Origin of the sequence: Ensifer sp. Root954 (assembly GCF_001429005.1) — a bacterium.
GTDB lineage: Bacteria > Pseudomonadota > Alphaproteobacteria > Rhizobiales > Rhizobiaceae > Ensifer > Ensifer adhaerens.
In genome coordinates, this window is record NZ_LMJM01000023.1 from 488,646 (window position 1) to 600,543 (window position 111,898).

Sequence of the window (111,898 nt, forward strand, 5' to 3'; positions counted from 1 at the left end):
CTTCCAGGTAGACTACGGTGATCACGCTGTTAACAAGCGTCAGGGCTGGGGCGCAGCAGGCGACTCCGATTGGGATGCCTTCTCGCGCGCTTACATCTCGTTCGACGCCAAGAGCGACACCGAGTACGGCACGCTCACCGGCTTCTTCGCTGCTGAGTTCAACGCCGACAACGACTCCGACGTTGGCGATAGCCTGATCGACGTTGACGAAGCCTACATCCAGCTGGGTGGCCTCAAAGCCGGCTTCTTCTACAACTGGTGGGATAAGGGCCTGAACGGCGAAACCGACACGCTCGGCAACAACACCGAGTTCAACTCGATCGCTTACCTCTATGACGGCGGTTCGTTCCAGGCCGGTCTCTCGATCGACGAACTCGAAGGTGCTACGACTCACCCGAACGGCGTTGGCGTTTCCGGTATCGTTTCGGCTTCGCTCGGCGGCGTTTCCTTCGACCTGCTCGGCGGTTACGACTCGGAACTCGAAGAAGGCGCAATCCGCGCTCTGCTCTCGGCTGACCTCGGCCCGGGCGTCTTCCAGCTCGCTGGTATCTGGGCTTCGGACCCGAACGCTTACTGGGAAAAGTCTGAGTGGACGGTTGCTGCGTCGTACCGCTTCAACGCCACCGACAAGCTGGCCATCACCCCCGGCGTTCAGTACTTCGACGGCCTGAGCCATGGCACGTTCGACTTCAGCAACGACGACGCATGGCGCGCTGGCGTAACCCTGGACTACAAGATCACCGAAGGTCTCGCGACCCGCGTGTCGGTTCAGTACGAAGATGCTGACGGTGCTGAAGACCAGGTATTCGGCTTCGTCCGCCTGCAGCGCGACTTCTAAGATCGTCTGACCTCGGTCAGAAGAGAGAAACCCGGCTTTCGAGCCGGGTTTTTTCGTTTTGGTATGGCGCCATGAATTTTGGTCCTGCACTTGCATCATCGTGCTTGAGGAGATCAGGGAGTAAAGACCGCGTCGGCGCGGCTTCCTTGGGTCAGCGCGAGCGCGCGAGGTCGTTTAGAAATGCGGCGATTGCGTTGCGTGGACCGTCCAGATGAAGCAGCGGCGCATGGCCCTGGCCAGGCGCGATGAAGGCGGTCATCGCATTGTGTTGTCGGCGCATTTCGCGCACTGTCGTCTCTGAAAGAAGCCGCGAATGCTCGCCCCTGACGACCATCAGGGGGACCTGGTTCAGGGCGCCGAAAGATTTCCAGAGATCGGGCAACGGTGTTTCGGGCGTCAGGCCGCGCAGTGGGAGCGCGATCGCCGGATCGAAATCGGCGACCGGGACGCCATCTTCGTCGCGATATATCGCCATAGCCATGTCCGACCAGTCGCGGTCGCTTAAGACTGGAAAGTCGCCGCCGTGCAGTGTCTTCAGGTAGCCGGGTGCTTTCGCCCAGCTTGCCGGAGCGGCGCTGGAGTTGAGGTAATCCCGGATCGCAAGCAGACCTTCAATTTCGATCACAGGCCCGATATCGTTGAGCACTGTGGCTGCAATCAACGAAGGGGCGCGATCGACGAGGTTGTGGAGGATCAGGCCACCTCGCGATGTGCCGATAAAGATTGCCTTTTCGACCGCAAAGTGAGCACAGGCCGTTATCACATCGGTCGTTTCGACGGCCACAGTGTAGTGGCTCTTATCGGCGTCGCGTTCCGAGTTGCCGCGCCCCCGATAATCCAGCGCGATGACGGGAATGCCCCGTGACGTCGAAAGAAAGCTTGCGAGTTCGTGAAAGTCCCGGCTGTTGCGGGTGAGGCCTGGCAGGCAAATGATCGGTGTCGCCGCGGATGGCGAAGGGGGAGGGCCGTAGCTTCTTGCGTAGAGCAGCAGCCCATCGGAACTACGGAAGTTATGCTCGTGTAATACGCCTTGGCCCATGCTGCTCCCTCTCGGACAGCTAAAATCTATCCGTTTGAAGGTGAGGGGCAAGTTGTCCGCGCCGACATAGCTGTTCGGCGGCCCGAGCGTGGCTGGCGATAGCCAACGGATGTGACTTTTCCCCTTGCGTTGGTAGCGGTGCTCAACAACTCTTTAGCTCAATAGGGCGAGCTACATTGGCGTCGCGGGCCGCCATAGGGCTGGTAGCTGTTGTCCCAGGCCCTATAGGAACGATAGCGCGCATAACACCAGCGCTGGTGTGCATTACCGCTGACGGCTCTTGGTCCGTTGTAGTATCTCGGTTGGCTCAACAAACCGCCGATGATCGCGCCTGCGGCCAGTCCGCCGATCACCGCCCCGACGTCGTTGTCGTCGTGGTCATAGTGGCGGCGATATCGATCCCGGTAGTATCTGTCGCGGTAGTACCCGCTGCGATTATAGTCGCGGTAGTCGCGATCCCGATAATAGCCATGTCGCCCGCGAAGTTCGCAATAGGGAACGGCGCAACTGGATCGGCTCTTGCGTTCTTCGCCGCGCTCGTAGGAGAATTGAACCTGTTGGACATTCGTCGTCCCGGAGACGATCGGCGGAGCGACCGGGAACGCGCCGGCGGGCGGCACGCTGCTCAAGGCCGTCGCCAGCGAAAGGGCGACGATTGTCAAAGTCTTCATCACGTTCACCATTTCCTTCGGAAAAGTCTGGCTTTAAAAAGGAAATGGTTGAAGGCGCGGTTTGTGCCGTTGACGCTGATCACAATTATTTGATCGCGGCTGAGGCCGGCTATTGCCGTCCCATTCTCAGGTCTTCGACGATATCGGCTTTTTGCCCGAGCCTCGATTTGTAGACCTGATAGTTCTCCATCACCCGTTGGACATAGGTGCGCGTTTCCTGAAACGGGATGCGTTCGATCCAATCGACGACCTCGTCGATCGGCTTGCCACGCGGGTCGCCGTAGCGGTCGAGCCATTCCGGAACGCGGCGCGGGCCGGCATTGTAGGCGATAAAGGTGAGGATGTAGGAGCCGCCGAAACTGCTGATCTGTTCGCCGAGATAATGCGCGCCGAGCGTGGCGTTGTAGCCGGCGTCGCTCGTCAGCCGGTCCTGCGAGTAGGCAAGGCCGTAGCGGCTGGCAACGCCCTTGGCCGTTCCCGGCATCAACTGCAACAGACCGCGGGCGTTGGCGGTGGAGATGGCGCTCGGGTTGAAGGCGCTTTCCTGGCGCGCGATCGCATAGGCGAGTGCCTTGCCGGAGCCGTCGATATTGGCGCTTGACGGGATCACGCCCACGGGAAACGCGAGCGCTGCAACATCGATTCCGCGCCCAAAGGCAATCTTGCCGACCTGTAGGGAAAGCTGGTGGTTGCCGGTTCTTTCCGCTCGGGCGGAAAGCAGCGCCAGCTCGCCGGGGCTCGTCAGTTCGTCGGCAAGCGCCCGGTAGATGCTGTCGGCGCGCCAGGTGTGGCCTGTGCCTTCGAGCCGCGTGATGGCGCGCACCGCCTCGCGGCTTTCGAACCGCGATCGGTCGTCTGCCGTCGGGGCCGGATAGGCGACGTTCAGCGTCTTGCGACCCAGCCGGGCGGCTGCGAGTTGCCCGTAGAACGTTCCGGGATAGCGGGCTGCGTTTGCGAAATACCCGTTGGCGTCACCCGGTCCGCCGGCCTCGGCCGAGCGCCCGAGCCAGTACCAAGCGCGCGAAGCGGAGAGGGGACGGCTCGACACATCCAGAATGCGGCGGAAGTGACGCGCTGCGGTCGCCGGGTCCTGCATGCCGCGCAGGGCATACCACCCGGCATGAAACTCGGCGTCGATAATATCGGTCGCCTCGGCCGCGAGATGGCCGGCGGCGATCCGATAGGCGCCTCGAAAATCGCCGCTGTCGAGCAGCCCGCGGCTGACGACCCGTTGCTCGACCCACCATTCGCCAGGGTTGACCAGGGCGCCCTTGTCCTTGGGCATGCGCGCAAGGAGCTTTGCTGCTTCCTCGTATCTCTTTTGTTTGCGCAGGTGCTCGATCTGAATGAAGAGATAGGCTGCGTCCTTGCGCCAGGCAGGATCGACCGCTGCGATGAGGGCCGGCGCCTTGTCGCTGCCACGGCTGACCGCCGCCCAGGCGCGATAAAGCGATTGAGCTTTTCCAAGGTCGCCGAAGCGTTCGGCCTGCTCGACGCGGTTGCGATAGAGAAGTAGCACCATGCGGCGCTGATGATTGTCTGTGGTCAAGAGGCCGGAAAACTCGTCAAGGATCTTGGTCTCGATGTCCTTGTCGAGCATGTCGCGTTGCCAGATCGCACGCAGGTTCTTGGCGGCTGTGTCGGCTTTTCCGGTGGCGACGAGAGCACGCGCAAGAATGAGGGCGCCTTCCGTCGTTTCCGGCTGCGTGTTGCCGAAAGCGGCGAGCACATCGGCCGCCGGCGGGTTCTCTCGATAGAGCGCTCGTTCGGAGTTGGCGCGCAGCGATTTCAGCCCCGGCCATCCCTGCAATTCCCGTTGGGCATCGGCAATTTCAAAGGAAGGTACGCCCCGCTGGCCGGAAACGGCGATCGCCCAGGTCAATATGTGCCGGTCGAGCGTGCCTTCGAGCATCGCGTCGCGTACGGCAATCGCTGCGGCCGGCTGCTTGTTGGACAGAGCATCGAGCCCCGCCTTGAGATCGCTGCTGACGGGTCCGGCAGCCGTCGCGATGGCATTCGTGGTTTCGTTCGCGGCAATGGGGGCTGCCTTGTCCAAGAGCGCGGGCTTGCGTGTCGGAACCGGTATGCGGTCAAGGGTTTCTGCGCTGCCCGCCGGCGCTGCCAGAAGCGCCGCGCCGATGATGGCGGCGACAGGCAGATATATTGACCCGCGCATCAAGAACCCCGTGTTCCCCGTGTCCAACATTCATGCGCCGCCAGATTGCCCGATGACAAGACGGGCGGCCAGTATCGATCGTAACAATTGCGCCAAACCCGCTCTCGCCCTGGTTGGGCGGTCGTGACTATGCAGGCCAAACATCAAGCTTTTGCATGAAAACCGGCGTGAAATGCCGTGTTACAACGCTTGCCGCAGCCACCTCACATGATTATGGTGCGGCAGTTTTTTAACCGTCGATTACGGCCAAAGCATGAGTGCAGACTTCGCTTTTACGCCGTCAGGAGTTGTGCATGTTCAAGGGTTCCATTCCCGCTCTCGTAACACCATTCACCGCCACCGGCGCGGTGGATGCGGATGGTTTCGTCGCGCATGTGGAATGGCAGATAAAAGAAGGCAGCCATGGCCTGGTGCCCGTTGGCACCACCGGCGAGTCTCCGACCCTTTCACATGATGAGCACAAGAAGGTGGTCGAGCTCTGCATCGAAGCGGCTGCCAAGCGCGTGCCTGTTATCGCCGGCGCCGGCTCCAACAACACGACGGAAGCGATCGAGCTTGCACAGCACGCCGAAAAGGCTGGCGCCGATGCGATCCTCGTGGTTACGCCCTACTACAACAAGCCGACGCAGAAGGGCCTCTTCGCGCACTATGCCGCGATCGCCGAGAGCGTGAAGCTGCCGATCGTCATCTACAACATCCCCGGCCGCTCGGTCGTGGATATGAGTGTCGAGACCATGGCGGCGCTCAGCAAGGCTTACGCCAACATCATCGGCGTCAAGGATGCCACCGGCAAGATCGAGCGTGTCTCCGAGCAGCGCATGGCCTGTGGTCCGGAGTTCGTCCAGCTTTCGGGCGAAGACGCAACCGCACTCGGCTTCAACGCCCATGGCGGCGTTGGTTGCATTTCGGTCACGGCAAACGTTGCGCCGCGCCTTTGCGCCGAGTTCCAGCAAGCGACGCTTGCCGGCGATTATGCCAAGGCGCTTGCCTATCAGGACAAGTTGATGCCGTTGCACAAGGCGATCTTCATGGAGCCAGGCCTCTGCGGCGCCAAGTATGCGCTGAACCGCCTCGGCCGTATGAGCCGCACCGTGCGCTCGCCGCTGTTGCCGACGCTCGAGCCGGCAACCGAGGCTGCGATCGATGCAGCACTCAGACATGCAGGATTGATGAACTGATGGCACCCAAAGGAAGCCAGCGCACGGTCAACAAGGTTGTGGCGGAAAACCGTAAGGCCCGCTTCAACTACGAGATCGTCGACACCTACGAGGCCGGTCTGGTTTTGACCGGCACCGAGGTCAAGTCGTTGCGCGAAGGCAAGGCCAACATTGCCGAATCCTATGCGACGGACGAGGGCGGCGAGATCTGGCTGATCAACTCCTATCTGCCGGAATATCTGCAGGCGAACCGTTTCAATCATGAAACGCGGCGGCGGCGGAAACTGCTCCTGTCGAAGCGCGAGGTCAACCGGTTGCAGGGCGCCGTCAACCGCGAAGGCATGTCGCTGATCCCGCTGAAGATCTACTTCAACGATCGCGGCCGCGCCAAGTTGGAGCTGGCGCTCGGCAAGGGCAAGAAGCTGCACGACAAGCGGGAGAGCTCGAAAGAACGCGACTGGAACCGGCAGAAAAGCCGCCTGTTGAAAGACCGCGGCTAAGAAAAATCGCTTTGCGTTGCATCCGACAAAGACGGCCGATGCAACGCAGCTGTCGGCCACGGCGCGCTGAAAGCCCTGCCTGCAATTCTTGATATTTATTGAGAGAACTCAACGATCGACGTCGTTGACGCGGAGTGGTTCAAGCGGCGCTCGCGCAATCGCGATCACGCGCCTTGCGTTCGAATGAACGCCTCAGATCTCGACCGGATCGGCCACCGGCTCGGTGTTGTGTCGCGGGGTACGTTCGGACGGTTCGCGGCCGATTTCGGCACGCAGCGTCGCAAGATCGATAAAGTGGTCGGCCTGGCGGCGCAGGTCGTCGGCAATCATGGGCGGCTGCGTCGACATGGTCGAAACGACAGAAACCTTGCGCCCCCTGCGCTGCAGGGCTTCCACCAGCGTGGTGAAATCGCCGTCGCCGGAGAAGATGACGAGGTGATCGACGGTTTCGGACTGTTCCATGGCATCGATCGCCAGTTCGATATCCATATTGCCCTTGATCTTGCGGCGGCCGAGCGAGTCGGTGAATTCCTTGGCCGGCTTCGTCACGACCTTGTAACCGTTATAGTCTAGCCAATCGATGAGCGGGCGGATTGAAGAGTATTCCTGATCCTCGATGAGGGCCGTGTAGTAGTAGGCGCGCAGCAGATAGCCGCGCTTCTGGAATGCTTTCAGGAGCTTACGATAGTCGATGTCGAAGCCGAGGCTTTTCGATGCCGCATAAAGATTCGCGCCGTCGATAAAGAGTGCGATTTTTTCGCGGGGGTCGAACATCGTCTTTCCTTTTTCAATCGCGGCGCATCAAAGGCCGCCTGCCGGCGGGTGCGCAAAAGTAAGTCGATTACATTAATAATTGCTGATATGGCAAATAATGTAGCTTATGTATTGCATTATTCCAGCCGCGCGCTCGCGAATATAGCTAGTTTTAGCAGTTGCTATAGATCGTCCACATCTCTGGGTCGCTTTTTCCATCAGGGGCTTTATTTATGGCCAGAAAATACAACCGTAATGTGTGAGCGACGTCTCCAACTCATTCGCATCGCATTTTATCACGAAGTGTGACGTTACGTGAGCGTCCCTTGAAGGAAAAACTTGAACTTGCCTTGTTTTGATTGTATCCGGGCGCTTAATTCCAGAAATCGGACCCGATGAGGCGCCGTCAGGCGACTGCTCCGGTTTCGTGTTGTCAATCCGTGCAGCGGCGATGCCGCCGCGCTTCGAGCCCAAAAGGACAGGCAATGGCCCGCGTCACCGTCGAAGATTGCATCGACAAGGTCGATAACCGTTTCGAACTCGTTCTGCTTGCCAGCCACCGCGCGCGCCTGATTTCTCAGGGCGCCGCCATCACCATCGATCGCGACAACGACAAAAACCCCGTCGTCGCGCTCCGCGAGATTGCAGACGAGACCCTGTCTCCCGGCGACCTCAAGGAAGACCTGATCCACTCGCTGCAGAAGCATGTCGAAGTGGACGAGCCCGAGCCCGATCCGGCTTCGCTGCTTCAGACCGATGCCGAGACGACGTTTACCGAAGTCGCCGAAGACGAAGATCAGCCGGAAGCCATCACCTTCGACCGCATGTCGGAAGAAGAGCTGCTTGCCGGTATCGAAGGTCTGGTGCCGCCGGAAAAGAGCGACGACTACTGAGATCCGTCGCGGAACGCCCGTTCCCACGTGTTTTCAAAGCAGTGCGCCACTCGTATGATTGGCGCACTTTTTTATTGATTTCTTCTAGAGCGGGAAAAGGAAAGTGTTTGCGGTTTTCCGCCCGCATCCCGCTCTAAATTAGGAGAACGATCACGTTTATGATTTTAGGTCGATGGGACCTGAAATCATCATGATCTAGAGGATCGCCAGCGAATGATGCGCCAATACGAGCTCGTTGAGCGCGTGCAGAAGTACAAGCCCGACGTCAATGAAGCCTTGCTCAACAAGGCTTACGTCTATGCGATGCAGAAGCATGGCCAGCAGAAGCGGGCAAGCGGCGATCCCTACATATCCCATCCTCTGGAGGTGGCGGCGATCCTGACCGAGATGCGTCTCGACGAGTCGACCATCGCCGTTGCTCTTCTGCACGACACGATCGAGGACACGACGGCCACACGGCAGGAAATCGACGATCTCTTCGGCGAGGATATCGGCGCGCTCGTCGAAGGACTGACGAAGATCAAGAAGCTCGATCTCGTCACCAAGAAGGCCAAGCAGGCGGAGAACCTGCGCAAGCTGCTGCTCGCCATTTCGGACGATGTGCGGGTTTTGCTCGTGAAGCTCGCCGACCGGCTGCACAACATGCGCACGCTCGACCACATGTCGGCGGAAAAGCGCGCCCGCATCTCGGAAGAGACCATGGATATCTACGCGCCGCTCGCCGGCCGCATGGGTATGCAAGACATGCGTGAGGAGCTCGAAAACCTCTCGTTCCGCCATATCAATCCCGAGGCCTTCGAAACGGTCACCCGGCGGCTGGAGGAATTGTCCGAGCGCAACGAGGGCCTGATCAAGAAGATCGAGGACGAGCTTCGCGAGCTGCTTCAGGCCGAGGGCCTGAAGGCGGCGCAGGTGAAGGGTCGGCAGAAGAAGCCCTATTCGGTCTTCCGCAAGATGCAGTCGAAGTCGCTGTCCTTCGAGCAGCTGTCCGACGTCTGGGGCTTCCGCATCATCGTCGACGATATCCCGTCCTGCTACCGGGCGCTCGGCATCGTCCATACGCGCTGGCGCGTCGTCCCGGGCCGCTTCAAGGATTACATCTCGACACCGAAGCAGAACGACTACCAGTCGATCCACACCACCATCGTCGGCCCTTCCCGCCAGCGCATCGAGCTACAGATCCGCACCCGACGCATGAACGACATCGCCGAATACGGTATCGCGGCGCACTCGCTCTACAAGGACAGGGAGGGCAAGGAGGGTGCGTCGGCAGATGCGGCCCTGTCGCCGACGTCGAACGCCTATTCCTGGCTCCGGCGCACGATCGAATCGCTCGCGGAAGGCGACAACCCGGAAGAGTTCCTGGAGCACACCAAGCTCGAACTTTTCCAGGATCAGGTATTCTGCTTCACGCCCAAGGGCCAGTTGATCGCACTGCCGCGCGGCGCGACGCCAATCGACTTTGCCTATGCCGTTCACACAAATATTGGTGACACCTGCGTCGGCGCCAAGATCAACGGCCGTATCATGCCGCTGGTCACCCGCCTCAATAATGGCGACGAAGTGGAGATCATCCGCTCGGGCATCCAGGTGCCGCCGCCGGCCTGGGAAGAAATCGTCGTTACCGGCAAGGCCCGCTCGGCGATCCGCCGCGCGACGCGTGCGGCCATCCGCAAGCAATATGCCGGCCTCGGCTATCGCATTCTTGAGCGCACCTTCGAGCGCGCCGGCAAGAGCTTTTCGCGCGAGGCGCTGAAGCCGGCGCTGCATCGGCTCGGTCAGAAGGAAGTCGAGGACGCCATCGCCTCCGTTGGCCGTGGCGAGCTTTCCTCGCTCGACGTGCTGCGTGCGGTCTTCCCGGATCATCAGGACGAGCGGGTCACGGTGAAGCCCAGTGCCGACGACGGCTGGTTCAACATGCGCAGTGCCGCCGGCATGGTGTTCAAGTTGCCGGGCCGCGGCAAGGATGCCAACGGTGTCGCCCAGGTCGAGGGGCCGGAGGCCCTGCCGATCCGCGGTCTCTCGGGCAATGCCGAGGTTCATTTCAGCCCGGCCGGGGCCATCCCGGGCGACCGCATCGTCGGCATCATGGAGAAGGACAAGGGGATCACCATCTACCCGATCCAGTCGCCGATCCTGCAGAAGTTCGATGACGAGCCGGAGCGCTGGATCGACGTGCGCTGGGATCTGGACGAGGCCAACAGCAGCCGCTTCATCGCCCGCATCGCGATCAGCGCCCTGAACGAGCCGGGGACGCTGGCCGAGGTGGCTCAGGCGATCGCCACCAGCGACGTCAACATCCGGACTTTGTCGATGGGGCGCGTGGCTGCGGACTTCAGCGAACTGCAGTTCGACCTCGAAGTCTGGGACCTGCGCCAGCTCAACCACCTGATCACGCAGCTCAAGGAATTGCCGAGCGTGTCCATGGTGAAGCGCCTGTTCGAATGAGCCGACTGGCCGCGCCTTGCGCAAATGCCTGCAAAACAGGCAGCCTGCGCGGGGCGAAATGGCAAGCCATGCCATCAGCGCATGGCTGCCGCTATTTCCTGTGTCTGGTGGAACAGGGACCTCTAAACTATCTTCTCGGTCGGGAGGTAAACAAAGAGGTTTGCCATGTTTAGTCAGTTGAAGAAGATCACCCGCGCTCTGCGCGTCCCCACTCAGGAAGAGCGCGAGCTCGCCTATCTCAATAACTCGGTCGACCGTATCGACCTCGAGTACCGCCAGCGCCAGATCGATCGCGGCCTGTTCCGTAACTACTAAGCCCGCTGCGTCCCGTCTTCTGGCGGGATGCTGAGCCATGCGTTCGGTGGATGGCTCGCCTGCGACATGCGCGCGGCGCCTGTGCGGGTTGCAAGCGACAGGCAGGACGCCTATCTTGCGGCCAGAAAACAGGCGGACGCGCGGTCTTGTGCCGGCTGACGGCTTCAAGACGCGGTCATGACGGCATAATGTTATTCAGGCGCAGAAAACCGGTTACGATTTCCGAAAGGCTGCGGTCCATCGTTTGGCCGCGCAAGGGTTTTGCACGCGGCCTGCGTTATGTGACGCTGCGTGTGTTGCGCCTTTCATCGACACCGCATTCGATTGCCGTCGGCGTGGCGGCGGGTGCCGCTTCGTCTTTCACGCCGTTTTTCGGTCTGCATATCCTTATTGCGGTTGCGCTCGCTTTCCTGTTCTCGGGCAATCTCGTCGCGGCGGCGATCACGACCGCGCTCGCCAATCCCGTCACGATCCCGATGATCCTGACGGCGTCCTACGAACTCGGGACGGCAATCCTCGGCGTCGAGAGCGCACACGCTGCGAGCTCGGCCGACGTCATGCGCATGGTCGAGCACCTCGACCTTCCGGCCCTTTGGGGTCCGGTGTTCAAGCCGATGCTGGTCGGCTCATTGCCGCTCGCGGCAGGCGGCGCCGTCCTTTCCTATATTGCGGCCTACCAGGCGGCCCGGCTCTTCCAAAAGCGCCGCCGGGCACGCACCAAAGAGCTCGGATCCTCTTCATGATCATAGGCATAGGCAGCGATCTGATCGATATCAGGCGGATCGAAAACTCGCTTTCCCGCTTCGGCGAGCGCTTCGTTCAGCGCTGTTTCACCGAAATCGAGATCGCCAAGTCCGAAGGGCGGAAGAACCGCGCGGCATCCTACGCCAAGCGCTTCGCCGCCAAGGAAGCCTGTTCCAAGGCGCTCGGCACAGGCCTCGCGCAGGGCGTCTTCTGGAAGGACATGGGCGTCATCAATTTGCCGGGCGGCAAGCCGACAATGAACCTGACCGGCGGTGCCGCCGCGCGTCTGGAGCAGATGTTGCCGCCGCATCATCGCGCCGCCATTCATCTGACGATCACCGATGATTTTCCACTGGCCCAGGCCTTCGTGATTATCGAGGCGCTGCCCGTTGCCCCGATTGAGGGAACGGTTTAGAGCATTCCGCTGGAAAAACCGGCCCTGACCGATTGAAGGGGCGGCGGTTTGCAGCATATGAGACCGGGATTGCGCGCAGTCCAAAGCCGGACCGAGAGTACGGACAAAAGTTGAGAGCAGGCCCCGCGCGGGCGTTGCGATGATAAAGGAACACAGTAGCGTGGCAGAAAAGACAGAAGCGAAGCAGAGCGGCCTCTGGGAGAACGTGAAGGTCGTCATCCAGGCATTGCTCCTGGCCTTGGTCATCCGTACGGTTCTCTTTCAGCCCTTCACCATTCCGTCCGGCTCGATGATGCCGACGCTGCTGGTTGGCGACTACATCTTCGTCAACAAGTTCGCCTACGGCTTCTCCAAGTACTCGCTGCCGCTTTCGCCCGATCTGTTCTCCGGCCGCATCTTCGCAAGTGAGCCGAAGCGCGGCGATATCGTCGTCTTTCGCTTCCCGCCGAACCCGGATATCGACTACATCAAGCGCCTCGTCGGCCTGCCGGGCGACCGCATCCAGGTGCGCAACAGCATCCTCTACATCAACGACAAGCCGGTCGAGCGCACGCCGGATGGCGGCTTCCGCGCCGACGACCAGTACGACACCGGCGGCGACGTTCCGGTTTTCCGCGAAACGATGGACAATGGCGTCTCCTATGACACGCTTGACCAGTTCCCGGATGCGCGCGGCGACAATACCCGCGAATTCATCGTGCCCGCCGGCCATTACTTCATGATGGGCGACAACCGCGACAACTCGGCTGACAGCCGCTTCGACGTCGGCTTCGTGCCTGCCGAAAACCTCGTCGGCCGCGCCAGCATGATCTTCTTCTCGCTCGGTCACGACACCTCGTTCCGCGAAGTGTGGAAGTGGCCGACGAACCTGCGCTACGACCGTCTGTTCAAGGCGGTCGAATGATGAAGTCGCGGTCGCTGGGCGCGGAGGATCGGGTAAAGCTTGAGGCCGTGATCGGTTATCAGTTCACGGAGAAGGAGCGCCTTGATCGGGCGCTCACCCATTCCAGCGCGCGAAGCGCCAAGGGTTCCAACTATCAGCGCCTCGAATTCCTGGGTGACCGGGTGCTCGGGCTTTGCGTGGCGGAGCTTCTGTTCCAGACCTTTCGCGATGCCAATGAGGGCGAGCTTTCGGTCCGGCTGAACCAGCTCGTCAGCGCCGAAAGCTGCGCCAAGGTCGCCGACGACCTGGAGCTGCACCAATTCATCCGCACAGGCTCGGACGTCAAGAAGATAACCGGCAAGGCGATGATGAATGTGCGGGCGGATGTGGTAGAGTCGCTGATCGCCGCCATCTATCTCGACGGCGGTCTCGAAGCTGCCCGCGGCTTCGTGCTGCGCCATTGGAAAGATCGCGCGGTGCGTGCCGATGGGGCGCGCCGCGATGCAAAGACCGAATTGCAGGAATGGGCGCATGCCAAGTTCGGCATCGCGCCGGCCTACCGGACGGATGAGCGCTCCGGCCCCGACCACGACCCCCGCTTCACGGTAACCGTCGAAGTTACGGGTGTCGCGCCGGAGACCGGAACGGACAGATCCAAGCGCGGAGCCGAGCAGGTGGCCGCGACGAAATTGTTGGAACGCGAAGGCGTGTGGCGGAAGAGTTCCGCCGGAAATTGACGGAAAACATGACGGACATGGAAAAAGATACGGCCGCCGAAGGCGCGCCGACCCACTCGGGCTTCGTGGCGATGATCGGAGCGACCAACGCAGGCAAGTCGACCCTGGTCAACCGCCTCGTCGGTGCCAAGGTTTCGATCGTCAGCCACAAGGTGCAGACGACGCGCGCGATCGTGCGTGGCATTGCCATTCATGACAACGCCCAGATCGTTTTCATGGACACGCCCGGCATCTTCAAGCCGCGCCGCCGGCTCGACCGCGCCATGGTCACGACCGCCTGGGGCGGCGCCAAGGATGCGGACGTGATCATGTTCCTGATCGACAGCGAACGCGGCCTGAAGGGTGATGCGGAAGCGATCCTCGAGGGGCTGAAGGAAGTGCACCAGCCGAAGATCCTGGTGCTGAACAAGATCGACCAGGTGCGTCCCGAAGACCTCTTGAAGCTGGCGGCTGCCGCCAACGAGACGATCAAGTTCGAGCGCACCTTCATGATCTCGGCGCTGAACGGCTCGGGCTGCACGGATCTGATGGATTACCTGGCTGAGACGCTGCCGGAAGGCCCCTGGTACTATCCGGAAGACCAGATCTCCGATCTGCCGATGCGCCAGCTTGCCGCTGAAATCACCCGCGAAAAGCTCTTCTTGCGGCTGCACCAGGAACTTCCCTATGCCTCGCATGTCGAAACCGAGAAGTGGGAAGAGCGCAAGGACGGCTCGGTGCGCATCGAGCAGGTGATCTATGTCGAGCGCGAGAGCCAGAAGAAGATCGCGCTTGGCAAGGGCGGCGATGCGATCAAGGCGATCTCGACCGCATCGCGCAAGGAGATCTCCGAGATCCTTGAGCAGCCGGTGCACCTGTTCCTGTTCGTCAAGGTACGCGAAAACTGGGGCGACGACCCCGAGCGCTTCCGCGAAATGGGTCTGGAATTTCCGCGATAAGGCCGCACGCACACCGTTTGGTGTGATGTTTTACGGCACCCGTTGAAGCGGGTGCCGTATCAAACGCAGGCGGCCTCAGGCGCCCGCTATCAGCTTTCCTTTTGCATCGAGAACTGGTTCGCCGTCCTCCTTCGAGAACGGGCCCTTGTGCGTGTCCGGCAGGATGTCGAGCACCCGTTCGGATGGACGGCAGAGCCGCGTTCCGATCGGCGTCACCACGAAGGGGCGGTTGATGAGGATCGGGTGGGCCATCATTGCGTCGACCAGCCGTTCGTCGCTGACCGTGGGCTCGCCAAGCCCGAGTTCCGCATAGGGCGTGCCTTTCTCCCGGAGTGCGTCCCGCACCGTCAGGCCGGCATCGGCAATCATCTTTTCCAGCGCCTGCCGCGACGGCGGCGCCTGCAGATACTCGACCACCGTCGGCTCGATACCGGCGTTGCAGATCATCGCCAGCGTGTTGCGCGAGGTGCCGCAGGCGGGGTTGTGGTAGATCGTGACGTTCATGCGCTTGCCTTCCGCGGTGTTGAGACCGCCGTTGCGGCCAGCTTCGACGGTTGCTCAAAGCCATAGGGTCGAAGCTTGCCGCAGGCAAGTCGGCCGCCCGTGTCAGTTCGTACCGGCGTCAGCGACCTGCCGCTTTGCGAGCGCCGGGCCGATCATCTCGATCCGGTTGGTCCAGATGTAGCCGGAGAACCCTGGCGGTACCATTTCCAGGTCCTGCATCGTGTCGATGCCGGTGGTGAAATCGCCGCCGCCATAGGGACCGAGCAGGATGATCTCGCTTCCGGCCGCCTTCATCCGTGCAGCGAAACGGTCGGGCCAGCCCCAGAGAAGCGGCGCATAATTGCCGGGCACGATCACAAACGTGTTCTTGCACGCGTCCGGCATCAGGCCGCTCCAGCCGTAGCCGAGATAACGGGTCAGGCACGCCATCGTTGACGTCCGGTCGTAGCCTCGCATCCCTTGCAGGCGTTTCAGCGTCTCGCGGGTCGGCTCCTCGCCGCCATAGACGCCGAACACGGCCTCCCGCCATTGCGGTTGCGCGTCGACACGCGTTGCGAGTTCAGCGCCTTCCTCGGCGCGCCGGCTCTTGAAGTTGATCAGGAACTTGCGGTCGGGCAGGGCGGCCAGCACCTCCTCGAGCGTCGGCATCTGGCCGACGCCCTTGCCGCGGAACGGGAAGGTCTTGCCGCCGTCGGCCGTGTAGCCATAGCCGATGTCGAGAGACTTCAGCGCCGTCATCGGCGTTTCCTCGGTCACGCCCTTGGCCTCGGTCCGGCAATCGAGCGTCCAGTCGTGGAAGACGGCGAACTGTCTGTCGGGCGTCAGATGCACGTCGAGTTCGACGACATCTGCGCCGGCGTCAAAGGCGGCCTGCATCGAGGCGATCGTGTTTTCGAGATAGGGATGCTCCGGCGTCCTGATGATCGTTGCCGTACACGTGTCCCTGCCGACGTTGTCCTTCGGATAGGTTTGATGCATGCCCCGGTGGGCAAGCAGTTTTGCGATGCCCGCCGGCGGCGCGACGAACAACGATGTGTTCATCAACCACACGACCGCGACAAACAGCACGAAAATGGCAAGCGCTTTCTTCATCCTGATTCTCCTCTGGGAATCGGGATTGCCCGACATTGTGGCGCGACGATGTTGTTTTGCACGTATCGCGTGCGTGCGTGTCGCGGATTGCGAACAATGTGTCACCCGCGCGCGCGGTTGACCGTGGTCCGGGCCCCGTGAGAGGTAGCCGTCACAGACTTGCGATCCAGGAGAAAGAGATGCCGCAGCTCGTCGAGGGAAAATGGGTCAAGGGCGACGTTGCGGCGAGCGAGATGAAGGGCGGCGCGTTCTATCGCGAGCCGACGCGGTTTCACCGCTGGATCACGCCCGATGGCAGGCCGGGCCCGGAAGGGCAGGAGGCCTTGCCAGCCGAGGCCGGGCGCTTCCGCCTGTTCGTTTCCTATCTCTGCCCTTGGGCCCAGCGTACGATCGCCTTCCGCAATCTCAAGGGCTTGCAGGACATTGTCGGCTTGACCGTTTCCAATCCGGAACTGGGCGAAGATGGCTGGGTCTATGACGAGTCTGTCGATGCCGGCGCGCGCGTCGGCAAGATCCGCTTCCATCACGAACTCTATGTGGCGAGCGATCCGACCTACACCGGTAAGGTCTCTGTTCCCGTGCTCTGGGACATGCGCGAAGGGCGGATCGTCAACAACGAGTCCGCCGATATCATCCGCATCTTGAACTCGGCCTTTGATGGGCTCACCGGCAACCGGCTCGACTTCTACCCCGAGGCGCTGCGTGCCGAGATCGACCGCTGGAACGGCCCGATTTACGAGCGTGTCAACAACGGCGTCTATCGATCCGGCTTCGCCAAGACCCAGGGCGCCTATGACGAGGCGGTGGCAAGCCTCTTTGGCATGCTCGACGAACTGGAGGCCCACCTTGCGGACAATCGTTACCTCGCCGGCGAGCACCTGACCGAGGCCGACATCCGCCTCTTCGTTACCCTCGTTCGCTTCGACGCGGCCTATCACGGGGCGTTCAAATGCAACATCCGCCGGATCGAGGATTATCCGGCGCTGTCGAATTACCTCCGCGAGATCTACCAGTGGCCAGGCATCCGCGAGAGCGTACGCATCGACCATATCAAGCGCGGCTACTATGGCATCGTCCACATCAACCCGACGCGCATCGTTCCGGCAGGCCCGCTGCTCGATTTCGACCGGCCCCATGACCGCGCGCGTCTGCCCGGTCTAGGCGTCGCTGAAATCTAGGTTTGTTTCTCAGCATTTGCTAAGGAAACAAATTTATGAGGGGCCATAAAGAACCCATTGTCAATCGATCGAAGCTTCCTACCTTAATTTGAGTTCTGATGGATAGGAGCCCGATGGCGGCTGCCTGACGAAGTCGCGGCGATGTGCCCGCCGAATACCCGTGAGGCTACGCCCGTGCCGGTTCTCGCCGCTTCCGGACGCGCTGGCGCCTGTTCCCGATGCGCCCCGCGCAACCACTCCTGAAGCCCCGAAAGAGCCGACCCTTCGCATCTCTCATGCACCAGGACACGTTCGGTAGCTCTGGTAGGGGTGGGATATGAATGCAGCATTGTTGACATTGCTTCGCCGTCTGGTGCGCAACGGTAACCTGACGGTTGTATTTTCTTCCGGTGAAAAAGTGATCCTGGGTGACGGCAGCGGAAAGCCGGCATCAATCCGCATCATCGATGCGGAGGCGGAGGCGGCGATCGTTCGTGATCCCGGTCTTCGTTTCGGTGAAATGTATATGGACGGGCGTGTCGTCATCGAGAAGGGCGACATCTTTGATGTGCTCTCGATCGTCAAGGAAAACGGCATCGAGAACGCGGCCAATGCCACCAACACGATGACCGGCCTGTGGCATGTGTTGCGTCAGCAATTGCTCAGCCGAATCCCGGTCAATCGTAACCGGCACAACGTCGCCCATCACTACGACCTTGATCGCAAGCTTTTCGACCTATTCCTCGACGAGGACTGGCAATATTCCTGCGCCTATTTTCAACCGCAGGGCATATCGCTCGATGCCGCGCAGCTCGCCAAAAAACGGCATATCGCGGCAAAGCTCCTGCTGGAGCCGGGCCAGAAGGTGCTGGAGGTCGGCTCCGGCTGGGGCGGCATGGCCATGTATCTGGCCGAATCCTCGGGCGTTGAGGTCACCGGCATCACGCTCAGCGAAGAGCAGCTGAAGGTCTCGCGGGATCGTGCCGCCAGGCGTGGGCTCTCCGATCGGGTCCGCTTCGAACTGCAGGACTACCGCACTTTGCAGGGCCGGCAGTTCGACCGCATCGTCTCGGTCGGCATGTTCGAGCATGTCGGCATCGGCAACTACGGCAACTTTTTCGACAAGATGAACGCGCTGTTGAAGCCCGACGGCGTCATGCTGCTGCATTCGATCGGCCAGATCTACAAGCCCTGGGCCACCAACCCGTGGATCGAGAAGTACATCTTCCCCGGCGGCTATATCCCGGCGATTTCGGAGGTCCTGCCTTCCGTCGAGCGCACGCGGCTGCTGGTGAAGGATGTCGAAATCCTGCCGATGCACTATGCCTGGACGTTGAAAGCCTGGCGCGAGCGTTTCGTCGCCCGGCGCGAAGAGGCGATCAAGCTCTATGACGAGCGGTTCTTCCGCATGTGGGAGTTCTATCTGGCTGCGTCTGAGACGGCCTTCCTCTACGACAAGCACTTCATCTTCCAGCTGCAGATCTCACCATCTCTCGGTGCCGTCCCGGCCTCGCGCGGCTATATCGAGGAGAGGGAGCGGCAATTGATCGAGTTCGAAAAGCGCCGGCCGCCGCTCGAGCCAGTCAACACCTGGGACGTCGTGCCCGAGCAGGAGCATGTCGAGCCTGCCGCCATGGCGTGCTGAACCATCGGCCGTCCCGTCTGAAAGCGGGGCGGCCGATCCATCTTCTGTGGAGTTCCGGTTTTCCGCTGAAGGCCTTCACTTGGCCTTCAAGGTCTGCGCCTTTATGTTCGCCGATCAAACAGCAAAGACGGAATTCCCATATGGCCAGCCCTGCAAAACCCATCGCCGCCATCATCGCCAGCGAAATCAAGGCGACACCTTCGCAGGTCGTCGCGGCGGTCGAGCTGCTCGACGAGGGCGCCACGGTGCCGTTCATCGCGCGTTACCGCAAGGAAGTGACGGGCGGGCTCGACGATACGCAGCTGCGTATGCTTTCGGAACGGCTGACCTATCTGCGCGAACTCGAGGCGCGCCGTGCATCGATCCTCGAATCGATCCGCGGCCAGGACAAGCTGACCGCCGAACTCGAAGCCAAGATCGCCGCCGTCGAAACCAAGGCCGAACTCGAGGACATCTATCTGCCCTATAAGCCAAAGCGCCGCACCAAGGCGGAAATCGCCCGCGAGCGTGGCCTCGGGCCTCTGGCAGAAGCGATCCTTGCTGATCGCTCCATAGCACCTGCCGACCGCGCCGCGGCCTTCCTGACTGCAGAGGTGGCCGATGTGAAGACGGCGCTCGATGGTGCGCGCGATATCATCGCCGAAGGCATGACGGAGAATGCCGATCTGCTCGGCCGCCTGCGCAACCACATGAAGGGGGCCGCCTTCCTGCGCGCCAAGGTCGTCGACGGCAAGCAGGAGGCCGGTGCCAAGTTCTCCGACTACTTCGATCATTCCGAGCGCTGGGCGACGACGCCAGGCCATCGCGCGCTGGCCATGCTGCGCGGCTGGAACGAAGAGGTGCTGTCCGTCGATATCGTCGTCGACCAGGACGATACCTCGCCGGTCAAGCCGGTCGAGCGCATGATCGCCGCCGCCTACAATGTCGGTGGCCACCTGCCGGGCGACAAGTGGCTTGCCGAGATAATCGGCTGGACCTGGCGCGTGAAGCTCTCCATGTCGCTGTCGCTCGATCTCATGCGCGAACTGCGTGAGCGCGCCGAGGAAGAGGCGATCCACGTCTTTGCCCGCAACCTCAAGGATCTGCTGCTGGCCGCACCTGCGGGATCGCGGGCGACCATGGGGCTTGATCCGGGCATCCGCACCGGCGTCAAGGTCGCCATCGTCGACGGCACCGGCAAGTTGCTCGAAACCACAACCGTCTACCCGTTTCCGCCGAAGAACGATGTCCGTGGCACCCAGGCGGAACTCGCTTCGCTCATTCGCAAGCACAAGGTGGAGCTGATCGCCATCGGCAACGGCACCGGCAGCCGCGAAACCGAAAAGCTCGTGACCGACATGCTCTCGCAGCTCCCGGCGCCGAAGCCGACCAAGGTCATCGTTTCCGAGGCCGGCGCCTCGGTTTACTCGGCTTCCGAAACCGCCGCCCTGGAATTCCCGGGTCTTGACGTTTCGCTGCGCGGTGCGGTCTCGATCGCCCGCCGCCTGCAGGATCCGTTGGCCGAACTCGTGAAGATCGAGCCGAAGTCGATCGGCGTCGGCCAGTACCAGCACGATGTCGACCAGTCGAAGCTCAGCCGTTCGCTGGATGCGGTGGTGGAAGACGCGGTGAATGCCGTCGGCGTCGACGTCAACACGGCTTCTGCGCCGCTGCTGGCGCGCGTTTCAGGCCTCGGCAAATCCTCCGCCGAGGCGATCGTCGCTCATCGCGATGCGACCGGCCCGTTTGCGAGCCGCAAGGAACTGTTGAACGTGCCACGGCTCGGCGCGCGCACCTTCGAGCAGTGCGCGGGCTTCCTGCGCATTCCCAACGGCAAAGAGCCGCTCGACGCCTCGTCGGTCCACCCGGAGGCCTATGGTGTCGCCAAGAAGATCGTTGCTGCCTGTGGTCGCGACGTACGTGCGCTGATGGGCGACAGCGTCGCGCTGAAGAGCCTCGATCCGAAGGTTTTCGTCGACGAGCGCTTCGGCTTGCCAACGGTCAAGGACATCCTTGCGGAACTGGAAAAGCCCGGTCGCGACCCGCGCCCGAGCTTCAAGACCGCGACCTTCGCCGACGGTATCGACGACATCAAGGACCTGAAGGTCGGCATGCAGCTCGAGGGCACCGTGACCAATGTCGCCGCCTTCGGCGCCTTCGTCGACATCGGCGTGCACCAGGACGGCCTCGTGCACGTGTCCCAGCTCGCGGACCGCTTCGTCAAGGATCCGCATGAGGTGGTAAAGGCCGGCGATGTGGTGACCGTTCGTGTCACGGAGGTCGATGTTCCGCGCAAGCGGATCGGCCTCACCATGCGCAAGGATGGTGGCGCCGAGACGGGCCGCGAGCCGCGGTCGGGCGCGCCGGGCGGCAACAACAATCGTGGTCCCGCCCCGCGCCAGCAGAAGCCGAAGCAACCGGCTCAGGGCGCCTTCGGTGCGGCGCTGATGGAAGCGATGAAGCGCAAATAGGGCAGGCCTTCGCCGCGGGCGCATCCGGCGCCTGCGGCCGCATGCTCTATAAATTAGCTAATTGTAATAATCCGGCCTTTCCACCATACTGACCGCAGGGCGGCGCGGACATATTGTGCCCATGCCGCAGCCGGCCGGCGACGGAAAGGTCAACGCAAACTCCTTCGCCGGGCGTCCGGTGAAAGGAGTTCGGTGATGGTGGGCAGTGCGATCCGCGGCCTGGCATTGGTCGCCCTCTTGGCGGCGGGCGTGGCGGCGCGTCCCGTTCCCGCGATCTCCCAGGCTCCGGTCAATTGTGCCGACCGGTCCGAAGTGATCGCGTTTCTGACGCGGCAATATCAAGAGAAGCAGGCGGCAACCGCGCTGATCAACCAGCAGGCGATCATGGAGATCTACGCTGCCGACAACGGCAGCTGGACGCTGATCGTCACCGACGTCAATGGGCGAAGCTGCGTCATCCTCGCCGGCAAGAGCTGGGAAACCCTGCCACCCTTGCCGATACCGAAAGCCTAGCTTCTTGGGGCTGAGCGGGCGCAGCCGCTCCTGTCAGAGCGACCGGCCGACGCTCGAATAGCTGAAGCCGTGCTTTACCACCTCGTCCTCGCGGTAAATGTTCCTGAGGTCGACGAGAATGGGCGTCTTCATCACGGTCTTGAGCCGGCGGAAATCAAGCGCCCGAAACTCGTTCCATTCGGTAACGATCACCAGCGCGTCGGCTTCGTTGGCGGCCTCGTAGGGGTCGCTGGCGTAGTCGATCCCGTCGATCACCTTCTTCGCGTTTTCCATGCCCTCCGGGTCATAGCCGATGACATGGGCGCCAGCGTCCTGCAGCGTCTGGACGACCACGATCGCCGGGCTGTCGCGCATGTCGTCGGTGTTGGGCTTGAAAGTGAGGCCGAGGATCGCGATCTTGCGGCCGCGCACGTCCCCGCCGGCCGCTGCGATGACCTTGCGGCCCATGGCCCGCTTGCGGTTGTCGTTGACGGCCACCGTCGTCTCGACCAGCCGCACCGGGCTGTCATAATCCTGCGCGGTCTTCACCAGCGCCAGGGTGTCCTTCGGGAAGCACGATCCGCCGTAACCTGGGCCGGCATGCAGGAATTTCGAGCCGATTCGGCCATCGAGGCCGATGCCGCGGGCGACATCCTGGACATTGGCACCGACCCGCTCGCAGAGATCCGCCATCTCGTTGATGAAGGTGATCTTCATCGCGAGGAACGCATTGCCGGCATATTTGATCAGCTCGGACGTGCGGCGCGAGGTGAAGACCAGCGGCGACTGGTTGAGATAGAGCGGACGATAGACCTCGGTCATCACGTCCCGTGCCCGCGCGTCGTCGCCCGAAAGGCCGATGACGATGCGGTCGGGCCGCTTGAAGTCCTCGATCGCGGCACCCTCGCGCAGGAATTCCGGGTTGGAAACGACGGCGAAATCGGCGTCCGGATTGGTTTCGCGGATGATGCGCTCGACCTCGTCGCCGGTGCCGACCGGAACGGTCGATTTCGTCACGATCACGGTGAACCCCTTGAGGTTCTCGGCAATCTCGCGCGCAGCCGCATGCACATAGGAAAGGTCGGCATGGCCGTCACCGCGCCGTGACGGCGTGCCGACCGCAATGAAGATGACATCGCTGTCGGCGACGGCGGCAACGAGATCAGTCGTGAAGGTAAGGCGGCCCGAAGCGACGTTGCTGGCCACCAACTGGTCGAGGCCGGGTTCGAAGATCGGAATGCGCCCCTGCATCAAGGCGTCGATCTTGCTCTCATCCTTGTCGAGACAAACGACGTCGTGACCGAAGTCCGCAAAACACACGCCGGAAACAAGGCCAACATAGCCGGCGCCGATCATCGTGATTTTCATAGGCTCTTTCCCTTGTTGTGTTCCACAGCGAGCTCAGTTCATAGAACGTGCAATTGCGTATTTTTGCAATTGCTTATGCGCTCAGGTTCACACCCATTTATGCTCGATTGCGCTTAAAGCAAGCCGTCCCGCCAGCAGAATAATCCGTGGGGAGTAGCTGGTGAGCGGCTCACCGGTTCGCGTTGTAGTAATCCTTGTACCAGGCAGCGAAGCGCGCCACGCCCTCTTCGACAGAAAGCGAGGGTTTGAAATTGGTCAGCGCTTCGAGAAGGTCGGGGGAGGCGTAGGTGCGGGGCACATCGCCCTGCTGCATCGGCAGCATGTTGCGCACCGCCGGCTTGCCGACCGCCTTCTCGACCGTTTCGACGAAGGTCATCAGTTCGACCGGCTGCCCGCCGCCGATATTGACCACGCGGAAAGGCCCCTGGCGCGAGAGCGTGTCCTCGGCCTTTTCCTCCGGCACGCGGTTTTCTTCCGCCGGCGCCACATGGGAAAGCCGGAGAATGCCCTCGACCAGGTCGTCGATATAGGTGAAGTCGCGGCTCATGCGGCCTTCGCCATAGATATCGATCGGCTGTCCCTTGTGGATGGCATCGACGAACTTGAACAGCGCCATGTCGGGCCGCCCCCAGGGGCCGTAGACCGTGAAGAAGCGGAAGGCAGTGGTCGGCACCTTGTAGAGATGGGCATAGCTGTGCGCCATCAGCTCCATCGACTTCTTGGTGGCGGCATAGAGCGTCATCGGCTCGTCGGCACGGTCGGTTTCGGCAAACGGGATTTTTTCGTTGGCGCCGTAGATCGAGGAGGTCGAGGCCAGCATCAGGTGCTTAGGGTTAAGCTCCCGCGCCAGTTCCAGCATGTTCCAGGAGCCGACCAGGTTGGAATCCACATAGGCCTTCGGGTTCTCGAGGCTGTAGCGCACACCCGCCTGGGCGGCGAGGTGGATGATGACTTCGGGTTCGGCGAGCTCGGCCGCCCGGCGCAGCGCGTCTCTGTCCTCAAGCATGCCGACGACCGGCTTGAAGCCGTTCGAGCGAGCGAGGATCGCGTGCCGATTCTCTTTCAGCGTAACGTCGTAATAGGGGGTCATCCCGTCGAAGCCGACAACGAAATGCCCTTCGTCGATCAGCCGCTTGGCGAGGTGAAAGCCGATGAAGCCTGCGGTGCCGGTGATGAGGTAGCGCACGACGATGTCCCCAATTTACGTATCGGCCGTTCATACGAAGAAAGCCGATCGATTGAAAGCCGAAACCATCGGTCTGGTTACCGGTCGAGGTCCTGTTGCAGGGCGGACAGCACCGACATCGCATGGCCGGCATACTGGCTGATCCAGCGATCATGGATCGCCTGGATCGGCAATGCGTTCAGATGGTTCCAGCGTTCACGCCCCTCGCGGCGGACGAGTACGAGCTCGGCCTGCTCAAGGACTTTCAGGTGCTGCATGACCGTACAGCGGTCGAGATTGCTGAAGCGCTCGCAGAGCATGCCGGTGGTCTGCGGCTCCTGGCGCATGGCGTCGAGCATCTGCCGGCGCAGCCCGTTGGCGAGCGCCTTGAATACCAGGTCGTCTTTCGAATCGGTTGACATGTTATGTTTCTATAACATACTCTTGTTGGCCCCGACAGGAGGAATACGCCATGCCCTTTGAATTTCGTGTGAACGGACGGATCGGCCGCCCTGTCGCCCAGGTTTTTGATGCGGTCGTCAATCCGGACCAGCTCAGCCGCTACTTCGTGACGCTCGGCGGCATCAGCGGGCCGCTGGTGGCCGGCGCAACCGTGACCTGGTGGGGCGAGGTGCCGATCCAGGTGGAGGTGGTCGAGCCCAACGAGCGTATCGTCTTTTGCTGGGGCGCCATGGTCGCCGAGGGCGAGGATGCCTACCAGACCCGTGTGGAGATGCGCTTCCAGCCGCTGGAGGATGGCGCCACGATGGTGACGATCGCCGAAACCGGCTGGCGCGAGAACGCGCAGGGGCAGAAGAGCTCCTACGTCAACTGCGAGGGCTGGTCGCAGATGCTCGCCTGTATGAAGGCCTGGCTCGAATACGGCATCAACCTGCGCGACGGCTATTACCTCAGCGAACTCTCAGGCAAGCCGGCGCTCGAGCCGCAGGCCTAGCCGGCCGGTCGTCTGCAGTGCGGCGCCGACTTGAGCGACGGGCGTTAATGTACCTGAATGCGCCGGGCGTCACTGAGGCGCGCCCGGCTGAGCATTCGGCGTCTCAATACATCGGAGGAAGGCCGCCATTGGCGGCGCTCGCCATGGGAATGCCGCCGGCCGGCTCCGTCATCGGCGGTTCGGCCTGCAGCACGACGACGCGCGAATCGACCGGTACGCGGCTGTAGAGGTCGATGATATCGGGATTGAAGAGACGGATGCAGCCGCTGGACACGGCCTTGCCGATCGACCAGGCCTCGGTCGTGCCGTGGATGCGGAACAGCGTGTCGCGGTTGCCCTGGAATAGATAGAGCGCGCGGGGGCCAAGCGGGTTGCGCACGCCCGGCTCCATGCCGCCGGCAAGCGGGCCGTAACGTTCCGGCTCGCGCGCCACCATCTCTTGCGTAGGCGTCCAGCGCGGCCATTCGGCCTTGCGCGCGATCCGCGCTTCACCTTCGAACTCAAGGCCGGCCTTGCCGACGCCGATGCCGTAGCGCATCGCCATGCCGCCATCCTGCACGAGGTAGAGGAAGCGGTTCTGGGTATCGATCACGATCGTGCCCGGCGGCTCATGCGTCTGATAGGCGACCTGCTGGCGCAGATAGCGCTTGTCGACCTTGCTGATGTCGATGGCATCCAGCGGGAATTTTTCGTTCGGCAGCGGGCCGTACATTGCCACATAGTATGGATCCGGTCCCTTCGGCTTGGCTGGCCCCGACGTGGTGACGCAGCTTGCGAGCGTCGAGGTGGCGAGAAGAAGGGCGAAGAGCTGCGCCAGGCGGCCGGCGCTGTTCCGGGACACACACATAATAAGGTTTTGATCCTGCTGATTGTCATTTTCGGGCGGGAGACACGGCTTTTGCCGCCCTTCCGTTCTAATGTCAAAGACGGCGTCGGGGCGGCGACAGCATGTCGCAAATGAGGCAACCATTAGGTGTGGCCGAAAGGCTACAGTCGGCAATGGCATTTTGCTTCCGCAAGACAGCTTGATCCGCTTTCGACCGCGGGTGTATGCCATAGCCATGCAATGGAGCGATCAGGCCATCATTCTCGGGATCCGGCGGCACGGCGAAAGCTCGGCCATCGTCGAGGTCATGAGCGCTACCCACGGCCGGCATCTCGGCATGGTGCGCTCGGGGCGTTCGCGCACGATGCAGCCGGTGCTGCAGCCGGGCAACTCGGTGGAGGTCACCTGGCGCGCCCGGCTCGACGAGCACATGGGCGAATTCCGGATCGAACCGGTGGAGCTGCGGGCCGCCCGGCTGATGGAAACGGCAACCTCGGTCTATGGTATCCAGGCGCTCGGCGCTCTTCTTAGGCTGCTTCCCGAGCGCGACCCGCATCCGCATCTCTACGAGGCGCTGACCGTCATCGTCGACCATCTCGCCGATCCCGCCGACGCCGGAGAATTGTTCGTGCGCTTCGAACTCGCAGTCCTCAACGACCTCGGCTTCGGGCTCGATCTCACCGAATGCGTTGCAACCGGCGCTCGTACCGAACTCGTCTATGTCTCGCCGAAATCGGGCAGGGCGGTCTGCCGGGAGGCCGGAGAGCGTTATGCCGACCGCATGTTGGCGTTGCCGGACTTCCTTTCGGCCGAAGCGCGAAGGGCTGCGGATCACGACAGCCTCGCCGCCGCTTTCCGCCTGACCGCCTTCTTCCTCCACCGCCATGTCTATGAGCCGCGCGGCCTCGACGTTTCTTCCGCCCGCGACGGTTTCGTCCATGCGGCGCTGAAGGCGCTGAAAGCGCAATCCTCAGCCGCCTGATTCCCAGGAGTTATCGATGTACCAAGAGCTTTATCCCGGCATGTCCGTATCCGGCGTCGGCGTGCTGTCGCTCGACCGCGTCGCCCGCGATGGCGGTCTCAAGGCAATGCAAGATCTTTTGAGCGGCGAGCTGCCGGCGCCGCCGATGTCGAAGACGCTGAAGTTCGGGTTGAGCGAAGTCGAGGAGGGTCGGGTGGTCTTCAAGGGGCTGCCGACCGAGGAACACCTCAATCCGCTTGGCACAGTGCATGGCGGATGGACGGCAACGATCATGGATTCGGCCCTCGGCTGCGCTGTCTTCACCACCGTCAAACCTGGGGAGGCCTATACGACGGTCGAGTTCAAGGTGAACCTCGTGCGGCCGCTGCTGCCCGATATGGGCGAGGTCTTCTGCGAGGGGCGCATCGTGCATCGTGGCCGCACCATCGCGACCTCCGAAGCCTGGCTGCGCGACCGTAACGGCAAGCTGCTCGCCCACGGCACCGAAACCTGCGCCATCTTCCCGATCGACAATCTCAGGCGTTAAAGCAATTCCAGGAAAAGTGCGAAGCGGTTTTCCGCCCGGAATTGCGTCACTTCAAGCTGAGCAATTCCAGGAAAAGTGCGAAGCGGTTTTCCGCCCGGAATTGCGTCGCTCAAGCAATGTCGGAAGCAAGAAACGCCGCGCAGAATGGCGCGGCGTTCCTCTTTGTAATCGCAGTCCTGATCAGCCGATGCGGCCGCCGCCCTGCTTGGTCACAGCGACGACGGCCGGACGCACCGGCATGTCGTCCTGGAAGTCCGGCCAGCGGGTGGCCGGCGTCTCGTAAGTTGCAAGGCCGGCGTCGCCCGGGTGCTGGACGGCGAGGAAGAATGTGTCCGAGGTCGGGTTGAAGCAGGGGCCGCACATTTCGGCGCCGACCGGCACGCGGAAGAAGAGCTTCGACGTGCCACGGGCGGCGCCGTCCGTGTCGATCGCCCAGATGCCGTCGGTGCGGCCGGTGTCCTTCTCGTTGTTGCCGTCGGTCGATACCCAGAGGCGACCATCGGTGTCGATGGCGCAATTGTCGGGCATGCCGAACCAGCCGTTCTTGGTGGTGGCGGTCGAGAACGAAGCGCCGACCTCGGCAACGCTCGGATCGCCGCACTTCAAGAGAACGTCCCAGCGGCTCTTCAGCGACGCGAAGTCGCCGTCGGTCTCGGTGATCTCGACGATGTGGCCGAAGGCGTTCTTGGCGCGCGGGTTGGCCGCGTCGACTTCTTCGGCCTTGCGCTTGGTGTTGTTGGTCAGCATCACGTAGACCTTGCCCGTCTTCGGGTTCGGCTGAACGTCTTCCGGACGGTCCATCTTGGTGGCACCGAGCGCGTCGGAGGCAAGACGGGTGTTGATCAGCACGTCCGCCTGCGAGGCAAAGCCGTTGGCTTCGGTCAGCGGGCCTTCGCCATGCGTCAGCGGCATCCAGGTGACGGTGCCGTCTTCGTCGAACTTGGCGACATAGAGTGTGCCCTCGTCGAAGAGGTCCATGTTGGCGGCGCGATCGTCAGGTTTGAAGGTGCCCTTGGTCACGAACTTGTAGACATAGTCGTAGCGCTCGTCGTCGCCGGAATAGAGCACGACGCGGCCGTCCTTGTTGACGATCGATTCGCAGCCTTCGTGCTTGAAACGGCCGAGGGCTGTGCGCTTCTTCGGCACCGACGTCGGATCAAGCGCGTCGACCTCGACGATCCAGCCGAAGCGATTGGCTTCGTTCGGCTCCTTGGAGACGTCGAAACGGTCGTAGAAGGACGCCCATTCATACTGGCCGCCCGGTGCGCCCAGCCGCTTCAGCTGCTTGTATTCCGGATGGTCCTCGGCAATCTCGCCGCCGAAATAGCCGTTGAAGTTTTCTTCGGCCATCATGTAGGTGCCCCAGGCGGTGACGCCGCCGGCGCAGTTGTTGAGCGTGCCGAACACCTTTTTGCCGGTCGGGTCGGACGGCGTCTTCAGGCGGTCGTGACCGGCGGCCGGGCCGGTGATCTGCATCTCGGTGTTGACGGTGATGCGACGGTTGTTCTTGCCGTCGAGAACCGGCTGCCACTTGCCGTCGACCTTGCGGATCTCGATGATCGTGCCGCCATGTGCGGCCATCTCGATGTCGACCAGCTCCTTGCTGTATTCGCCGAGAACGACCTTCTCTTCCTCGACTTCCTTGCCGTCCTTCGTCACCTTTTCCTTCACGACGCTGGCGAAGGCGGGGAACATCAGTTCGGCATTGGTGTATTCGTGGTTGACGACGAGCAGGCCGTGGTCGGCGCTGCCGTCGAGCGGGATGAAGCCAACATAGTCGTTGTTGTAGCCGAACAGCTTTTCCTGGGCAGCGGCCGTCTGGTTCTTCGGGTCGAACTCCGGGCTGTCGGCGAAGATCTTGTCGCCCCAGCGAAGCAGGACGTCGGCATCATAACCTTCGGCCACATGGTGCTTTTCGTCGACGCCGGCTTCGATCTCGGTAAAGTCGAAGCGCGAACCGTCCTCGGCGCGTGCCTCTTCGGCGGTCAGGAGAGCGAGCGGGCTGACGGTGGTCGAGATCGCGGCAACTGCCAGCGAGCCGCCGATGAACGACCGGCGCGAGAATCGACGATGGATGATGTCGCCCATCGTCGGATTGGCGGAACAGTTGTGGCCGACATCTTCCAGCTCTTCCCTGCGTTCCGTCAGCGTCTTGAATTCGGTCTCTTCCGTCTGGGCGAGATACTTGTCCATGATCGGGTCTCCTGGTTGAACGATGGAAACCACCGCGCGAGGCAGCGGTGTTCATCCGCCTGTACCAGCTGCCCCATGACAGTTCTGCGACATTTCCGTGAAGAGATTACAGCGCTCGGCCGTCTATAGATTTGGCGCTTGCATAAAAGTCTGTATGGTTGCGTGCGCCGGCGATTGCGACTGCCAGGGGAAAGTATGTTCGAACTTATTGCTTTAGCTGCCTTTATTCTGGCCCTGTCCGCCTATCTCGGCAACCGCAGGACGACCGAGCGTCTTGGTACCGAACTGGCCGCCCTCAAGGCGGAGGTCGTGGCGCTGAAGGCCGCTCCGGGGGGAGGCGCCCCGGCTGAAACGGCGACCGAGGCGTTTGCGGCTGCGGACGAGTTGCCGGCCATGTCGGAGACGCCGGAGCCAGAGACGCTGGACGATGCCGCTACCGCCTTCTCGGCCAGCGCGCGCGAGGGCGCGCGGATTTTCGGCGATGCGGAAGGAGCCGCGGCCAAAATCGAGGGCGAGGAGACGATCGCTGCCGGCACGGAAGCACCGCAGCCGGTCGCAACCGTACCCCGTCAGACCGAAAGCCTGGAAAGCCGCCTCGGCGCCCGTTGGGCCGTCTGGGTTGGCGGCATCGCGTTGGCGCTCGGCGGCGTCTTCATGGTCAAGTATTCAATCGATGCCGGGCTGTTGAGCCCGGCGGTTCGCCTGACGCTTGCTGCCTTGTTCGGCCTCCTGCTGATGGCGGCGGGCGAGGTCATCCGTCGGCGCGCGGTGCCCGTGATCGCCAACGAATTCCAGAACGCCATGATCCCCGGCATCCTGACGGCGGCCGGTGCCGTGACTCTCTTCGGGGTCGCCTATGCCGCCTATGGCATCTACGACTATATCGGCACGGGCACGGCCTTCGTTCTCCTGGCGGCGATTTCACTCGCCACCGTCGGCCTGTCGCTGCTGCATGGGCAGGCGCTCGCTGGCCTCGGCCTGCTTGCCTCGCTGATCACGCCGGCGCTGGTTTCGAGCAACGAACCGCGCCCCTGGGTTCTCTTCGGTTTCCTCGCGATCGTTTGGCTCGCGACCCTGCTTGCATCGCGGCTGCGCCGATGGACCGTAGTGCCGACGCTTGCCAATGTTGGCATAGGGCTCTGGGGCCTTGCCTATGTCGCTGCGGCATCGCCCTTCGAAGCACGGCCGGTCGCTTTCATCCTACTCGTGATGATCGCCGGCATCGGACTTATCTGGCCGGCCGCCATCGAACGGGAGCCAGTGGCAGAAGCGCGCGAAATGCGTGATGCGACTGAAGGGTCCGAAATGCCGGAGCCGACCGAAGCGACAACCCGACCCCGGGCCGTCGTCGGGCCATGGGAACGCCTGTTCGTTCCACCGCACGCGGCAATCTCCATTTCGGCCGCGATCGTCGTCACCATGCTTGCGCTCCTCCTCATCAGCCCGGCAGTCTATGCGGTCCGCTTTCCGGTGGCGGAGTTTGCGGTTGTCGTTGCGGCGCTGGCGGCGTTGGGCGCCTGGCGGACAACGGCAGTCTATCCCGCCGTGCTTTCAGCGGTCGGCGCTGTTGCTGGCGTCTGGAGCCTGACGGCGCTGAGCGGCGTGCTCGCCTATCTCGATCCCTCGCTGGCCGACGCTCTTCCGGCAGTCGTCCTGCCCGGGCGCACCGCGATGATCACCGCAATGATGCTTGCGGCGCTGTTCGTCGCACTCGGCGGTTTCGTGCTGTCGCGCCGGCTCGTCGCCCGTCCGCAATATTCGACACTCTGGGCGGGCATCGCCGCGGTCGTTCCGGTCGCGCTCGTCGCGATGTCGTTCCTGATGACCGGCAACTATTCCTTCGACCTGCCGCACGGCCTGTTCTCACTCGTCGCCGGGGCGGCGCTGTTGGCGCTTGCGGACTGGCTCTACCGCCGCGAAAGCGAGGCGATGGCGCGCGATACGGCGGCCGGCTTGCTGGTGGCCGGCTCCTTCACCTTTCTCGTGCTTGCCCTCCACGCCTGGACGGACGGGCTGGTCACGACGCTTGCGATCGCCGTGCTTGGAACGGCCTATGCGCTCGCCACGCGGATCCGCACCTGGCCGATTCTTCCGTGGATGACTGGTGCAGCGGCCGTCGTCGTACTCGGGCGCATCGCCTGGGAGCCGACGATCGTCGGTGCCGGCAATCTCGGCACTACGCCCGTCTTCAATGCGCTGTTGCCGGGCTACGGCATTCCCGCCGTGCTGCTTGCAGGCTCCGCCTATTTCCTGAGATCCTGGCCAGGCACGCGCGTGCGCAACCTGCTGCAGGCGCTTGCCAGCCTTTTCGTGCTGTTGACGCTCGCGATCCTGGTGCGCCATGCGATGAACGGCGGCGTGCTCGACAGCGCGGTGCCGACCCTCGGCGAGCAGTCGATCTACACGCTGCTGGCAATCGGCGCCTCGGCGATCTTCATGAGCCTCGACATGAAATCACCGAGCCCGGTCTTCCGCTACGGCGGCATGGGCCTCGGCGTGCTCTCGATGCTGTCGGTGCTTTCGGCGCATCTCCTCGGCCTCAACCCCTATTTCAGCGGCGAACTGCTGGGGCGTATCCCGTTCTTCGACCTGCTGTTGATCGGTTACCTGTTACCGGGGCTCGGCTATGCGGGGCTCGCCTGGTATGCACGCGACAAGCGGCCCTTGCCCTATGTCATGGCACTTGCGGTCAGCGGCGCGGTGCTTGCTTTCGCCTGGGCGAGCCTCACGGTCCGCCGTGTCTGGCAGGGGGAAAACATCGCGGACTGGAAGGGTTTTCTGCAGGGCGAGACCTACACCTATTCGGTCGTCTGGCTGCTGCTCGGCGTGCTGCTGCTGGTGCTCGGCTCGCGCTTCCATGCCAAGAGCATCCGCATCGCGTCGGCCGTTCTGGTCTTCGTTGCCGTGCTGAAGGTGTTCCTGATCGACATGTCCAACCTCGAAGGTTTCCTGCGGGCTCTGTCCTTCATCGGCCTTGGCGGGGTATTGATCGGGATAGGGCTCTTCTACCAGAAGATCTTGTCCGGCGTCGGCGCTGCACCGACGGCGCCGGCAAAGCCTGCCGAACAGCAATAGGACATCATGACAGAGATTTCGAAACTCGCGGCCGCCTTCGCGCCGCATGAGGAACTTGCGGCGGCGTTGCTGCCGCATGCCTTCGCCGCCGATGACGGCTCGCACGATGCCGCGCATCTGATCCGTGTCTGGAAGAATGCCGCCCGCATCCAGGCGGAGGAGGGCAGTGAGGCGCGTTTGCTCGCCGCCGCGGTGCTGCTGCATGACTGCGTCTCGGTCGAGAAGAACTCGCCCCTGCGCACGCAGGCATCACGACTGGCGGCCGAAAAGGCGACGGGCATTCTGAAAGATCTCGGTTGGGGCACGGATGAGATTGCCGCGGTGGCGCACGCCATCCTGACGCACAGCTTCTCGGCGAACATCCCGCCGGAAACCCTGGAGGCGAAGATCCTTCAGGATGCCGATCGGCTGGATGCGATCGGCATGGTCGGCGCTGCCCGCTGCTTCTACATCGCCGGGCGCATGGGCAGCGGCCTTTACGACCCGCTCGATCCGTTGGCTGAGGCGCGGGCGCTCGATGACAAGGCCTTCGCCATCGATCATTTCGAGACCAAGCTCTTCCGGCTCGCTGACGGGTTCAAGACCGAGGCCGGCCGCCGTCTGGCTCACGAGCGTGAGCAGCGGCTACGCGACGTGCTCGCCATGATGCTGGATGAAATCTAGTTGCCGGGAAGGGCGTGGGGCGCTTTTCTGCGAGCGATTGTGCCGCGCCGATTGCACCGGAACATTTCTCCGTTTCCATCAAACCGAGAAATGATCTAGGCCTTTCAACGGATTGCAGCCGCCCGGTGAATCGGATCGTCAGGCGCTTGAATCAGTTTTTGAAGATGGAAGGAACTGTCCATGAAGGTGACCGGCCTCAATATTCATCCGCTGAAGAGCGGTCGCGCGATTGCCCGCGAGACGGTCTCGGTCAATCTCGACGGCGTCGAGGGTGACCGGCGTTTCATGCTGATCCAGCCGGATGGGCGCTTTATCACCCAGCGCGAACTGCAGACATTGGCGCAGGTTGAGGCGAGCCACATCGATGGCGGCGTGCACCTGAGGATGGGTGAGCGGGAGATCTCCGTCCGCTTCGATCCGGACCGTCGTCTGAACGTCGTCGTTTGGGGCAGCGAGGTCGATGCCGCCGTGTCGGATGAAACGACGGACGAGGTTCTCTCTTCATGGTTCGGCCGCCCGGTCAGGCTCGCCCATATGGACGCCTCGGCCGAACGGCTCGTCGGCGCCGAATGGGCAGGAGCGGCCGCACCCGTCGGCTTTGCCGATGGCTTTCCGATCCTGATCACGACCACGGGTTCGCTTGCCGATCTCAACCGGACGCTCGCCGAAAAGGGCCAGGAACCGGTCGGCATGGAACGGTTCCGCACCAACATCCTCGTCGACTGCGATGAAGCCTGGGAGGAGGATTTCTGGGAGATCGTCGAGATCGGCGGCATCCGCTTCGATCTCGTCAAACCCTGCTCGCGCTGCATCATGACGACCCAGGACCAGATCACCGGCGAGCGCATCGGCGGCAATCCGATCCAGGGGTTGGCGGAGAAGCGCATGTCGGCCGACCGCCGCGTGACCGGCGTGCTCTTCGGCTGGAATGCGGTGCCGCGCAGCGAAGGCACCGTGAAGCTCGGCGATGAGGTCAAGATCATCGGCCGACGCGGCGAGCGCTGGCCGATGAAGGTGCGTGCTTCGGCTTAGTTCAGAAGCAATTCCGGACGGAAACGATCTCACGCGTTTCTCGGTATCAAGCCCAGGGCGTGATACCGAGAAGCTTGGCGCCCAGATCCGAAAGGCTGGCAGGGGAGGCGTTGTGCTTCTCCCATTCGCGCGGATCGCCGGGAAAGGCGTCGCGCTTCGGATGGTCGAGCTCACGCCACAGCCTGACCCGTTCCTCGCGCTCGGCGACATTGCCCCATTCTGCCGGATGCATCGAAATGTACTGCGCCATGCGCACGCGGCCATCGGAATGATTAGGTCGCACGCCGTGGGCCAGCAGGCTGTTGAAGATCATCAGGTCGCCGGCCTCCATCTCGATGTTGACGGTCGAAAGACCGGTCATGTCGGGGTGCATCGGGTCGCGGTCGGCGCTTTGAGTCTTCTCCCAGCTTTCGAAGTTTTCGAACAGTTCCGGCACGCATTGGAACCCGCCGACGTCGCCGTCCTGTTTCTTGAGGCTGAGCACGCCCTGTACGCCGATCGGCAGCGGCCGGATCGAGGTGTCGACGTCCCAATGGATGAAGCCGTTGGGATTGCCCTTGACCTTCTTCGGTGGGTTGAGGTTGGCGCGGTCGATCGTCACCCACAGGTCTTCGCGGTCCCAGATGTCGACGAAGGCGCCGTAGATGCGCGGCTCCTGGCGGTTGTCCCAGAGATACTGGTGATTGTAGATCTCCAGCATGCCGGTGTTGTTGAGTTCCTTCATCTTGTGCTCGCGTCGCTGCGGCGCATACCAGGTCGAAGGGTCGGCCGGATCCTTTTCGTCGAAGCGCCAGAGCAACTCGACGAGCCGTTCGACATTGGTCGCCGGTACCGCCTGACGGACGATGACGTAGCCCTTGGTGATCCAGTGCTGCCAGTCCGCTTCCGAAAGCACGCGCAGAGGCAGCCGCTTCCGGATGTCCTTCAGTTGAATATCGAGATGGGCCGCCGTCGGGTGACTGTCTCTGAGTGGCTGCATGGGGATCTCCTCGCCTGGCAGGTTTGATTGGTGATGGAGAAAACCTAGCCCTTTCAACGGTGCCGCTGTTGCACGCAGCCTGCCTACATTGATACTATTCTGGCTTCTGAGAAGCGAATGGTGCAACATGAAGGCTGTTTTGCAGAAGATCTCGAGGCCGACCAATGCCTCATCAATCTTGCTAGACCGCCGGCTCGACGATGCCATCCCGTTCCAATGGCACCATCATCCCGAGTTCGAACTGACGCTGACGCTCAACTCGCGCGGCCAGCGCTTCATCGGAGACCATATCGGTGCCTATGACGACGGCGACCTTGTGCTGGTCGGCTCCAACCTGCCGCACACCTGGCACTCCGCCGGTAAGATCGACGAGGCCGAGCCGCACGTGGCGCTGGTGCTCTGGTTCCATCCGGAATGGGTGGAGCGCCTGGAGGAGGGCTTCGTCGAACTCGCCGGCGTCAAGGCGATGTTCGAGCGTTCGGCTCCAGGGTTGCAGTTCACGCCGGAAGTGGCCACCCGCGTGCGCCGCTGTTCGAAGGGTTGCGCCGGTTGGCGCCGGAGCAGCGCCTGCCGGACGTCCTGTCAATGCTGACGATCCTGGCGCGCGAGCAGGCGGTAACACCACTGTCGAGCCGGGTCGTCACGCCATCAGGCCGATCGGTCGACCGCGGCCGCCTCGACCGGGTGCTCGACCATATCCACCTGCATTACGCCGAAAACCCGTCGATGGACGAACTCGCGGATCTGGCCGCGCTCAGCCTTTCCGGCCTGCATCGCCTGTTCCTGCGCCACCTCAACATGCCGGTCTCGGAATATCTGATGCGCCTGCGGATCGGCGAGGCCTGCGCGCTGCTCAGTGGTTCGGCGCGTTCGATCGCTCATGTCGCCGATGCCGTCGGCTATCGTTCGCTTGCCAACTTCAATCGCCAGTTCAAGGCGGCCAAGGGCATGACGCCGAGAGCGTTTCGCGACCGGTTCCGCAGCGCCGCTTGATCAAGGCATCAATTCCGGTGATTGCGGCGTCAATTTAATTGGCTTTTATCTGTTTTAGCAGCCGCCTAGGATCGCGCTCCATCAATCGGAGAGATTCCATGTCCGCTGTTTCCGGAGCATCCGCGCCGTCCAGTGCCCGTCAGGAGATGCCCTGGCTGATCATTGCGGCCGGCTCGGTCGTCGCGATGCTCACCTTCGGCCCGCGCTCGGCGATGGGCTTCTTCCAGCTGCCGATGCTCGCCGATACGGGCTGGGACAGGACGACCTTCGGCCTTGCCATGGCATTGCAGAACCTCTGTTGGGGCCTGAGCCAGCCCTTCTTCGGCGCGATTGCGGACAAGTTCGGAACGTGGCGCGTGCTCGCCATGTCGGGCCTTCTCTACGCTGCTGGTCTCTTTATCATGGCCTTCGCCAACGCGCCGATCTGGCTGCACATCGGCGGCGGCGTGCTCGTCGGCATGGCGGTGGGCTCCGGCTCCTTCGGCATCCTGCTCTCCGCCTTTGCCCGCAACGTCACGCCGCATCAGCGGTCGCTCGCCTTCGGCATCTGCACGGCGGCGGGCTCGGCCGGCATGTTCCTGTTCGCGCCCCTGAGCCAGGGGCTGATCTCGGCCTATGGCTGGTCGGACAGCCTGGTCTATCTCGGCGTCCTCATGCTGGTGGTGCCGTTCTTCGCGATCCCACTGCGCGGCAACGCGTCCTCCGGCCGCCAGAGCGAGGCGCAATTCAAGCAGTCGATCGGCGAGGCGCTGAAGGAGGCACTTGGCCACAAGAGCTACCTGCTGCTGGTATCCGGCTTCTTCGTTTGCGGCTACCAGGTTGCCTTCATCACCGCGCACTTCCCGGCTTACATCGGCGATATCGGCATCGACGCGCGCTATGCGGTGATCGCGCTGGCACTCATCGGCTTCTTCAACATCATCGGTTCTCTGTCGGCGGGCTTCATCGCCCAGCGCTACTCGAAACCCTATTTCCTGGCGCTGATCTATATCGCGCGCTCGGTGGCGGTGACGGCCTTCCTGCTGCTGCCGCAGACGCCGACCTCGGTCATCGTCTTTGCCATCGTTATGGGCCTGCTCTGGCTTTCGACCGTGCCGCCGACCAATGCGCTGGTCGCGATCATGTTCGGTACGCGCCACCTCGGCCTGCTCGGCGGCATCGTCTTCCTGTCGCACCAGGTCGGCTCATTCCTGGGTGTGTGGATGGGCGGCTACCTCTACGACCACTTCGGTTCCTACGATCCGGTGTGGTGGCTCGGTGTAGCCCTCGGCGTCTTCGCCGCAATCGTCCACTGGCCGATCGAGGAGAAGGGCGTGGCACGGCCGGCGATGGCCTGATCGCGAACCAAAATCAGAAGCGCCGCGAAAAGCGGCGCTTCTATTCTTGAATTCTGTCACAAAACTTTCTAAATCAACCCATGCGGCTTTGCCGCTTTTGTTTTGGTTCAATTATGCTCAGAGTGAGCATAATTGAAAACCCGCCCAGGAAGAGGGGCGGAGAGGAGATGTCGATGACGCGCCTTGCACCCCGCACCGCGGCCGTGGCGAAACCGGGTTTTGTCAGCGCCGCTGAGCGCTTCGGCATCATCGAAAGGCCCGAGCTTGCCTTTACGCCGGCGATCGCGCGCGAAACCGAGCATCTCTACGAGAAGGTCAAGGATTTCATCCCGGCGATCGAGTGGCCGGTCTACGCGCCCTATGTGCACGCCATCAACCGGCTGAAGAAGGAGCGTAACGCGGTCATCCTCGCGCATAACTATCAGACGCCGGACATCTTCCACTGTGTCGCCGACATCGTCGGCGACTCGCTGCAACTCGCGCGCGATGCTGCCAAAGTCGATGCGGAAATCATCATCCAGTGCGGCGTGCACTTCATGGCCGAAACGTCGAAGTTGCTGAGTCCGGAAAAGACCGTGCTGATCCCCGACGCCAAGGCAGGCTGCTCGCTGTCGGAATCGATCACCGGCGCCGATGTCCGCCTGCTGAAGCAGCGCTACCCCGGCGTTCCCGTCGTCACCTACGTCAACACGTCTGCCGACGTGAAAGCCGAGACCGACATCTGCTGCACCTCGTCGAACGTGCTCGATGTCGTCGAGAGCCTGGAATCCGACACGGTTCTCTGCATTCCCGACGAATACCTGGCGATGAACGTCGCGCGCCAGACCAACAAGAAGATCCTGACCTGGAAGGGCCACTGCGAGGTGCACGAGCGCTTCACCGCCGCCGAGTTGCTCGCCTACAAGGAAGCCAATCCGGGCATCGAGATCATCGGACATCCGGAATGCCACCCGGACGTGATCGCCGTCTGCGACTTCGCCGGCTCGACCTCCGGCATGATCAACTACGTCAAGGACAATCGCCCGTCGAAGGTGCTGCTCGTTACCGAGTGCTCGATGGCGTCGAACATCCAGGCCGAGATCGAAGGCGTCGAGTTCGTCAAGCCGTGCAACCTCTGTCCGCACATGAAGCGCATCACGCTGCCGAAGATCCTCGACAGCCTGCTGACCATGACGGAGGAGGTTCTCGTCGATCCTGATATCGCCGATCGCGCCCGCCTTGCGGTCGAGCGCATGGTGAACCTCAAGCAGTAACAATTTCCGCCGGGTCATACCGGATGCAGGCATGCGCATTGGAGGAGAATGAATCATGCTGACCGACCATTTCCGCCCGCAATCCTTCAACGGGATTGACGATATCGTCATCGTCGGTGGCGGCTTGGCCGGCCTCTTCTGCGCGCTGAAACTGAGCCCGAGACCGGTGACGATCCTTGCCGCAGCCCCGATCGGCCACGGCGCCTCGTCGGCCTGGGCTCAAGGCGGCATCGCCGCCGCCATGAGCCCCGGCGACACCTTCGAGAAACATGTCGCTGACACGTTGGCCGCCGGTGCCGGCATCGTCGACGAGAAGATGACGCGCATGATGGTGGCCGAAGGCCCGGCGCGCATTCACGATCTGCTCGAATATGGCGTGCCCTTCGATCGCGATCTCGAAGGCAAGCTGCTGCTCTCGCGTGAGGCGGCCCATTCCGAGCGACGCATCGTCCGCGTCAAGGGCGACATGGCCGGCAAGGCGATCATGGAAGCGCTGATAGCCGCCGTCCGCCGGACGCCGTCGATCCGCGTGATCGAAGGCTATGTGGTCGAGGAACTCGTGCGCGAAGGCCGGTTCATCTCCGGCGTCATCGCCCGGCCCGATGCCGGCCAGTCGAAGAAGCGCGTGGCTTTCCCGGCCCGTGCCGTCGTTCTCTGCTCCGGTGGAATCGGTCATCTCTATGCTGTCACGACCAACCCGTGGGAAGCGTGCGGGCAGGGGCTCGGCATGGCCGCCCGCGCCGGCGCGATCATCGCCGATCCGGAATTCGTGCAGTTCCACCCGACGGCGATCAACATCGGCAAGGATCCGGCGCCGCTCGCGACCGAGGCGCTGCGCGGTGATGGCGCCCAGCTTCTGAACGCCGCCGGCCATCGCTTCATGCTCGATATCCACCCGGACGGCGAGCTTGCGCCGCGCGACATCGTTTCGCGTGGTGTCTTTGCCGAGGTCCAGGCCGGCCGCGGCGCGTTCCTCGATTGCACCAAGGCTGTGGGCAAGCATTTCCCCGAGATGTTCCCGACGGTCTATGCCTCTTGCATGGCGGCCGGCATCGATCCGGTGACGCAAGCCATCCCGGTCGTGCCGGCGGTTCACTATCACATGGGTGGCGTGCTCACCGATGCCGAAGGTCGCACCTCGATCGATGGTCTCTGGGCTGCTGGAGAAGTGACCTCCACCGGCGTGCACGGCGCCAACCGGCTCGCCTCCAACTCGCTGCTCGAAGCCGTCGTCTTTGCCGCCCGCATCGCCGAAAACATCAAGGGCACGCTGCCGACGCCGCAGCTTACCGAATGGGGAGATAATGCCGGCGAGAACGACGATCCGGTGACCGTCGAAGACAGCCCGCAACTGAAGATCCTGCGCCAGGTGATGAGCGATTGCGTCGGCGTGATCCGAACCCGCGAGAGCCTGGTAAAGGCGATCCGCGAGATCGCACAGCTCGAGCGCGACAACACCCGCATGCGCTTCACCAACATTATTACCACGGCCAAGTTGATCGCCGTCGGCGCGCTGCGGCGCACGGAAAGCCGCGGCGGTCACTTCCGCGCCGATTGCCCACAGGAACAGCCGGAATGGCGCCGCCGCACCTATCTGACGCTCGCCGACGCCAACCGCCTGGCGAGCGAACTGGCGGAGACGGAAGCGGCGTGATTTCACGCGCGCCGCTTGCATGGACCGACACTCAAGGACGAAAAAGCAGATGACCGCAGCCCTCCGCCCCGAATTTCCCGCACTGATGATCGAGGACCAGGTGCGTGCCGCACTTAACGAGGATCTCGGCCGCGCCGGCGACATTACCACGCTCTCGACCATCGGGCCGGAGCTGACCGCAAAGGCCGGCATGAACGTGCGCGATGCGGGTGTTGTTGCCGGGCTGGAGCTTGCGCGTGCCGCCTTCCGTCTGGTCGATCCGTCGATCCACTTCGAGGCATTGGTGGCGGATGGTGACCGGGTCGCGCCGGGCACGGCGATCGCCCGGATCTCCGGTCGCGCCCGCGGGCTGCTGTCGGCCGAACGTGTCGGCCTGAACTTCCTGATGCACCTTTCGGGCATCGCAAGCTATACGGCGAAATTCGCCGACGAGATCGCCCACACGCGTGCGAAGGTCTGTTGCACCCGCAAGACCATTCCTGGGCTGCGGGCGCTGGAAAAATACGCGGTGCGTCTGGGCGGTGGCTCCAATCATCGCTACGGCCTCGACGATGCCGTGCTGATCAAGGACAATCACATTGCCGTATCTGGTGGTGTCGCCAGCGCCGTCCATGCGGCGCGTGCCTATTGCGGCCATCTCGTCAAGATCGAGATCGAGGTCGATGGCCTCGATCAGATGCGCGAGGCGCTGACGGCCCAACCCGACGTCATCCTGCTCGACAACATGGGGCCGGACTTGCTCCGCGAGGCCGTTGCGGTCAACCGCGCGTTTTGGCAGCTCTCCGCCGACGCCTATGCGGTCGATGCCCGCCGGACGCGGTTGGAGGCTTCAGGCAACGTCAAGATCGATACGGTGCGGGCAATCGCCGAGAGCGGCGTCGACTACATCTCGACCTCGAAGATCACCATGGCCGCCCCGACGCTCGACATCGGCCTTGATGTGGTGATCGAAAGGTAAGCAACGCCAGGAAAAGTGCGAAGCGGTTTTCCGTCCGGAGTTGCGTCTTTTCAGAAGCTAACCGAGGTTTTGAACGTCAACGCTGCATGATGAACGGGCAGGAGAAACGTTCGCCGACGGTGATCTGCGTGCCGCAGTCGTAGCGGCAGGTCCGGAACTGCCCGTTCAGGTCCTGGCTGTTGAGATTGCAGATGGTTGTCTGCGGCTGCATGCCGCCGCCCTGTTGGTTCTTGAAGTAGTCGGGCATCTTCGGCTTTTCGTCGGTTCCCGATTGGGGCGAGGTGCCGAGCAGCGACGTAAGCAGGGTCAGGACGAGCAGCATGGTTGTCACCTCGGTCGTAAACGCCGCATGGTTTGCGGGCAGCGAAAGTTCGGTCGCGTCCCACTGCACCGATTATAGCATCATCCCCGCACATGTAGGGCGTTCTGTCGGAGGTTTTTAGGTGCCGATCCGCCATTTGGTGGGCGGTACTGCCCTCATCGCCCACCGACCTTGAGCCCCGGGGCGGGGCGCTCGTCAAGGATCTGGCGGCGGAAGCGGAAGAGGGCGGCCGGCCGCCCACCGGTGGAAGACAGCGTCATCCCCGTCGGCTCCACCAGTTCGGCCCCTTCGACCAGGCGGCGGAAGTTCTGCTTGTGCAGGTGGCGCCCGGAGATCGCTTCGACGGTTGCCTGCAGATCGGTCAGCGTGAACTCGGGCGGCATCAGTTCGAAGACGACCGGCCGGTACTTGATCTTGCCGCGCAGCCTCGCCATCGCGGTGGCGACGATACGGCGGTGGTCGTGGCGCATCGCCAGCCCGGCGGTCAGAACGTCGTTGCCATTACCGTGGCCGTCGATGGCCGCCTCGGGCACGAGCCCTGCCTCGTAAAGCAGCTCATAGCGCTCCAGCACGCGTTCCTCGTCCCAGGGAAAATCGCCGAGGCCGAAGGCCAGGCGAATGCGCGCCCGGCGCCCGGCAATCCGGGCGGCTCGGTCGTCACCGGACACACCTGTTTCCCAGCGGGCAAGTGCCGGCAGGAGCGCCTGGTCCAGCACCGCCGGGCGACCCTGCCGCCAGTCCTCCCAGGGCAGGTAGCCGTACCAGTCGCGCCAATGCGCGCCGGCTTCGGCCAGCCGTTCGGTGTTTTCGGCGTCGGTTCTCGTCAGGGCCAGATAGCCGACCGAGACCATGTGCTTGCCTTCTTCGCCCGGCAGCCGCTGACGGCCGCGATCGCCGAAGGTGTAAAGCTGTTCGATATAGCCGAGCTTCAGCGCCGTACGCTTTTCGACGCGATCGCGCAGGCTCGTCTCAAAGGTCCGGTGGAGCGCCGGATCGAAGGGACCGAAGGGCAGGCTGTCACGCGCATCGCCGTCACTTTCGCTGACGGCGAGGATGCGCGGGCTGCGGTTGACGACGGCGACGATCGCCGCATTGAGGCCGATCTCGACCGTTGTCGGCTGCGTCTCAATCGGCAACGGCTGCTCCTTCGGAAGCAAGCGGCAGAAGGAACGGCGCATTGCCGTCTGCATCCGCGCCGCGACCGATCGCGCGAACGGCGGCGATCAGCCTTCCATTGCGCGCGAGCACGCCGTCGCCAATTTCGACGAGCCGGCTGTTGGGGGTCGCATAGGGCGAGGCGCGGCGCAGCCGCTGCACCAGCTCCGCGTCGTCCTGGTCCGGCTCGGCCGCGAGCGCGGCGATGAGGGCGGCTGCCGGCGAACGGGAGACGCCCATCCAGCAATGAACGAGGAGCGGCCGTGCACGGTCCCATTCGCGCGCAAAGGCTACGATCTGCCGGACATGGTCTTCCTGCGGCGCAATGAGGTCGCCGGTGCCGGCAAAGGTGATGTCGTTCATGCCGAGCGTCAGATGTCGCGCCTTGGCGATGACGCCGGGGCGATGGAAATCCTGGCCCTTGGCGACGAGGCTGATCATCTCGGTGCAGCCATGGCGGACGGCCATTTCGGCGATGCGGGAAAGCGGAGAAACGATAATGCCGGGCATGTCAGATTTCCGCGCGCGCCGGCACGCGCTGCGCTTCCAGCGTGAGGAACCGTTCGGTGAACAGGCGCTGCGCCTCGACCGCCGGCAAGGGATCGATCAGCAGCGTCTCGCGGGTGATGCCGCGCGGCTGGCCGAAGAACTTGCGCGCCTCTTCGACGGAGAAGCCGGCAAGCACCGTTGCTTCGAAATAGGCCGCGACATGATCGGCCTTCTTGATGCGGTCCTTCAATTCCTTGGAGCAATGCGGCGGCAGGCCGAAACGAAGGTGGATGGCGCTTTCCAGCCGCTTCTCGACCGATTTGTAGCCGCCGCCGACCACCGCCTTGAACGGCGAGATCATGTCGCCGATCACATATTCCGGCGCGTCGTGCAAAAGCGCCAGCAGGCAATCGTCGGTGCTGCACTTGTTGCTGCGGCGAAAAATATCTTCGACCATCAGGCTGTGCTGGGCGACAGAGAAGGCATGATCGCCGGCGGTCTGGCCGTTCCACCGGGCAACACGGGCGAGGCCATGGGCGATGTCGCCGATCTCGACATCGAGCGGCGAGGGATCGAGCAGGTCCAGCCTTCGGCCGGAAAGCATGCGCTGCCAGGCGCGGGCCGCCGTCACGCGCTTGCCTCGTCCGTGCTGGTCGGGAAGGTGAGGCCGGTCCATTCGGGCAGAACCATTGTCACCGGCACGTCGCCGGCGAGCAGCGGGATCCCATTCGCCATGGCTTCGCCGGCCTTGTCGATGCGCACGATCGCGAGCGCCGACTTGCCCTGCACCGTGCCCAGCGCGCCGATCGCCTTGTCGTTCGCCGTAATCGTCGTTCCCGTGGGAGGAAGGGCGGCGTCCGCCGAAACGATCACGACCCGGCGGCGCGGCGTGCTGCGGTGCTGCATGCGCGACACCACTTCCTGGCCGACATAGCAGCCCTTCTTGAAGGAGAGGCCGCCGTTTTTGTCCAGGAGCACGTCATGGGGGAATGCGTCCTGCACCGCATAATCGGCACCGGCATTCGCAATGCCCGCCGCGATCCGCAGCCGTTCGAGGTCTTCTGCGCCGGCCGTGTCGCCGGTGGCTTCCCCATAGGCGCGAAAGAGCGCAACGCCCGCCTTCTCGAAACGGTGGTCCCGATAGGCACCCGTCGGTGCTGCTTCGTCGAATATCACGGTGACGGCGTCGGAAGCCCTGATCGAAAGCTCGACTGCCGAGCGAAGCTTGTACATCGTCATGCGCTTCAGCAGCGCTTCGGCCTGGTCGCGTGCCGTTTCCAGCCGTAGGCCATCGCCGTCGCGGGAGATCAGGAACTCGAACAGGATCTTGCCCTGTGGCGTCAGAAGCGCGCCAGGACGCGCCTCGTCGGGCGCAAGCGCGTCGAGGTCGGTGGTGATCAGTCCCTGAAGAAGATCTTCGGCGTCCTTGCCGGAAATGGAGACGATCGCACGATCGTCGAGGCGAACTCTGGGCATCGTTCGAATCCTGTTCGACGGGAGGGGAGGCTCCCGCGCTAACCTAGCAAACGATCACCTGGTAGCCGTGGCCGACTCAGGCCCCGGTCTCACCGGCGATCTCTTGGCGAAGAGGTAGGATGTTCGGCTGTCATCGGCAAGCAGGTCGCCGGCGCTCAGTCGCCGGCGATGAAGAATTTCCATTTGCCGTCCGGCATGATGCCGACGCGATAGAAGTTGTAACTGCCGAATTCTTCCATGTCGGCAAAGTCGCCGGCGGTGACCAGGCGGAACAGGTCGACCTTTTCCGGTGCCGTCAGCGTCGAAAGCTTCTTTTCCGCAAAGTAAGGCCAGACATAGGCCTCCTGCGGCGTGCCCTTGTCTACCAGCACGAAGCCGGTCGACAGCACGTCGAGCAGGATCGCGAGAATTTCGACGCCTTCCTGGTCGCCCGAAAGGCTCTTCAGGATCGACACCGGGTCTTCGTCGCCGGTGACGCCGGTGACCTGGGTCTGGTTCGGGCCCTTGCCGAGCAATGGGCGCAACCGCTCGATGTCGCCGGAAGCCGCCGCCTCGACGATCAGCTCGCGCATGCGGGCGACCGGCGCCGGAATCTTGGAAACGTCGGTCAGGACTTCGACAGGCCCGGTCGGCTCCGGCTCTTCAGCTTCGGGAGCATCTTCCTTGGTGGCTGTCGCCGACTTGTTGATCAGCGGGTCGGGCATCGGGATTTCGAGTGGAAGCGTCTCTTCTTCGTCCGGCTCTTCGGCAACGGGTTCGGCGGCAGGCGGCGTCGCCTTCTGGTCGCCGGCGGCAGGCTGTTGCTCGGCCGGAACGGGTTGCGGCGCGCCCTGCAATTCGCTGAGAGCGAAGGCGGGGGAAACCGCTGCCGGGGTGGTCAAGGCGACACCGGCCAAAAGCAGTGTGGCGAGGCGAACCGGAAGGGTCCGGTTTGCAAGATTCCGATGCATCGGGCAGTCCTGATATTACTGAATCGTGCGCTGGGGCGAGAATTCGCCGGCGAGCACGCGCTCGCGAAGCGAATTGAGCATTGCCTCGGCGCCGTCTTCGCCATGAAGCCGAACGGTTTCCCGCATGGCAAGGGCAATGGCCGCATCGGCGATGATTTCCGGCTCGATACCGTCGGCCATTCCGTCCGCCCAGGCCTCGCTCTGGTGTTCCAGCGCAGCCTGCATCTTCTCGTGGACGATCATGTCATCGATGTCGGTCAGGCTTGGTTCCATCATTCGTTCCATGCGACTTCCATTGTGCAAGCGGTTCAATTTATGGCCGTTCGGCTGAACTCCGACTGAACGACCGTGACGGACTCGCCACTTCTTACCACTCTCTTAACGAACTTAGCAGCCTTTTCCCGAAACGACACGGGGTCGTGAGAAAAGAGGTTAATTTATTGCTAATTTCCAAAGCGGGCGACGATTTCTGACGCAAGTGTTGCCCCTTCGGCACGATATCGCTGTTCGGCGACGATCGCAGGGCCTGTGCAGTTCGTATAGACCGATGCGAAGGTGCGGTACCCGCGGTTGAAGGCGGCAGTCATCCGCTCGCGTCGTTTGACTTCGGTGGCGGTTTCCTTGTCGATCAGATCCTGCATCGAGCGGCGCCAGACGTCTTCCGGTTCCTTGACGCAGAGATTCCTGAGGTAGTGCACGGAGCCGAGGATCTCCGAGAGTCGAATCAGCCGCTGGTCATAGGGCGTCGGCTTTTCTTCCACAGCGGCCGGGGCAGGGGCTGCGGTCTCGGTCTTGGCCGGCTCTTTCGTCGGTGTTTTTTGCGCCGCCGCACCAGTGGCGACCGTCAGGGCGATTGCAGCGAGCGTAAGCCTTGCGAGGATCGGGACAGGGATCATGATTTCATCAAGCCCGAATTGTCGGCGGTTTCAAGGCCGTCGCCGGATGTCGCGGCGTTCGCGCCGGTGCCGGAGAGCCTTTCCACACATTCGCGCACGCTGTCGGGGATCGGCAGGGCGAAGATCTCCTCAGGGGTGAACCAGCCGAGCCCTGCCGCGTCGTCGCTGGCGACGGCAACCGCATCGGCATCGGCCTCGGCCCTGAAAACCGAAAGCAGGAAGTGTCGCCCCTCGGACTCCTTGCCCGGCAGATCGTAGATTTCAAACAGCACCGGATCGCGCGCCTTGATGCCGGTTTCTTCGAACAATTCGCGAAGCGCTGTCTCCGCCGGCGTCTCGCCGGGCTCGGCACGGCCGCCCGGAAAGGCGTACATGTCGGCCGACGGTGGGTTGGCCCGGCGAACGAGCAGATAGCGGCCGTCGCGTTCTAGAATGACGGAGGAAGCAAGTTCGGGCTTGGTCGGCATCAGGGAATCAAATCGTCTCGGTAGCGTTGACCCATCCTACGTGAAGTGCCACATCGATGTCATGTGCGGACGTTTTGCGCTGACGGCGACCCCCGACGAAATGATGGAATTGTTCAGCCTGCTGGAAAGCGACGACTTTCCGGCGCGCTTCAATATCGCGCCAACCCAGCCGATCATGGTTGTCGTGGCCGGCGAGCGCGCGGCACCCGGCAGCAACCTGCCGGAGCGCAAGGCGGTGCTCGTGCGTTGGGGCTTTATGCCGGGCTGGGTGAAAGACCCGCGTGACTTTCCGCTGCTGATCAATGCGCGGGCCGAATCGGCAATCGACAAGGCCTCGTTTCGCGCCGCCATGCGCCACCGGCGTGTTCTCGTGCCGGCCTCCGGTTTTTACGAATGGCGCCGGCCGCCGAAAGGCAGCCGCGAGCCGTCGCAGGCCTATTGGGTGCGCCCGCGGAAGGGCGGCATCGTCGCTTTCGCCGGGCTGATGGAAACCTGGTCCTCGGCCGACGGCTCCGAGGTCGACACAGCGGCCATCCTGACGACGGCCGCCAACGCCTCGATCCGGCAGATCCATGACCGTATGCCGGTCGTCATCCAGCCCGAGGATTTTGGCCGCTGGCTGGATTGCAAGACGCAGGAGCCGCGCGAGGTTGCCGATCTCTTCGGCCCCGTCGCGGAGGACTACTTCGAGGCGATCCCTGTCTCGGACAAGGTCAACAAGGTCGTCAACACCGGTCCCGAAATCCAGGATGCCGTCACGCCCAGGTCGGTTGCGGATGCCCAGCTAAAAGGCAAGGGCAAGCCGACCGAGCCCGATGGCGGGCAGATGTCTCTCTTTTAAGGAAAAGAGCGTCGGAACCGTCAGGCTGGCCGCTTGGTCAGCTTGCCAGCCGGCTTCGCCTTCACCTGCAACGCTGCGGCAAGTACGGCCTTCAGGCCGAGCGGGCGATACTGTTCGACGAGGTTGGCGGATTTGGTGATGTCTTTGGTCTTTGCGGCTTTCACTTGCACTCACTCCTTGATGCTTTCCCGAACCGGATACACTGTCGCTTTCGTACGTCTTCACGAAAGCGACGCTCCTCCTCGCTCTCCGGAGACAGGGTTTCGTGGTGTGCTACCAACTAAACCGCGAATCTGTTTTCCGCATGGCGATCTCAGATAAGCCTAATCATGACAAATCCATGACCGCGGAATCCTTTCGATAGTCGGCTGTGCTTGCACGCGGCTGACCTCTTGACCGAAATCGGGTGACGCGCGATAAGTGAGGCCATGAAAACGGTTATCTGCATTATCTGCCGGAACATTATTCGCTAGCGCTCCGCTGGCCTGGCCGTTTTCGTCTCCTAAAATCCAAGATGACAAACGCGCGGGCCTCCCGGGCGCGGTATTTTACGGTCGTATGCATCTTGGAGAATGGCAATGGGCGGAACGCCGACACTGAAGCTGTACAACACGCTGACGCGGGAGAAGATCGAGTTCAAGCCGATCGATCCCGACAACGTTCGCATGTATGTCTGCGGCCCGACGGTCTATGACTATGCCCATATCGGCAATGCCCGGCCGGTCATCGTCTTCGACGTCCTGTTCCGGCTGCTGCGCCATGTCTATGGCGCGGATCACGTCACCTATGCGCGCAACATCACCGACGTCGACGACAAGATCAACGCGCGGGCGCTGCGGGACTATCCGACCCTGCCGCTCAACGACGCGATCCGCCGGGTGACGGAGAAGACCGAAACGCAGTTTCTCGACGATGCCAGGGCGCTCGGCTGCCTCGATCCTGATGTCCAGCCGCGGGCGACCGACAACATCGCCCAGATGATCGACATCATCGAAAAGCTCATCGTCAAGGGCCACGCCTACCAGGCGGGCGGCGAGGTGCTGTTCGATACCAAGTCGATGGCCGATTACGGTCAGCTCTCGAAGCGCAACCTCGACGAACAGCAGGCCGGCGCCCGCGTCGCCGTCGAGGCGCATAAGAAAAGCCCCGGCGATTTCGTGCTGTGGAAGCTCTCCGGCGACAACGAACCGGGTTGGGAAAGCCCGTGGGGCAGGGGCCGTCCCGGCTGGCACATCGAGTGCTCGGCCATGAGCAGCCGCTATCTCGGCGAGGTTTTCGACATCCACGGCGGCGGGCTGGATCTCATCTTCCCGCACCACGAAAACGAGATTGCCCAATCCCGTTGCGCCCATGGCACCGAGGTGATGGCGAATGTCTGGATGCACAACGGCTTCCTGCAGGTCGAAGGCCGCAAGATGTCGAAGTCCGAAGGCAACTTCGTCACCATCTACGAACTGCTGCACACGGAAAAGTTCGCCGGCCGCCAGTGGCCGGGCGACGTGCTGAGGCTCGCGATGCTGATGACGCACTATCGCGAGCCGATCGATTTTTCGGTGAAGCGGCTGGAAGAGGCAGAGCATCTGCTCTCCAAGTGGCCGGTGCCGGGTGACGCCACGGGTGAGGCCGACCCGGCCGTGGTCGCCGCACTTGCCGACGACCTCAACACGGTCGCGGCCGTCCAGGCGGTCCATGCGCTCGCCCAGAAGGCGGCGACCGATCCGAAACTGCTCGGCACCTTCGCCGCAAGTGCTGCGCTGATCGGCGTGGTGCCGCAGGCGGTCGAACTCGACGAGGGGCTGGTCCGCGACATCGACAGCCGCGTGCGGGCCCGTCTGGAACTGCTGAAGGCGAAGAACTTCGCGGAAGCCGACAAGATCCGCGATGATCTGCTGGCGCGCGGTGTTCAGCTGAAGGACGGCAAGGATCCGGCAACCGGCGAGCGGGTGACGACCTGGGATATCAAACGGTGACCGTGGGCCGCCCCCAGAGCCCTGTCCGATCGCTCTGATCGGTTCGGACAGGGCATCTGAAAGGGCAGCGGAAAGCGGAGCGCATGCATGAAAGAGGAGTTCGTGCGATGATCGACCATACGGGCATTCCCGTCGCGGATTTCGACCGGGCGCAGTCGTTCTACGACAAGGCCTTTGCTCCGCTTGGCGCCTCCTTGCTGATGATGGTGCCGTTGGAGCACACCGGCGGCGTGAAGGTCGGCGGTTATGGCCGCGAGCGGCCGGTTTTCTGGCTGCATGAAACGGCCGAGGCAGGCCCGGGCCGCCACTACGCCTTTTCGGCGCGCAGCCGCGCCGAGGTCGATGCCTTCTATGAAGCGGCGATTGCCGCCGGCGGACGTGACAACGGCAAGCCGGGGCTGAGACCGCACTACCACCCGGACTATTACGGGGCCTTCGTATTCGATCCCGACGGCAACAATATCGAAGCCGTCTGCCACGCGCCGGGCTAAGGAGGAGTTGCGATGAGTCTCGACAACAGGCCCCATTATGCCGGCGGCTGCCAATGCGGCGCGGTCCGTTTCCGCGTCGAGGGCAGGCTCGGTGACGCATCCGTCTGTCATTGCCGCATGTGCCAGAAGGCGAGCGGCAATTTCTACATGCCCTTGGTTTCGGTTCGCGGCGCGCATGTGACCTGGACCCGCGGAGAGCCCAAGCGCTTCCAGTCGTCAAACGCCGCGCGACGCGGCTTCTGCGCCGATTGCGGCACGCCGCTGACCTACGAGGCACCGGATGGCATGGCGCTGGCGATCGCTGCCTTCGACGAGCCGCAAGGCATCGTGCCGACCATCCAATGGGGAGTCGAGGGTAAGCTGCCCTATGTCGATCACGTTGCCGATCTGCCTGGCGTTCATACGCTGGAAGATCCGGACGCAATCGAGTTCCTGACCAATCTCGTTTCCTATCAGCATCCCGACCACGACACCGAGACCTGGCCCCCGGAGGAGAAGCGATGACCGAAAACGTTCGAACAGGTGGATGCCAATGCGGCGCGGTCCGCTTCCGGATCAAGGGTGAACTCGGACGCGCGTCGATCTGTCATTGCCGCATGTGCCAGAAACAGTTCGGCTCGTTCTTCTCGGCGCTGGTGACGGCGCCGAAGGATGGTGTCGAATGGGTGCGGGACGAACCGAGCTATTTCCAGTCCTCGGTCAACATCGACCGTGGCTTCTGCCCGAAATGCGGAACGCCGATGACGTATCGGCATCCGGGTGGCCTTGAGATCGCCATCGGCACCTTTGACGATCGCACCGATCTGGCGCCGAAAATCCAGGTCAATCACGCCTCGCGGCTGCCCTGGGTCGATACGATCTTCGAGCAGCCGGTGCTTGAAGATCAGGATTTTTACGCCAGGCAGGAAAGCATCATCTCGTTCCAGCATCCCGACCACGAGACCGATCAATGGCATCCCTCGGGAGCATTCCGGTGACCATCGCGCGCATCTATACGGGCGGATGCCAATGCGGCGCCGTGCGCTACCGCGCCGAGGGCGTGCTTGCGGACCCGCATATCTGTCATTGCCGCATGTGCCAGAAGGCGACCGGGAACTATTTCATGCCACTCGCCAATGCGTCCCGAGACACGTTCGACATTACCCGGGGCCAGCCGTCCTGGTTCCGCTCGTCGCATCTGGTGCGCCGCGGTTTTTGCAGCGATTGCGGCACGCCGCTGTTCTACGATATGCCCGACGAGAACTTCATCAACATCGCGCTCGGCTCGCTCGACGACCCCGATGACGTACAGCCCGTTTACCAGTCCGGCGTCGAATCCCGCGTCATATGGTTCTCACGGCTCGCGGGCTTGCCACCAAGGGAGACGGATGACGGTAGCGAGGTCTCGGCGACCCGCCATCTGATCGTTCTCGAAACCAACCGCCAGCATCCCGACTACGACACCGTGCACTGGCCGCTCACGAAAGACTGAAAATGACGACTGTTCTGCGTACGCTTTATCCGGAAATCGAACCCTATGCGTCGGGCCACCTCGAGGTCGGCGACGGTCACACCATCTATTGGGAAAAGGCCGGCACGCCGGGCGCTAAGCCTGCCGTCTTCCTGCATGGCGGGCCAGGCGGCACGATCTCGCCGAACCACCGCCGCCTGTTCGATCCGACCCTCTACGACGTAACGCTGTTCGACCAGCGCGGCTGCGGTAAGTCGACGCCGAATGCCAGGATCGAAGCCAACACCACCTGGCATCTCGTCGCCGATATCGAGCGGCTGCGCGAGATGGCCGGCGCCGACAAGTGGCTGGTCTTCGGCGGTTCCTGGGGATCGACGCTGGGGCTTGCCTATGCCGAGAAGCACCCGGAACGGGTTTCCGAACTGGTGCTGCGTGGCATCTACACGCTGACCAAGGCCGAGCTCGACTGGTACTACCAGTTCGGCGTCTCGGAGATGTTCCCGGACAAGTGGGAGCGTTTCATCGCGCCCATTCCCGAGAACGAGCGCCACGAGATGATGCACGCCTATCATCGCCGCCTGATGAGCGAGGACAAGGCGACACGCCTTGCGGCCGCCAAGGCCTGGAGCATCTGGGAGGGTGAGACGATCACGCTGTTGCCGGAGCTCGCAACCAGCGAGCCCTTCGCCGACGACGATTATGCTGACGCCTTCGCGCGGATCGAGAACCACTTCTTCGTCAATGCCGGCTGGATGGAAGAGGGCCAATTGCTGCGCGACGCCCACCGGCTGCACGGCATTCCCGGCGTCATCATCCACGGGCGGTACGACATGCCGTGCCCGGCGAAGTACGCCTGGCAGCTGCACAAGGCCTGGCCGGGATCAGAGCTGCATCTGGTCGAGGGAGCAGGCCATGCCTATTCCGAGCCGGGCATCCTCGACCGGCTGATCCGCGCCACGGACCAGTTCGCAGGCAAGACCGAGCAAAAGTAAACCGAGCATATTTGGACGAGAACCATGACCAGGGAACGCATCTACCTCTTCGACACGACGCTGAGAGACGGGCAACAGACGCCCGGCATCGACTTTTCCGTCGAGGACAAGATTGCGATTGCCGGCCTGCTCGATCAGTTCGGCATGGACTATATCGAAGGCGGCTATCCCGGCGCGAACCCGACCGACACGGAGTTCTTCGGGCGCAAGCGTACCCAGAAGGCCTCCTTCGTCGCCTTCGGCATGACCAAGCGCGCCGGGGTTTCCGCGTCGAACGATCCGGGCCTCGCGGCGCTGCTCGCGGCCAAGAGCGACGCCATCTGTCTTGTCGCCAAGAGCTGGGACTATCACGTCGAAGTGGCGCTCGGCTGCACCAACGAGGAAAACCTCGACAACATCCGGGCCTCGGTCGAGGCGGTGGTCGCCTCCGGTCGCGAGGCGATGGTCGATTGCGAGCATTTTTTCGATGGCTACAAGGCCAACCCCGCCTATGCGCTCGCCTGCGCGAAGACGGCCTTTGACGCCGGCGCGCGCTGGGTGGTGCTCTGCGACACCAATGGCGGCACGCAGCCTCCGGAGGTGCGCGAGATCGTTGCGGCCGTGATCGCTGCCGGCGTACCCGGCGCCAATCTCGGCATCCATGCCCATAACGATACCGGCCAGGCGGTCGCCAATTCGCTTGCGGCGGTCGAGGCCGGCGTACGCCAGATCCAGGGCACGCTGAACGGCATTGGCGAACGCTGCGGAAACGCCAATCTCGTCACGCTGATCCCGACGCTTGCTTTGAAAGAGACCTATTCCAGCCGCTTCGAAACGGCGATCGATGCCGACCGCTTGCTGGAGCTGACGAAGCTCGCTCATTCCTTCGACGAGCTGTTGAACCGCTCGCCAGATCAGCAGGCGCCTTACGTGGGCGCGTCGGCCTTTGCAACCAAGGCCGGCATCCACGCTTCGGCATTGCTCAAGGATCCGCGCACCTATGAGCACGTGGCGCCGGAAAGCATCGGCAACCTGCGCAAGGTCATGGTGTCCGACCAGGGCGGCAAGGCCAATTTCATCAACGCGCTGAAGCGCCGCGGCATCGTCGTCAGCAAGGACGACCCGAAGCTCGACAAGCTGATCGCCATCGTCAAGGAACGCGAAGCGACCGGCTATGCCTATGAAGGGGCGGATGCGAGCTTCGCGCTGCTCGCCAGCCGCATTCTCGGCACGGTGCCGGATTTCTTCCACGTGGAAAGCTTCCGGGTGATGGTCGAGCGCCGCTTCGACGCCAACGGCCATCTGAAGACGGTGTCGGAAGCGGTGGTGAAGGTGGTCGTCGACGGCGAGACGATGATGTCGGTCGCCGAAGGACACGGCCCGGTCAACGCGCTCGACCTGGCGCTGCGCAAGGATCTCGGCAAATACCAGTCGGAAATCGAAGACCTGGAGCTCGCGGACTACAAGGTCCGTATCCTCAATGGCGGGACCGAGGCGATCACCCGCGTTCTGATCGAATCGACCGATGGCACGGGCGCACGCTGGTGGACCGTGGGGGTCTCCGACAACATCATCGATGCGTCTTTCCAGGCGCTGATGGACAGTATCGTCTTCAAGCTGCTCAAGAACCGCGACCACGTCGGGCTGATCGCCGCCGAGTAATTGCGGCGATCGGCCTGGTAACGCTGATGAACTGGCCGGGGGAGGGTGAGCAAAACTCATTCTCCCTTCACGGAAATGAATTGGTGCATCACCGGCCATTGGGGTAGGACGCACCAATGGGAGATCGTGCCGGCCGACTGGCTGTGCCCTCCCTTCTGACCGGTGAGCGGCCATTGCCGCCAGGGCTCTCCGGCAAAACACCAGGAAAAGATGATATGGCCGAGCCGAAAGCACCCGCCGAAAATACCGATTCCGCACAAGGCTTTGCCTTCGCGCTGACCGCCTATCTGCTTTGGGGCTTCCTGCCGTTCTTCATGAAGGCTGTCGCCCATATCCCGGCGCCGGAAGTGGTGGCGCACCGGATCGTGTGGTCGGTGCCGCTCGCGGGTCTCGTGCTGCTCTGGCTCGGGCGCACCGACGATATCAAGACGGCACTGCGCTCGCCGCGCATGCTGTGCATGGCCGCACTGACCGCCGTGCTCATCACCATCAACTGGGGCATCTATGTCTGGGCAATCGGGGCGGGCCGCGCCATCGAAACCGCGCTCGGCTACTACATCAATCCGCTCTTCTCGATCTTCCTCGGCGCCGTGCTTTTGAAGGAGAGGCCGAACCCGGCGCAGATGGTCGCAATCGCGCTCGCTGCCTCCGCCGTTGCCGTGCTCGCCTTTGATGCCGGCGGTCTGCCGTGGGTGTCGATCGGCCTCTGCCTGTCCTGGGGTTTCTACGCCTTCTTCCGCAAGACCCTGCCGGTTGGCCCCAACCAGGGCTTCTTCCTGGAAGTCCTGCTGCTGAGCGTTCCGGCCATCGGCTACATCATTTGGCTGGAGACGACGGGGCAGGGCCATTTCGGTGACACCGGCATGGCCGACGTCCTGTGGCTGTTGTCCTGCGGCATCGTCACGGCCGTGCCGCTGATGATCTATGCCAATGGCGCCAAGCTCCTGCGCCTCTCGACCATCGGCATCATGCAGTACATCGCGCCGACGATGATTTTCGTGATCGCCGTCTTCGTCTTCCATGAGCCCTTCGGTACGGCAAAGCTCATCGCCTTCGGCCTGATCTGGGCGGCGCTGGTGATCTATACCGGCGCGATGCTGGCTGAAAGCAGGGCGCGCCGCGCCCTGCAGGCAAGCCCCGCCGAATAAGGTCGGTTCGATAGAAACAAAAAAGGCGCGCCGGGGGCGCGCCTTTTTTGTTGGCTGAACAGGTTTCTCAAAGCTTGGAGATGATCTCGGCTTCGCCGTCGCGGCCGTTGCCGCCGTTGGCGGCCGCCAGGATGGTCGGCACGATGTCGGCGGCATCGTTGACGACGAGCGGCTGCACCAGATGCGCCGTGTGGACGAAGCCCTCTTCGCGCATGTGCTGCAGGAGGTCCATCATCGGCCTCCAGAAATTGTTGATGTTGCCGAAGACCATCGGCTTGCGGTGACGGCCGAGCTGCGCCCAGGTCATGATCTCGACGATCTCTTCAAGCGTGCCGATGCCGCCCGGCAGAGCCACGAAGGCGTCGGCGCGTTCGAACATCGTGTGCTTGCGCTCGTGCATGTCGGCCGTGACGATCAGTTCGTTCAGTTGGCCGAGCGAATGGCGGGTCGCTTCCTTGTCCATCAGGAATTCAGGGATGATCCCGGTGACTTCGCCGCCGTTGGAAAGCACGCCGCTGGCGACCGCTCCCATGATGCCGCGTGTGCCGCCGCCATAGACCAGGCGCAGCCCGTGATCGGCGATGGAGCGGCCGAGCGCGCGGCCGGCCTCCATGTAGGCATTGTCGCGTCCCGGCTGTGACCCGCAATAGACGCAGATGGATCGAATCGTGCTGTTCTCGGTGCTCATGCCCCCCAAAAAACATTGCAGCGCAGCATGGGTCAAGAAAAATGAGGGGAAACCCGGCTTTCTGTGGGTTGCCGTGCCTTCGGCTGCTTGTATGCCGAATCGCGAATCGCTAGCAATTTCAGTGATTGATTGAAGAAATCGGACGAGTTGCTTGCTGTTGCGCTATAATGACGGCGCAAGCCCGCACCGCAGGCCGATGAGAGGGCATGCGCGGAGCGTTGCTCCGCTCCGTGTGGAGAGTGGCATGATCAAAAATAAGGCCGGCTGGGTGGCCATTTCTGTCCTCGTGGCAGCAACAGCGTTGATGGTATTCGTAATTCAACCGAACTTGCGCGACGACGGCCAGAAGCCGGCGGCGGAGCAGGCGGCAGGCACCGCGACACAGTCGACCGAGGCGACGCCTGCGACCGGTGGCCCGCAGGCGGCTGGCGCCTCTGCCGAGACAGCGAAGACGGATGCTGCGCCGCAGCAGGAACAGTCGAAGGCCGACGCGGCGACTGCCGCCAATGCGCCTGCAACCGATCCCGCCATTCCCGGTTTCGATGTGTTGCGCGTGGAGCCCGATGGCTCGACGGTGATCGCCGGCCATGCCCAGCCGAATTCGAAGCTTGAGATCCTGAGCGGCGATACGGTGGTCGGCACCGCTGATGTCGGCGCGACCGGCGACTTTGCCGCGGTCTTCGACGATCCGCTTCCGGCGGGTGACCATCAGCTCACGCTGCGCAGCACCGGCGAAAACGGTGCGGTGAAGAGCTCCGAGGAGGTCGCGACCGTTTCTGTTCCCAAGGATCCGTCCGGTCAACTGCTTGCCATGGTCTCGAAGCCCGGCATGGCGAGCCGGCTGATCACGACGCCGGGTACGGTGGAGGGGACAGCGGCTGTGTACGCCAAGCCGGCCGAGGTTGCTTCCGCAACGCCGCAGGCGGTCGATACCGCTACTGCGCCGGCCAAGCTTTCTGGCGTGCCGGGCCTGCAGGTGAGCGCTGTCGAGATCGAAGGCAGCAAGATGTTCGTTGCCGGCAGCGCCAAGGCAGGCGCCTTGGTCCGCGTCTATGCCGACGACAGGCTCGTCGGCGAAATGAAAGCCGACGACAAGGGCCACTTCGTCGTCGACGGCCAGATCGAGTTGACGGTGGGCAGCCACATCATTCGGGCCGACATGCTGAACGAGGATGGCACCAAGGTCGTGATGCGCGCTTCGGTTCCCTTCGACCGGCCCGCCGGATCGCAGGTCGCGGCCGTGGCACCTTCGGGCACGCCGTCCGCAACCGCGGGTCTCGATGGCCTGCGTGCGGAAGCTGGAAAGGCGCTCGCGCTGCTGAAGGGTCTCTATGCCAATGGCAAGGTGCCGAACGGCGAGCAACTGGCCGCCGCCCGTTCGGCGACCGAGATCGCGTTGAAGTCGCTTGCCGATTTCCGCCTCGCCGACAGTTCCGACCAGACGCTCGTCGCTTCCGCGACGCGGGCCGCAAAGGCCTCCGCAAGTGCGCTCGCGGCGCTGAAGGCTGCACCTCAGGACGCATCGAGCGTGGCGACGGCACTTGCCAAGGTTGATGAAACGGTTGGTGCGGTCCTTGCCGAGCAGGGCAGCGCCACGCCGGCGTCGCCCGAGAAGGCCCAGCCGAAGGACAATGCCCCGGCTCCGGGCGAACTGGCAAAGGCATTGGGTGCCGGAAGCGCGGTTGTAAACGACGCTGCACCGGCGCAGCCGGCGACCGAAACCGCGGCCGTTGCAGCCTCGCCCGACCAGCCCCAGACGCTCGAGCAGGCTCCGCTCAAGGAGAGCAAGAGTTCGGTGATCATCCGTCGCGGCGATACGCTGTGGCAGATCTCGCGTCGCGTCTACGGCGCAGGCCTGCGCTACACCACGATCTATCTCGCCAACCAGGACCAGATCGAGGATCCGGACCGCATTCGCCCGGGTCAGGTCTTCGGCGTGCCGGACAAGGCGTTGCCGGACGACGAATCGCGGGAAATTCACAAGAAGCACATGAAACAAGAGCAATAAGCAGCCGATCGGCGGCCGCCGACATTGCGGCGGCTGCGACGGATGCTTATCTCCAGACCAAGGGCGGCGCCTTCGACAGGGCGCCGCTTTTCATTGAACGGTGATGACGGCGCCGCAGGTCTTCGTTTACAGGGAAGGCTCGGCGCAGAGCTTGGATGCGCAACAATCTGCCTCCAAGCGCGCAAACGTAAGAGCGGATCAGAACGTGGCACCCCAGAAGAAAACCGTTTCGGCCGATACCAGCAATCCCTTGCATACGATCGCCAATCTCTGGCCCTACATGTGGCCATCGGACAGGGCCGATCTCAAGCTTCGGGTGATCTGGGCGACGGTCATTCTGATCATCGCCAAGGTCGTCCTGATCCTCGTTCCCTATTCCTTCAAATGGGCAACCGATGCGCTGAACGGCAAGCCGGATGTCCTGGGCTTTTTGCCCGTGTTCATGACCGGCGCGGTCATGCTGGTGCTTGCCTACAACCTCGCGCGTCTTTTGCAGGCCGGCTTGAACCAACTGCGCGATGCGCTGTTTGCAAGCGTCGGTCAGCACGCGGTCCGGCAACTGGCCTACAAGACCTTTGTGCACATGCACCAGCTGTCGCTGCGCTTCCATCTGGAGCGGCGCACCGGTGGGCTTTCTCGCGTCATCGAGCGCGGCACCAAGGGCATCGAAACGATCGTCCGATTCACCATCCTCAACAGCGTTCCGACCCTGATCGAATTCCTGCTGACGGCAGTGATCTTCTGGTGGGGCTACGGCTTCAGCTATCTCCTCGTCACCGCCGTCACCGTCTGGCTCTACATCTGGTTCACCGTGCGCGCGAGCGACTGGCGCATCGCCATCCGCCGTTCGATGAACGACAGCGACACCGACGCCAACACCAAGGCGATCGACTCGCTGCTGAACTTCGAGACGGTCAAGTATTTCGGCAACGAGGAGATGGAAGCCCGTCGCTTCGACAAGTCGATGGAACGCTACGAGGCGGCGGCGACCCAGGTCTGGACGTCGCTCGGCTGGCTCAACTTCGGCCAGGCGTTGATCTTCGGCGCCGGTACGGCCGTGATGATGATCATGTCAGCGCTTGCCGTGCAGCGTGGCGAGCAGACGCTGGGTGACTTCGTCTTCATCAACGCCATGCTGATCCAGCTTGCGATCCCGCTCAACTTCATCGGCTTCGTCTACCGCGAAATCCGTCAGGGGCTCACCGACATCGAGCATATGTTCGACCTGCTCGACGTGCGCGCCGAAGTGGTGGATCGCCCGAATGCGAGCGAACTTGTCATCGGCAAGGGCGCCATCGCCTTCAAGGATGTGCATTTCGCCTATGACGCGGCGCGTCCGATCCTGAAGGGCATCACTTTCGAAGTGCCCGCCGGCAAGACGGTCGCCGTCGTTGGCCCCTCCGGTGCCGGCAAGTCTACGCTCTCGCGGCTGCTCTATCGCTTCTACGACGTGCAGGAAGGGGCGATCACCATCGATGGCCAGGACGTGCGCACAGTGACGCAGAAGAGCCTGCGCTCGGTGATAGGAATGGTGCCGCAGGACACGGTGCTCTTCAACGACACCATCGCCTACAACATCCGCTATGGCCGCGTTTCGGCGAGCGAAGCCGAAGTCGAGGCGGCGGCCGAAGCCGCGCAGATCGCCGAGTTCATCCGCACCCTGCCGGAGGGCTTCCAGGCCATGGTCGGCGAACGGGGCCTAAAGCTTTCGGGCGGCGAGAAGCAGCGCGTTGCGATCGCCCGCACCATTCTCAAGGCGCCGCCGATCCTGATCCTCGACGAGGCGACCTCGGCACTGGACACGCGCACGGAGCAGGAGATTCAGTCGGCACTCGACGTCGTTTCGCGAAACCGCACGACGCTTGTCATCGCGCACCGGCTCTCGACCGTCATCAATGCCGACGAGATCATCGTGCTGAAGGATGGCGTCATCGCCGAGCGCGGCACCCATGGCGAGCTGATCGATCGCGACGGCCTCTATGCCTCGATGTGGAGCCGCCAGCGCGAAGCGACGCAGGCCGAAGAGCAACTGAAGCGCGTGCGCGAGAGCGACGATCTCGGCATCGTCACCCGCGGCGAGCCGGCGGTTTGATGGTGTCTTTTTCTTTGCTGAGCGCGACGCGTTTTGTCGCTACCGGGCGGGCAGCGTTGCCCGCCGGGACATTTCGCGCTAGAGCGGGGGCAGGAAAAGCGTTTGCGGTTTTCCGTCCGCATCCCGCGCTAACTTATAGAAAACGATCACGTTCCACGGAAAATCTGGAGTAGAGTTCATGAGCCTGGTCAATACGATCCGCAACACGCTCGTCCCGGTGCACAAGGAAGGCTACCGCTTTGTTGCGATCTTCTTCGTCGTGTCGCTGGTGCTTGGCTTCCTGTGGGAGCCGTTGATGTGGATCGGCTTCGTGCTGACCGCGTGGTGCGCTTACTTCTTCCGCGACCCCGAGCGCATGACGCCGCTCGACGACGATCTGGTGATCAGCCCGGCCGACGGTCGCGTGTCGTCGATCGCGACGGTCCTGCCACCGGAAGAACTGAACCTCGGTTCGGAACCGATGCTGCGCATCTCCGTTTTCATGAATGTGTTCAACTGCCACGTGAACCGCGCGCCGATGGCCGGTACCATCACCCGCGTCGCCTATCGCGCCGGCAAGTTCGTCAATGCCGAGCTCGACAAGGCGAGCCAGGAGAACGAGCGCAACGGTCTGGTGATCGATACAAAACACGGCGCCATCGGCGTCGTTCAGATCGCCGGTCTCGTTGCCCGCCGCATCCTGTGCTGGAAGTATGAGAACGGCTCGCTGGAGGCCGGTGAACGCTTCGGCCTGATCCGCTTCGGCTCGCGTCTCGACGTGTTCCTGCCGGCCGGCTCCGAGCCGCGCGTCAGCGTCGGGCAGACTGCCGTTGCGGGCGAAACCGTGCTCGCCGAGTTTGGCTCGGTCAAGGGCCCGGTCATCAGCCGCCGCGCATAAGGAGTGTCTATGGAAGGCTCTGAACAGGAAAAACCGATCGACACGCGGCAGGCGTCCGAGGACGCCAGCGGCTCGAGCGATACCGCGCGCGGCCCACGGCTGCGCGAAATCCCGCTGCGGTTGATGATCCCCAATCTGATCACCGTGCTCGCGATCTGCGCCGGCCTCTCGGGTATCCGGCTCGCCTTTGAAAACCGCATCGAGCTTGCCGTTGCCATGGTGTTGCTCGCCGCCTTTCTCGACGGCATCGACGGCCGTGTCGCGCGCGCCCTGAAGGCGACGTCGAACTTTGGCGGCCAGATGGATTCGCTCGCCGATATCATCAACTTCGGTGTCGCGCCGGCCCTCGTGCTCTATGTCTTCATCCTCGACCAGGCGCGTTCGATCGGCTGGATCGCGGCACTGATCTACGCGATCGCGATGGGCCTGAGGCTCGCCCGCTTCAACGTGATGGCGGAGCGCCAGGTCAAGGCGTCCTGGCAGTCGGAATATTTCGTCGGCGTGCCGGCGCCCGCGGGCGCCATGCTGGTGCTGTTGCCGGTCTATCTCGGCCTCCTGGGCCTGGCGCCAGAACGCACCTTCGCGCTCATCGCATCCGCCTACACGGTGCTGATCGCCTTCCTGCTCGTCAGCCGTCTGCCTGTCTGGTCCGGCAAGTCGGAAAACAGCCGCGTGCGCCGCGACCTCGTTCTGCCGGCGATCCTCGGCGTCGTCTTCTACGTCGCGACGCTGATGACCTACACATGGGAAACGATGGCGGTGACGGCGCTTGGCTACCTGATCACGCTGCCCTTCGGCGCGCGATCCTGGCAGCGCAAATATGGCGGCGACTGGCCGGCCCATCCTTCGACCGGCGGCGACGGCCTGCCGGGCGACAAGGACTAACGCAAGTCCGCGAGCGGCGTGAATCGGCTTTCCGACCGGCAATGCCCAAAATAAAAAGGCCACCGTGACGACACGGTGGCCTTTCTCATTTGAGCGGTGTGACGAAGCTTATTCCGGCAGCCGGTAGTCGACAATCTTGTCTTCGCGCACGATGTAGAGCTTGCCGGTCTCGGTCTGGTTGGGGCCAACCAGCGGCAGCAGCTTGGCTGCGACTTCCGAAGGATGCGGCACGGTTTCCGGATCCTCGCCCGGCATCGCCTGAGCGCGCATCGCGGTACGGGTGGCGCCGGGGTCGACCGAGAGGATGCGCAGCGGCAGGCGCTGCGTCTCGCCGGCCCAGGTACGGGCCAGAGCCTCGACGGCAGCCTTCGAAGCGGAGTAGGGCCCCCAGAAGGGCTTGCACTTGTGTGCAGCGCTCGACGACAGGATCAGCGCACGGCCGGCATCCGACTTGATCAGCAGCGGCTCGAGCGAACGGATCAGCCGCCAGGTGGCGTTGACGTTGATGTTCATCACTTTGTCGAACACCTTCGCCTCGACATGCCCGATCGGCGAGATCGTGCCAAGCACGCCGGCATTGGCAACGAGGATGTCGAGCTTACCCCAGCGTTCGTTGATCGCGCCACCGAGCTTGTCGATCGCCGGCATGTCGGCAAGGTCGAAGGGCACCAGCGTCGCCGAGCCGCCCGCCGCCTTGATCGCGTCGTCGAGTTCTTCGAGACCGCCGACGGTGCGGGCGCAGGCAACCACATGGGCTCCGGCCTTGGCCAGTTCGAGAGCGGTGAAATAGCCGATACCGCGCGATGCGCCGGTGACCACGGCCACCCGGCCTTTGAGATCGATCGTCATTTTTCTGTCTGATTATCCGTTGCTGGCGAGAACCGAGAGTTTGCGGACATTGCTGGCGCCTTCCTGGTCGAGAAGGCGGGTCGGATAGTCCCCGGTGAAATAGTGGTCGGTGAACTGCGGCGACTTCGGATCGCGCTTTTCGCCGCCGACCGCCTCATAAAGACCGTCGATCGACAGGAACTCGAGCGAGTCCGCGCCGATGTAGCGGCACATGGAGGCGAGGTCCGCATGCTGGTTGGCGAGCAGCTTGTCACGATCCGGCGTGTCGATGCCGTAGAAGTCCGGATGGAAGATCATCGGGCTCGCGACGCGCACATGCACCTCGCGCGCACCGGCCTCGCGCATCATCTGCACGATCTTTACCGATGTCGTGCCGCGCACGATCGAATCGTCGACGAGGATGATGCGTTTGCCCTCGATCATCGCGCGATTGGCGGAATGCTTGAGCTTGACGCCGAAGGCGCGGATCTGCTGCGTCGGCTCGATGAAGGTGCGGCCGACATAATGGTTGCGGATGATACCGTATTCGAAGGGGATGCCACTCTGCTGGGCATAGCCGAGGGCGGCCGGCGTGCCGCCGTCCGGCACGGGAACCACGACGTCGGCCTCGACCGGCGCTTCCTTGGCGAGGTTGATGCCCATGTTCTTGCGCGACACATAGATGCTGCGGCCGCCGACGACCGAGTCCGGCCGGGCGAAGTAGACATATTCGAACAGGCAAAGACGCTCGGGCTGCGAAACCTCCGGCTTGCGCGCGTCGATGGTGATCGAACCGTCGGGCTGGATCTCGCAGATGATGACTTCGCCGTTCTCGACGTCGCGGACATAGGTCGCGCCGATGATGTCGAGTGCGCAGGTCTCGGAGCAGAAGATCGGTTTGCCGTCGAGTTCGCCCATCACGAGCGGACGGATGCCGATCGGATCACGTGCGGCGATCAGCTTCGTGCGCGTCATCGCCAGCATCGAATAGCCGCCTTCCATCTGGCGGATGGCATCGATGAAGCGGTCGGAAGAGGAGGACTGCTTCGAGCGGGCAATCAGGTGCAGCACGACTTCGGTATCCGAGGTCGACTGACAGATGGCGCCGTCGGCGATCAGCTGCCGGCGAAGCGTGAGGCCGTTGGTGAAGTTACCGTTATGGGCGACCGCAATGCCACCGACTTCGAGTTCGGCAAAGAGCGGCTGCACGTTGCGCAGCGCCACTTCGCCCGTCGTCGAGTAGCGGGTGTGGCCGATCGACATGAAGCCCGGCAGTTTCGCCAGCGTCGCCGGATCCGTGTAGTGGTCGCCGACGAGGCCCATGCGCTTCTCGGTGCAGAACTGCTTGCCGTCGAAGGTGACGATGCCGGCTGCTTCCTGGCCGCGATGCTGGAGCGCATGCAGGCCCAGCGCCGTCAGCGCCGCCGCGTCCGAGTGCCCCAGTATGCCGAAGACGCCGCACTCTTCGTGCAGCTCGTCGCCTTCGAGTTCATCGTGGATTTCGATGGATCTATCGGTCATCACAGTCGCCTTTGCTCCGTACCGGTGCGCATATCGTGATCAGGCCCGCCGTCTTCAAGCAATCTTAGCTGAAAACGGCTGCAAGCGTTATTCCCCAAAAGGACAAAGCCCGCGGGGCGGGCTTTGTCGGCAAATCGTTCCTGTCTCAGCCGTTGGTGGCCGGGGCGTCGTCGGCAGGCGCCTGGTCCGGCGTCGTCGCAGGTGCCTGGCCGGGCGTCGTTGCCGGCGCTTCGCCTTCGCCTTCGCCGGTTGTGTCCTTGCCGCGCAGGCGATCGAGAATGGTGGCGTCGGCTTCTTCGGGCAAAAGCGCGATCAGCTTGTTGCCGAGATTGTCGAGCAGCGGCTTCGACTTGGCCTGGGTGACCCAGGTCGGCTGCTGCTGCGGAGCGACGAGCCAGTTGAAGAACAGCATGGCGACGACGACCAAAAGGATGCCGCGCGCAGCGCCGAACAGGAAGCCGAGCGTGCGGTCGAGCGCGCCGATGCGGCTGTCGATGATGAAATCGGCGATCCGCATGGTGATGAAGGAGATGATGATCAGCGCGATCAGGAAGATCACCGCCGCCGATCCGATCATCGCGACCGTGTCGCTGTTGGTATACTGCTTCGCATAGGGCAGGAGATGCGGGTAGAGGAAGTAGGCGGCAGCCGCCGCACCCACCCAGCTCGCGACCGAAAGCACCTCGCGCGAGAAGCCTCGAACCATGGCCAGGATTGCGGAAAACAGGGCGACGCCGAGAACGATACCGTCGAGAATTGTAATGGGCATTTTGTCCTTACTCCGGACCCGGTTCGTCCGGGTCTCCTCAAGCCTATCCGCCATCGGCCCTGAGTTCAGGGCATTTGCAGCCTGTTTGCGGCCCTTAAAGGGCGGCCTGCGGCATCCGCATCTTTCAGTCTTCGTCCTCCACCGGTCTCAGCGCGTTTCGCGACCCCGCGATGCGCGCCACCAGATCGGGCAGGCTTTCCATCTCGCTCCAGCGGCCATTGCCGTTTTTCGGCAGTTCGGTCGAAGCGGACGGCAGGACCGCCTGGGAGAACCCGAGCTTCTCGGCTTCCTTAAGGCGTTGTGCGGTATGCGCAACCGGCCGGATGGCACCCGACAAGCTGACTTCGCCGAAATAGACGCAATCCGCCGGAAGGGCAAGCCCGGCAAGCGATGAAACCAGTGCGGAAGCCACAGCTAGATCGGCCGCCGGCTCGGAAATGCGGTAGCCACCGGCGATGTTGAGATAGACGTCGTGCTGGCCGAGCCGCACGCCGCAATGGGCTTCCAGCACGGCAAGGATCATCGAGAGCCGTGCGGAATCCCAGCCGACGATGGCGCGTCTCGGCGTGCCGAGCGAGGTCGGGGCGACCAGCGCCTGCACTTCGACGAGAACCGGGCGGGTGCCTTCCATGCCGGCAAAGACGGCGGCGCCCGGCGATTTCTCGTTGCGTTCGCCGAGAAACAGTTCCGACGGGTTGGCGACCTCGCGCAGGCCCTTGTCCGACATTTCGAACACGCCGATCTCGTCCGTCGGGCCGAAGCGGTTCTTGACGGTGCGCAGGATACGATAGTGATGGCCGCGGTCGCCTTCGAAATAGAGCACGGCGTCGACCATATGCTCGACGACGCGCGGACCGGCGATCTGGCCCTCCTTGGTCACATGGCCGACGAGCACGACGGCGGTTCCCGTCTGCTTGGCAAAGCGGATCATCGCCTGCACGCCGGTGCGAACCTGGGCCACCGTGCCCGGCGCGGAATCGACGATGTCGCTCCAGAGCGTCTGGATCGAATCGATGATCACGAGATCCGGGCGCTTGCCTTCCGACAGCGTCGCCAGAATGTCCTCGACGTTGGTCTCAGCAGCGAGCAGCACATCGCTGTCGGCAGCCCCCAGCCGCTGGGCGCGAAGACGCACCTGCGCCACAGCCTCTTCGCCCGAGACATAGATGACGCGATGCTTGCGGCGCGAGAGCGCTGCCGCTGCCTGCATCAGCACCGTCGACTTGCCGATACCGGGATCGCCGCCGACGAGCAGCGCCGATCCGCGCACGAAGCCGCCTCCGGTCACCCGGTCGAGTTCCGAGATGCCTGTCTGGATGCGTGGCGCGTCTTCGATCTCGCCCGAGAGGGTGGTGAGCGCCACCGGGCGTCCCTTCTTCGGCGCGCGCGACGGACCGCCGCCGATGCCCGCCGTCGGGTCGTCCTCGATGATCGTGTTCCACTCGCCGCAGCCTTCGCATTTTCCCACCCAGCGAGTGTGGATCGTGCCGCAGTTCTGGCAGATGAATTGGGTACGCGCTTTCGCCATCGGCATCGACTTTCGGAATGTGAGACCGCCGCCGTCGCGAGGGGACGTCGGCGGCAAAGAATCACCTGTATCGTCACATAATGCCGCAAGGTGCGGAACAAAAGGTGAATTTCTGCAAGAATGACCGAAAAATGAGCTGAAGGAGCGCGTCAGACGCTGTCGATATAGTGCCTGATATAGCGGCGGCCTAGGCTGGTCAGCATCTCGTAACCGATCGTCCCTCCGGCGCGCGCGACATCGTCGATGGCGATGTGCCGGCCGAAGAGCTCGATGTAATCACCCGGTCGTACCGCGCTTTCAGGAAGGTCCGTGACGTCGAAGAGACTGAGGTCCATGGTGACGCGCCCGACATGCGGGACCTTCTGGCCGTGCAGGAAACCGAAGGCCCCTGATGGCGTTGCCTGCCTGAGCGTGACGCCGCCGCCGGAGACGGAACGGTGATAGCCATCGGCATATCCCACAGCCACCGTGGCGATGCGACTGTCGCGGTCGAAGCGGGCAGAGGCGCCATAGCTCGCTGTGCCGCCGGCGGCCACGTCGCGCACCTGGATGATCCGTGCTTCGGCGGTCACCACCGGCTTCATCGGGTTGGGGATGTCGTTCACCGCCTCGCCGCCATAGACGGCGATGCCCGGCCGGGTCAGGTCGAAATGATAGTCGGGCCCGAGGAAGACGCCGCCGGAGTTGGCAAGGCTCGCATCGACCCCTTCATAGGCAGTCGACACCTCATGGAAGCGACGGAGTTGAAGGCCATTCAGCCGATGGTCCGGATCGTCGGCGCTGACGAGATGGCTCATGATCAGCACCGGCGAAAAGCTTGCCGGCCGCGCCGGGTCTGTCGCAAGCGCAACGGCCTGCTCGACCGTAAGGCCGAGCCGGTTCATGCCGGTATCCACATGCAGCACGCAAGGGTGGTCGCCACGCTCGGAAAGGGCGGCCATGAACACCGCCAGCTGCTCGTCCGAGTTGATGACCGGCACCAGATCGTTGTCGAAGAACAGCGCCTCGTTGCCCGGCCACATCCCGGCGAGAATGTAGATCCGGCCGTCCGGTGCAAGCGGACGGAGTGCTGCGCCTTCCTCGGCATTGGCGACAAAGAAATCGCGGGCGCCGGCCGCATAGAGGGCAGGGGCCGCCTGCGCGATGCCGATGCCATAGGCATCCGCCTTGAGGACGGCTGCGGCACGCGCCTTGCCGGAGCGCTTGTTCATGGCCCGCCAGTTGTCGACAAGCGCGCCAAGATCGATCGTGAGCCGGTTGGAAGCGGAAAGGAAGTCTGGAGGAAGCATGCCGGGCACTCTGCGTGGATGATCCAGGATCAATACAGCCAAGCGCAGAGCGTCGCAAATATTCCCCTGTCGCAGCGCCCTCGCGGATGGACCAGGCAAACGAGCACTTTTGTGCAAGACGCAGCCGCGCAGGCGCACTATGGTTTTGCCATGCAGACAATTTCGCAGGAAGAAGCCATCGATGTCATGCCGATAGAGGGCGCCGAGCGCACGCGCTTCTGGCGGGATTCCCGCTTCATGGGCATGGAATGTCTGACGGCGACCTTCATCACCCATGAATTTGCGCCGCACGCGCACGAAACCTTCAGCATCGGCGCCATCGAGGCCGGCTCGCAGATCAGCAAGATCAAGGGCGAGCGTTCGGAGGCCGGCCCCGGATACTTTTATCTGATCAATCCCGACGAAATTCACGACGGTCATCCGGGCGGCAGCGGCTATCGCTATCGCATGGTCTATCCGAGCGCCGAACTGCTGGTGAGCATCATCGAGGATGTCACCGGACGCGCTTTCAAGGGCACGCCATCCTTCTCCAAGCGTGTTTTGCAGGCGCCGGACCTGGCTCTTTCCTTCCATCAGGCCCACCGCACGCTCGAAGTGTCGGGGGCGACGCTCGAGGCGGAGGAAAAAATGTTCGCGGTGCTTGCCGCGATGTTCGAGCGCCACGGCAGCACGATCATCACGCCGATCGAAACGCGCGAGCAATCGGCCGTTCACCGGGCGCGCGACTTCCTGGCGGAAAACTATGCCGAGGACATCGGGCTCGAGGAACTGGCGAAGGTCGCCGGCCTCAGCCGCGCCCACCTCATCCGCGCGTTCCGCAAGGAGTTCCACATCACCCCGCATGCGTTCCTGACCGACAAGCGCGTGCGGGCGGCAAAGACACTGCTGCGGCACAGCTGGTCGGCGGTGGACGCAGCCTATCAATGCGGTTTTGCCGACCAGGCGCATTTCAGCCGTCATTTCAAGGCGCGCACCGGCGTCACCCCTGGGGCCTTCCGCGCCGGCTGATCACTTTCGTTCAAGACGATCCGCAACCCGAGTCCTAGAACACTCGGGCAATTGCGATCGCGCGCCTGTGTGGAAGGGCGGCGCATCGCGCGAATGGAGACGTGGACGTTGCAGGAAAGAAGTGCGTTCCAGGAATTTCGGGCCGCGGCCGTTGCTATGACGCCGCTGATCGTCGCGGTCATGCCGGTCGGCCTCGTGTTCGGTGCGGTGGCGGCGAGCAAGGGACTTGCGCCGGCCGAGGTGGCGCTGATGAGCGCGCTGGTCTTTGCCGGCGGGTCCCAGTTCGTCGCGATGGATATCTGGACGCATCCGGCGTCCTGGGCGGCGCTTGGCTTTTCGGCACTGCTCGTCAACATCCGCCATGTGCTGATGAGCGCTTCGATCGGCGGCAAGCTCGACAGTTTCTCCGGCCCGGCGCGCTATGCCTCGATGCTGCTTCTGGCCGACGAGATCTGGGCCATGGCCGAGATGCGGGCGAGCAACGGCAAGCTGACGCCTGCCTGGTATGCGGGCCTTGCGGTGCCTTTCTACTGCCTTTGGGTGCTGACGAGCATTGCGGGCGCGTTGCTTGGGGCATTCCTGGGCGATCCGAAGGTTACCGGCCTCGACTTTGCGTTCCCCGCCGTCTTCATCGTGCTGGTCATGGGGTTCTGGAAAGGACGGGAGACGGGTGCCGTTCTGGCGGCTAGCGCTTGTGCTGCCGTGCTCACGCATCAGTTGCTGCCAGGTGTCTGGTACATCGCTGCCGGGGCTGCGGCCGGGGTCGTGGTCGCGCTTCTCTCCGGTGCACGCAAGGAGGCCCCTGCATGACCGTCGATCCAAATACACTGCTTGCCATCGTCGCCATGGCGGTTGCGACGATCGCGACCCGCATCGGCGGTCTCGTGCTGATCCGGTATGTGACGATCGGGGAAAGCCAGAAGCGCGCACTGGAGGCGATACCGCCGGCCGTGCTGATGGCGGTTATCGCGCCGACGGCCTTCGTGACCGGCCCGGCGGAAACGATCGCCGCTGCCGCGACGGCCGTGGCCGCCATGCGGCTGCCGCTCCTGGTATCGGTCGCCGTCGGTGTCGTCTCGGTAGCGCTGCTGCGCCTCGTGTTCTGAGAGGTTTGTGCTGGCGCGGCGCGCTTCAGCCAAAAGGCACGTGCCATTTGAGATTGAGAGCGGGCTGGGAAACCGCAAACATTTTTCCCAGCCCGCTCCGGCCGCCCCCACGGAACCCTAGTGTTCTTCGTACTGGGTGAAGGATGGATCGGCGAGATCGGTGAAGCGCGTGAATTCCGACTGGAAGGCGAGTTTCACGGTACCGGTCGGTCCGTGACGCTGCTTGGCGATGATCACGTCGGCCGTGCCCTTCACCTGCTCCATCTTCATCTTCCATTCTTCGTACTTCGGGTCGAACTCGTCGCGCGGCTCCAGGTTCTTCACGTAGTATTCCTCACGGAACACGAAGAGCACGACGTCGGCGTCCTGCTCGATCGAGCCCGATTCACGAAGGTCGGACAGCTGCGGCCGCTTGTCTTCGCGGCTTTCGACGCCACGGGAGAGCTGCGAGAGCGCGATGATCGGAACGTTCAGTTCCTTGCCGAGCGCCTTGAGGCCGGTGGTGATCTGGGTGATTTCCTGCACGCGGTTGTCGCTGGATTTGCCCGAGCCGGTCATGAGCTGGATGTAGTCCACCACTAGGCAGTCGAGGCCGCGCTGGCGCTTCAGGCGCCGCGCGCGGGCGGAAAGCTGGGCGATCGAGATACCACCGGTCTGGTCGATATAGAGCGGCACCTTCTGCATCATCTGCGAGCAGGCGACGAGCTTTTCGAAGTCGGCCTCGGAGATGTCACCGCGGCGGATCTTCGAGGAGGAGACTTCGGTCTGCTCGGAGATGATACGGGTGGCGAGCTGTTCGGACGACATTTCGAGCGAGTAGAAGCCGACGACGCCGCCGTTCTTGGCCTTGAACGAGCCGTCAGCCTGGACTTCCGGCTCGTAGGCCGCAGCAATGTTGTAGGCGATGTTGGTGGCAAGCGAGGTCTTGCCCATGCCGGGGCGTCCGGCAAGCACGATCAAGTCGGAACGCTGCAGGCCGCCCATCCGGCCATCAAGCGACAGGATGCCGGTTGAAATGCCCGAAAGGCTGCCGTCGCGCTCGAAGGCCTGGCCGGCCATGTCGATGGCGAGCGCCACGGCGTCGTTAAACGACTGGAAACCGCCGTCGTATCGACCGGTCTCGGCAAGTTCGAACAGACGGCGCTCGGCGTCTTCGATCTGGCCCTGCGGAGGCATGTCGAGCGGCGCGTCATAGGCGATGTTGACCATGTCCTCGCCGATGGTGATCAGCGAACGGCGCAGCGCCAGGTCATAGATCGCCCGGCCATAGTCTTCGGCGTTGATGATCGAGACGGCAGCGCCGGCAAGGCGCGCAAGATAGGTCGCGACGGTCACGTCGCCGACCTTCTCGTCGGCCTTGAGGAAGGTCTTGATGGTGACCGGGTTCGCCATCTTGCCCATGCGGATGATGTCGCCGGCGACTTCGTAGATCTTGCGGTGCAGCGGCTCGTGCAGATGCACCGGCTTCAGGAAGTCCGACACGCGGTAGTACGCGTCGTTGTTGACGAGGATCGCGCCAAGCAGCGCCTGCTCGGCCTCGAGGTTGTTCGGGGCCTCGCGGTAGTGCTGGTCCGCCTGATCCTTGCCGATAGGGGATAGCTTTCGCGACGCTTCGTTCATTCGTTTATCTCTGCCTCTGTCTGGTGTGGCACCGGTTTGCGTTTTAGCGCGGGCCGGGTCAAGTGCACGAGGGACACAGTCGCGAAGCGACGTCACCGCGCCCGGCGCTGTTCCCGTTGTTCGACTGATCCACAGGCGGGGGCTCGCAAATGTGCGGATTATGCCGTCGTCACAAATTTGGTCGTTGACGCCGCGAATCACCCGAACCTTCCCGACGAAACGAAGTGTAGCGCCGTCCTCCTCTGCCTCAAATCCGCATCTTGAAAATCCACCGCATTTGGATTAGATAGAGGCAGAATAATTAGCATGCTAGTAATATGGAAAAGATACCAATGTATCAGCCCACGGTGAACCGCGAACTGTTCGATGCCCTGTCGCTGCTCAATCGCAAGCTGCGCGCCGTGTTCGATGCGCGGGTGAAGGAGAAGGGGCTGACGCTGTCGCGTGCCCGCGCGCTCTTCGCCTTGACGAAGAAGGATGGCCTGAACCAGCGGGAGCTCGCCGACGAACTCGACATCGAGACCCCGACACTGGTGCGCCTGCTCGACGGCATGGAGAAGCAGGGCTTCATCGAGCGGCGGGTCGAGGTCTCCGACCGACGCGCCAAGCAGATCCATATGACCGAACTCGGCCGCACGGTTGCCGACGAGATCCTCAGGCTTGCCGACGAAATCCGGGCCGAAGTGCTGCAAGGCATCGACGCAGCCGAGCTTGCCGTGACAAAGCGGGTGGTTCGTGCGATCGCCGACAATGTTCAGTCGCTGGCGCGGGAGTGACGGCGATGGGCGCAGTCGCGACGGCCGCCGCAAACGACAATCGCCTTGCCTCCGAGCTTGAGGCCGCGGAGGCCGTCGACGAGGACCAACGCGGAGAAACCGTTATTGCGCCGGAACCGGCGCCAACCCCCGTGCCGGCCCCCGTCGAGAAAGGCCTGTTGCTTTCGGCGGTCTATGTCCTGGGCTCCGTGCTCCTGTTCCTGACGCAGGGGCTCGGCATGAACCTGGCGCTCGCCAACCTTACGCAGGTCCAGGGCTCGCTTTCGGCGACCTCCATCGAAGCCGGCTGGCTCTCGGCGGCCTACATGGCGCCGAATGTCAGCCTGTCGATCGCGCTGGTGAAGATCCGCGCCCAATACGGGCTGCGCCGTTTTGCCGAAATCAGCATCGCCGGTTTCGTCGTCGTCTCGCTGATGAACGTCTTCGTTTCCGATCTGCATTCGGCGATCGTCGTGCGCTTCATCAGCGGCATTGCTGCCGCACCGATGTCGACGCTCGGCTTCCTCTACATGCTCGAAGCCTTTCCGCCGGCGCGCAAGCTGACCGTCGGGCTGGCGCTGGCGCTCACCTGCACGACGATTTCCGCGCCGATCACCCGCCTGATCTCGCCGACCTTGATCGAATATGGCCAGTGGCATGCGCTCTACACGCTGGAAATGGCGCTGGCGCTGATCGCGCTGCCGATCATCTACCTGCTGCCGCTGACGCCGGTCCCGCATGCCAAGGTTATCCAGCGCATGGATATCCTGAGTTACCTCCTCGTCGCCGTCGCCTTCGGCTGCCTCGCCGTGGTCCTGACCATGGGGCGCCTCTACTGGTGGTTCGAGGCTCCTTGGCTCGGCGTCCTGCTGGTCGTCTCGATAGCGACGCTGACGACCGCGGTGCTGATCGAGCTCTATCGCCCGGTGCCGTTGATCGATGTGCGCTGGATCGCTTCGAAGGAGATCGTGCACTTTGCCGCCGTTCTCTTGATTTTCCGGCTGGTCGCCTCTGAACAATCGACTGTTGCTGCGAACTTCTACCAGCAGCTCGGTCTCCAGTTCGAGCAGGTCGCGACCCTCTATTGGATCATCCTTGCTGCGGCCATCGGCGGCGGTCTGCTTTGCGCCGCGCTGATGAATCCTGAACATGCGGAGCGCGTGCATATTCTGGCACTCGGCCTCCTGGCGGCCGGCGCCTACATGGACAGCCAGGCGACCAGCCTGACACGGCCGGAGCAGATGTATCTGAGCCAGGCGATGATCGCGTCCGGAACGGCGCTCTTCCTGCCGCCGGCCATGGCGCGCGGCTTCAAGGCGGCGCTCGCCAAGGGGCCGAGCTATATCCTCAGCTTCATTGTGATCTTCCTCTTTACCCAGAGCATCGGCAGCCTGATCGGCTCCGCCGCCTTCGGTACCTTCGTCACGATCCGTGAAAAGTTTCATTCCAACCTTCTCGCGGAACAGATCGTGCTCTCGAACCCTCTGGTTGCCCAGCGCGTCAACCAGCTTTCCGCCGCTTACGCCAAGGTGATGGGCGACAAGACCCTGCTCGGCGGCGAGGGCACCGTGTTGTTGTCACAACAGGTGACCCGCGAAGCTTACATCCTGGCCTACAACGACGCCTTCCTGCTTGCCTCGGCGGTCGCGCTTTTCGCGCTCGCCGGGCTGCTGCTGCACATCTTCTACAACTGGCTCAGGCAGAGATTGTCCGCTCCTGCGCCGATGCCGGCCACCTGATTGACAGAGTTGACGACCATGTTGAAATCCCTGCGCTCTCCCACGAGCATCATCGTTCTTCTCGCCGGCATCGCCGGTATCGCCCTTGTGCTCTACGCCTGGCGGCTGCCGCCGTTCCACAGTTCGGTGGAATCGACGGAGAATGCCTATGTGCGCGGCTTTGTAACGATCATGAGCCCGCAGCTTGCGGGCTATGTCGCCGACGTTCCGGTGCACGACTACGAGACGGTCAAGGCCGGGCAACTGCTGGTCAAGATCGACGACCGCATCTATGCGCAGAAGGTGGCGCAGGCGGAAGCCACGCTTGCCGGGCAGAAAGCCGCACTTGCCAATTCCTTTCAGCAGGAGCTTTCCGCCAAGGCGGGCATCGCCGCCAGCCAGGCGCAGCTCGATAGTGCCAAGGCTGCCTTCAATCGGGCCCGGGCGACCTGGGACCGCATCCGCCCGCTCGCGGAAAAGGGTGTTTCGACCCGCAGTGATGCCGACCAGGCGCGTGCAGGCTTTGAGCAGGCCGACGCTGCCGTGAGCCAGGCAGAGGCCGGGCTGGAAGTGTCGAAGCAGGCGCTGGCGACGACGCTTGGCGCGCGTGCCGGATTGCAAGCCGCGGTGAGCGGAGCGGAAGCGGCCGTCGAACTCGCGCGAATCGATCTCGACAACACCCGCATCGTCGCGCCGCGGGACGGCCGTCTCGGTGAGATCGGCGCGCGGATCGGTCAATATGTGACGGCCGGCTCGCAACTCCTGGCGCTGGTGCCGAACGACGTCTGGGTCGTCGCCAATTTCAAGGAAACGCAGCTCGACGGCATGAAGGCGGGCCAACCCGTCGCCATCGCGGTCGACGCGCTCCAGCGGAACGAGCTGACGGGGCATATCGAGCGGTTCTCGCCCGCCGCCGGTTCGGAGTTCAGCATCATCCGTCCGGACAACGCCACCGGCAACTTCACCAAGGTGGCCCAGCGCGTCGGCGTGCGCATCGTCGTCGATCCCGGCCAGCCGCTGGCGGAAATGCTGTCGCCCGGCCTTTCGGTCGTCGTACGCGTCGACAAGGACGCGCCGGTGCGCGTTGCGCCGGACCAGGCGAACATCGGTGTCGCGCCTGTTGCCGCCCACGGATAAGACGGCCGAGGCCCACAGAGCCATTGCCAGAAACGGCCGCGCAACCAAGAAAAAAGCCCGGATCGATGATCCGGGCTTTCGCGTGTTGAATGGCCTTTAAGGCTTATTCTTCTTCGCCTTCGAATTCGGCTTCCGGGTTGAAGAAGTCTTCCGGCTTGAGGGCGTCTTCGTCAACGCCGTAGATGGCGTCGGCCGAGGTCAGGCTTTCGCCCTTTGCCTGGCGACCGGCTTCTTCGGCCGAACGGGCAACGTTGACTTCAACCGAGATCTCGACTTCCGAGTGCAGGTGCAGCGTGACCTTGTGCAGGCCGATCGACTTGATCGGCTGGTTGAGGTCGACCTGGTTGCGGCCGACGTTGAAGCCTTCGGCAGCGAGCACTTCGATGATGTCGCGGGCAGCAACCGAACCGTAGAGCTGGCCGGTTTCGCCAGCCGAGCGGACGATGATGAACGACTTGCCGTCGAGCTTCTCGGCAACAGCCTGGGCTTCCGACTTGCGCTCGAGGTTGCGGGCTTCGAGCGTCGAACGCTCAGCTTCGAAACGGGCCTTGTTGGCAGCGTTGGCGCGCAGCGCCTTGCCGAGCGGCAGGAGGTAGTTACGGGCAAAGCCGTCGCGAACCTTTACGGTTTCGCCCATCTGGCCGAGCTTGGCGATACGTTCGAGAAGAATGACTTCCATGTTGGTTTCCTTTCAGAGTTCCAGTTCGTTGGTCAGTTTTTTCCAACCGGCGTGACCGCGATGGTGCGTCGCGTATCGATCAGGCCGGACAGGAGGAAAAAGAATGCCGGGATCGTGAACACGAGCACCGACAGGTATGCAATCCACAGCACGGGAAGCCGCCAGGACTTGCCGCGTGTGCGGAAATGGAAGGAGGCGAAACCGGCAAGCAGGAAGCCCGCGCCGAAGGTTCCGCAGATCAGCGCGCCGATCGTTGCGGGTGCGCCGCCGAGGAAGGTGAGGACCAGGCCGCCGAGAAAGATGAAGATCGCGTTGCGGTGCATGCGCAGCGTCGACGGAATGTCCTCGCGCGGGCGCAACGACCGGCCGGACATCTGCACGATGCGGGTGGCGAGGTAGTAGGCGGTAAACAGCATCAGCACCCAGATCGCGCCCTGGACGAGCGGCAAAGCGAGGGTGAAAAGCGACTTGATCTGGGCGATGGCAGCCGCATCCGGGTTGTAGGCGCTGTCCTGCGCCTTCACGGCCTGAATGACGATATCGACCATGCGATCGGAGATATCGGCTCCATAACCGACGATCACGCCAACGATGATCATGCCGACGGTCACCAGACCGGCGAGATGGCTGAGGATATCGGAGAGCGGATACCAGGCAAGCGCCTCGTCCGGGCCGCCGAGTTCGGACGCCGGGCGGGCGAGATTGGCGAGATGGCTCAGCCAACCGGCCGGGATCAGCGTGACAACGAGGATCAGCAGCGCGAAGTAGGGCGAAACGAGAACGGCACCGGTGGCGCCGGCCGTGACGATCGCGGTGATCGCTGCGGCATTGCCCCAGCCGAGGCCGGCAATCAGGATTGGAAGTGCCGAAGCGGCATAAAGGACGATCGCAAGAGACGACTGCGTATTCGCGCCCATCGACAAGAGGGCGGCGGTAAAGCCGGCGAGAACGCCGGTCAGCAGCGATGTCCTGTTCACATTCGTCACGTTCGCTGTCCTGCTTCGTGCAGTTAGGGGATGGCCAAAGCGCAGCCCCAGCATGGGATTTTGGCGCATCGCGCCGGTTCCGATCCGCGCCCATCGCGGAAGGGAGAGAAAGAGGCGCTCACCTTAGGGGAGCGCTCTCCCAACAAGTCGGGTTCCGTCGAGTCAGAAGACTGACGGAGAGTCAGCCGTTCTTAGGAAACGACGTAGGGCAGCAGGCCGAGGAAGCGTGCACGCTTGATCGCCTGGGCGAGTTCGCGCTGCTTCTTCTGGGAAACGGCCGTGATGCGGGAAGGAACGATCTTGCCGCGCTCGGAAATGTAGCGCTGCAGAAGACGGATGTCCTTGTAGTCGATCCGCGGAGCGTTTGCGCCCGAGAAGGGGCAGGTCTTGCGGCGGCGGTGGAACGGGCGACGAACCGGAGCGGAAGAAACTTCAGCCATTGTCTTAATCTCCTAAAGCTTCTTGATTACGCGCGGTCTTCGCGCGGACGGCGCGGGCGGTCTTCGCGGTCGCCACGGTCCGGACGCGGACCACGGTCGCCGAAGCCACGCTCCGGACGGTCGCCATCGCGGCGCGGACGGTCGTCGCGGTCGCGCTTCTGCATCATGGCAGACGCGCCTTCCTCGTGCTTCTCGACGGCGATCGTCATGTAGCGCAGGATGTCTTCGTTGATGCGCATCTGGCGCTCGATTTCGTGAACAGCCGCTGCCGGAGCATCGATGTCCATGAGAACGTAGTGAGCCTTGCGGTTCTTCTTGATGCGGTAGGTGAGGGACTTCAGGCCCCAGTTCTCGACGCGACCGACCTTACCGCCGTTTGCTTCGAGCACGCCCTTGTACTGCTCGACGAGACCGTCGACCTGCTGCGGCGTGATGTCCTGGCGGGCCAAGAATACGTGTTCATAAAGAGCCATTGTGGCTTGCCTTTCTTGCGTTAATCAGCCCGGACCTCGGCGGCTAAGCCTCAACGACTGTTCTTAGTGGCTGCAGGCAGCCGGCAAGAAAGTGTTGTATCGAGACGGTCGAGAGCGGAGACACGGGAGGCCGGAAAGACGTGCAATCCTAACGGCTCCCCTCGAGGAAGCCGGCCCTCCGTTCAGCCACCAGCCAGAAGACCGGGCATTTCGAACAGCGCGCTTATACGCATTTTTCCGCGGAAGGCAAGGCTTGCCGCGTCTTTTCCGCTTTCTACGCCAGCCCGTTCACCTTTTTCCATTTGCGCAGGCGGCCGTGGGCGTTGGCATAGGGAGAGGAAGTATTGAACTGGATCATGCGTCCGAGCGTGAATTTTCCGTACCATGGCCGCCCGTAAAGCGTCTGCTCGTCGCGATCCCTGATGAGTACCTCGAGCGTCTCCTTGCTACGCTTCAGTCTGGCGACAAGCTCGCCCGGCGAAAGAGCGTGGAAGTCCGCATAGAATTTCTGCGCAAGCCGTCCGAGTTCGTTCCATTGATAGCCCGTCTCGGGGAAGTCGACCAGCTCGCCGCGCTGATCGCGATCGATCCATTTGATCACCAGTTCGCCCCAGCCGATGAGGTAGGCGACGAGGTCGCCGACGCTCATCATCGTGCCCTTGGCGTGGCCTTCTAGCGACGGTTCGCGGTAGCGCTCGTCAGGAACCCGTTCCAGCTCGCGCATCAGCCTGGCGAACTGGACGTCGATCGCCGCAAGCAGTTCCGCTTTCGTCTGGGGTACCGGCATCGGCGATCTGGTCTCACGCTCAGATCGGCATCGGGTAGATCCGGTGCAGCCGCCGGATCCCGTTCACGATGTCCTGCGACAGCGTAAGGTCGACGGCGCCAAGGTTGGTCTTCAACTGCTCCATCGAGGTCGCGCCGATGATGACGGAAGCCATGAACGGCCGCGCCAAGCAGAAGGCGATGGCCATCTGCGCCGGATCGAGGCCGTGCTCGCGTGCCAGTTTGACATAGCCTTCGACGGCCGGTTCCTGGTGCGGCGTGAAGCGGCCGCCGAGATCGCCGTTGATCGAAAGTCGCGAGCCCTTCGGCTTCGCGCCATCGAGGTACTTGCCGCTTAAGAGGCCGGCGGCGAGCGGCGAATAGGCGAGCAGGCCCACGTCTTCGTGGTGCGACAGCTCCGACAGGTCGAGGTCGTAGGCGCGGTAAAGCAGGTTGTATTCGTTCTGGATCGAGGCGACGCGCGGCAGGCTATGACGCTCTGCCATGTCGATGAACTTCATCGCGCCCCAGGCCGTTTCGTTGGAGAGGCCGATGGCGCGGACCTTGCCGGCCTTCACGAGGTCGCCGAGCTTGTCGAGGATTGCCCGGAGGTCACTCGCGACATGATCCTTGTCCTGCCTGGACGGGTCATAGGACCAAGCGTTGCGGAAATGGTAGTGGCCGCGGTTCGGCCAATGAAGCTGATAGAGGTCCACATAATCTGTCTTCAGCCGCTTGAGGCTGGCGTCGATCGCCTGGTCGATGCCCTCGGGTGTCGTCGGGTTGCCGTTGCGGATATAGGGGCGGCCGGGGCCGGCGACCTTGGTCGCAACGACGACCTCATCGCGCCGGCCGCGCCTGACCAGCCATTCGCCGATGAAGCGTTCCGTGTCGCCATAGGTCTCCGGCGAAAGCGGGGTCGTGGGGTAGAGTTCGGCCGTATCGATGAAGTTGACGCCCTTGTCGAAGGCGTAATCCAGTTGCTCGTGCGCCTCGGCGATGGAGTTCTGTGAACCCCAGGTCATGGTGCCCAGGCAGATTTCCGAGACCTTGATGCCGGTGCGGCCAAGCGTGTTGTAGCGCATCTAGATAAGTATCCTGGTGAAGGGCGGCGCCGACCTGGGAGGGAAGGGGCGCTGGCACCGGGAATGGAGCGGTCGCCTCGACCCTGGTAATCGGGTAGGGCAGAGCGACATCGGGCGGCAAACTTACGCCTTGATTGTTGAAGATCAAGGGCAAAAGGCCCCGTCGGCCGTGTCCGTGCCGGCCTCCAAGCTTGACTCGTCGGTAAGGAATGTGAATGGAGAGGAAGCCGGAGATGTATGGTTTCTGCCTGCATCCCGCTCTAACTCATAAGAACCGATCACTAGGATTTCGTGTCGCGCCGACCCGAAATCCTAGTGATCTAGGGAAGGGACGATCCCATGAGCATTGCATTCACGTTTCCAGGCCAGGGCAGCCAGGCTGTCGGCATGGGCAAGGATCTGGCCGACGCTTTTCCGGAAGCGGCAGCCGTCTTTGCCGAAGTCGATGAAGCACTCGGACAGAAGCTGTCCGAGATCATGTGGAACGGCCCCGAGGAAACGCTGACGCTGACGGCGAACGCCCAGCCGGCGCTGATGGCCGTATCGATGGCTGTCATTCGCGTGCTCGAAGCCAAGGGCCTCGACCTCAAGTCCAAGGTTTCCTTCGTCGCCGGCCATTCGCTCGGCGAATACTCGGCGCTCTGTGCTGCCGGTACCTTCTCCATTGCCGACACGGCGCGTCTCCTGCGCATCCGCGGCAACGCCATGCAGGCGGCGGTTCCCGTCGGCAAGGGCGCAATGGCGGCGATCATCGGCCTCGAACATGCGGATGTCGAAGCCGTCTGCCGCGAAGCCTCCGCGCTCGGTTCCTGCCAGATCGCCAACGACAATGGTGGCGGCCAGCTGGTGATCTCCGGCGAGAAGGCTGCCGTCGAGAAGGCCGCAGCACTCGCTTCCGAAAAGGGCGCCAAGCGCGCTCTGATGCTGCCGGTCTCTGCCCCCTTCCATTCCGCGCTGATGGCGCCGGCTGCCGACGCGATGCGCGAGGCGCTGGCCAAGGTCGAGAAGCGCAATCCGGTGGTGCCTGTCATCGCCAACGTGCTCGCCGCCCCGGTCAGCGATGCCGACGAGATCGCCCGGCTGCTGGTCGAGCAGGTCACCGGCCAGGTCCGCTGGCGCGAGACGGTCGAATGGTTTGCCGCCAACAATGTCACGACGCTTTATGAACTCGGCTCCGGCAAGGTCCTGACCGGGCTTGCCCGCCGCATCGACAAGACCGTCAACGGTATCGCCGTCAATACGCCCGCCGATATCGACGCAGCACTCGCCGCCTTGCTCGCCTGAGCGAACGCCTAGGCGCTCCAGTTATAAGGAATCAAAGAGATGTTTGATCTTTCCGGCCGCAAGGCTCTCGTTACCGGTGCATCCGGTGGTATCGGCGAAGAAATCGCCCGCATGCTGCACGCCCAGGGCGCGACCGTCGGTCTGCACGGCACCCGCGTCGAAAAGCTGGAAGCGCTTGCCAACGAACTTGGCGATCGCGTGCAGCTCTTCCCGGCAAACCTTTCCGACCGCGCCGAAGTCAAGGCGCTCGGCGAGAAGGCCGAAGCCGAGCTTGGCGGCGTCGACATCCTCGTCAACAATGCCGGCATCACCAAGGACGGTCTCTTCGTGCGCATGAGCGACGAGGACTGGGATGCCGTTCTCGAAGTGAACCTGACGGCCGTGTTCCGCCTGACGCGCGAACTCACCCATCCGATGATGCGTCGCCGTTTCGGCCGCATCGTCAACATCACCTCCATCGTCGGCGTCACCGGCAACCCCGGCCAGGCGAACTACTGCGCCTCCAAGGCCGGCATGATCGGCTTCTCCAAGTCGCTGGCCCAGGAAATCGCGACGCGCAACGTCACGGTCAACTGCGTGGCTCCGGGCTTCATCGAAAGCGCGATGACCGGCAAGCTCAACGACAAGCAGAAGGACGCGATCATGGGCGCGATCCCGATGAAGCGGATGGGCACCGGCGCTGAAATCGCTTCGGCGGTCGTTTACCTCGCTTCCAACGAAGCGGGCTACGTCACCGGCCAGACGATTCACGTCAATGGCGGCATGGCCATGATCTGATCCGCTTTCCAGGACGGGCCGCCCGCCGAGATTGTGCGGTGGGCGATCTTCAACGTCCCGGGACGCCGCCTGCCAAATGCCTGAAATTCAATGTTGAGCAAGCGAATGACAGGCATTTTCGGACTTTGCGACAGCGTTAAACCGTGTTAATCGGGCCATGACTGTTAGCAGTCGACCGGTCCCGCCAGGTGCCCGGCAGCCTTGGCTGCCTTGGGTTTGCCGCAGTTCCGGTTGGATGGATTGCCGGGTGGGCCGTCTTGGTCTATCAGGCTTACAGAAGAGTACCGGTGCCGGAATAGGCGCCTACAGAAACGAAGGTCGAGGAACTCCGACATGAGCGATATCGCAGAACGCGTAAAGAAAATTGTTATTGATCATCTTGGCGTCGACGCCGAAAAGGTCAGCGAAGGCGCAAGCTTCATCGACGACCTCGGCGCGGACTCGCTCGACACCGTCGAACTGGTCATGGCTTTCGAAGAAGAATTCGGCGTTGAAATCCCGGACGACGCTGCTGACTCGATCCTGACTGTCGGCGACGCCGTCAAGTTCATCGAAAAGGCTCAGGCCTAATACCTTAAAGCGGCTTCGGCCGTGGACGGGCCGCCTAAAGCGGCCCGTTTCAGCCCAGGGAAGTGGGCTATCCCGCGCTGAGCGGGGATTTCGATCAGCAAGCGTTTCCCGCATATCCCTCTGATCGTGAATAAGAACCTTAAAATGGATGCCCGGATCGGGTTCGTTACACGTGGTCCGATCCGGCTCTGAAATGGAAAAGTCAGGGTGGGTCGCGGACTATGAGACGTGTCGTTATCACCGGTACCGGCATGGTATCTCCCTTGGGTTGCGGAACTGAGGCGACGTGGGCGCGCCTGCTTGCCGGGCACAATGCCGCGCGCAAGGTGACCGAATTCGAGGTCGAGGACCTTCCTGCCAAGATTGCCTGCCGCATTCCCTTCGGCGACGGCACCGATGCTACCTTCAATGCCGACGACTGGATGGAGCCGAAGGAGCAGCGCAAGGTCGATCCGTTCATCGTCTACGCGATGGCTGCGGCCGACATGGCGCTGGCCGATGCCGGCTGGAAGCCGGAGAACGATGAAGACCAGATCGCGACCGGCGTGCTGATCGGTTCGGGCATCGGCGGTCTCGAAGGCATCGTCGAAGGCGGCTACACGCTGCGCGACAAGGGTCCCCGCCGCATCTCGCCGTTCTTCATTCCTGGCCGGCTCATCAATCTTGCCTCGGGCCAGGTGTCGATCCGCCACAAGCTGCGCGGTCCGAACCACTCTGTCGTCACCGCCTGTTCGACCGGCGCGCATGCGATCGGCGACGCGAGCCGCCTGATCGCGCTCGGCGATGCCGACGTCATGGTGGCCGGTGGTGCGGAATCGCCGATCTGCCGGATCTCGCTCGCCGGCTTTGCCGCCTGCAAGGCGCTATCGACCCAGCACAATGACGATCCGCAGAAGGCCTCGCGCCCCTACGATATCGACCGTGACGGTTTCGTCATGGGCGAGGGCGCCGGCGTCGTCATCCTCGAAGAGCTCGAGCATGCCAAGGCCCGTGGCGCCAAGATCTATGCGGAGGTCGTCGGCTACGGCCTTTCGGGCGATGCGTTCCACATCACCGCTCCGTCGGAAGATGGCGACGGTGCCTATCGCTGCATGCAGATGGCGCTGAAGCGAGCCGGCCTGACGGCTGCCGATATCGACTACATCAACGCCCACGGCACCTCCACCATGGCCGACACGATCGAGCTTGGCGCCGTCGAGCGCCTGGTCGGCGAACACGCGTCGAAGATCTCGATGTCCTCGACCAAGTCGGCCATCGGCCACCTGCTCGGCGCTGCCGGCGCGGTGGAAGCGATCTTCTCGGCGCTGGCGATCCGCGACAACATTGCGCCGCCGACGCTGAACCTCGACAATCCGTCGATCGAGACGAAGATCGACCTCGTGCCGCATGTCGCGCGCAAGCGCGAAATCAACGTGGCGCTCTCGAATTCCTTCGGCTTCGGCGGCACCAACGCCTCGTTGGTCCTGCGCCGCTACACCGGCGCCTGATCGCGCGCCCGGAGCGTCGCTTGAGCCAATTGTCGCGCCGACCGTCAAAGGCGGCGCGATGATCCAGCTTTTGCCGTATTGCTCGCTACAAGCATGTGGTGGGAGGAGGTGTCGTCACGGAAGACGGCGCTCGCCGACCGCGATGTTCGCGCAAGGCATATCTGTCAGATTGCCCTTCAGTCATTGCCTGGAATTGCGGTTTGCCGGGTTTTTGCCGCGGGCCGTGGTTCCGGACTAAAGTGTCGGTCGTCCGCCGCGTTCTCTTGAACGGACGGTGATTCGACACATTTCTGTGGTTCTTCGGTGAGATTGCACCGACTGCGGATTTTTGAGTAACTGCGGATGTCGGCCTTCTGGGCGGCACCGTTTTATAAATTTGACCTATGCCTGCCACGGTCCAGTCCGAAATTCGCACCGGAAGCAGGAAGAGAATGAGGCCGCGAATTTCGGGTTCGGGATAATCGTGAGCGACTCAAACGATAACGGCGCGGCGCAATTTGGCCGCAGTGAAAACGCGAGCAACGGACCGATCATTCCGAAATCGGCAAACGAGGCGCTGCGTCCGGAAAAAGTGCCGCAACCGCCGAAACGATCGCGCAAGGCCCGCAGCCAGGTCGTGATCTTCCTGAACTTCGTCATGACCGTCATTGTCTTTGCCGCGCTCGCCGCCGCCGGCACGGTCTATTATGCGATGCACCAGTACGAAAGGCCGGGTCCGCTGCAGGCGAACCAGAACTTCATCGTCCGGGGCGGCGCCGGCATGAGCGAGATCGCCAGCGGGCTCGAGCGCGGCAACATCATCACCGATGCGCGCGTTTTCCGTTTCGTTTCCGAAGCCTACCTCGACAACGAGACGCTGAAGGCCGGCGAATATGAGATCAAGGCCGGCTCGTCGATGCAGGAGGTCATGCAGCTTCTGAAGTCGGGCAAGTCGATCCTCTACTCCGTTTCCCTGCCGGAAGGCCTGACCGTCAAGCAGATGTTCCACAGGCTGGCCGACGATCCGGTGCTCGTCGGCGACCTGCCGACGGAGCTGCCGCCGGAAGGCACCCTGATGCCGGACACCTACAAGTTCACGCGCGGCACCAAGCGCGGCGAGATCGTCCAGCAGATGGCCGCAGCCCAGAAGGTGCTGGTCGGCCAGATCTGGGAAAAGCGCGATCCCAACCTGCCGGTGTCGACGGTTGAGGAGCTCGTGACGCTTGCCTCGATCGTGGAGAAGGAAACCGGTCGCGCCGACGAGCGTCCGCGCGTCGCCTCCGTCTTCATCAACCGGCTCGACAAGGGCATGCGGCTGCAATCCGACCCGACGATCATCTATGGCATCTTCGGCGGCGACGGAAAGCCGGCCGACCGGCCTATCCTGAAGTCGGACATCGACAAGCAGACGCCGTACAACACCTATATCATCAAGGGGCTGCCGCCGACGCCGATCGCCAATCCTGGTCGTGCAGCGCTGGAAGCGGTCGCCAATCCGTCGCGCACGCCTGAGCTTTACTTCGTTGCCGATGGCACGGGCGGCCACGTCTTTGCCGAGACGCTCGACGAGCACAATGCCAATGTCCGCCGCTGGCGCAAGGTCGAGGCGGAGCGGGCGGCAGAAGCGGCGAAGGCTGCGGCTGACGCGGGCACCGCCGAACCGGCAGCCACGCAGCCGCAATAACGCCGACTGCTGGCGGCGCATAGCCGCGCAGCGGTGCTTGCATTGTGGACGGACGAATCACGGCGCGGATATCCCTTGCGGGATGCCGCGCCGTCGCCTTATTGCTTCTGCTGAAACCGCAACGGAGGTGATGATGCCGCTCCAATCGATGACCGGCTTTGCCCGGAGAGAAGGCAGCAGCGGCCGCCGTCGTTGGGCCTGGGAGCTGCGCTCCGTCAACGGCAAGGGCCTGGACCTCAGGCTGCGCCTGCCGCAGGGGCTCGAGCGCTTCGAGCCCGAGGTGCGCAAGCTCGCAGCGGAGTATTTTTCCCGCGGCAATCTTCAGATCGGCCTCTCCGTCAGCGGCGGCGAGGCGGCCGTCGAGGCCGTGGTCAACCAGGCAGCCTTGACGGCGGTGCTGAACCTGCGCGGCCAGCTCGGTGATCTCGTCGATCCCGCGCCACTCCGGTTCGACACGCTTCTCTCGATCCGCGGCATCGTCGACTTCCGCGAGCCGGAAGAAAGCGAAGAAGAGCGTGCGGCGCTCGATGCCGGTATTCTGGCAGGTCTGGCGGGTGCGCTCGCCGATTTGCGCGCGATGCGAGAAGACGAGGGCGCGGCACTCTGTCAGATCCTGCTGGGACAGGTCGAGACGATCGAGCGGCTGACGGCGACGGTTGAGTCCGACCCGTCACGTAGCGCCGCTGCGATTGCCGGTCGGCTGGCGCAGCAGGTGGCTCTGGTGATGGACAACGGCTCGTCGCTCGACCGGGACCGGCTCCATGCCGAAGTCGCTTTGCTCGCCACCAAGGCGGATCTTCGCGAAGAGATCGACCGGCTTGGTTCCCACATCGTTGCCGCCCGGGAGCTTCTGTCGAAGGGCGGTCCCGTCGGGCGCAAGCTCGATTTCCTCGCACAGGAATTTAACCGAGAATCGAATACGATCTGTTCCAAGTCCAACGCGGCCGCTGTGTCTGCCGCCGGCATCGAGCTGAAGGTCGTCATCGACCAGTTCCGCGAACAGGTCCAGAATCTGGAGTAAGGTATGAACCCGGCGACCCCTTCGCCCATCAAGATCGCCCGTCGTGGGCTGATGCTCGTCATTTCCTCGCCGTCGGGCGCAGGCAAGTCGACCATTGCGCGCAACCTCCTGGAAGCCGATCCGGAGATGAGCATTTCGGTCAGCGTGACGACGCGTCAGCGGCGACCAAGCGAGATCGATGGACGGCACTATCACTTCAAGTCGATCCGCGAGTTCGAGGCGCTGAGGTCCACCGACTCGCTGCTCGAATGGGCGGAGGTGCACGGCAACTTCTACGGCACGCCGCGAGATGCGGTCGAGGCGGCCATGGCCGCGGGCCGGGACATGCTGTTCGATATCGACTGGCAGGGCGCTCAGCAGCTCCAGGAGAAGATGGCGGGCGACGTCGTCTCGATCTTCATCCTGCCGCCGTCAATGGCTGAACTGCAGTCACGCCTGCATCGTCGCGCCGAAGACAGCGAAGAGGTGATCGCCACGCGCCTTGCCAACTCGCGCGCCGAGATCGAGCACTGGCGGGAGTATGATTACATCGTGCTCAACGACGACCTCGACCGCGCCTTTGCATCCGTGCGTGCGATCGTCGAGGCCGAACGCCTGCGCCGCGACCGGCGCCCCGGCCTGTTCGATTTCGTCAACGGGCTGCTGACCGAAAACCCGTTCTAAGGCTTCAAAAGAAATGGCTCCGTGAGGAGCCATTTTTGATTCACGCTATTTGTAGCGCGCACCTTGCGATCCATATGCCCGCTCAGAGGCAGTTGGCCAGGCGACAGAACTCTTCCACCGAAAGTGTTTCGGCGCGTCGCTGCGGGTCGATATCGGCCTTGGCAAGCAGCGCCTCGCCACCGAGTGGCTTCAGGCTCTGCCGCAGCATCTTGCGGCGCTGGCCGAAGGCTGCATGCGTCACTTTCTCGAGCGCCGCGACCGAGCAGGGGATCGGGTTTTCCACCGGCTCCAGATGGACCACGGACGACGTCACCTTCGGTGGTGGCGTAAAGGCCTGCGGCGGCACGTCGAATGCCATCCGCGCCTTTGTGCGCCAACCACAGAGCACGCCGAGGCGGCCATAGTGGTCGTCATCCGCGTCGGCGACGATCCTCAGGCCCACTTCGCGCTGGAACATCAGCGTCAGCGACTGCCAGAAGGGCGGCCAGCGCTCGGGCAGCAGCCAGTTAACGAGCAACTGAGTGCCGACATTGTAGGGCAGGTTGGCGATGATCTTGACCGGCCCATCGTCGGCAAGCGTCTCGAACGACGTCTTCAAAGCATCGCCTTCGATGACCTGTAGCCGATCGGGATAATGCGCGCCGATTTCGGCAAGTGCCGGCAGGCAGCGCGCGTCCCGCTCAATCGCAATGACCTTCTTGGCACCGAGCGCGAAGATGGCGCGGGTGAGGCCTCCCGGTCCGGGGCCGACCTCGATGACCGTTGCCCCTTCGAGCGAACCGGCGGTCCGCGCGATCTTCTGCGTCAGGTTGAGATCGAGCAGGAAGTTCTGGCCGAGCGCCTTCTTGGCATCGAGGCCGTGACGCTGGATTACGTCGCGTAGCGGAGGAAGACCGTCAAGGGCGGCCATCAGCGGGTATCTCCTGGCATATTGGCCGCAAGCGATGCGGCAAGGTCGAGCGCGGCCCGAAGGCTGTCGTCGCGGGCGACGCCCTTGCCGGCAAGGCCGAAGGCCGTGCCGTGGTCGGGCGACGTGCGGATGAAGGGAAGACCGAGCGTGACGTTGACGCTATCGTCGAAGCCGAGCGCCTTGGCCGGGATCAGCGCCTGGTCGTGATACATGCAGATGGCCACGTCGTAGGTGGCGCGTGCGCGATCATGGAACATCGTATCTGCCGGCAGCGGGCCGACCGCATCGATACCCTCCGCACGCAGCCTGTCGATGACGGGCCGGATGACGGCGTCGTCCTCGAGACCGAGCGCACCGTTTTCGCCCGCATGCGGGTTCAGCCCGGCGATCGCGAGCCGTGGCTGTCGAAGTCCGAAACGATTGCGAAGGTCGGCCGCAGTAATCGCGCAGGTGCGGTAGATGAGGTCCGGCGTCAGTTGCTCCGGCACGTCCTTCAAGGGGATATGGATGGTGACGGGAACGGCGCGCAGCTTCGGTCCGGCCAGCATCATCACCGGCAGCACCGGCTGTCCCGTCGCCTTTTCGGCAAGATCGGCGAGATATTCGGTATGGCCCGGGAAGCGGAAGCCGGCGTCATAGAGAACCGCCTTGGCGATCGGGTTCGTGACCACGGCCGAGGCCTGTCCGGCGGTCACCAGTCGCACGGCCGTGTCGATCGCCCCGATCACGGCGCTGGCATTGACGGTGTCGGGCTCGCCGGCCTTGACCGGGGCAGGGCAGGCAAGCGGCAGGACCGGCAGCGCCGTGTCGAAGAGGGAGAGGGCGCCGGCGCAATCCGTCTCGCGGATGGACACCGTGTAGCCGAGCATCGAGGCGCGCGCGGCAAGGACTGCGGGGTCGCCGATGAAAAGGAAGGGGGCCGTCGCATGGTCGCGGCGGCCGAGCCAGGTCGAGAGGCTGATGTCCGGCCCGATACCGGCCGGGTCGCCCATGGTCAGGGCGAGAGGCCCGCCGGTAGTTTCGCGCATGTTTCCGTCGTGATTACTTGTTGACGATTTGCGCCTTCTTGCGCAGCTCCTCGAGGTACTTCTCGCTGTTCGGGTCTTCGCCACCGGCCTTCTTCTTGCCGATATCCTCGGCGCGGAAGACGATTTCGGCGGCGGTGTCGTCGTTGACCTCACGCTTCTTGCAGATCGCCAGGTACTCGACGCCCTTTTCTGTCACGCGGGTTCCGGTGGTGCCATTCTCGCCGGCCTTCTCGATCAGCGGCTTCCATTCGTCAGGCAGCTGCTGGGCAAGCATGCGGCCGAGGCTGCGGATCGACACGTCGCGATAGTTGGCGGCAAACACCTTCGAGGTTTCGCAGCCCGGGAACTGAGCGCGCGAGGCGTTGGCTTCCGCCTGCCGCTTCGCGGTGATCGCGCCGCGCTTCTTCTCGGGAATGACGAAGATCACCTGCTGCAGGAAATACTCGGTGGTCACCGGCTTCTGTCCGCCGCCTTCCATCATGCGCTTGACGAGGTCGGCGCCCTGGAGGCGGTTAGAGCTGCCGTAACGGAAGTTGACCGCACGCGGCCAGCTCATCTGCACGGCGATGAATTGCTTGAAATGTTCGGAGCCGACGCCGGCCTGATCGAGAATCTTGCCGAGCTGCTCGGTCGAAAGCTTGTTGCCCGAGGCGAAGCGCGCATAGGCGGCATCGACTTCCTGCGTGCTGACGGACTGGCCGATGCGTGCGATCTCGGCACGCTTGAGAACTTCGTCGACGAGTTGCTTCTTGGCTTCGTCGTTGCCGCCCTTCTGGCGCTGCAGGCGAAGGAAGGCCACGCGCTTGGCGATGTCGCCGGAGGTAATCACCGTGTTGTTGACCGTTACCTTGACCGTGCTCGCTGCTGCCTGAGCTCCGGAGCATATTGCAACGCTCAAGGTGCCGGCCAAAGCCAGTACCGACAGTGTCCTCAAGATCGACATTTTCCCGCCCATTCTCTTTTCCTATATCCCGGACTATCACCGTCGACAGGCTTTGTCCGCCTGCCGGCCTTGCGCCGTTGCCTTATCTTGTCGGAGGGAATGCATAATACATGCGGCCAAACGATGACAAGACCGTTTGACGGTGCCGATATCGACGAGTGGGCGAACTTTTGGCTCGCCCACTCGCTTGACGATATCAATAATAGTCGAGCTCTTCGAACTTGGTGTCGCCGACGTTCACGTCGCCGAGCGTACGGAAGCTGATTCTCGCGCCGATCGACCAGTCGTTCGCGACATTGGCATCGGTATCGCGTTCCTGCTTGTAGACGATCGAGAACAGCGTGTCCTGATCGTCGTAGGTGATGCCGAAACCGTTGCGTGAGATGACATCCTTGTTGATGTCATAGGTGATCGCGCCGAACACCGACCAATAGTCGTGGAACCGGTAGGCGGCGGCGGTCTGGATTTCGTCCTGGTTGGACAGAGATCCGTAGAGCGGCTGCGCTTCGATGCGCGTATAGGTCATCGCGGCCTGCCAGGTCGTGCCGAGATAGCCGACGGTGGTATCGGCGCGGCGCAGCGACAGGTCCTTTTCGTCCAGGCGGCCGGAAACGCTCGCCATCAGACCTGACGGTGCGTCGATGCCGAACATGGCAACGTAGTCAGAGCTCTTGGTCTCAAGACCGGAATTCGCCCCGGCCTTGACCAGGTCGTCCGTCGCAAACGAGTTCAGGCCACCCAGATGGAACGACTGGCCGACGATGCCACGCAGGCCGTAGCCGCTGTCGAAGGTCCCCGTGTAGCGGAAGCCGACATTGGCGCGGGTGCCGCCCTCGATCCGGTCGAAACCGGAGAACTTGTCGCGGTCAAAGAGGTTCGTTGCGTCGAACACGAAGCTCTGCGCGTCTTCGTTCGGCAGGCCACCGGCATATTGCTCGTTCGGGCGCGCGTAGAGCTGTGCGATCGGCTCGACAACGTGACTGCTGTCCTCGCCGACGAACAGGATCGGGTAGCGGGCTTCGAGGCCTGCGGTCAACATGCGCCGCGTTGCCGCATCGCTCGTGTTGAAGTCGCCGGTATAGGCCGGACCCGGATTGTCCATGTTCAGCCCGATGGCATCGCCGCGCGCCGCCAGCAGCGGCGTGAGGACCAGGCCGCCCGGGGCGATGAAGGTGCGCTTCCACTCGAGCTCGCCGGTCAGGCGGTGCGAGGTGCCTTCTAGGCCGCGGAAGCGGACCACGCCCGGTTGGGTAAACGCGTCGAGCCGGTTGCGCTTCACGTTCGTGAAGTTGAACGTCGCGGAAAGTTCGCCGCCCAGCACGGGATCAGGCGCCTTGTAGGAATAGTCGAGGACCTGCGCCGCCGGCTGCTGGTTTTCCTCGATGCTGTTGGCGTCGGCGTCCTGAATGTCGAAGTAGAAGGCGCGCAGATCGAAGTAGTTCCGCTTGCCGAGCCCCGTCAGGTAGGCCTGGTTCGTATAGGTGGTGCCGTCGAACGTCGACAGCTCGTAGGTCTTGGCGAAGTTGGCGTCGGACTGGACGAGTACGTTCCAGCCGAAGGTCCAGCGCGGATTGATCTCGAACTCAGCCTTCGATGCGATCATGCCGCGATTGGTATGCATCGCGTCGACGGTGCCGGGCGTGAACTTGCCCTTATCGAGCTGGCTGATGCCGGCGAAGTTCAGCGTATGGAAGCCGTTGTGGAACCGCTGGCGGAATTCTCCCTCCAACAGGAAGCCCTGCCGCGTCAGGCCGGTCAGCGTGGCCGTCGCGTCCATATAGGGCGAGATCGCCCAGTAGTAGGGGACGCCGACACCAACACCAAGCTTTTGGGCCGAGCGGAACGTCGGGAACAGGAAACCGCTCTTGCGCTTGACGGTGTGGTCCGGCAGCTCCATGACCGGAATATAGGCGATCGGCTTGCCGAACAGCTCAAAGCGGGCGTTCTCCAGACGGATGGTCCGCGTGCGGCCGTTCTGGATGACGCGCTGCGCCTTGATGTGCCACAGCGAGCGATGTTCCGGCTTGGTCGAGCACGGCGTGCAAGCCGTATAGACGGCCTCGTTCAGGATGAATTCTTCGCCGTTCCGGCGCTCGCCGCTCGTGGCAGCAAGCCGCGTCAGATCGGTGGTTTCGATGCGCATCTGATCGAGGAAACCGTCCCCGAAATCGTCGGTGACATCCATCTTGTCGGCATAGACGACATTGCCGCCCGGCTCGATGAACTGGATTTCCCCGGATGCATAGATGCGGCCATTCTTCTGGTCGTACTCGACCTGACGGGCCACCATCTTGTAGCCGCCGTAATCGATCTGCACGTTGCCGCGCACGATCACTTTTTCGGCGTCCTTGTTGTAGACGAGCTCATTGGCGGACAGAAGCAGCTTGGCGTCTTCCGGCATGTTCGGGCGCAACGAATCGAGGCGGTCCGAAGCCTGCTGCGCCATTGCAGGCGCACTCATTCCCATGGCAAGTGTCTGCAGCGCCACGCCTGCAAGCAGGGCAGCGTTGATCAGCCTTATACGTTTGCGGTTCACTACCGCCACTAGCCATCCTCCTGATTTAAAAGAATCGTCGAGCCCAGCGCCATCGCTACAACAACTGGCAACCAGGCTGCAACGAAAGGAGGCACAATGCCGCTGCTCCCGAATGCTTTGACAAGCACGGTGACGACATAAAGCACGAAGCCTGAAAGGATGCCACCGAGAATTACGGAGCGCGATTGGTTAAACCGGCTAAATTTCAGCGACACGCAAGCGGCGATCAGCGTCATGGCGACGAGCAGCAGCGGCAACGACAACATTGAGTGGAATTGAGTTTCCATGCCGTTGGTCGAAAAACCGAAGGAGCGGGCCACTTCGATCTTGCGCGGCAGGTCGAAAAACTGAATGGAATCAGCCTTTGCAAGGCGTTCCTGAACAAACTCCGGCTTAAGATTGGTGGCCAGCTGTGCTGTTTTCAAACGTTGCGGAAGCTGTCCGTTGCGCGTTTCCGTGACGTCGTTAAGAAGCCAGTAACCATCTTCGAGTTTCGCCGATGCCGCATCCTGTCTCAGAATGATCGTGCCCTGTGGATCAAAGTGGATGACGGTGACGTTGAGAAGCGTCGTGCCGTTGTCCTGAACCGAGCGCGCGCCGATGATCGTGTCCGTGCCATTATAGATCTGCCGCAGCCACGGGATCGAGCCGGCATCGGCGTTCCGCGTGGAGCCCCATTCGGCCAAAAGCGCCTCGCCGCGCTTCGTTCCCCAGGCAGCAAGCGGGTTGAGCGCCACGACCGCCAGCACGCCGAAGAGGAAGGAGCCGAGGATGAAGGGCCGCAGGAACTGCCAGACGGAAATACCGGCTGCGCGGGTCACGACCAGCTCGTAGCGGCGGTTGAGCGAAATCAGCGCCGCCATGGCCGAAAACAGCGCGACGAAGGGTATCGTCTGCTGGAGGATCAGCGGGATCCGGAGCGCGGTCATCAACAGGGCGCCGGAGATACTGTAGCGCGGCAGGTTTGCCAGCCGGCTTGCCTGTTCGCTGAAGTCGATGATGAACACCAGCGAGAAGATCCCGACGAGGAACCAGAACGTCGTGATCACGTAGCGCATGAAGAAGTAGCGGCCGAGCGTGCCCATCATGACGGCTGCCCTTTCTCGGCGTCAGGCCGCATCAGGCGCAGGCGAACCAGGAGTTCCTGCAGCTTTTCCTGCCCGGTCATCGGAATGTCCAGTCGCCTGTTGCTGACGAGCTGGTGAATGCAGAGGGCGCCCGCCATCAGCGGCACGGCATACATCAACGGCACGAACCACACGGAGTCCTCGGCGCTGTTGCCGGCATAGAACGTCATCCAGCGGATGAGCAGGGCCGTGCCGAGCGCGCTGACCATCGGATGAAGCCGAGCTTCGCGGTGGGAGCGTGCGTCACTGCTGAAGACCAGCGCAATCAGGCCGAAGAGAAGGGGGAAGGTCCATTCCGTGAAGCGACGGTTGAGCTCGGCGGTAAAGGCGAGCGGATTGTTCTTGTAGACGTGATCTTCCGGGTCCGGATTGATCAGGCCGGGAAGGTCGCGGTCCTTTGCCCGAATGGTCGCCTCGCGCGTCGTCTTGGTCATGTCGGCGAGATCGAAGGCGTAGGAGTCGAATTTGATGATCGACACGCTGCCGTCGGGGAGCTTGCGCTGCACTTCCCCGTCTTTCATCACCAGGGCCGAACTCTTGTCGTCGATGGCGCCTTCGCGGGCATAATAGACGAGCTCGAAGCTCGGATTGCGCGAATCGGCGACGAAGATGCCCTGCAGCACGCCGCCGCCCCGCCGCGCGCCAACCTGGACATAAAGATTGTCTGCGACCTTGCGGAAGGTGTTCTCCTGAACGACGGACGACAGCAGATCGGCGTTGGCGGTTGCCAGCATCTTGCGCAAGGCCATACGCGAATAGGGCTCGACGAAATTGTCGACCACGAAGGAAAGCACGCTGAGGCCCAATGCCAGGTAGACCACCGGCCGGATGATCGCCATGCGCGAGCTGCCGGCGGCGTTGAGGACCGTCAGCTCCGAATCGGTGTTCATCGTCGTCAGCGTCTGCGTGACGCCGATTACCAGCGCAAACGGCAGGATGATCGTGATGACGGAAGGCAGGATGAGGGTCGCCACCTTGGCGAAGGCGAGCACGGATTGGCCGTTGTCGGTGACGAGGTTGACGTTGGTCAGCGCCTGAGTCGTCCAGGTGATGCCAAGCAACGGCAGGAGCGTCGCCAGGAACATGATCACGGCACGCCGGAATATGTAGCGTTCGATCAGCTTCATGCCCGTGTCCGGTCCAAAATCCTGCTCATGTTTCTGTTCCGGCGGCGGTAACGAACCGGGCTTTTCCCGTGTCCGCAAACCGAAGCCCGGTTCTTAGCCAACTCATCTCGTGCCGCCCGAATTGTGTAGCAACAGGGATAATTTAAGGCGAAGAACCTCGGTTAACCGCATGTAAACATCTGCGGGCATCTTGCCAAGCGGTTGAAAAGCGAGAAGGGTGCCGACCACAGCTTTGACGGTGGCGAATGATGCGAATATTTGCCACTGTAACCGCCCGGTAACAGGCGGCTTGCCATAGGCCCTGCCGTGTCGTCCGGATGCGTTGTGCGGCCTCGATCCCCTTGGCCTGATGCTCGACCCCTGTGGAAAGATCCATTCGATCCAAAGGGTTGCGCCAGATCAGGAATACCCGGAGTTTTCAATGTCGATGAAGTTTGAGTTCACCTTTGCCAAGTCCCATAAGCCGAGCGGTGGCGTCGCCGTTCTGCTGAAGAGCGCGGGCGCGTCGGCGGCTGCCGGCGCCGATGTCGCCGACCCCGAGAACGTCGTCGCAAGGGCGGCGAAGATCAAGAAGTTTACCGGCAAGGCGTTCTCCTCCCTCGACATCGTCGCGCCGCACGGTTCGCCGGCCGATCGAATCGTCGTGCTCGGCCTTGGAGATGCGGATGCCCTGACCGACCACGACTGGTTGAAGGCGGGCGGAGCTGTGGCTGCGAAGCTTGGTTCGGCCGACAAGGTGACGGTCTTCATCGACGCGCCCGAGGTCAACGTGACCGGCAAGGCGGCCGCCGACTTCGCGCTCGGCATGGAGATGAATGCCTACGCCTTCGACAGCTACAAGACCAAGAAGGCCGACGACGACGCGAAATCATCCGGCAAGCCGACCAAGGTGACGATCGTCACCGGAACGGTCATCGCGGCGAAAAAGGCGTTCACGGCGGCGCAGGCCGTTGCCGAAGGCGTGTTTCTCGCCCGTGATCTGGTGAACGAACCGGCAAACGTGTTGGGCCCGGTCGAGTTTGCCGCCAAGGCGAAGGAACTGGAAAAGCTCGGCGTCGAGGTGGAGATCCTCACCGAAAAGGAAATGAAGAAGCTCGGCATGGGCGCGCTGCTCGGCGTTGCACAGGGCTCGAGCCGCCCGCCACGCCTCGTCATCATGCAGTGGAAGGGCGGCAAGTCCAAAGACCGTCCGCTCGCCTTCGTCGGCAAGGGTGTCGTCTTCGACAGCGGCGGCATCTCGATCAAGCCTGCCGCCGGGATGGAGGAAATGAAGGGCGACATGGGCGGTGCTGCTGCAGTCACCGGCCTCATGCATGTGCTGGCTGCCCGCGAAGCCAAGGTCAATGCCATCGGCATCATCGGCCTTGTGGAAAACATGCCCGATGGCAGTGCCCAGCGCCCGGGCGACATCGTGACCTCGATGTCCGGCCAGACGATCGAGGTGATCAACACCGATGCCGAAGGTCGCCTCGTGCTCTGCGATGCGCTCTGGTACTGCAACGACCGCTTCAAGCCGCAGGCGATCATCGATCTTGCGACGCTGACGGGCGCGATCATGGTTGCACTGGCTACGCATCATGCAGGCCTGTTCTCCAACGACGACCGCTTGGCCGGGCAGCTTCTCGCCGCCGGCATCGCGACGCATGAGCCCCTGTGGCGCATGCCGCTCGGCCGGGAATACGACAAGATGATCGACAGCAAGTTCGCCGACATGAAGAATACCGGCGGCCGCCACGGTGGCGCGGTGACCGCGGCGCAGTTTCTGAAGCGCTTCGTCAAGGACACGCCCTGGGCGCATCTCGACATCGCCGGCACCGCGATGGGCGCGCCGACCGACGAGGTCAACCAGTCCTGGGGTTCGGGCTTCGGCGTTCGCCTGCTCGATGAACTGGTGCGGGCGAGCTACGAGGCCTGATCGGCAATGCCGGACGTGATGAAAGGCGGCAAACAAGCGGCATGACCGAGATCCTGTTCTACCACCTGACGGAATCGAAGCTCGAAGACGCGCTGCCGCCGCTGCTCGACAAGAGTGTTGAGCGCGGCTGGCGGGTGGTCGTGCAGACGACTGATGCCGAGCGGCGCGATGTGCTCGACACGCATCTCTGGGTCTACCGCGACGAGAGCTTCCTGCCGCATGGCACGGACGCCGGCGACTTCGCCGCGGACCAGCCGGTGCTGCTCGTCGCCGACGACGGCAACGCCAATGCGGCTACGGTCCGTTTCGTCATCGATGGCGCGAGCCCGCCTGATGTTTCGGCCTATGAGCGCATCGTCTTCATGTTCGACGGCTATGACCAGGAACAGCTCGAAGGCGCGCGCGGCCATTGGAAGCGGCTGAAGGGCGAGGGGCACAGCCTCACCTACTGGCAGCAGAACCGCGACGGCCGTTGGGAAAAGAAGGCCTGATTTTACAACATGTTCCGACGAAAAAGCCCGCGGCCGAGACCGCGGGCTTCTTGTTTCAGGCCCGTCCGCAAGATCAGTCGTGGAAGGCCTCGACGAACTTGCGCTTGCCGAGCATGAAGGCATCGGCAACATGCCGCAGCGGCGCCAGATCGACGTCGGACTTGCCGGCTTTGACGATTTCGGCGAATCGCCGGTAGAGCATCGGGTATTCCTGCTCCGGCTCCTCGTGCACGAGCTTGCCGTCGATGGAGAGCTTGGCGCCGCCTTCTGACAGCACCATCTCGCCTGCCGCGGTGCGGGCGACGATGTCCCAGCTCTGTTTGCCGGTTTGGCGCCAGTCGAATTCCGCCGTGACCGGCAGCTTTTGCCCGTCGGTGAAGGTGATGTTGGCGGCGATCGGCGCGTCGCGATTTTCAGGGAATTCCAGCACGGCCGAGGTTACGAACAGCGGGCGCGGCAGGATGTGGGTGACGATCGAAAGCGCGTTGATGCCCGGATCGAAGACGCCGAGGCCGCCGGCCGCCCAGATCCATTCCTGATTCGGATGCCAGTGGCGCACATCTTCCTTCCAGATGACTTGGACATCATCGATCGTCGTGGAAGTCAGGAAAGATCTTGCCGCCTCCACGGCCGGCGCGTAGCGCGAATGCCAGCTCGCAAACAGCGACAGCCCCTTCGATGCCGCCAGCGCCTCGAGGTCGGCGACTTCGCTGAGCGTCGCGCCGGGGGGCTTTTCCAGGAACACATGCTTGCCGGCGTCGAGTGCTGCGCGTGCTGCCTCGTAGCGATACTGCGGCGGCATGCAGAGCGACACGGCTTCGATCGCAGGAACCGCCTCGAGCATCGCCTCGATCGATTTGAAGTTGTCGATGCCGTCGACCGTCCCATGCCGGCTTGCGGCGGCGATCAGCTGGTAGTCGCTGTTCCTGGCGATCGCCGGCAGGTGCTGGTCACGAACGATCTTGCCGATGCCGACAAGGGCAATTTTGATGGGGGCCATGGTGTTCCGCTCAATTTGTATGACTTATTGCCGGTTCTTGTAGCAGATTGTGCACTTGGGGCAAGCCGCCGCTCCAGCGCCGGTTCATGACGTCGATCTCGACGAAATCGACAGATTGTCATTCCCTCTCAACGCCGCCGCACTAACTTTACCAGCGGACTGCGGGTGCCGTCCCGTCAACCGGACTGACAATCGGGCGATCTGAGCGCCCGAAAGGGAGTGAACGATGCAGCAGCAGATCCGTCGGGCAAGCCGAGCCGAACTCGACGTCATGATCGAGTGGGCCGCGGAAGAGGGGTGGAACCCCGGCCTCGGCGACGCGGGGCCTTTCTGGGCAGCCGACCCCGAGGGCTATTGGGTGGCGGATGGAGAGGGGGGGCCGGTCGCCGCGATCTCGCTGGTGCGGTACAACGAAAGCTTCGGCTTTCTCGGCGTCTTCATCACCCGGCCGGACCATCGCGGCAGGGGCATCGGCCGGCAGCTGTGGCAACAGGCGATGTCGGTTGCCGATCGGCGCATCGTCGGTCTGGACGGCGTGGTCGCGCAGCAGGAGAACTATAGCCGGTCCGGCTTCGCTTACGCCCACGCGAACATCCGCTACGGCGGCATCATCGACGTGGTCGAGCCGCCGGGCGCGGATCTGCTGGAGGTCGCGCCGGTGCATATGCCGCTCCTCATCGACTATGATCGCCGCTTCGTCCCGGCGCGTCGCGAGGTGTTTCTGCGCGAGTGGCTGAAGGCGAGCGACGGGCGGCGCAGCGTCTTGCTGCTGCGCGATGGCGCGGTGGCGGCCTATGGGACGATCCGGGCCTGCCGCAACGGCTTCAAAATCGGGCCGCTCTTTTCCGACACCGAGACCGGCGCCGATCTGGTCTTTCGCAAGCTTGCCGCCGGCGTCAACGGCAGCGAAGTATACGTCGACATCCCTGAACCGAACGCCTCGGCCAAGGCACTTTGCGATCGCTACAATCTCAAGCCCGTGTTTGAGACCGCGCGCATGTATCGTGGGCCGGATCCGGGGCTGCCGCTGGCGCGAATCTACGGAATTACCACTTTCGAGCTGGGCTGACGGAGGGGAGGCGACGGCGGGGCCGGCTTCTGTCAGCCGGCCATCGCGTCTTCATATTCGGCGGAAAGTTCGAGCCATTGCTCTTCGGCATGCGTGAGTTTCGCTGCCGCGTCGGAGCGTTCCTTGGCCTTTTGTGCAGCCTTGGCCGGCGACTTTTCGTAGAGCGCCGGATCGGCAAGTTCCACATCAAGTGCCTGAATCAGTTTCTCCAGCTTTCCGGTCAAGGATTCGATTTCATTGATCTTCTTGCGGAGCGGCGCCAGCGAGGCGCGCTTGTCGGCATTGACCTTGCGCTGGTCCGCCTTCGAAAGGCTGTCGTCGACGCCGGTCGGCCTCGGTTTCTCGTCCTTCGCCTTGGGGCCACCGACGATCAGGCTGCGGTAATCTTCGAGGTCGCCGTCATAGCTCGTCACGGTACCGTCGCGCACCAGCCACAGCCGGTCGGCCGTCGCTTCGATCAGGTGCCGGTCGTGTGAAATCAGGATCACGGCGCCGGAATAGTCGTTGAGCGCGGTGATCAGCGCGTTGCGGCTGTCGATGTCGAGGTGGTTGGTCGGCTCGTCGAGGATCAGAAGGTTCGGCGCGTCGAAGGCGGCAAGGCCCATCAGCAACCGCGCCTTTTCGCCGCCGGAAAGATCCTTGGCGGGCGTTTCCATCTTTTCCGTCGCAAGCCCCATCTGCGCCACGCGTGAGCGCACCTTGGCTTCAGGCGCTTCCGGCATGCGCCGGCGCACGTGCTCGACAGCACTTTGCGTCGGGATCAGGTCGTCGAGTTGATGCTGGGCAAAGAAGCCGACCTTGAGATTGGGAGCGATCTTCAGTTCGCCCGCCTCTGGCGCGAGGCGACCCGAGATGAACTTGGCGAAAGTGGACTTGCCGTTGCCGTTCGAGCCGAGCAGCGCGATCCGGTCGTCCGTGTCGATCCGGAGGTTCAAGCGCTTGAGGATGGGCTTGCCGGGCTCGTAGCCGACGGTACCTCCGGTGACGGCGATGATCGGCGAAGCCGCTTCCTTCTCCGGATCCGGGAAGGAGAAGCCCTGGACATGATCTTCGATCACGGCCGCAATCGTGCCCATCCGCTCCAGTGCCTTGACGCGGCTTTGCGCCTGGCGCGCCTTGGTGGCCTTGGCCTTGAAGCGGTCGATGAAGCTCTGGAGGTGCTTTCGCGCTGCGTCGTTCTTGGCTTTCGCCTTCATCTGCAGCTCGTCGGCTTCCGCCTTCTGCCGCTCGAACTGGTCGTAGGGCCCACGATAGAAGGTGAGCTTCTTCTGGTCGAGATGCACGATGGCATTGACCGCGGTGTTCAAGAGGTCCCGGTCGTGGCTGATGATGATGACCGTGTGCGGATAACGGCGGATGTAATCCTCGAGCCACAGCGTGCCTTCAAGGTCGAGATAGTTGGTCGGCTCGTCGAGCAGCAGCAAATCCGGCTCGGAAAAGAGTACGCCCGCAAGCGCCACCCGCATCCGCCAGCCACCGGAAAACGACGAGGCGGGACGCAGCTGTGCTTCATGGTCGAAGCCGAGGCCGGCGAGAATGCTTGCAGCACGCGCTTCGGCCGAATGGGCGCCGATGTCGGCAAGCCGCGTCTGGATCTCGGCAATCCGGTGCGGATCGGTCGCGGTCTCGGCTTCGGCGACCAGCGCCGTGCGCTCCTTGTCCGCCTTGAGCACGATCTCGATCAGCGGTTCTTCTGTGCCGGGCGCTTCCTGCGCGACCTGGCCGATGCGCGCGTTTTTGGGTAGCGCGATCGTGCCGGCTTCCGACGCGAATTCGCCGGTTATGATGCGAAACAGCGTGGACTTGCCAGCGCCGTTTCGGCCCACGAGCCCCGCCTTCGTGCCCGCCGGAAGCGTCACGGATGCGTTTTCGATGAGGAGACGTCCCGCGATGCGGGCGGAAAGGCCGGAAATCTGGATCATTGCGGCCTTTTGCCCGGACTTGGCCGGGAAGGCAAGAGGCGTCGGCGTGCTGTTGCCACCGCTGTGGCGGGTCGGGAATTCAAGAGGTCATTGTTATCGATTTTTGAACAAGGCGTTCCGACAATCGATACTACACATCCTCATCGTGAGGGACCATCTCAATAACGGAAGGGCGGGGAACGCTCTTCTGACCGCCTCGATCGACCGAACGCCAGTGGCAGAGGCCCCGCGTTCCGAGGGACGACCGATCCGGCCAAGGACATTTTTGATGAAACCTCGTTCAGCCGAACGAGCCTCCCAGGAGTGAAGACCATGAAAACCGCAATCCAGACCGCTCTTTCCGCCGCTCTCGTTGCAACCGCTATCCTCGGTGGCGCTTCTGCTGCCTTTGCCGGCGGCAGCTACTATGAAGGCGTCAGCCCGACGCCGCTCTATACCGAGCGCACGCCGGCCGTCACCGGCAAGTCGTCCTTCACCATAGGCAGCTCCGAAGCCGGCTATGTCGATCGCACCAACACCGGCTCGGTCGCAAACTTCAGCGTCGCGCCGAAGAGCGTGATCGGCGGCGAAGGCGAATACTACCAGGGCATTTCGCGCTAACGGCGATGAATGAGGGGGCGCGGGTTTTGGCCCGCACCCCATTTCAAGGGATTTGATGGATCACCGTGATGATCCTATGAGGCGACCCCAAGCGCCTATGCGGGCCTAGTCCCCGACCTTCTACCTCCACCAAGGAACAGATTGATGAAGAAGTCCTTTGCCGCAATCCTCGTTGCGGCGGCCATGCTCGGCGGTGCGTCCGCCGCTGTCGCAGGCGGAAGCTACTACGAGGGTGTGAGCTCCACGCCGCTCTTTACCGGCCGCGCCGAAGCCTCCGCCGGCACCGGCGTGTCCGCGACCGCAAGCCGCGGCGACTACTATGCGGGCATCGAAGACAGATCCGTCGACAAGACGGCAACCGGCGCGATCGCCAATGGCGGCGCCAGGGCTTTCGGCGAGGCCGACCAAAACAAGCAGTAAGTCACGCCAGACGGTTGACCGAACAACCCGGTCCCGCCCACGCGGGGCCGGGTTGTTTCGTTTTGGCGTTGCCAAATGAGGTACATTGCCATGACAGAAAAAGTCGAAGTCGCAGAGCGGCTCTTCGAGCTCTACCACTGCGTTCATCGCCTGGTGAACGCATCGATGTCGGAGGAAGGCGTTTCGCTCGCGCGCAGCAAATTCCTGTTTTATCTGAACACGCTCGGCCCCTGTCGCTGCGCGGATATCGCCTCGGCGCTCGGCTTTGCGGCCAGAACCGTCACCGAAGCGATCGATGGCCTGGAGCGGGACGGCATGGTCCTGCGCGAACCGGATCCGGAAGACCGCCGCGCGAAGATCATCTCGATCACCGACCGCGGTCGGCTGGCGCTGGAGGCGGCACTGCAGCCGCGCCATCGCACGATCGATGAGCTGTTCTCAGCGCTCGACGATTGTGAACGCACCGAATTCTTCCGGCTGCTCGGCTGTCTGCGTGAAAGGGCGTCGGAAATCGACGAAAGCCGTCACCCGGACGCCGCCTGATTTGCAAGCGTCAAGCGGCGCTCTGGCCGTAGCCCCTGCCGCGGCCGAGGGCCGCCGAATAGCACAGGATGCCGGCGCCATCGCGTGCGCCGGCGAGGGCCTGCTCCGCCTGGGTCAGCAGATCGGCGCTCGTCGATGCCGGTTGCGCAAGGGTGATGCCGGCCGCAAGCGAAAGCGTCTCGGCCGTGTGCGCCCGTCCGGGGAGGGTGACCGTCAGTTCCTTCACCGACTGCCGCAGACGCCGGGCAATGGCCTCGGCATTTTCGGTGCTGACATGCCGGCACACGAAGGCAAACTCCTGCTGGCCCACGCGGGCGACGAAATCGTCCTTCTTGATCGACTTGCGAAACAGCGTCGAGAGCTTGGAAAGCGCCTTCGCGGCGACCGTGCCGCCGTGGTGCTCCGCCATTTCGCGCAGCCCTTCGACCGAGGCAAGAAGCAGGGCAACCGGCTGGTCTGCCCGTTCCGCTTCGAGGATCGAGTCGAGTTTTGCCGTCAGCGCCAGGCGGTTCGGCAGGCCCGTGGCCGGGTCGCGGGTCAGGGATCGCCGGCTTTCGGCAAGCTCGCCTTCGAGTTCGGCGAGATGTCTCATGCTGGTTTCCAGCGCCTGCTGGAGAGCGCCTTCTTCATTCGTCAAACGGCCAGCCGCTTCCCGCAGTCGCGCGGCGTCGTCGGCGAATTCGGACATGCCTGCAACGGGGTCCGTGGCCAGGCGGCCGGCGAAATGGTCCAGTTCATCCTTGAAGCTCTGTTTCTGCAGCAAGGCGAGCCTGAGCTTTCCGGCAATCTCGACAAGCGCTTCCTGGCCAGCGGCTCTCGCGCGGTCCGCGGCAAGTGCTGCATGGGAGATGAGGTGATGCCTGAGACCCAGGGCATCCAGCGCATCCTGCTGCGGGTTGTGCCCGAGTGCGGCGAGTTCGCGGGAAAGCTCCGGCAGGCGACCGGATAGCGCCTCGTAGACAAGCTCGTAATTGCGGGGCAGGGCCGCGATCCCGTGCGCCGACATCGCATGCGCCACCTTCAGAATGATCGCCGCCTGCCTCGCCTGCGATCGGCTGGCATCCGCTGGAACTTGCCTGTTCATTCTGTCGTGGCCCCCGGTCGCTTCTCGATCTCTGGATTGATAAGCCGCCACTATGAGAAGGCCGCATTTAAGGGAGTCTGAAGATTTCGAGCTCTGGGCGATTCCCGCCCGGTATGGTTGCTAAATTCCATCGGCCCTCCGTCCACCGCAACCGCATGTCGCGGGGGAATGGACGGTCGTCAACTGTCGCCATCTTTATACTTGACGCCTTTAGTCACCAATTATATTCGGCGCTGCTAAATCGGGCATCGAGCCCGGGCAAACAGCGACGGTCAAGCATGTCCCTCTCGTTCATTGCGGATCTGGCGAAATGGGGCGACCGGCCGGCGCTGCTCTTTTCCGGGCAACGGATCGTCACCTATCGCGAACTCCATGAGCGGGTCACCCGCCAGGCACTTGCCTTTCGCGGTCCGCGGGGGCTGGTAACGATCGAGGCCGAGCTTTGCGAGCATGCGATTGTCGCCTATCTGGCAGCGCTCGCCGCCGGGCATGCCGTCGCCATGCAAGCCCCGAAGAACGGCGCTGCCGGCTCCTGGGTCGATGCCTTCGAGCCAGACTTCGGCTTCCGTCGCATCGATGGCCGCTGGCGCACGGAGCATCTGCGACAAGGCGATCGGACGCCCCATGACGAACTGGCCGTCATGCTCTCGACATCGGGCAGCACCGGTTGCGGCAAGGCCGTGCGTCTCTCGCGGGAAAACATTTCCGCCAACGCTGTGGCGATCGCGGACTATCTCGGCCTGACGGCGGAAGATCGCGGCTGCCTGATCCTGCCGCTCCATTATTCCTACGGCCTGTCGGTGCTGAATTCTCACCTGGCCGTCGGCGCCAGCCTCTATATTCCCGGCGGCTCCATCCTCGATGCCGGTTTTCTCGATGGTCTCGCGGAAAGCGGAAGCACGAACCTCTCGGGCGTGCCCTACTCCTACGAGCTGCTGGAAAAAGTGGGCTTCCGCGACCGTCGCTTCGCCAAGCTGCGTTTCATGACTGTCGCCGGTGGCCGCTTGAGCGCTGATGTCATCCGACTCTACAACGACCATCTCGGCACCCAGGGTGTGGCTTTCTTCGCCATGTACGGCCAGACCGAGGCCACCGCCCGCATCGCCTATGTGCCGCCGGCTCAGCTTTCCGGCAACGAGGACAGGATCGGCGTCGCCATTCCAGGTGGACGCCTTCTGATCGTGAGCGAGAGCGGCGTGCCGATCGAAAGCGACGGCGTGGCTGGCGAACTCGTCTATCGCGGCCCGAACGTCATGATGGGCTATGCCATTTCACGGCATGACCTCTGCCGCGGCGCCGACCTTGCCGAATTGCGGACCGGCGACCTCGCCATGCGCCATGCCGACGGCCTGTTCCAGATCGTCGGCCGCATGAAGCGGATCTCCAAGATCGCCGGGTTCAGGATCGCGCACGATGTGCTGGAAGCGGGGCTCGAGGCGCGCGGCATCACCGCTGCCGTCGTCGGCGACGATGCCGGCCTTCACGCCTTTTACGCCGGCAGCCGCGATGCCGAAGAGATCAGGCGGCTCTTGGCGCAGGCAAGCGGGCTGACATTGGCCCACCTGAAGGCGACGCCCCTTGCCGAGATGCCGCGGCTTGCCAGCGGCAAGATCGATTACAACGCGCTGAACATGGCGGCCCGCCAGGCGGCGGCCAGTGGCGGTGATGATAACGGCGGTATCGAAGGGCTCTTTGCCCAGGTCTTCTATCCGAAGCGGGTGAAGCGGTCCGACAGCTTTGTCTCGCTCGGTGGCGATTCCTTACGCTTCGTTCAGCTGTCGATCGGGCTGGAAAAGGCGCTGGGGCAAGTTCCGGATACCTGGGAGACCTTGCCGATCGCCGAGCTATCGCTCCAGGAACGGCGCGAGACTGCCACGCGACGGATCGGCACGGACCTCTTGATCCGTGCGCTTGCCATTCTTCTGGTCGTCCTGCACCACGAGGTCCTGTGGCCGATCCCCGGCGGGTCGGCGGCAATGGTCGTTCTCGCCGGCTTCAGCCTTGCGCGCTTTCAGATGGGACCGCTGCTTGCAGGCGACGGCTGGGCGATCCTGCGGCCGCTCGCGCAGGTGCTGATCCCCTATTATCTGATCGTTGCGGCCTATGCGGTCGCCTGGGGTGAGGTGCCCTGGGCCTCGGTCTTTCTCGTCGGCAACTTCGGCGTGGCCCTGCCGGAAACGCACGGCATGGTGCCCTATCTCTACTGGTTCATCGAGGCCTATTGCCAGATGATGGTGGTCTTCGTCGGGCTCTTTGCCGTCCCGCAGTTTCGCCGTTTCGTGTCGGCAAAACCCTTCGCCGCCGGGATGGCCTTGCTTCTGGCCGCGCTTGTTACCCGTCTGGCGCTGCCACTCGTCTGGCCGATCGGCAATCGCCAGATCTTTACGCTGCCATGGATCTTCTATCTCGCCGTCATTGGCTGGTGCGCCGCCGTTGCGGAAACGGCCAGGCAGCGGCTGCTGTTGATGCTGGCCGGCACGGGGGCCCTCCTGTTCTTCGGCCTCTACGAAGGAGTCTGGATCGGCACGAAGATCAAATATCTGCTGCAGATCGCCGTCCTGGCAGCGCTGCTTTACCTTCCACGCGTCAGTCTGCCGCGCTGGTCGGCTCAGCTCATCCTGCCCCTGTCGGCGGCGGGTTTCCACATCTACATCCTGCACCGCTTCGTGCCGGAATTGCTGATGGTGCCGATGCAGCCGGCCTTGCCGCCGGCGGCTTTTTCGCTGCTGTCGATCGTCGGCGGCGTGGCGCTCGGCCTCGTCGCATGGCTCGGCCAGCGTCAGCTCTTGAAGAAGCTTACCGCATGGCGCGGGCGTGAGATCCGGCCACTGCGGCTGTTCGGCTTCGAGGCGTTACGCTCGCCGTTACGCCCACTGTGATCCTTGGGTCCTCAGAAACTGGGCCAGGTCCAGTATCAGGGACGGGCGCCCGAGCGCGGTGAGCGTCGCGTGCGCCTGACCGCGATGGTGGGTCTGGTGGTTGAAGAAGTGGCCGAGCGTCGGCGCCAGCCTCTGCGCGACGGCCGCCGGATTGGTGAGCGTTCTGTAGCTAAGCAAAGCGCCAAGGCGCTCGTCGCTGAGGTTGTCGATCCAGGCGATGATGCGTTCGTCCTCGGCCGCCCGCGCGGCGGTAAGCCCGGCGAGGTCCTCGTGCAGGGTCGTGTCGAGTGAAGCAGGGGTATTGCCCTCGCCTGTGAAGCGCTTCATCCAGATGCGGTCGGCAACGAGGATATGATTGAGGGTTGAAAGCAGTGAGCCGAAAAAGGCGCCGCGGTTTTCCCGCAATTCGGCATCGGTCAGCTCCGCAGCAGCAGCATAGACGAGGCGGTTCGCCCAGCGGTTATAATCGGCGAACATGCGAAAATGATCGAGCATCGGCTACCTTCCTGATGGCTGCGGTTGCGGATGGCGACGCTAACCCGGAACCGCATTCCTGTGTCTGATATCATTCATGAAATTTACTGATTTGATGACGCGGCGGATATGTCGTTCAAGAGGACGCCAATCGTCCCGGAGAGTTTGCATGACTAGAAAGCTCTATTCGCTGTGTGGATCCGACAGGGCGCGTCCCTTCTCGCCGCATGTGTGGAAGACCGCGATGTCGCTGGCCCACAAGGGGCTCGACTTTGACACCGTGCCGATCGGTTTCACCGAAATCCGAGCGATCGAGGACGGGGCGACGAACCTGGTGCCGTTGCTGCGGGATGGAGAAAAGCTCGTGAAGGACAGCTTCGAGATCGCCCTTTATCTCGAACGGACCTATCCGGACCGTCCGGCGCTCTTTGCCGGCGAGGGGGCGATGGCGATCGCCCGCTTCGTCGAGGTTTGGTCGCAGACGACGCTGCACCCGGCCATCACCCGCATCATCATCCGGGATATTCACGACCGGCTGGATCCCGTCGATCAGGCCTATTTCCGCGAGAGCCGGGAAAAGCGCTTCGGCACGTCGCTCGAGGCCGTGGCCGAAAGTGGCGGATCCTCTCTCGCAACCTTCTCGGAAAAGCTCGAGCCTTTGCGCCATCTGCTGAAGATTCAGGATTTTCTGGGTGGTGCAACGCCGCTTTTCGCCGACTACATCGTCTTCGGCGCGTTTCAATGGGCGCGCATCGTCTCGCCGCAGCGCCTGCTTCAGCCGGGTGATCCCGTCACCGCCTGGTTTGAGCGCTGCCTCGATCTGCATGGCGGGCTCGGGCGCAGTGTGACGGCTGCGTGAAACCCGCCTGGCCTAAGCCGAATCATCGGTGAACCCCCTTGTTTTGCGCGGAATTGGCGGCTAATGAACCGCCACTTCTCAAGAAACAAGGGATTTGAGCCAATGGCTATTGAACGTACCTTCTCGATGATCAAGCCGGACGCGACCAAGCGCAACCTGACCGGCGCCATCACCAAGATGCTCGAAGATGCCGGCCTGCGCGTCGTCGCTTCCAAGCGCGTCTGGATGAGCCGTCGCGAAGCCGAAGGCTTCTACGCCGTTCACAAGGAGCGTCCGTTCTTCGGCGAACTGGTCGAGTTCATGTCCTCCGGCCCGACCATCGTTCAGGTTCTCGAAGGCGAAAACGCAATCGCCAAGAACCGCGAAGTCATGGGCGCCACCAACCCGGCAAACGCTGACGAAGGCACGATCCGCAAGGTTCACGCTCTCTCGATCGGCGAAAACTCGGTTCACGGTTCGGATGCTCCGGAAACCGCTGCTGAAGAAATCGCCTACTGGTTCTCGGGCACCGAGATCGTTGGCTGATTCAAAATCTTCGGTTCGAGCCATAGTGGCTTGAATTGACTCAGGATTTGAGCCGGAGCGGAAACGCTCCGGTTTTTTGTTGCCCGGTCTCTCAGACGGGGCACTTCGCGGTCTCGAAATGGGCTGGTGCCTTGCCGCCGCTGAAGACCGCCGGGTTCTTGTCGTAGGCCGGGCCCTCGACCAGCGGTTTGGCCGGCATGATGTCCTGATCGACATCGGAGACGACGGTGGTCTCAAGCTTCTGCAGTGACTGGCCTTCGGGGCCTTTGACCTCGATCGACACCGTATAGGGGCGATCCTTCTTCACGCAGGTGACATCGGGGCTTTCCAGCACCACCTTCTCCAACTTCGGAAAGAGCTTGCGCTCCAGTGTCAGCGCGTCGCCGCCGGCCGGATTTTCGAAGTGCGCCACCACGATGCTGCCGTTGGGCACCGCCTCGGCCTTGGTCAGCGTGACCATGTAGGTCGCATAGGCGAGGCGGTAGTTGAAGACGAACATCTTGCCCGTCAGCTTCAGCGGATCCGGGCCGCTCTCGCGCTGACATGCGGCAGCGGCAAGTGCGATGGCGAGTGTGGCCAAGATCCCGAATGTCCTTGTCATGGGCCTGCTTCTTCCCTGTTGCGGTGATAGTGGCGCTTGGCTTTGGTGCGGTTGCCGCAGACGGCCATGTCGCACCAGGTGCGGCTGCGGTTGCGGCTGCGGTCGAGAAACAGCCAGCCGCAATTCGGGCAGATCTTCAGCCGATCGGGCTCGGGGTTGGCGGCAAGCGTGAGCGCCGATTGCGCCGTTGCGGTGTCGAGCGAAAGCAGGCCGCCCTGGTGCGTCGAGCCGCGCAAGACGCCGGCGATGGCTTCCAGCAGATCCGCCAACAGTTCCGGCCGGCCCGTGTCCGAGATCTCTGCGCGAAAATGCCGGTCGGTCGCTTCGCGCAACTGCAAGAGCCGGTCACGGTTCTCCGCGGCGACAGGCGCAAGCGCGCCGAAGCGTACACTCTCCGCGCTGTAGCGGTTGGCGGCTTCCGCAAAGGAATGGAGTGCGACGACATCGGCGAAGCGGTCGATCCGGCGTTCGGGATCGAAACGCAGGACGATGGAATTGGCGACATCCAGTGCCAGGGCGCCGCCGGCAAATCGATGGGCTGTCCAGGTGAAGGTCATGCAAAAATCCTAACTGGCAAAATTGATTTTACCAGTTATATTGATCTTGTCACGCTCCGGATGCGCCATGCTCTATTTTCTGCAGCAGCTCGCCAACGCCGTTCCCGTCGCAGCGCTCTACGCGGCGCTGGCCTTTGGCTACGCGATCGCCTTTGCCGTGACCCGCCGGGCCGATCTCACCTATGGTGCGCTCTTTGCCTTCTCGGGCCAGATCTTTGTGCTGTTTGCTGCTTTCGGCTGGGACCGGCTGTGGCTGGTGCTTCCGGCCGCCCTTGGTCTCGGTGCGGCGGCTGCCCTGACTTTCAGTGTTGGTGCCGGGCTCGTCGCCGGGCGGTATGTCATGCGGCCGTTGGCCTTCTCGTCGGCCAACACCGTCGTCGTCGCCTCGCTCGGCTGCCTGCTGGTGCTGATGGAAACGGCACGGCTTGCCTCGGAGACCCGCAGCCTGTGGCTGCCGCCGTTCCTCAATGCCAACATCGTCTTCTGGGATGATCCGCGTTTCCCGGTCACGTTGACCGTCATCCAACTCGGCAATACCGCGCTGATGGCGGCGTTGGTGGCGGCCGGGCACTGGTTCCTGACCCATTCGCGGGCAGGGCGGTTCTGGCGGGCCGTCTCCGAAGACCGGGGGGCTGCAGCGCTTTGCGGGGTCGACGCGGCCACTGTCTACATCGTCGCCTATGGCGCGGCGTCCCTGATTGCTGCCCTTTGCGGCATCCTCGCCGCGTCCTACTACGGCAACATGGATTTCGGCACGGGGCTTACTTTCGGCGTCAAGGTACTGTTCATCGCCGCGATCGGCGGCCAGGCCTCGCCGCTCTATGCAGCCCTCGGCGCTGCCGCGGTCGGCCTGCTCGAAACACTATGGAACGCCTATGGGCCGATCCTCTGGCGCGACTTTGCGATTTTCGGATTTCTGGTGATCGTGCTGATGGTGACGCGCAAGGAGAAGGTCATTCCCTGACCTCAAGGAACGGGCGGCTACTTCGACCAGCGGTCCCGTGCGGTGTCGTCAGCATCCTTGGCGCTGACCCAGCCGCCGGTCGTGCCGTCGCCCAAATGTTCCTTCTTCCAGAAGGGAGCCGATGTCTTCAGGAAATCCATGATGAAGTTGGCGCCGTCGAAGGCGGCCTGCCGGTGCCGCGAGGCGGCAACGACAAGCACGATGTTCTCGCCGGGAAGGATCTTGCCGTAGCGGTGGATGGCGGTGGCCGCCTGGAGCGAGAAGCGCTCGACCGCCTCCTGGCAGATGCGTTCGATCTCCGCCTCGGCCATGCCGGGGTAGTGTTCCAGTTCGAGGGCGGCAAGCGTGCCTGCCTCGTCGCGGCAAAGCCCGGAAAAGGTGGTGATGGCGCCGATGTCGGCACGCCCGGCCGAAAGCTTGGCGACCTCGCTATTGAGGTCGAAATCCTCGCGCTGGACGCGCACGGTCACCGGCGCGCGCATGGCCTCAGCCACCCGTCATCGGCGGA

At 63.0% G+C, this 111,898-nt stretch carries 112 protein-coding genes (1 of these 112 running past the window's edge); 63 read left to right on the top strand and 49 right to left on the bottom strand.

Translation table 11 applies throughout. The annotated features are described in order from the left end of the window. A partial coding sequence (locus tag ASE71_RS16420; protein ID WP_244497371.1) for a porin occupies positions 1–838 on the top strand: 838 nt, incomplete at its 5' end. A gap of 151 nt (positions 839–989) precedes the next feature. Here ASE71_RS16420 and ASE71_RS16425 read toward each other — a convergent pair. The 3 genes from ASE71_RS16425 to ASE71_RS16435 form a co-directional block, all read right to left on the bottom strand. Beyond that, positions 990–1,877 carry an alpha/beta fold hydrolase gene (locus tag ASE71_RS16425; protein ID WP_060522095.1) on the bottom strand — a complete coding sequence of 296 codons (888 nt, stop codon included), beginning with the start codon at positions 1,875–1,877 and terminating at the stop codon, positions 990–992. 158 nt (positions 1,878–2,035) lie between these two features. Beyond that, entirely contained in the window at positions 2,036–2,548 is a 513-nt protein-coding gene (locus ASE71_RS16430; protein WP_060522225.1) for a BA14K family protein, read from the bottom strand. A gap of 109 nt (positions 2,549–2,657) precedes the next feature. Further along, positions 2,658–4,724 (bottom strand): lytic transglycosylase domain-containing protein, encoded by a 2,067-nt coding sequence (locus ASE71_RS16435; protein WP_060522096.1) that lies wholly within the window; start codon positions 4,722–4,724, stop codon positions 2,658–2,660. 293 nt (positions 4,725–5,017) lie between these two features. Here ASE71_RS16435 and dapA point away from each other — a divergent pair, with 293 nt between their 5' ends. After that, complete coding sequence (gene dapA, locus ASE71_RS16440) at positions 5,018–5,902, top strand: 4-hydroxy-tetrahydrodipicolinate synthase (protein WP_060522097.1); 885 nt, start codon at positions 5,018–5,020, stop codon at positions 5,900–5,902. Then, positions 5,902–6,381 (top strand): SsrA-binding protein SmpB, encoded by a 480-nt coding sequence (smpB, locus tag ASE71_RS16445; RefSeq protein WP_034804150.1) that lies wholly within the window; start codon positions 5,902–5,904, stop codon positions 6,379–6,381. Before dapA ends, smpB begins: the two co-directional genes overlap by 1 nt. 192 nt (positions 6,382–6,573) lie before the next feature. Here smpB and ASE71_RS16450 read toward each other — a convergent pair whose 3' ends face one another. Next, positions 6,574–7,155, bottom strand: a complete 582-nt coding sequence (locus tag ASE71_RS16450; RefSeq protein WP_034804147.1) for an NYN domain-containing protein — start codon at positions 7,153–7,155, stop codon at positions 6,574–6,576. A 464-nt stretch (positions 7,156–7,619) separates the two neighbouring features. On the opposite strand from ASE71_RS16450, the gene rpoZ reads away from it, so the two are divergent. The 8 genes from rpoZ to era all read left to right on the top strand — a co-directional run bounded on the left by rpoZ (position 7,620) and on the right by era (position 14,507). Continuing rightward, on the top strand, positions 7,620–8,027 hold the full coding sequence (rpoZ, locus tag ASE71_RS16455) for a DNA-directed RNA polymerase subunit omega (RefSeq protein WP_034804144.1): 408 nt from the start codon (positions 7,620–7,622) through the stop codon (positions 8,025–8,027). A gap of 213 nt (positions 8,028–8,240) precedes the next feature. Next, positions 8,241–10,475, top strand: coding sequence for a RelA/SpoT family protein (locus ASE71_RS16460; protein ID WP_034804141.1), 2,235 nt, complete (start codon positions 8,241–8,243; stop codon positions 10,473–10,475). A gap of 165 nt (positions 10,476–10,640) precedes the next feature. After that, positions 10,641–10,790 (top strand): DUF3563 family protein, encoded by a 150-nt coding sequence (locus ASE71_RS35090; RefSeq protein ID WP_064816984.1) that lies wholly within the window; start codon positions 10,641–10,643, stop codon positions 10,788–10,790. Positions 10,791–10,978: 188 nt separating this feature from the next. After that, entirely contained in the window at positions 10,979–11,533 is a 555-nt protein-coding gene (locus ASE71_RS16465) for a DUF2062 domain-containing protein (RefSeq protein WP_060580957.1), read from the top strand. Then, complete coding sequence (acpS, locus tag ASE71_RS16470) at positions 11,530–11,949, top strand: holo-ACP synthase (protein ID WP_034804122.1); 420 nt, start codon at positions 11,530–11,532, stop codon at positions 11,947–11,949. The genes ASE71_RS16465 and acpS overlap by 4 nt, the downstream gene beginning before the upstream one ends. Positions 11,950–12,109: 160 nt before the next feature. Next, positions 12,110–12,853, top strand: a complete 744-nt coding sequence (gene lepB, locus ASE71_RS16475; RefSeq protein ID WP_060522099.1) for a signal peptidase I — start codon at positions 12,110–12,112, stop codon at positions 12,851–12,853. Beyond that, positions 12,853–13,569 carry a ribonuclease III gene (rnc, locus tag ASE71_RS16480; RefSeq protein ID WP_090294803.1) on the top strand — a complete coding sequence of 239 codons (717 nt, stop codon included), beginning with the start codon at positions 12,853–12,855 and terminating at the stop codon, positions 13,567–13,569. Before lepB ends, rnc begins: the two co-directional genes overlap by 1 nt. An 8-nt stretch (positions 13,570–13,577) precedes the next feature. Next, positions 13,578–14,507, top strand: a complete 930-nt coding sequence (gene era, locus ASE71_RS16485; protein ID WP_034804323.1) for a GTPase Era — start codon at positions 13,578–13,580, stop codon at positions 14,505–14,507. Positions 14,508–14,582: 75 nt separating this feature from the next. Here era and arsC read toward each other — a convergent pair whose 3' ends face one another. Together arsC and ASE71_RS16495 are read right to left on the bottom strand one after the other, a co-directional pair. After that, the gene (gene arsC, locus ASE71_RS16490; protein WP_060522100.1) at positions 14,583–15,011 is read right to left on the bottom strand and encodes an arsenate reductase (glutaredoxin); all 429 of its coding nucleotides are present in this window, start codon (positions 15,009–15,011) and stop codon (positions 14,583–14,585) included. A 102-nt stretch (positions 15,012–15,113) separates the two neighbouring features. Next, a complete protein-coding gene (locus ASE71_RS16495) occupies positions 15,114–16,103 on the bottom strand; it encodes a glycerophosphodiester phosphodiesterase family protein (protein ID WP_060522101.1) in 990 nt (329 codons plus the stop codon). Positions 16,104–16,282: 179 nt separating this feature from the next. Here ASE71_RS16495 and ASE71_RS16500 point away from each other — a divergent pair, with 179 nt between their 5' ends. The 4 genes from ASE71_RS16500 to ASE71_RS16515 all read left to right on the top strand — a co-directional run bounded on the left by ASE71_RS16500 (position 16,283) and on the right by ASE71_RS16515 (position 21,868). Continuing rightward, positions 16,283–17,281: a glutathione S-transferase family protein gene (locus ASE71_RS16500; protein ID WP_060522102.1), complete on the top strand. Its 999-nt coding sequence runs from the start codon at positions 16,283–16,285 to the stop codon at positions 17,279–17,281. Positions 17,282–17,597: 316 nt separating this feature from the next. Next, positions 17,598–18,905, top strand: coding sequence for an SAM-dependent methyltransferase (locus ASE71_RS16505; RefSeq protein WP_051659668.1), 1,308 nt, complete (start codon positions 17,598–17,600; stop codon positions 18,903–18,905). A 140-nt stretch (positions 18,906–19,045) separates the two neighbouring features. After that, positions 19,046–21,355: a Tex family protein gene (locus ASE71_RS16510; protein WP_034804319.1), complete on the top strand. Its 2,310-nt coding sequence runs from the start codon at positions 19,046–19,048 to the stop codon at positions 21,353–21,355. Between the two features lie 195 nt (positions 21,356–21,550). Continuing rightward, positions 21,551–21,868 (top strand): hypothetical protein, encoded by a 318-nt coding sequence (locus ASE71_RS16515; protein ID WP_034804097.1) that lies wholly within the window; start codon positions 21,551–21,553, stop codon positions 21,866–21,868. A 33-nt stretch (positions 21,869–21,901) separates the two neighbouring features. Here ASE71_RS16515 and rkpK read toward each other — a convergent pair whose 3' ends face one another. From rkpK to ASE71_RS16530, 3 genes are all read right to left on the bottom strand, one after another. Beyond that, complete coding sequence (rkpK, locus tag ASE71_RS16520) at positions 21,902–23,215, bottom strand: UDP-glucose 6-dehydrogenase (RefSeq protein ID WP_060522103.1); 1,314 nt, start codon at positions 23,213–23,215, stop codon at positions 21,902–21,904. Between the two features lie 169 nt (positions 23,216–23,384). Continuing rightward, on the bottom strand, positions 23,385–24,401 hold the full coding sequence (locus ASE71_RS16525) for an NAD-dependent epimerase (protein ID WP_060522104.1): 1,017 nt from the start codon (positions 24,399–24,401) through the stop codon (positions 23,385–23,387). A 77-nt stretch (positions 24,402–24,478) separates the two neighbouring features. Continuing rightward, positions 24,479–24,802: an ArsR/SmtB family transcription factor gene (locus ASE71_RS16530; RefSeq protein ID WP_034804089.1), complete on the bottom strand. Its 324-nt coding sequence runs from the start codon at positions 24,800–24,802 to the stop codon at positions 24,479–24,481. 50 nt (positions 24,803–24,852) lie between these two features. Between ASE71_RS16530 and ASE71_RS16535 the strand changes: the two genes are divergently transcribed. Beyond that, positions 24,853–25,335 (top strand): SRPBCC domain-containing protein, encoded by a 483-nt coding sequence (locus tag ASE71_RS16535; RefSeq protein WP_034804086.1) that lies wholly within the window; start codon positions 24,853–24,855, stop codon positions 25,333–25,335. Positions 25,336–25,438: 103 nt separating this feature from the next. Here ASE71_RS16535 and ASE71_RS16540 read toward each other — a convergent pair whose 3' ends face one another. Then, on the bottom strand, positions 25,439–26,182 hold the full coding sequence (locus tag ASE71_RS16540; RefSeq protein ID WP_034804083.1) for a L,D-transpeptidase: 744 nt from the start codon (positions 26,180–26,182) through the stop codon (positions 25,439–25,441). 214 nt (positions 26,183–26,396) lie between these two features. On the opposite strand from ASE71_RS16540, the gene recO reads away from it, so the two are divergent. Both recO and ASE71_RS16550 read left to right on the top strand, forming a co-directional pair. Then, positions 26,397–27,143, top strand: coding sequence for a DNA repair protein RecO (gene recO, locus ASE71_RS16545; RefSeq protein WP_060522226.1), 747 nt, complete (start codon positions 26,397–26,399; stop codon positions 27,141–27,143). A gap of 16 nt (positions 27,144–27,159) precedes the next feature. Beyond that, on the top strand, positions 27,160–27,669 hold the full coding sequence (locus tag ASE71_RS16550; protein ID WP_034804064.1) for a PaaI family thioesterase: 510 nt from the start codon (positions 27,160–27,162) through the stop codon (positions 27,667–27,669). Between the two features lie 180 nt (positions 27,670–27,849). On the opposite strand, the gene ASE71_RS16555 is transcribed toward ASE71_RS16550, so the two are convergent. Continuing rightward, positions 27,850–29,862 carry a PhoX family protein gene (locus tag ASE71_RS16555; RefSeq protein WP_060522105.1) on the bottom strand — a complete coding sequence of 671 codons (2,013 nt, stop codon included), beginning with the start codon at positions 29,860–29,862 and terminating at the stop codon, positions 27,850–27,852. A 195-nt stretch (positions 29,863–30,057) separates the two neighbouring features. On the opposite strand from ASE71_RS16555, the gene ASE71_RS16560 reads away from it, so the two are divergent. The 3 genes from ASE71_RS16560 (at position 30,058) to ASE71_RS16570 (ending at position 34,632) form a co-directional block, all read left to right on the top strand. After that, the gene (locus ASE71_RS16560) at positions 30,058–32,937 is read left to right on the top strand and encodes a DUF2339 domain-containing protein (RefSeq protein ID WP_060522106.1); all 2,880 of its coding nucleotides are present in this window, start codon (positions 30,058–30,060) and stop codon (positions 32,935–32,937) included. A gap of 6 nt (positions 32,938–32,943) precedes the next feature. Next, the gene (locus tag ASE71_RS16565) at positions 32,944–33,600 is read left to right on the top strand and encodes an HD domain-containing protein (RefSeq protein WP_034804057.1); all 657 of its coding nucleotides are present in this window, start codon (positions 32,944–32,946) and stop codon (positions 33,598–33,600) included. 180 nt (positions 33,601–33,780) lie between these two features. After that, a complete protein-coding gene (locus tag ASE71_RS16570) occupies positions 33,781–34,632 on the top strand; it encodes an MOSC domain-containing protein (RefSeq protein ID WP_060522107.1) in 852 nt (283 codons plus the stop codon). 46 nt (positions 34,633–34,678) lie between these two features. On the opposite strand, the gene ASE71_RS16575 is transcribed toward ASE71_RS16570, so the two are convergent. Next, a complete protein-coding gene (locus ASE71_RS16575; protein WP_060522108.1) occupies positions 34,679–35,611 on the bottom strand; it encodes a phytanoyl-CoA dioxygenase family protein in 933 nt (310 codons plus the stop codon). Positions 35,612–35,738: 127 nt separating this feature from the next. Here ASE71_RS16575 and ASE71_RS37500 point away from each other — a divergent pair, with 127 nt between their 5' ends. The 6 genes from ASE71_RS37500 to nadC all read left to right on the top strand — a co-directional run bounded on the left by ASE71_RS37500 (position 35,739) and on the right by nadC (position 41,806). Further along, positions 35,739–36,203: a cupin domain-containing protein gene (locus ASE71_RS37500; protein WP_320410608.1), complete on the top strand. Its 465-nt coding sequence runs from the start codon at positions 35,739–35,741 to the stop codon at positions 36,201–36,203. Continuing rightward, positions 36,197–36,604: an AraC family transcriptional regulator gene (locus ASE71_RS37505; RefSeq protein ID WP_320410609.1), complete on the top strand. Its 408-nt coding sequence runs from the start codon at positions 36,197–36,199 to the stop codon at positions 36,602–36,604. The genes ASE71_RS37500 and ASE71_RS37505 overlap by 7 nt, the downstream gene beginning before the upstream one ends. Positions 36,605–36,702: 98 nt before the next feature. Continuing rightward, positions 36,703–37,941 carry an MFS transporter gene (locus tag ASE71_RS16585; RefSeq protein ID WP_034804045.1) on the top strand — a complete coding sequence of 413 codons (1,239 nt, stop codon included), beginning with the start codon at positions 36,703–36,705 and terminating at the stop codon, positions 37,939–37,941. A 173-nt stretch (positions 37,942–38,114) separates the two neighbouring features. After that, on the top strand, positions 38,115–39,194 hold the full coding sequence (nadA, locus tag ASE71_RS16590; protein ID WP_060522227.1) for a quinolinate synthase NadA: 1,080 nt from the start codon (positions 38,115–38,117) through the stop codon (positions 39,192–39,194). 55 nt (positions 39,195–39,249) lie between these two features. Further along, entirely contained in the window at positions 39,250–40,848 is a 1,599-nt protein-coding gene (locus ASE71_RS16595) for an L-aspartate oxidase (protein WP_034804041.1), read from the top strand. Between the two features lie 49 nt (positions 40,849–40,897). Further along, on the top strand, positions 40,898–41,806 hold the full coding sequence (gene nadC / locus ASE71_RS16600; RefSeq protein ID WP_060522109.1) for a carboxylating nicotinate-nucleotide diphosphorylase: 909 nt from the start codon (positions 40,898–40,900) through the stop codon (positions 41,804–41,806). 76 nt (positions 41,807–41,882) lie between these two features. Here the strand turns inward: nadC and ASE71_RS16605 are convergent, their stop codons facing one another. The 9 genes from ASE71_RS16605 to ASE71_RS16645 all read right to left on the bottom strand — a co-directional run bounded on the left by ASE71_RS16605 (position 41,883) and on the right by ASE71_RS16645 (position 47,564). Then, on the bottom strand, positions 41,883–42,128 hold the full coding sequence (locus ASE71_RS16605) for a hypothetical protein (protein ID WP_077961811.1): 246 nt from the start codon (positions 42,126–42,128) through the stop codon (positions 41,883–41,885). Between the two features lie 155 nt (positions 42,129–42,283). After that, on the bottom strand, positions 42,284–43,264 hold the full coding sequence (locus ASE71_RS16610; protein WP_089043910.1) for an NUDIX hydrolase: 981 nt from the start codon (positions 43,262–43,264) through the stop codon (positions 42,284–42,286). Further along, entirely contained in the window at positions 43,254–43,793 is a 540-nt protein-coding gene (locus tag ASE71_RS16615; RefSeq protein WP_034804033.1) for a tyrosine phosphatase family protein, read from the bottom strand. Before ASE71_RS16615 ends, ASE71_RS16610 begins: the two co-directional genes overlap by 11 nt. A 1-nt stretch (position 43,794) precedes the next feature. Continuing rightward, positions 43,795–44,403, bottom strand: a complete 609-nt coding sequence (locus tag ASE71_RS16620; protein ID WP_034804032.1) for a YfbR-like 5'-deoxynucleotidase — start codon at positions 44,401–44,403, stop codon at positions 43,795–43,797. Next, positions 44,400–45,248, bottom strand: a complete 849-nt coding sequence (locus ASE71_RS16625) for a YgfZ/GcvT domain-containing protein (protein WP_060522110.1) — start codon at positions 45,246–45,248, stop codon at positions 44,400–44,402. Before ASE71_RS16625 ends, ASE71_RS16620 begins: the two co-directional genes overlap by 4 nt. Positions 45,249–45,403: 155 nt before the next feature. After that, entirely contained in the window at positions 45,404–46,198 is a 795-nt protein-coding gene (locus ASE71_RS16630; RefSeq protein WP_034804030.1) for a hypothetical protein, read from the bottom strand. Between the two features lie 15 nt (positions 46,199–46,213). Continuing rightward, entirely contained in the window at positions 46,214–46,483 is a 270-nt protein-coding gene (locus tag ASE71_RS16635) for a hypothetical protein (protein ID WP_089043914.1), read from the bottom strand. Between the two features lie 158 nt (positions 46,484–46,641). Next, positions 46,642–47,094 (bottom strand): TIGR02301 family protein, encoded by a 453-nt coding sequence (locus ASE71_RS16640; RefSeq protein ID WP_060522111.1) that lies wholly within the window; start codon positions 47,092–47,094, stop codon positions 46,642–46,644. Further along, on the bottom strand, positions 47,091–47,564 hold the full coding sequence (locus ASE71_RS16645) for an NUDIX hydrolase (RefSeq protein WP_060522112.1): 474 nt from the start codon (positions 47,562–47,564) through the stop codon (positions 47,091–47,093). Before ASE71_RS16645 ends, ASE71_RS16640 begins: the two co-directional genes overlap by 4 nt. 58 nt (positions 47,565–47,622) lie before the next feature. Between ASE71_RS16645 and ASE71_RS16650 the strand changes: the two genes are divergently transcribed. Next, positions 47,623–48,402, top strand: coding sequence for an SOS response-associated peptidase (locus tag ASE71_RS16650; protein ID WP_060522228.1), 780 nt, complete (start codon positions 47,623–47,625; stop codon positions 48,400–48,402). Between the two features lie 20 nt (positions 48,403–48,422). On the opposite strand, the gene ASE71_RS36465 is transcribed toward ASE71_RS16650, so the two are convergent. After that, on the bottom strand, positions 48,423–48,566 hold the full coding sequence (locus ASE71_RS36465; RefSeq protein ID WP_164475065.1) for a hypothetical protein: 144 nt from the start codon (positions 48,564–48,566) through the stop codon (positions 48,423–48,425). Positions 48,567–48,980: 414 nt separating this feature from the next. Between ASE71_RS36465 and cysS the strand changes: the two genes are divergently transcribed. From cysS to rarD, 8 genes are all read left to right on the top strand, one after another. Then, positions 48,981–50,372, top strand: coding sequence for a cysteine--tRNA ligase (cysS, locus tag ASE71_RS16655; protein WP_060522113.1), 1,392 nt, complete (start codon positions 48,981–48,983; stop codon positions 50,370–50,372). Between the two features lie 107 nt (positions 50,373–50,479). Beyond that, positions 50,480–50,863: a VOC family protein gene (locus tag ASE71_RS16660; protein ID WP_034804024.1), complete on the top strand. Its 384-nt coding sequence runs from the start codon at positions 50,480–50,482 to the stop codon at positions 50,861–50,863. A 12-nt stretch (positions 50,864–50,875) separates the two neighbouring features. Beyond that, positions 50,876–51,367 (top strand): GFA family protein, encoded by a 492-nt coding sequence (locus ASE71_RS16665; RefSeq protein ID WP_060522114.1) that lies wholly within the window; start codon positions 50,876–50,878, stop codon positions 51,365–51,367. Continuing rightward, positions 51,364–51,840 (top strand): GFA family protein, encoded by a 477-nt coding sequence (locus ASE71_RS16670; RefSeq protein ID WP_034804014.1) that lies wholly within the window; start codon positions 51,364–51,366, stop codon positions 51,838–51,840. The genes ASE71_RS16665 and ASE71_RS16670 overlap by 4 nt, the downstream gene beginning before the upstream one ends. Then, on the top strand, positions 51,813–52,334 hold the full coding sequence (locus ASE71_RS16675; RefSeq protein ID WP_034804013.1) for a GFA family protein: 522 nt from the start codon (positions 51,813–51,815) through the stop codon (positions 52,332–52,334). The genes ASE71_RS16670 and ASE71_RS16675 overlap by 28 nt, the downstream gene beginning before the upstream one ends. Positions 52,335–52,336: 2 nt before the next feature. Next, on the top strand, positions 52,337–53,305 hold the full coding sequence (gene pip, locus ASE71_RS16680) for a prolyl aminopeptidase (RefSeq protein ID WP_034804012.1): 969 nt from the start codon (positions 52,337–52,339) through the stop codon (positions 53,303–53,305). Positions 53,306–53,329: 24 nt separating this feature from the next. Further along, complete coding sequence (cimA, locus tag ASE71_RS16685; protein WP_060522115.1) at positions 53,330–54,946, top strand: citramalate synthase; 1,617 nt, start codon at positions 53,330–53,332, stop codon at positions 54,944–54,946. Positions 54,947–55,161: 215 nt separating this feature from the next. Further along, complete coding sequence (gene rarD / locus ASE71_RS16690; RefSeq protein ID WP_034804008.1) at positions 55,162–56,094, top strand: EamA family transporter RarD; 933 nt, start codon at positions 55,162–55,164, stop codon at positions 56,092–56,094. A gap of 67 nt (positions 56,095–56,161) precedes the next feature. Here the strand turns inward: rarD and ASE71_RS16695 are convergent, their stop codons facing one another. Next, positions 56,162–56,782: a TIGR00730 family Rossman fold protein gene (locus tag ASE71_RS16695; RefSeq protein WP_034804006.1), complete on the bottom strand. Its 621-nt coding sequence runs from the start codon at positions 56,780–56,782 to the stop codon at positions 56,162–56,164. Between the two features lie 244 nt (positions 56,783–57,026). Here ASE71_RS16695 and ASE71_RS16700 point away from each other — a divergent pair, with 244 nt between their 5' ends. From ASE71_RS16700 to pssA, 4 genes are all read left to right on the top strand, one after another. Next, positions 57,027–58,790 carry a LysM peptidoglycan-binding domain-containing protein gene (locus ASE71_RS16700; protein WP_060522116.1) on the top strand — a complete coding sequence of 588 codons (1,764 nt, stop codon included), beginning with the start codon at positions 57,027–57,029 and terminating at the stop codon, positions 58,788–58,790. A gap of 205 nt (positions 58,791–58,995) precedes the next feature. After that, positions 58,996–60,882, top strand: a complete 1,887-nt coding sequence (locus tag ASE71_RS16705) for an ABCB family ABC transporter ATP-binding protein/permease (RefSeq protein WP_034804301.1) — start codon at positions 58,996–58,998, stop codon at positions 60,880–60,882. Between the two features lie 178 nt (positions 60,883–61,060). Further along, positions 61,061–61,759, top strand: coding sequence for a phosphatidylserine decarboxylase (locus tag ASE71_RS16710; protein ID WP_060522117.1), 699 nt, complete (start codon positions 61,061–61,063; stop codon positions 61,757–61,759). A gap of 9 nt (positions 61,760–61,768) precedes the next feature. Then, positions 61,769–62,644 carry a CDP-diacylglycerol--serine O-phosphatidyltransferase gene (pssA, locus tag ASE71_RS16715; RefSeq protein WP_051659665.1) on the top strand — a complete coding sequence of 292 codons (876 nt, stop codon included), beginning with the start codon at positions 61,769–61,771 and terminating at the stop codon, positions 62,642–62,644. A 108-nt stretch (positions 62,645–62,752) separates the two neighbouring features. Here the strand turns inward: pssA and ASE71_RS16720 are convergent, their stop codons facing one another. From ASE71_RS16720 to alr, 5 genes are all read right to left on the bottom strand, one after another. After that, positions 62,753–63,493: an SDR family NAD(P)-dependent oxidoreductase gene (locus ASE71_RS16720; RefSeq protein ID WP_034803992.1), complete on the bottom strand. Its 741-nt coding sequence runs from the start codon at positions 63,491–63,493 to the stop codon at positions 62,753–62,755. 12 nt (positions 63,494–63,505) lie between these two features. Continuing rightward, the gene (purF, locus tag ASE71_RS16725; protein WP_060522118.1) at positions 63,506–64,993 is read right to left on the bottom strand and encodes an amidophosphoribosyltransferase; all 1,488 of its coding nucleotides are present in this window, start codon (positions 64,991–64,993) and stop codon (positions 63,506–63,508) included. A 145-nt stretch (positions 64,994–65,138) separates the two neighbouring features. Next, positions 65,139–65,762 carry a CvpA family protein gene (locus ASE71_RS16730; RefSeq protein ID WP_034803987.1) on the bottom strand — a complete coding sequence of 208 codons (624 nt, stop codon included), beginning with the start codon at positions 65,760–65,762 and terminating at the stop codon, positions 65,139–65,141. A 124-nt stretch (positions 65,763–65,886) separates the two neighbouring features. Beyond that, positions 65,887–67,290: a DNA repair protein RadA gene (gene radA / locus ASE71_RS16735; protein WP_060522229.1), complete on the bottom strand. Its 1,404-nt coding sequence runs from the start codon at positions 67,288–67,290 to the stop codon at positions 65,887–65,889. 149 nt (positions 67,291–67,439) lie between these two features. Then, positions 67,440–68,579 (bottom strand): alanine racemase, encoded by a 1,140-nt coding sequence (gene alr / locus ASE71_RS16740; RefSeq protein WP_034803986.1) that lies wholly within the window; start codon positions 68,577–68,579, stop codon positions 67,440–67,442. Between the two features lie 150 nt (positions 68,580–68,729). Here alr and ASE71_RS16745 point away from each other — a divergent pair, with 150 nt between their 5' ends. The 3 genes from ASE71_RS16745 to ASE71_RS16755 all read left to right on the top strand — a co-directional run bounded on the left by ASE71_RS16745 (position 68,730) and on the right by ASE71_RS16755 (position 70,693). Next, positions 68,730–69,587 (top strand): AraC family transcriptional regulator, encoded by an 858-nt coding sequence (locus ASE71_RS16745; RefSeq protein ID WP_060522230.1) that lies wholly within the window; start codon positions 68,730–68,732, stop codon positions 69,585–69,587. Positions 69,588–69,743: 156 nt separating this feature from the next. Further along, positions 69,744–70,397 (top strand): AzlC family ABC transporter permease, encoded by a 654-nt coding sequence (locus ASE71_RS16750; RefSeq protein ID WP_060522119.1) that lies wholly within the window; start codon positions 69,744–69,746, stop codon positions 70,395–70,397. Then, positions 70,394–70,693 carry an AzlD family protein gene (locus tag ASE71_RS16755; protein WP_034803985.1) on the top strand — a complete coding sequence of 100 codons (300 nt, stop codon included), beginning with the start codon at positions 70,394–70,396 and terminating at the stop codon, positions 70,691–70,693. Before ASE71_RS16750 ends, ASE71_RS16755 begins: the two co-directional genes overlap by 4 nt. Positions 70,694–70,810: 117 nt before the next feature. On the opposite strand, the gene ASE71_RS16760 is transcribed toward ASE71_RS16755, so the two are convergent. Further along, positions 70,811–72,313, bottom strand: a complete 1,503-nt coding sequence (locus tag ASE71_RS16760; RefSeq protein WP_043611355.1) for a replicative DNA helicase — start codon at positions 72,311–72,313, stop codon at positions 70,811–70,813. Positions 72,314–72,645: 332 nt separating this feature from the next. On the opposite strand from ASE71_RS16760, the gene ASE71_RS16765 reads away from it, so the two are divergent. The 3 genes from ASE71_RS16765 to ASE71_RS16775 are packed head-to-tail and all read left to right on the top strand — an operon-like array spanning position 72,646 to position 75,923. Further along, complete coding sequence (locus ASE71_RS16765) at positions 72,646–73,089, top strand: MarR family winged helix-turn-helix transcriptional regulator (protein WP_034803983.1); 444 nt, start codon at positions 72,646–72,648, stop codon at positions 73,087–73,089. Between the two features lie 5 nt (positions 73,090–73,094). Continuing rightward, entirely contained in the window at positions 73,095–74,807 is a 1,713-nt protein-coding gene (locus tag ASE71_RS16770) for an MFS transporter (protein WP_082566594.1), read from the top strand. Positions 74,808–74,825: 18 nt separating this feature from the next. Beyond that, complete coding sequence (locus tag ASE71_RS16775; RefSeq protein ID WP_060522120.1) at positions 74,826–75,923, top strand: HlyD family secretion protein; 1,098 nt, start codon at positions 74,826–74,828, stop codon at positions 75,921–75,923. Positions 75,924–76,026: 103 nt separating this feature from the next. Here ASE71_RS16775 and rplI read toward each other — a convergent pair whose 3' ends face one another. The 6 genes from rplI to ASE71_RS16805 all read right to left on the bottom strand — a co-directional run bounded on the left by rplI (position 76,027) and on the right by ASE71_RS16805 (position 80,351). Next, complete coding sequence (gene rplI, locus ASE71_RS16780; RefSeq protein WP_034803982.1) at positions 76,027–76,602, bottom strand: 50S ribosomal protein L9; 576 nt, start codon at positions 76,600–76,602, stop codon at positions 76,027–76,029. Between the two features lie 32 nt (positions 76,603–76,634). Continuing rightward, positions 76,635–77,588 carry a membrane protein gene (locus ASE71_RS16785; protein ID WP_034803975.1) on the bottom strand — a complete coding sequence of 318 codons (954 nt, stop codon included), beginning with the start codon at positions 77,586–77,588 and terminating at the stop codon, positions 76,635–76,637. Between the two features lie 191 nt (positions 77,589–77,779). Beyond that, positions 77,780–78,028 carry a 30S ribosomal protein S18 gene (gene rpsR / locus ASE71_RS16790; RefSeq protein WP_025426448.1) on the bottom strand — a complete coding sequence of 83 codons (249 nt, stop codon included), beginning with the start codon at positions 78,026–78,028 and terminating at the stop codon, positions 77,780–77,782. A gap of 26 nt (positions 78,029–78,054) precedes the next feature. Then, entirely contained in the window at positions 78,055–78,501 is a 447-nt protein-coding gene (gene rpsF, locus ASE71_RS16795) for a 30S ribosomal protein S6 (protein WP_034803973.1), read from the bottom strand. 274 nt (positions 78,502–78,775) lie between these two features. After that, complete coding sequence (locus ASE71_RS16800) at positions 78,776–79,288, bottom strand: ClbS/DfsB family four-helix bundle protein (RefSeq protein ID WP_060522121.1); 513 nt, start codon at positions 79,286–79,288, stop codon at positions 78,776–78,778. A gap of 19 nt (positions 79,289–79,307) precedes the next feature. After that, positions 79,308–80,351, bottom strand: coding sequence for an aldo/keto reductase (locus ASE71_RS16805; protein ID WP_060522122.1), 1,044 nt, complete (start codon positions 80,349–80,351; stop codon positions 79,308–79,310). A 339-nt stretch (positions 80,352–80,690) separates the two neighbouring features. Here ASE71_RS16805 and fabD point away from each other — a divergent pair, with 339 nt between their 5' ends. The 7 genes from fabD (at position 80,691) to gmk (ending at position 87,816) form a co-directional block, all read left to right on the top strand. Further along, on the top strand, positions 80,691–81,635 hold the full coding sequence (fabD, locus tag ASE71_RS16810) for an ACP S-malonyltransferase (protein ID WP_034803962.1): 945 nt from the start codon (positions 80,691–80,693) through the stop codon (positions 81,633–81,635). 39 nt (positions 81,636–81,674) lie between these two features. Next, positions 81,675–82,412, top strand: coding sequence for a 3-oxoacyl-[acyl-carrier-protein] reductase (gene fabG / locus ASE71_RS16815; RefSeq protein ID WP_034803959.1), 738 nt, complete (start codon positions 81,675–81,677; stop codon positions 82,410–82,412). Between the two features lie 333 nt (positions 82,413–82,745). Then, on the top strand, positions 82,746–82,982 hold the full coding sequence (locus ASE71_RS16820; RefSeq protein ID WP_003531676.1) for an acyl carrier protein: 237 nt from the start codon (positions 82,746–82,748) through the stop codon (positions 82,980–82,982). A 221-nt stretch (positions 82,983–83,203) separates the two neighbouring features. Beyond that, the gene (gene fabF / locus ASE71_RS16825) at positions 83,204–84,469 is read left to right on the top strand and encodes a beta-ketoacyl-ACP synthase II (RefSeq protein WP_034803942.1); all 1,266 of its coding nucleotides are present in this window, start codon (positions 83,204–83,206) and stop codon (positions 84,467–84,469) included. 463 nt (positions 84,470–84,932) lie between these two features. Beyond that, positions 84,933–86,132, top strand: coding sequence for an endolytic transglycosylase MltG (gene mltG / locus ASE71_RS16830; RefSeq protein WP_060522232.1), 1,200 nt, complete (start codon positions 84,933–84,935; stop codon positions 86,130–86,132). 133 nt (positions 86,133–86,265) lie between these two features. Then, positions 86,266–87,153 (top strand): YicC/YloC family endoribonuclease, encoded by an 888-nt coding sequence (locus tag ASE71_RS16835; protein ID WP_060522233.1) that lies wholly within the window; start codon positions 86,266–86,268, stop codon positions 87,151–87,153. 3 nt (positions 87,154–87,156) lie between these two features. Beyond that, the gene (gene gmk, locus ASE71_RS16840; protein ID WP_034803935.1) at positions 87,157–87,816 is read left to right on the top strand and encodes a guanylate kinase; all 660 of its coding nucleotides are present in this window, start codon (positions 87,157–87,159) and stop codon (positions 87,814–87,816) included. Between the two features lie 82 nt (positions 87,817–87,898). Here gmk and rsmA read toward each other — a convergent pair whose 3' ends face one another. From rsmA to lptF, 6 genes are all read right to left on the bottom strand, one after another. Beyond that, a complete protein-coding gene (gene rsmA / locus ASE71_RS16845; protein WP_060522123.1) occupies positions 87,899–88,726 on the bottom strand; it encodes a 16S rRNA (adenine(1518)-N(6)/adenine(1519)-N(6))-dimethyltransferase RsmA in 828 nt (275 codons plus the stop codon). Then, positions 88,726–89,754 carry a 4-hydroxythreonine-4-phosphate dehydrogenase PdxA gene (gene pdxA / locus ASE71_RS16850; protein ID WP_060522124.1) on the bottom strand — a complete coding sequence of 343 codons (1,029 nt, stop codon included), beginning with the start codon at positions 89,752–89,754 and terminating at the stop codon, positions 88,726–88,728. Before pdxA ends, rsmA begins: the two co-directional genes overlap by 1 nt. 13 nt (positions 89,755–89,767) lie before the next feature. Continuing rightward, the gene (locus ASE71_RS16855) at positions 89,768–90,709 is read right to left on the bottom strand and encodes a peptidylprolyl isomerase (protein ID WP_034803927.1); all 942 of its coding nucleotides are present in this window, start codon (positions 90,707–90,709) and stop codon (positions 89,768–89,770) included. 184 nt (positions 90,710–90,893) lie between these two features. Continuing rightward, the gene (locus ASE71_RS16860; RefSeq protein WP_060522125.1) at positions 90,894–93,242 is read right to left on the bottom strand and encodes an LPS-assembly protein LptD; all 2,349 of its coding nucleotides are present in this window, start codon (positions 93,240–93,242) and stop codon (positions 90,894–90,896) included. Further along, positions 93,242–94,321, bottom strand: a complete 1,080-nt coding sequence (lptG, locus tag ASE71_RS16865) for an LPS export ABC transporter permease LptG (RefSeq protein WP_034803924.1) — start codon at positions 94,319–94,321, stop codon at positions 93,242–93,244. The genes ASE71_RS16860 and lptG overlap by 1 nt, the downstream gene beginning before the upstream one ends. Continuing rightward, positions 94,318–95,487: an LPS export ABC transporter permease LptF gene (gene lptF / locus ASE71_RS16870; RefSeq protein WP_034803922.1), complete on the bottom strand. Its 1,170-nt coding sequence runs from the start codon at positions 95,485–95,487 to the stop codon at positions 94,318–94,320. The genes lptG and lptF overlap by 4 nt, the downstream gene beginning before the upstream one ends. A gap of 421 nt (positions 95,488–95,908) precedes the next feature. Here lptF and ASE71_RS16875 point away from each other — a divergent pair, with 421 nt between their 5' ends. Together ASE71_RS16875 and ASE71_RS16880 are read left to right on the top strand one after the other, a co-directional pair. Next, positions 95,909–97,402, top strand: a complete 1,494-nt coding sequence (locus ASE71_RS16875; RefSeq protein ID WP_060522234.1) for a leucyl aminopeptidase — start codon at positions 95,909–95,911, stop codon at positions 97,400–97,402. 41 nt (positions 97,403–97,443) lie between these two features. After that, positions 97,444–97,893 (top strand): DNA polymerase III subunit chi, encoded by a 450-nt coding sequence (locus ASE71_RS16880; protein WP_060522126.1) that lies wholly within the window; start codon positions 97,444–97,446, stop codon positions 97,891–97,893. 73 nt (positions 97,894–97,966) lie between these two features. Here the strand turns inward: ASE71_RS16880 and ASE71_RS16885 are convergent, their stop codons facing one another. Then, positions 97,967–98,893, bottom strand: coding sequence for a Gfo/Idh/MocA family protein (locus ASE71_RS16885; RefSeq protein ID WP_060522127.1), 927 nt, complete (start codon positions 98,891–98,893; stop codon positions 97,967–97,969). Positions 98,894–99,119: 226 nt separating this feature from the next. Here ASE71_RS16885 and ASE71_RS16890 point away from each other — a divergent pair, with 226 nt between their 5' ends. Further along, positions 99,120–99,962: a GNAT family N-acetyltransferase gene (locus ASE71_RS16890; protein ID WP_060522128.1), complete on the top strand. Its 843-nt coding sequence runs from the start codon at positions 99,120–99,122 to the stop codon at positions 99,960–99,962. Positions 99,963–99,994: 32 nt separating this feature from the next. On the opposite strand, the gene ASE71_RS16895 is transcribed toward ASE71_RS16890, so the two are convergent. After that, the gene (locus ASE71_RS16895) at positions 99,995–101,884 is read right to left on the bottom strand and encodes an ABC-F family ATP-binding cassette domain-containing protein (RefSeq protein WP_034803907.1); all 1,890 of its coding nucleotides are present in this window, start codon (positions 101,882–101,884) and stop codon (positions 99,995–99,997) included. 312 nt (positions 101,885–102,196) lie between these two features. Here ASE71_RS16895 and ASE71_RS16900 point away from each other — a divergent pair, with 312 nt between their 5' ends. From ASE71_RS16900 to ASE71_RS16910, 3 genes are all read left to right on the top strand, one after another. Continuing rightward, positions 102,197–102,484: a hypothetical protein gene (locus ASE71_RS16900; protein ID WP_034803904.1), complete on the top strand. Its 288-nt coding sequence runs from the start codon at positions 102,197–102,199 to the stop codon at positions 102,482–102,484. Positions 102,485–102,628: 144 nt separating this feature from the next. Then, positions 102,629–102,904: a hypothetical protein gene (locus ASE71_RS16905; RefSeq protein ID WP_060522129.1), complete on the top strand. Its 276-nt coding sequence runs from the start codon at positions 102,629–102,631 to the stop codon at positions 102,902–102,904. A gap of 90 nt (positions 102,905–102,994) precedes the next feature. Further along, positions 102,995–103,447, top strand: a complete 453-nt coding sequence (locus ASE71_RS16910; RefSeq protein ID WP_060522130.1) for a MarR family winged helix-turn-helix transcriptional regulator — start codon at positions 102,995–102,997, stop codon at positions 103,445–103,447. A gap of 10 nt (positions 103,448–103,457) precedes the next feature. Here the strand turns inward: ASE71_RS16910 and ASE71_RS16915 are convergent, their stop codons facing one another. Beyond that, on the bottom strand, positions 103,458–104,531 hold the full coding sequence (locus ASE71_RS16915; protein ID WP_060522131.1) for a GGDEF domain-containing protein: 1,074 nt from the start codon (positions 104,529–104,531) through the stop codon (positions 103,458–103,460). A 278-nt stretch (positions 104,532–104,809) separates the two neighbouring features. Between ASE71_RS16915 and ASE71_RS16920 the strand changes: the two genes are divergently transcribed. Next, the gene (locus tag ASE71_RS16920) at positions 104,810–107,410 is read left to right on the top strand and encodes an AMP-binding protein (RefSeq protein WP_060522132.1); all 2,601 of its coding nucleotides are present in this window, start codon (positions 104,810–104,812) and stop codon (positions 107,408–107,410) included. Here the strand turns inward: ASE71_RS16920 and ASE71_RS16925 are convergent. Next, positions 107,396–107,905, bottom strand: a complete 510-nt coding sequence (locus tag ASE71_RS16925) for a DinB family protein (RefSeq protein ID WP_060522133.1) — start codon at positions 107,903–107,905, stop codon at positions 107,396–107,398. The two genes, ASE71_RS16920 and ASE71_RS16925, sit on opposite strands and share 15 nt — an antisense overlap. A gap of 148 nt (positions 107,906–108,053) precedes the next feature. On the opposite strand from ASE71_RS16925, the gene ASE71_RS16930 reads away from it, so the two are divergent. Together ASE71_RS16930 and ndk are read left to right on the top strand one after the other, a co-directional pair. Beyond that, entirely contained in the window at positions 108,054–108,743 is a 690-nt protein-coding gene (locus tag ASE71_RS16930) for a glutathione S-transferase family protein (protein WP_060522134.1), read from the top strand. A 102-nt stretch (positions 108,744–108,845) separates the two neighbouring features. Further along, positions 108,846–109,268: a nucleoside-diphosphate kinase gene (ndk, locus tag ASE71_RS16935; protein ID WP_034803877.1), complete on the top strand. Its 423-nt coding sequence runs from the start codon at positions 108,846–108,848 to the stop codon at positions 109,266–109,268. 91 nt (positions 109,269–109,359) lie between these two features. Here ndk and ASE71_RS16940 read toward each other — a convergent pair whose 3' ends face one another. Together ASE71_RS16940 and ASE71_RS16945 are read right to left on the bottom strand one after the other, a co-directional pair. Then, positions 109,360–109,869, bottom strand: a complete 510-nt coding sequence (locus ASE71_RS16940) for a hypothetical protein (RefSeq protein WP_060522135.1) — start codon at positions 109,867–109,869, stop codon at positions 109,360–109,362. Beyond that, on the bottom strand, positions 109,866–110,426 hold the full coding sequence (locus ASE71_RS16945) for a CGNR zinc finger domain-containing protein (protein ID WP_034803871.1): 561 nt from the start codon (positions 110,424–110,426) through the stop codon (positions 109,866–109,868). The genes ASE71_RS16940 and ASE71_RS16945 overlap by 4 nt, the downstream gene beginning before the upstream one ends. A 67-nt stretch (positions 110,427–110,493) precedes the next feature. Here ASE71_RS16945 and ASE71_RS16950 point away from each other — a divergent pair, with 67 nt between their 5' ends. Then, on the top strand, positions 110,494–111,390 hold the full coding sequence (locus ASE71_RS16950) for a branched-chain amino acid ABC transporter permease (RefSeq protein ID WP_060522136.1): 897 nt from the start codon (positions 110,494–110,496) through the stop codon (positions 111,388–111,390). A 17-nt stretch (positions 111,391–111,407) separates the two neighbouring features. Here the strand turns inward: ASE71_RS16950 and ASE71_RS16955 are convergent, their stop codons facing one another. Beyond that, positions 111,408–111,872 (bottom strand): molybdenum cofactor biosynthesis protein MoaE, encoded by a 465-nt coding sequence (locus tag ASE71_RS16955; RefSeq protein ID WP_034804281.1) that lies wholly within the window; start codon positions 111,870–111,872, stop codon positions 111,408–111,410. Between the two features lie 4 nt (positions 111,873–111,876). Beyond that, positions 111,877–111,898 carry the final stretch of a molybdopterin converting factor subunit 1 gene (gene moaD / locus ASE71_RS16960; protein WP_060522137.1) on the bottom strand. Its footprint extends 239 nt past the window's final position, so only the last 22 of its 261 coding nucleotides appear in the window; its start codon lies off the right edge, out of view — the gene reads right to left on this strand; it ends in the stop codon at positions 111,877–111,879.

Coding starts and splice junctions, on each gene's coding strand:
- ASE71_RS16425 (WP_060522095.1), bottom strand. CDS start 1,877: ATGGGCCAAGGCGTATTACACGAGCATAACTTCCGTAGTTCCGATGGG.
- ASE71_RS16430 (WP_060522225.1), bottom strand. CDS start 2,548: ATGAAGACTTTGACAATCGTCGCCCTTTCGCTGGCGACGGCCTTGAGC.
- ASE71_RS16435 (WP_060522096.1), bottom strand. CDS start 4,724: ATGCGCGGGTCAATATATCTGCCTGTCGCCGCCATCATCGGCGCGGCG.
- dapA (WP_060522097.1), top strand. CDS start 5,018: ATGTTCAAGGGTTCCATTCCCGCTCTCGTAACACCATTCACCGCCACC.
- smpB (WP_034804150.1), top strand. CDS start 5,902: ATGGCACCCAAAGGAAGCCAGCGCACGGTCAACAAGGTTGTGGCGGAA.
- ASE71_RS16450 (WP_034804147.1), bottom strand. CDS start 7,155: ATGTTCGACCCCCGCGAAAAAATCGCACTCTTTATCGACGGCGCGAAT.
- rpoZ (WP_034804144.1), top strand. CDS start 7,620: ATGGCCCGCGTCACCGTCGAAGATTGCATCGACAAGGTCGATAACCGT.
- ASE71_RS16460 (WP_034804141.1), top strand. CDS start 8,241: ATGATGCGCCAATACGAGCTCGTTGAGCGCGTGCAGAAGTACAAGCCC.
- ASE71_RS35090 (WP_064816984.1), top strand. CDS start 10,641: ATGTTTAGTCAGTTGAAGAAGATCACCCGCGCTCTGCGCGTCCCCACT.
- ASE71_RS16465 (WP_060580957.1), top strand. CDS start 10,979: ATGTTATTCAGGCGCAGAAAACCGGTTACGATTTCCGAAAGGCTGCGG.
- acpS (WP_034804122.1), top strand. CDS start 11,530: ATGATCATAGGCATAGGCAGCGATCTGATCGATATCAGGCGGATCGAA.
- rnc (WP_090294803.1), top strand. CDS start 12,853: ATGAAGTCGCGGTCGCTGGGCGCGGAGGATCGGGTAAAGCTTGAGGCC.
- era (WP_034804323.1), top strand. CDS start 13,578: ATGACGGACATGGAAAAAGATACGGCCGCCGAAGGCGCGCCGACCCAC.
- arsC (WP_060522100.1), bottom strand. CDS start 15,011: ATGAACGTCACGATCTACCACAACCCCGCCTGCGGCACCTCGCGCAAC.
- ASE71_RS16495 (WP_060522101.1), bottom strand. CDS start 16,103: ATGAAGAAAGCGCTTGCCATTTTCGTGCTGTTTGTCGCGGTCGTGTGG.
- ASE71_RS16500 (WP_060522102.1), top strand. CDS start 16,283: ATGCCGCAGCTCGTCGAGGGAAAATGGGTCAAGGGCGACGTTGCGGCG.
- ASE71_RS16505 (WP_051659668.1), top strand. CDS start 17,598: ATGAATGCAGCATTGTTGACATTGCTTCGCCGTCTGGTGCGCAACGGT.
- ASE71_RS16510 (WP_034804319.1), top strand. CDS start 19,046: ATGGCCAGCCCTGCAAAACCCATCGCCGCCATCATCGCCAGCGAAATC.
- ASE71_RS16515 (WP_034804097.1), top strand. CDS start 21,551: ATGGTGGGCAGTGCGATCCGCGGCCTGGCATTGGTCGCCCTCTTGGCG.
- rkpK (WP_060522103.1), bottom strand. CDS start 23,215: ATGAAAATCACGATGATCGGCGCCGGCTATGTTGGCCTTGTTTCCGGC.
- ASE71_RS16530 (WP_034804089.1), bottom strand. CDS start 24,802: ATGTCAACCGATTCGAAAGACGACCTGGTATTCAAGGCGCTCGCCAAC.
- ASE71_RS16535 (WP_034804086.1), top strand. CDS start 24,853: ATGCCCTTTGAATTTCGTGTGAACGGACGGATCGGCCGCCCTGTCGCC.
- ASE71_RS16540 (WP_034804083.1), bottom strand. CDS start 26,182: ATGTGTGTGTCCCGGAACAGCGCCGGCCGCCTGGCGCAGCTCTTCGCC.
- recO (WP_060522226.1), top strand. CDS start 26,397: ATGCAATGGAGCGATCAGGCCATCATTCTCGGGATCCGGCGGCACGGC.
- ASE71_RS16550 (WP_034804064.1), top strand. CDS start 27,160: ATGTACCAAGAGCTTTATCCCGGCATGTCCGTATCCGGCGTCGGCGTG.
- ASE71_RS16555 (WP_060522105.1), bottom strand. CDS start 29,862: ATGGACAAGTATCTCGCCCAGACGGAAGAGACCGAATTCAAGACGCTG.
- ASE71_RS16560 (WP_060522106.1), top strand. CDS start 30,058: ATGTTCGAACTTATTGCTTTAGCTGCCTTTATTCTGGCCCTGTCCGCC.
- ASE71_RS16565 (WP_034804057.1), top strand. CDS start 32,944: ATGACAGAGATTTCGAAACTCGCGGCCGCCTTCGCGCCGCATGAGGAA.
- ASE71_RS16570 (WP_060522107.1), top strand. CDS start 33,781: ATGAAGGTGACCGGCCTCAATATTCATCCGCTGAAGAGCGGTCGCGCG.
- ASE71_RS16575 (WP_060522108.1), bottom strand. CDS start 35,611: ATGCAGCCACTCAGAGACAGTCACCCGACGGCGGCCCATCTCGATATT.
- ASE71_RS37500 (WP_320410608.1), top strand. CDS start 35,739: ATGAAGGCTGTTTTGCAGAAGATCTCGAGGCCGACCAATGCCTCATCA.
- ASE71_RS37505 (WP_320410609.1), top strand. CDS start 36,197: ATGCTGACGATCCTGGCGCGCGAGCAGGCGGTAACACCACTGTCGAGC.
- ASE71_RS16585 (WP_034804045.1), top strand. CDS start 36,703: ATGTCCGCTGTTTCCGGAGCATCCGCGCCGTCCAGTGCCCGTCAGGAG.
- nadA (WP_060522227.1), top strand. CDS start 38,115: ATGACGCGCCTTGCACCCCGCACCGCGGCCGTGGCGAAACCGGGTTTT.
- ASE71_RS16595 (WP_034804041.1), top strand. CDS start 39,250: ATGCTGACCGACCATTTCCGCCCGCAATCCTTCAACGGGATTGACGAT.
- nadC (WP_060522109.1), top strand. CDS start 40,898: ATGACCGCAGCCCTCCGCCCCGAATTTCCCGCACTGATGATCGAGGAC.
- ASE71_RS16605 (WP_077961811.1), bottom strand. CDS start 42,128: ATGCTGCTCGTCCTGACCCTGCTTACGTCGCTGCTCGGCACCTCGCCC.
- ASE71_RS16615 (WP_034804033.1), bottom strand. CDS start 43,793: ATGCCCGGCATTATCGTTTCTCCGCTTTCCCGCATCGCCGAAATGGCC.
- ASE71_RS16625 (WP_060522110.1), bottom strand. CDS start 45,248: ATGCCCAGAGTTCGCCTCGACGATCGTGCGATCGTCTCCATTTCCGGC.
- ASE71_RS16630 (WP_034804030.1), bottom strand. CDS start 46,198: ATGCATCGGAATCTTGCAAACCGGACCCTTCCGGTTCGCCTCGCCACA.
- ASE71_RS16635 (WP_089043914.1), bottom strand. CDS start 46,483: ATGGAACGAATGATGGAACCAAGCCTGACCGACATCGATGACATGATC.
- ASE71_RS16640 (WP_060522111.1), bottom strand. CDS start 47,094: ATGATCCCTGTCCCGATCCTCGCAAGGCTTACGCTCGCTGCAATCGCC.
- ASE71_RS16650 (WP_060522228.1), top strand. CDS start 47,623: ATGTGCGGACGTTTTGCGCTGACGGCGACCCCCGACGAAATGATGGAA.
- cysS (WP_060522113.1), top strand. CDS start 48,981: ATGGGCGGAACGCCGACACTGAAGCTGTACAACACGCTGACGCGGGAG.
- ASE71_RS16660 (WP_034804024.1), top strand. CDS start 50,480: ATGATCGACCATACGGGCATTCCCGTCGCGGATTTCGACCGGGCGCAG.
- ASE71_RS16665 (WP_060522114.1), top strand. CDS start 50,876: ATGAGTCTCGACAACAGGCCCCATTATGCCGGCGGCTGCCAATGCGGC.
- ASE71_RS16670 (WP_034804014.1), top strand. CDS start 51,364: ATGACCGAAAACGTTCGAACAGGTGGATGCCAATGCGGCGCGGTCCGC.
- ASE71_RS16675 (WP_034804013.1), top strand. CDS start 51,813: ATGGCATCCCTCGGGAGCATTCCGGTGACCATCGCGCGCATCTATACG.
- pip (WP_034804012.1), top strand. CDS start 52,337: ATGACGACTGTTCTGCGTACGCTTTATCCGGAAATCGAACCCTATGCG.
- cimA (WP_060522115.1), top strand. CDS start 53,330: ATGACCAGGGAACGCATCTACCTCTTCGACACGACGCTGAGAGACGGG.
- rarD (WP_034804008.1), top strand. CDS start 55,162: ATGGCCGAGCCGAAAGCACCCGCCGAAAATACCGATTCCGCACAAGGC.
- ASE71_RS16695 (WP_034804006.1), bottom strand. CDS start 56,782: ATGAGCACCGAGAACAGCACGATTCGATCCATCTGCGTCTATTGCGGG.
- ASE71_RS16700 (WP_060522116.1), top strand. CDS start 57,027: ATGATCAAAAATAAGGCCGGCTGGGTGGCCATTTCTGTCCTCGTGGCA.
- ASE71_RS16710 (WP_060522117.1), top strand. CDS start 61,061: ATGAGCCTGGTCAATACGATCCGCAACACGCTCGTCCCGGTGCACAAG.
- pssA (WP_051659665.1), top strand. CDS start 61,769: ATGGAAGGCTCTGAACAGGAAAAACCGATCGACACGCGGCAGGCGTCC.
- ASE71_RS16720 (WP_034803992.1), bottom strand. CDS start 63,493: ATGACGATCGATCTCAAAGGCCGGGTGGCCGTGGTCACCGGCGCATCG.
- purF (WP_060522118.1), bottom strand. CDS start 64,993: ATGACCGATAGATCCATCGAAATCCACGATGAACTCGAAGGCGACGAG.
- ASE71_RS16730 (WP_034803987.1), bottom strand. CDS start 65,762: ATGCCCATTACAATTCTCGACGGTATCGTTCTCGGCGTCGCCCTGTTT.
- radA (WP_060522229.1), bottom strand. CDS start 67,290: ATGGCGAAAGCGCGTACCCAATTCATCTGCCAGAACTGCGGCACGATC.
- alr (WP_034803986.1), bottom strand. CDS start 68,579: ATGCTTCCTCCAGACTTCCTTTCCGCTTCCAACCGGCTCACGATCGAT.
- ASE71_RS16745 (WP_060522230.1), top strand. CDS start 68,730: ATGCAGACAATTTCGCAGGAAGAAGCCATCGATGTCATGCCGATAGAG.
- ASE71_RS16750 (WP_060522119.1), top strand. CDS start 69,744: ATGACGCCGCTGATCGTCGCGGTCATGCCGGTCGGCCTCGTGTTCGGT.
- ASE71_RS16755 (WP_034803985.1), top strand. CDS start 70,394: ATGACCGTCGATCCAAATACACTGCTTGCCATCGTCGCCATGGCGGTT.
- ASE71_RS16760 (WP_043611355.1), bottom strand. CDS start 72,313: ATGAACGAAGCGTCGCGAAAGCTATCCCCTATCGGCAAGGATCAGGCG.
- ASE71_RS16765 (WP_034803983.1), top strand. CDS start 72,646: ATGTATCAGCCCACGGTGAACCGCGAACTGTTCGATGCCCTGTCGCTG.
- ASE71_RS16770 (WP_082566594.1), top strand. CDS start 73,095: ATGGGCGCAGTCGCGACGGCCGCCGCAAACGACAATCGCCTTGCCTCC.
- ASE71_RS16775 (WP_060522120.1), top strand. CDS start 74,826: ATGTTGAAATCCCTGCGCTCTCCCACGAGCATCATCGTTCTTCTCGCC.
- rplI (WP_034803982.1), bottom strand. CDS start 76,602: ATGGAAGTCATTCTTCTCGAACGTATCGCCAAGCTCGGCCAGATGGGC.
- rpsR (WP_025426448.1), bottom strand. CDS start 78,028: ATGGCTGAAGTTTCTTCCGCTCCGGTTCGTCGCCCGTTCCACCGCCGC.
- rpsF (WP_034803973.1), bottom strand. CDS start 78,501: ATGGCTCTTTATGAACACGTATTCTTGGCCCGCCAGGACATCACGCCG.
- ASE71_RS16800 (WP_060522121.1), bottom strand. CDS start 79,288: ATGCCGGTACCCCAGACGAAAGCGGAACTGCTTGCGGCGATCGACGTC.
- ASE71_RS16805 (WP_060522122.1), bottom strand. CDS start 80,351: ATGCGCTACAACACGCTTGGCCGCACCGGCATCAAGGTCTCGGAAATC.
- fabD (WP_034803962.1), top strand. CDS start 80,691: ATGAGCATTGCATTCACGTTTCCAGGCCAGGGCAGCCAGGCTGTCGGC.
- fabG (WP_034803959.1), top strand. CDS start 81,675: ATGTTTGATCTTTCCGGCCGCAAGGCTCTCGTTACCGGTGCATCCGGT.
- ASE71_RS16820 (WP_003531676.1), top strand. CDS start 82,746: ATGAGCGATATCGCAGAACGCGTAAAGAAAATTGTTATTGATCATCTT.
- fabF (WP_034803942.1), top strand. CDS start 83,204: ATGAGACGTGTCGTTATCACCGGTACCGGCATGGTATCTCCCTTGGGT.
- ASE71_RS16835 (WP_060522233.1), top strand. CDS start 86,266: ATGCCGCTCCAATCGATGACCGGCTTTGCCCGGAGAGAAGGCAGCAGC.
- gmk (WP_034803935.1), top strand. CDS start 87,157: ATGAACCCGGCGACCCCTTCGCCCATCAAGATCGCCCGTCGTGGGCTG.
- rsmA (WP_060522123.1), bottom strand. CDS start 88,726: ATGGCCGCCCTTGACGGTCTTCCTCCGCTACGCGACGTAATCCAGCGT.
- pdxA (WP_060522124.1), bottom strand. CDS start 89,754: ATGCGCGAAACTACCGGCGGGCCTCTCGCCCTGACCATGGGCGACCCG.
- ASE71_RS16855 (WP_034803927.1), bottom strand. CDS start 90,709: ATGGGCGGGAAAATGTCGATCTTGAGGACACTGTCGGTACTGGCTTTG.
- lptG (WP_034803924.1), bottom strand. CDS start 94,321: ATGATGGGCACGCTCGGCCGCTACTTCTTCATGCGCTACGTGATCACG.
- lptF (WP_034803922.1), bottom strand. CDS start 95,487: ATGAAGCTGATCGAACGCTACATATTCCGGCGTGCCGTGATCATGTTC.
- ASE71_RS16875 (WP_060522234.1), top strand. CDS start 95,909: ATGTCGATGAAGTTTGAGTTCACCTTTGCCAAGTCCCATAAGCCGAGC.
- ASE71_RS16880 (WP_060522126.1), top strand. CDS start 97,444: ATGACCGAGATCCTGTTCTACCACCTGACGGAATCGAAGCTCGAAGAC.
- ASE71_RS16885 (WP_060522127.1), bottom strand. CDS start 98,893: ATGGCCCCCATCAAAATTGCCCTTGTCGGCATCGGCAAGATCGTTCGT.
- ASE71_RS16890 (WP_060522128.1), top strand. CDS start 99,120: ATGCAGCAGCAGATCCGTCGGGCAAGCCGAGCCGAACTCGACGTCATG.
- ASE71_RS16895 (WP_034803907.1), bottom strand. CDS start 101,884: ATGATCCAGATTTCCGGCCTTTCCGCCCGCATCGCGGGACGTCTCCTC.
- ASE71_RS16900 (WP_034803904.1), top strand. CDS start 102,197: ATGAAAACCGCAATCCAGACCGCTCTTTCCGCCGCTCTCGTTGCAACC.
- ASE71_RS16905 (WP_060522129.1), top strand. CDS start 102,629: ATGAAGAAGTCCTTTGCCGCAATCCTCGTTGCGGCGGCCATGCTCGGC.
- ASE71_RS16910 (WP_060522130.1), top strand. CDS start 102,995: ATGACAGAAAAAGTCGAAGTCGCAGAGCGGCTCTTCGAGCTCTACCAC.
- ASE71_RS16915 (WP_060522131.1), bottom strand. CDS start 104,531: ATGAACAGGCAAGTTCCAGCGGATGCCAGCCGATCGCAGGCGAGGCAG.
- ASE71_RS16920 (WP_060522132.1), top strand. CDS start 104,810: ATGTCCCTCTCGTTCATTGCGGATCTGGCGAAATGGGGCGACCGGCCG.
- ASE71_RS16925 (WP_060522133.1), bottom strand. CDS start 107,905: ATGCTCGATCATTTTCGCATGTTCGCCGATTATAACCGCTGGGCGAAC.
- ASE71_RS16930 (WP_060522134.1), top strand. CDS start 108,054: ATGACTAGAAAGCTCTATTCGCTGTGTGGATCCGACAGGGCGCGTCCC.
- ndk (WP_034803877.1), top strand. CDS start 108,846: ATGGCTATTGAACGTACCTTCTCGATGATCAAGCCGGACGCGACCAAG.
- ASE71_RS16940 (WP_060522135.1), bottom strand. CDS start 109,869: ATGACAAGGACATTCGGGATCTTGGCCACACTCGCCATCGCACTTGCC.
- ASE71_RS16945 (WP_034803871.1), bottom strand. CDS start 110,426: ATGACCTTCACCTGGACAGCCCATCGATTTGCCGGCGGCGCCCTGGCA.
- ASE71_RS16950 (WP_060522136.1), top strand. CDS start 110,494: ATGCTCTATTTTCTGCAGCAGCTCGCCAACGCCGTTCCCGTCGCAGCG.
- ASE71_RS16955 (WP_034804281.1), bottom strand. CDS start 111,872: ATGCGCGCGCCGGTGACCGTGCGCGTCCAGCGCGAGGATTTCGACCTC.